This is a genomic window from Rathayibacter sp. AC182 (assembly GCF_979253875.1).
This window is the reverse complement of sequence record NZ_CEEDEK010000005.1, coordinates 715,825-825,704: the sequence shown is the minus strand read 5'-3', so window position 1 is coordinate 825,704 and position 109,880 is coordinate 715,825. Positions and strand designations below refer to the sequence as shown.

Below are 109,880 nucleotides of genomic sequence, written 5' to 3'. Positions count from 1 at the left end.
GTTCATCTCGCACGACCTCGGCGTCGTCCGGGCGCTGTGCGACCGCGTGCTCGTGATGAAGGACGGCCGGGTCGTCGAGCGCATCGACGACATCGCCCACCTGTCGGAGGACACCGTGACGCATCCGTACACCCGCCAGCTGCTCGCGGCGACCCCGGTGGTGCACGCCGTCGAGGCGCCGGGCGCCGCCGCCGCCGTCGCGGCACCGGGCACGGCACCCGCCGCTGCATCCGAGGAGGTCCGCCCGTGAGCGCCATGGTCGAGATCCACGGCCTGGACGTCTCGTTCGGCGCGACCCGCGTGCTGCACGGGATCGACCTGGTGCTCGAGCGCGGCCGCACGGTCGGCGTCGTCGGCGAGTCCGGCTCGGGCAAGTCGACGCTCGCGAAGGTCCTCGTCGGCTCGGTCAAGGCGGAGTCCGGCAGCGCGAGCATCGACGGCCTCGACGTCGTCGGGGCGAGCCGCTCGGCTCTGCACGCCTCGCGCCGGCGCACGCAGATGATCCCGCAGGACCCCTACTCGTCGCTCTCGCCGCGGCGCACCATCGCGCAGACGCTGGCCGAGGCGATCGACCCGGTCCGCCTCGCGGGTCGCGCGCCACGAGGAGCTCATCGTCTCGTGGCTCGAGCGCGTCGGCCTCACCGCCGACATGCGCCACCGCTACCCGCACGAGTTCTCCGGCGGCCAGCGCCAACGCGTCGCCGTGGCGCGCGGACTGATCATCGATCCCGCGTTCGTGATCGCCGACGAGATCACCTCGGCGCTCGACGTCTCGGTGCAGGGCCAGATCCTCGATCTGCTCGCCGGCATCAAGGAGTCGCTCGGCCTCACGATGATGTTCATCTCGCACAACCTCGCCGTCGTCCAGCGGGTGAGCGACGAGGTCGTCGTGCTCTACCGCGGAGAGGTGGTCGAGGCCGGCACGGTCGAGGCCGTCTACTCCGACCCGCAGCACTGGTACACCAGGCGGCTGCTCGACGCCGACCCCGGCTCGCCCGGATTCAGCCTGGCGGGCTGACCCGGGATCGACGTCCGCCCCTCCGTCACGCCCCGTCCGTCACGCCCCCGCCACGCCCCGTCCGTCGCCGCCCGCGCACCGACGTGCGCCGCCCGCCGCGCGCACGTCCCGCACTCCGCAGAAGGAACCACCGCCATGACCGCTCGCCTGCCGCTGACCCCCGCGCCGACGGCGTCCTCCGCCTCCTCGGCGCGACGCTCCTCGACGGGACGGGGGCGCCTGCGCTGCCCGACTCCGAGGTCGAGCTCCGCGACGGAGTGATCGCCTACGCCGGTCGGCGCCGGGCCCCGAGCGACGCTCCCGCGATCGATCTGACCGGCGCGTTCCTCCTGCCCGGCTTCGTCGACGCCCATGTGCACCTCGCGATGGTGCCGGTGCCGCCGGCCGTCCAGCGGGAGCGCTTCCCCGAGGAGGACGTGCTCGAGATCGCGGGCCTGCTCCGCCGCACCCTCGAGGCGGGAGTGACCACCGCGCGCGACCTCGACGGCCTCTCGCCGGGCTATCGGGAGGCCGTCGCGCGCGGCGCCGTCGAGGGCCCGCGCCTGCACCTCGCCCTGTCGATGCTGTCGCCGACCGGCGGCCACGCCGATCCCCAGCACCGCAACGGCAGCCTGCCGTCCTGGGCCGTGCGGCCCGGCGCTGCCTGATCGGCGTCGTCGACACCGACGAGGACGTGATCCGCATGATCCGCACGCTCGTGCGCACCGGCGCCGACGTGATCAAGGTCGCGACCTCCGGAGGACTCGGCTCGCCGAACGACGACGCCCGCGACGTCGGGATCACCGAGGAGCAGGTGCGCCTGATCGCGCGGCTCCTCGACGAGCGCGGCGGGCGGCCGATCACCGCGCACGCCCTGAGCGACGGGGCGGCGCGGGCCGCGGTCCTCGGCGGAGCGGCGAGCATCGAGCACGGCTACGACCTCAGCGACGAGACGATCGCGCTGATGCTCGAGCGCGGCACGGTGCTGGTGCCCACGCTCAGCATCCTGGTGCGGGAGTTCGACCCCGTGACCACCACGGCCGAGCGCCTCCGCCAGCGCGCGCTCCTGCGCGAGCAGGGCCTCGACTCGGTGCGCCGCGCGGTCGCGGCGGGCGTGCCGGTCGCACTCGGCACCGACGCGGGCGTGCATCCGCACGGCACCAACCTCGCCGAGCTGCAGCAGCTGGTCGCCGTCGGCCTCTCGCCGCTCGAGGCGATCACCGCCGGCACCCTCGGCGGCGCGCGCCTGCTCGGACTCGACGCGCACCTCGGCTCGGTCGAGGCGGGGAAGCTCGCCGACCTCGTCGTGACCACCGTGGATCCGCTGCGGGACGTCTCGGCGCTCGCCCATCCGGACGCGGTGCGCCTGGTGCTGCAGTCGGGTCGCGTCGTGAAGGACCTGGACCGCCGCGCCGCGTCGTGAGCGTCTCGCGGCCGCGCCTCCGGTGGGGGTGGGTCTCGATACGCCCCTGCGGGGCTGCTCGACCCGCGGAGGAGGGGCGCTCGTCGCGCTGATCCGTCGCGAACGGCTCCCCACAGTCCCGCGCGGCGACCGTTCGCGCCGGATCGTTCGCTGGCGGCGACCGTTGGTGACGGATGGACGCACGCCCGCCACCTGCTGATCGAGTAGGGCGCGCAGCGGCCGTATCGAGATCCGCCCGCAGCGGGCGTGCGCTTCGCATTGCCGCGCCTCCGTCTGTGGTGGGTCTCGATACGCCCCTGCGGGGCTACTCGACCAGCGGAGGAGGGGCCGCCTCTCGCGCAGTCGCGCTGATTCGTCGCGAACGGCTCCCCAGAGTCCCGCGCAGCGGCCGTTCGCGCCGGATGGACGCACGCCCGCCCCCTGCTGATCGAGTAGGTCGCGCAGCGGCCGTGTCGAGATCCGCCCGCGCCGCGCGTGCGCTTCGGGGCGGCGCCGGCTGCTCGAGCGGCGAGGCCGGACCCTCAGCGCGACGCGAGGTACGCGCGCCAGCCGCCGAAGCGCGTGATGTCCTCGGCGCCCTCGACGGCGATCGGCTCGACGAGGAACCCGCTCACCAGCGATCCGTCGGCCAGCGTCACCTTCCCGATCGCCATCGGCTGCGGTAGCGCGGCGACGAACGAGCCGAAGCCGGCGTCGTCCAGCCGCCACACCTCCACCTCCAGTGCCGCACCGCCGTCGGCGACGCGCACCACTCCGGGCTTCGGCGGAGTCGTCGCGAGCGCGACCAGGCGGTAGTCGGCGCTCGTCGCGGTGGTCGAGACGAGCTCGGCTCCGCGATCCGTGAGTTGCGCGTTCAGCGGCTGGCCGGTCAGGTGGGCGCCGGCGACGGCGAGGAGGACGGTCATGAGCGGTTCCAGACGAGGTCGGCGAGTCGGTGGTCGGTGAAGGCGGGGCCGATCAGCTGCACGCCGAACGGCAGAGCGTCGACGGCGCCGGCGGGGTAGGCCACGGCGGCCAGGTCGAGCAGGTTGGCGAAGTTGGTGAAGCGGCCCAGGCGCGAATTCACGCCGATGGGATCCTCGGCCACGGCCGCCAGCGTCGGGTGCTCGACGGTCGTGGGCAGCAGCAGGGCGTCGATCCGCTCGAAGACCGCGTCGGACACGACCCGGGCGCGGTCGAGGCGCTCCTGGTCCTGGAACAGCTTCCAGGCCGGCAGCTCCCGCGCCGCGCCGATGATGCGTCCCACGGTCGGGTCGACCTCGTCGGGGTGCGCGTCGACGAAGGCGCCGACGGCCGCGTAGCGCTCGGCCACGAACGCGCCGTCGTAGAGCACGCGTGCGGTCTCGAGGAACACCTCGATGTCGAGCTCGATCACCTCGGCTCCCGTCGCGGTCCAGTGGGCGACCTCCGCGTCAAAGGCCTCGGCCCAGCCGGGAGCCAGCTCGCCGAGCTGCCCGGGCAGCGGCACTCCGATCCGGGGCGCGCTCTCCAGGAGCGGAGCGGCTCCCGTCCGGCTCAGCGGATCCCGGGCATCCGGTCCCGCCATCACCTCCAGCGCCCGCCGCGCCACCTCGGCGTCCGCGGCCATCACCGTCACCACGTCGAGGCTGCGGCACGCGGGCACCACGCCCGCCGCGCTGACCCAGCCCTTCGTCGGCTTCAGTCCCACGAGGCCGTGGAACGCGGCCGGAACGCGCCCGGAGCCGGCCGTGTCGGTCCCGAGCGCGAAGTCCGCGGCACCGAGGGCGACGGCGACCGCGGATCCCGACGACGAGCCTCCGGAGATGCGCGACTCGTCGACCGCGTGCCGCACCGCCCCGTAGGGGGAGCGGCTGCCGACGAGCCCGGTCGCGAACTGGTCGAGGTTGGTCGAGCCGAGCACCACCGCGCCGGCCGCGCGCAGCCGCGCCACGGTCGTCGCGTCCTCGGCCGGGTCGTACGCGAACGCCGGGCAGGCGGCCGTCGTCGGCAGGCCCGCCACGTCGATGTTGCCCTTCACGGCGAAGAGCAGCCCCGCGAGCGGGAGCGCCGGATCGACCGCAGCGAGCTCGGCCGCCACCTCGGCCTCGGGGCGGAGCGAGATGAACGCCTCCGGTCGGGAGCGCAGCCGCGCGTAGCGCTCGGCGACGTGCGCCGCGGGATCCTGGACGGTCATGCCGCTGCCTCCTCGGCGATCGGTTCGAGGACGACGAGCACAGCGCCCGCCGCCACCTGGACGCCCACCTCGGCGACGACCTCGACCACGCGGCCGTTCGTCGGAGCGGTGACGGGCGCCTCCATCTTCATCGCCTCGAGGGCGACGAGGGTCTGACCGGCCTCGACGAGGTCGCCCACGGCCACGTCGAGCCGGAACACCGTCGCGACGAACGGCGCCTCGACCGCCTCGCAGCCCTCGGGCACGACGACCGCCGGGCCGTCGGCGGGAGCGGGCACCGCGTCCTCGCGGTCGAACTCGCCCGAGGCGCGCCACGCGTCGCGCTCGGCGCCGAACGCGGCGGCCTGCCCCTCGCGGAACTCGGCGATGCCCGACGCGTTCTGCGCGAGGAACTCCTCGTACTCGGCGAGCGAGAACTCGCCCTCCTCGATCCGCAGCGGCAGCCGCCCGGCGGCCATCTCAGCGCGCAGCTCGAGGAGCTCCTCCGGCTCGACCGGGTACCAGCGGATGCGGTCGAAGAACCGCAGCAGCCACGGCACGCCCTCCTCGAACGCCCCGGCCTGGTGGTGCGTCGACCAGATCGGCACGGTGCGGCCGACGAACTGGTAGCCGCCCGGTCCCTCCATCCCGTAGATGCAGAGGTACGCGCCGCCGATGCCGACGGCGTTCTGCGGGGTCCAGGTGCGCGCGGGGTTGTACTTGGTCGTGACCAGGCGGTGCCGGGGGTCGAGCGGAGTCGCGACGGGCGCGCCGAGGTAGACGTCGCCGAGCCCCAGCACCAGGTACTCGGCCTCGAACACCGTGCGGTACACGTCGTCGACGCTCTCGAGCCCGTTGATGCGGCGGATGAACTCGATGTTCCAGGGGCACCACGGAGCGTCGTCGCGCACGCCGGCCGTGTAGCGGCGGATCGCCTCGCGCGTGGAGGGGTCGTCCCACGCCAGCGGGAGGTGCACGGTGCGGCTCGGGACGCGGAGGTCCGCGGTGGCGGGCAGCACCGCCTCCGCCGCGAGGACCGCCTCGGCGATCGCCTCGGTGCTTGTGGTGCGGGGGTCGAAGTGCACCTGCAGCGAGCGGATGCCCGGGGTCAGCTCGATCACACCGGGCAGTCCCGCGGCCTCGAGCGTCTCCGCGATCGCGTGCACCCGCATGCGGGAGGCGATCTCGAGGCTCATCTCGCCGACCTCGACGAGCAGGTTCGCGTCCCCGCTGCGCCGCAGCACGACCGCGGGCGCGCCGTCCCGGGCGGGGAGGCGGTGCAGGACGCCCTCGTCCTCGACGGCGGCGCGACCCGCGGCGGGCACGTCCAGCGGCGCGTCGAGCAGCGTCGCGGCCTGGGCGGACGTGACCGGCACGAACCGCACGGTGTCGCCCGGGCGGAGCTGACCGAGGCGCCAGAGGTGCCCGGTCGCGACGGTCGCGGGGCAGGTGAATCCGCCCAGGCTCGGCCCGTCGGGTCCCAGCAGGATCGGCAGGTCGCCCGTGTAATCGACGGCGCCGACCGCGTAGGGGGTGTCGTGGATGTTCGAGGGGTGCAGCCCCGCCTCGCCGCCGTCCGAGCGGGCCCAGCGCGGCTTCGGGCCGACGAGGCGGACACCGGTGCGGGCGGAGTTGAAGTGCACGTCCCAGTCGGTGGCGTAGAAGACGGCCATGTCGTCTTCCGTGAAGAAGTCCGGAGCGGCGTGCGGACCCTCCAGGGCCGCGATCTCCCACGCGGTGGGGAACTCGGGCCGCGCTGCCGTTGGCACCGGAGCGACGGGGTGCGCGGTCGCGGGCGTCCGGATCCCGAGGACGTCGCCCGGTGCCAGGGCGCGCCCGGCGTGGCCGCCGATCGCGCCGAGGTCGAAGGTGCTCGCCGAGCCGAGGATCAGCGGGACGTCGAGGCCGCCCTCGACCAGCAGGTACATCCGCATGCCGCGCTCGGCCGTGCCGATCGCGAGCACGCCGCCGGCGGGAACCTCGATCGGCTCCCACGCGGTGATCGGCGCGCCGTCCAGCGTCGCCGGAGCGGGGGCGCCCGTCAGCACCACGCGGGCCGCGCTGTGGAAGCGGAGGGTCGGTCCGGTCATCGTGATCTCGAGGCCGGGGGCCGACGCCGGATTGCCGAGCGCCTCGTTCCCCAGTCGGAACGACAGCGCGTCCATCGGCCCCGACGGCGGGATGCCGACCGGCCAGTAGCCGAGCCGGCCGGGCAGGTCCTGCACCGTGGTGAGCATCCCGCCCTTGAGCACCTCGAGGCGCGGAGTCGCGTCGCGGATCCCGTCGAGGGTCGCGGTCGAGTGCTCGGCGGCGAGCACCGACGGCTCGGCCGCGATCGCGCGCAGGAGGCCGGTGTTCGTGGCGATGCCGTCCACGCGGGTGGCCGCGAGAGCCTCGCCCAGCGCGGCCCAGGCCGCCGCGCGGTCCTCGCCGTGCACGATCACCTTCGCCAGGAGCGGATCGTACGCCGTCGAGACCTCGCTGCCGGCGCTGATCCAGCCGTCGATCCGCGCGACGTCCGGGTACTCGACGGCGGTGATCGTGCCCGAGCTCGGAACATTGCCGAGGTCCGGGTTCTCGGCGTAGAGGCGGGCCTCGACGGCGGCGCCGGACGGCTCCGGCACCGCGTCCAGGAACGACGTCTCTCCTGCGCGAGCCGCAGCATCCACTCGACGAGGTCGATGCCGTAGCGCGACTCCGTCACCGGGTGCTCGACCTGCAGGCGCGTGTTGACCTCGAGGAACGCCGCCTCCTGCCGCACCGGATCGTAGATGTACTCGACGGTGCCGGCGCTGCGGTAGCCCGCGTCGGCGCAGAGTCGGGCCGACGCCTCCGCGATGCCGATGCGCACGGCCTCGGGCAGATCGGGGGCGGGGCTCTCCTCGATCACCTTCTGATTGCGGCGCTGGAGGGAGCAGTCGCGGTCGCCGAGGGTGACGACTCGGCCGAGGCCGTCGCCGAAGACCTGCACCTCGACGTGGCGCGCCCGCTCGACGAGCCGCTCGAGGAACACGCCGGCCGAGGAGAAGCCGGCTTCGGCGAGGCGGCGGACCTCGCGCCACGCGGTGCGCAGCTCGGCCTCGTCGCGGCAGGCGCGCATGCCGATGCCGCCGCCTCCCGCGGTCGCCTTGAGCATCACGGGGTAGCCGATGCGGGCGGCCTCGGCGGCGGCGTGGTCGGCGTCCTCGAGCAGGCCGGTTCCGGCCAGCATCGGCACCCCGGCGCGCTCGGCGGCGTCGCGCGCTGTGTGCTTGGCGCCGAAGACCTCGAGCTGCTCGGGGGTCGGGCCCACGAACACGATCCCGGCGGCCTCGCAGGCGCGGGCGAAGTCCGCGTTCTCGCTGAGGAACCCGTAGCCGGGATGGATCGCGCCGGCGCCGGTCGCGCGGGCGGCCTCGAGGATCCGGTCGATCCGCAGGTAGCTCTCGCTCGCGGCCGCCGGGCCGATCCGCACGGCCTCGTCGGCGAGCGCGACGTGGGCGGCGCCGAGGTCGGCGTCGGAGGTGGACGGCGACCGTGCGCAGCCCCATCCGCTTCGCCGTCCGCAGGATCCGGACCGCGATCTCGCCGCGGTTGGCGACCAGCAGGGTGTCGAAGGTCATCGCGCGGCCACTCCGTCGAAGACGATCATCTCGGCGCGGGAGGGGTCGAATCCGTTGCACGGGTTGTTGATCTGCGGGCAGTTCGAGACGACCACGAGGGTGTCGCGCTCGGCGCGCAGGGTGACGCTGAGGCCGGGGGAGGAGATGCCGTCGACGATGCCGAGGGCGCCGTCCGGATCGACGGGCACGTTCATGAACCAGTTCACGTTCGACACCTGGTCGCGCTTGCCCATCCCGTGGCGCGAGAGCTCGGCGACGAAGTTCTCGGCGCAGGCGTGCTGGGAGTAGGTGTGGAAGCCGTAGCGGAGCGTGTTGCTCTCCTTCGAGCAGGCGCCGCCGAGGGTGTCGTGGCGCTCGACGTCGGTCGCGATCACGCTCAGCAGCGGGCGGTGCTCGGCGTCCCGCAGCACCGAGCCGGTGGTGAGGTAGACGCTCGCCTGCGCCTGCAGGGTGGCCGCCGCCGAGTACGCGGTGCGGTCCTCGGCGTCGTACGCGAGGAAGTCGACGGCCTGGTTGCCGTCGACGTCGACGATCACGAGGATCTCGCCCGCCCGCAGCACGCGCGACCAGGGCGCCCGCGCGGCGACGGTCTCGCGGTGGATCTCGGTGCCGTGGTCGGTGCTCATGCGATGCCCCTCGCCTGCAGGATGTCGTCGGTGTTGAGGAACGCGCGGCGCCCCTCCGGAGTGGCCGAGCGGAGCGGATCGTCCGGTCCCGCCGGCTCGCCGCGCCAGGCGAGGACGTCGACCGGTCCGCACGAGTACTCCGGCCGGGGGTCGAGCGAATGCGCGGTGTTCGCCAGGAGGACGATCGCGGGCATCTCCGAGGCGCAGGACGACCGAGCGGCCCGGCCCGGCGCTGCCGAGGAACTCGGGGGAGCCGTCCGCGCGGATCCGCACGCCCTGGAAGTACGAGACGCTCGGCGCGAGATCCCGGCGGCCGAGCCCCTGCTTCTCGGCGCCCAGCAGCAGCAGCTCGCGGCCTGCGGGGGAGGGGCCCTGCGGGGAGCCGTCGCCGTAGCGCTCGACGTTGCGGGCGAGCGCGGTGGTTCCGTAGATCGTGTCGTGGCGGCCGGAGTCGTCGGCGACGGTGCTCGCGAGCACGCGGCCCTGATCGCTGAGGAGCAGCTGCCCGGCGCCGGCGTAGACCTGCCACTGCACCTTCACGGTGTCGGCGACGTTGAGGCGCTCATGGGTGCCGGTCGCGCTGTAGAGCAGGAGCGAGACGCAGGCCTCTCCGGTGACGTCGGTCAGACGGAGGTGCGTGCCGCGGGCGAGCGCCCGGTGGCCGTAGCCGCCCCCGGCGATCCGCTCGGACCAGCGGAGGTCCCCCGCGGCGACGTCCGCCGGCGGATCGGTGTGCAGGCTCGCGGGCACGAGCGGGCCCGTCTCGGCGGCCGTGCCCTCCTGGGCGCGGGCGTGCGCGCGGGCGCCCGCCGTGGTGGAGGTGGTCGATGCGGTCATCGCTCTGCGCCTTCTCTCGGTGGGGCTCCGAGTCGCCCGGGCTTTCTGTCGGTCGACAGGAAGTCGATCATGGGCCGGTGTCGCGGGCGTGACCCCGGTGTTGCGATCGTGTTTCGGGCGCGGCGGCCGCCGCCCTCGCCGCCGTCCTCCAGAAGTTGCGGGAAGTGCGCGCGGTCACCGCGACTTCTGGAGGAGCGCGGCTCCATCGGCGGCAGCTCCGGCGGGCAGTGGCGACCCGGGCCGTCGTCCTTCCTCAGAAGTTGCGGGAAGTGCGTGCGATCACCGCAACTTCTGGATGAGGGCTGGAGGAGCGCGGAAGCGGCACCGGCGGGGCCGGCGTCGCCCCGCTGCTACCGTCGAGCGCATGGCCAGCGCACCCACCGGACGGCCCCGCGCCTCCGGAGCCTCGCTCACCGGCCTCGGCACCCGCGCCGACATCCTCGCCGCCGGCGCGGCGCTCTTCTGCACCGAGGGCTTCGGCAGCACGAGCACTCACGCGATCGCGGCGGCGGCCGGCATCCGCCAGGCGTCGCTCTACCACCACTTCGCGGGCAAGCACGCGGTGCTGCTCGAGCTCCTGCTCGGCACCGTGCAGCCCTCGCTCGACGCGGCCGCGCAGCTCCTGGCGCGCGACGAGTCCCCCGCTGCCCGGCTGTGGGCGCTCTGCGTGTCGGACGTGCGCCTGCTCTCGGCGGGCGAGCACAACGTCGGCGCGCTGTACCTGCTGCCCGAGCTCGCCGACGAGCGCTTCGCCGCGTTCCGCGAGCGGCGCTCCGAGCTCGAGACCGCCTACCGGACGCTCGTCGCGGCGTGCGGGGCCGACGACGTCGAGGTCGGAGCGGGGCTCGTGCTCGCCCTCGTCGAGAACGTGATCCTGCAGCGCCGGCGACCCGGCGTCGACCTCGAGCGCCAGGGCGAGGCCGTCGCGCTCGCCGCCCTGCGCGTCCTCGACCTCGACCGCGCGGACATCGCGGAGGCGCTCGCCGCAGGACCCGGAGCCCTCGCGCACCTGCGCTGACCCGCCGGCCCGCCCACTCCTCAGAAGTTGTCGTACTCGGCCCTCGAGTACGACAACTTCTGCATACTCGCCCGCACGTCCGTCCCTCTGCGCCGGGGCGGCCCGCCCACTCCTCAAAAGTCGTCGTACTCGGCCCTCGGAGTACGACAACTTCTGGACACTCGCCCGCACGTCGCTCCCTCTGCGCCGGGCCGTCCTGCCCACTCCTCAAAAGTCGTCGTACTCGGCCCTCGAGTACGACAACTCCTGGAGACTCGTTCGCGCGTCCGCTCCTTCGCACCCGCCAGACCCGCCCACTCCGCGGAAGTCGTCGTACTCGGCCCTCGAGTACGACAACTCCTGGACACTCGACCGCGGCACCCGGCCGCCCGCCCACCGGCCAGCCCGCCGCTCCGCCCACCGCCCCGCGCGCCGGAGTTAACGCGATCGTTGCACGCCCGAAAAACTCGGCGCCTCCGGGCGCGGCAGGATCCGTGTCTATCAACCGATAGAAACACCCCGCCGCACCACCGAGCATCCTGGAGCACGCATGATCATCCTCGGAGTGGGGATCACCGTCCTGGTGGTCCTGGCCGTCGGCATCGCGGTCGCCCGCAAGATCGACGGCGACAGCGCCAACTACCTCGTCGCGGGCCGCCGCCTGGGCATCCCGCTCGTCGCGGTCTCGCTCACCGCCGCGGCGGTCGACTCCAACGCCACCGTCGGCAACACCGACCTCACCTCGCAGTTCGGCTTCTGGGCGGGCGCCTCGCTCGCCATCGGACTCGCGATCTGCCTGCTCATCACCGGACTGTTCCTGGCCAGGCCCATGAACGCGATGAAGCTCTTCACGCTCGCCGACTTCTTCCGGATGCGCTACGACCGCACGACCGAGATCGTCGCGTCGGTGATCATGGTGCTCTCGTTCACGATCCTGCTCGCGGGCAACCTCGTCGCCTGCGGCTTCCTGCTCGAGCGCTTCGCCGCGATCCCCTACGCCTGGGGCGTGATCCTCTCGGTCGCCCTCGTGCTGACCTACACGATCGCCGGCGGCCTGTTCTCGGACGCCTACACCGCCGCGATCCAGACCGTCATCACCGTCGTCGCCGCGGTCTCGCTGCTCGTGTGGGTCGCGCTGGCCTACGGCATCGTCATCCCCGAGGGCATGGGCCCGTTCGACTTCGAGCAGCTGACCGACCCGGCCATGGGCGCTCCCGTGAACTGGGCCACGCTGGTCGCTCTCGGCATCGGCGATCTCGTCGCCATCGACTTCATGCAGCGGATCTTCGGCGCCAAGTCGCCCGAGGTCGCCCGTCGCGCGTGCTTCGCCGCCGCCGCCGGCACCGCGGCCATCGGCACGATCTTCGCGATCGTGGCGCTCACCGCGAGCGCCGTCCTGGGCATCACGACGGCCGACGGGCCGATCCTGTTCACCCTGCTCGACGACTACGCGCCACCGCTCATCGCGATCCTGGTGCTCTCGGGAGTCGTGGCCGCCTCGTTCTCGACCGCGTCCGGAGCGATCCTGGCCACGTCGGCGATCGTTGTGCGCAACGTCCTCTCGGTCCGCCGCCACACCGGCGCCGGTGCGGACCCGCTGCTGAAGTGGACCCGCGTCGCGATGATCCCCATCGTGATCCTCGGGTCGTTCCTGGCGATCCGGGTGAGCCAGACCGGCATCCTGCTGACGCTCGCCTTCGACCTCATGCTGGCGTGCCTCGCGGCGCCGTTCCTCATCGGGCTCTTCTGGAAGCGCCCGGGGGTGACGGCCGCGCTCGTCGCGGCGGGCGTCGGCTTCGCCGTGCGGATCGTGTTCCTGGCGCTCACCCCGACGCTCTACGGAGTGCCGAACGACATCCTCTACGTGCCGAACGATCTGATCGGAGCCGGCTTCGACGGCTACGCCACGCTCGTCGCGGCGGCGATCGGGTTCGGGACGTTCGTGGTCGTCGGGCTGCTCGCTCCGCGCTCCTCCCGCGAGCTCGACGACGAGCGCACCGTGCGCCGCGAGCTCGACGAGGAGCAGGCCGGAGTCCTCGAGCCCGCGGGCGTCTGACGCGCACCGGACCGCACCGCCGGGGTGCCTCGCAGAGCGAGGGCGCACCCGGACACCACCGCCGGGGTGCCCCGCAGAGCGCGGGCGCACCCCGGCGTCGCCGGTCACGCCGGCAGTGGGAGCAGGACGGTCGGCGCGGGGAGCGGCTTCGCGGCCCTCGAACGCCACGGGCTGGCAGACCATCAGGTAGTCGCCCGGCTCCACGCGCGAGAGGTCCGCGTTCTCGAGGATCACGATGCCCGCACCGCAGAGCGCGACGTGCGTCGGCCACTCCTCGGTGTGGGCGGGCGCCTCCATGGTCATGTAGTCGATCCCGGCGAACAGCACTCCGCGCTCGACGAGCCACTGCGCTCCGCTCGGGCCGAGCCCCACCCAGGTCTCGGACTTCGTGGTCCGGGTCAGCGCGTCGACCGAGTTGCGGGTGCGGAAGAGCACGCGCTGCGCCCCGTCGGCCCCGGCCGCCGCGAGGTCGTCGGCGGTGATCTCCACCTCGACGTGGCGCAGATCGAGCACGCGGACCGGGCCGACGACGCTGTCCAGCGCGATCTCGTCGACGGTCGCGCCGCCCGGCACGAAGTGGGAGGGAGCGTCGACGTGAGTCCCGGTGTGCGCGCCGATCAGCCAGCGCGAGACGTCGGAGGGGTAGCCGTCCTCGATCCGCTCGACCATCTCGTAGGTCGGGCGGCGGCCCCAATGCAGCATCTCGGTGCTGATCGGGATGTTCAGGGGGATCGCGCCGGACATGTGCTCCTCCGTCGTGCAGAATGGATTCCGTTCCCTCCATATTGGATCCAATCTCTGCCGACCGCAAGGAGACCCGGTGCCCACCGTCCGCGACTGGACCGCTCCGCTCCCGCTCCTCGGGCCGCCCGAGCGACTCGTGCCGCTCGTCGTGGGCTGGGAGCCGATCCCCGAGTCGATCTCGCTGCGCGGCGGCGACTCCGCGCGGTTCCTGCTCGAACCGGTGACCGCCGCCGCGATCGTCCATCCGGGCGGCTGGATCCTGATCGACGGAGGGTTCGACCTCGCGAAGGTGCGCGATGCCGCACTGCGGGCGGCGCACTACGACTACGAGAGCTACACCGCTGTCGTGCCGCCCGGCGACGCCCTGGCCGAGGGGATCGCCGCGGCCGGCCTGCGCTGGGAGGACCTCGCGCTCTGCGCCCTCTCGCACCTGCATCTCGACCACACCGGCGGCCTGCGGCTGGTCCCCGCCGGCACGCCCGTCGCGCTGCAGCGCCGGGAGTGGGAGTGGCTCGCCGAGGGCATCGGCCGGCGCGAGACGGTGGTCCCCGCCGACCTGCTCGACGCCGACGTCGAGATCCTGCTGCTCGACGGCGACACCGCGCTCGCCCCCGGAGTGACGGCGCTCGACACCCGCGGGCACACGCCGGGGCACCAGTCGTTCCGGGTCGAGCTCGGCGAGACCGCCGTCGTGCTCGCCTGCGATGCGGCCGATCTCCGCCGCAACCTCGACGAGCGCACACCCTGCGGCTGGACCGCGCGCCCCGGCGAGGCGGACGCGGCTCAGGCGTCGATCGACCGCCTCGCCGACCTGGCCGCGCAGGCCGCGACCGAGGTCTGGCCGGGGCACGACCCCGAGCACGACTACTCGGCGCGCTCCCGTTGATCCCCGATCCCGTGCGACATCGCCCCGGGGCCGCCGCGGAGTCCCCGCCCGTCGATCCGTCGCGGACGGCTGTCCGAGCGGATCGATCCGTCACGGACGGCCCCGCGCTCCCGCGTCCGGGCGCCGTTCGTGACGGATCGACGGCTCGCGCGGGTCGCCGGGAGCCGTTCGTGACGGATCGGCGACCGCGTGGGTGCGCACCGCCGTCCGCGACGGATCGACGCAGCGAACCGGTCAAGCCCCTCCCGTCCGCGCGGCGGCTCCGCTTGTCTGGAGACCGTGGGGACGACGCAGCACGCGGGGACGACGGCGCGGAGACGGCTCGTGCGCGAACGCGCCTACCAGGGCGGGTTCCTGATCGGCGTCGCACTGATGGCGGCCGTCGACGAGATCGTGTTCCACCAGATCCTCGGTTGGCACCACTTCTACGACCGGTCCACGCCTGCCATCGGACTGCTGTCGGACGGGCTGCTGCACGCGGTCGAGATCGTCGCGCTGGTCGCCGGGTTCTTCCTGCTGCTGGATGCACGGCGTCGTTCGGCCCTGCGGGCGGGCGTCGCGGTGGCCGGCGGCCTGACCGGTGCGGGCCTCTTCCAGCTGTGGGACGGCGTCGTCGACCACAAGCTCCTCCGCGTGCACCAGGTCCGCTACGACGTCGACCTGCTGCCGTACGACGTGGCGTGGATCGTCTCGGGCGCGCTGCTGCTCGCCGCGGGGATCGTGCTGTCGGTGCGCGCGCGGCGGGCCGCGTGACCCCGCACGACCACCCCCTGATCGCTCCCGGGCTCCTGCTGAGCCTGCCCCTCGTCGTCGCGGCGGCGCTCGCCGTGGGAGCGAGCCGGGCCGAGTCCCGTCGCGGCCGCCCCTGGCCGGTGCGCCGGCTCCTCCTGCTGCTCTCGGGCCTCGGAGTCGCGATCGCCTCGCTGACCGGGCCGTTCGCGGAGTGGTCGCACGCGGATCCGCGCGGCGCGATGCTCTCGCACCTCGCCCTGGGCCTGCTCGCGCCCCTCCTGATCATCGCGTCGGCTCCGGTCACCCTCGCCCTGCGCGCCCTCGACGTCACCGCCGCGCGGCGCCTGTCGCGGGTGCTCCGGAGCCGCCCCGCCCGCGTGCTCGCGCATCCGATCCCCGCGGTGCTGCTCTCGACCGGGTCGCTGTGGATCGTGCACGCGACGGGCCTGCTCGAGGCCGCGCACGCGGATCCGCTGCTGCACGCTCTGCTGGGCGTGCACTTCCTCGCCTCGGGCTGCCTGCTCACCGCGGCGCTGGTCGGCGTCGACCCGGCGCCGCACCGCGCGCCGTTCGGACTGCGGCTCGGAGTGGTCCTCGGCAGCATCGCCGCGCACGCGCTGCTCGGCACGACCCTCTACGCCGAGGCGGCGAGCGACGTCGAGCGGCAGGCCGCGCAGCTCCTGTACTACGGAGGCGACCTGCTCGAACTCGCGCTCGTCACGGTCCTCTTCGCACAGCAGTACGCGGCGACGGCCCCGGGGAGGGCGCGCAACCCCCTCCGCCGCCGCCCCGCGCATCCGTAGAGTCGCCGGATGCTGCTGATCTTCGGAACCCGCTCCGTCGAGGACGTCCTGCGCGTGCTCGTCTTCGTCTGCCGCGTCTGCGGAGTGCGCGACGAGCAGCGCGTGATCAGGAGCCGGACGAGGCTGTCCCTCTTCTTCGTCCCGCTGTTCACGGTGTCGTCGCGGTACCTGCTGGAGTGCGACAACTGCGGGACGGTCTCGCGCATCACGAAGGAGGAGGCGGAGGGCACGGTCCGCTGGGCGGGCAACTCGGACGCGTGACGCGCGCGAGTCGGCGCGAACGGGCCCCTGACTCGCACTGAGCGCCCGTTCCGCGTCCCCTCGTGGTGCCGCGTCGGGCGGGCACGGGCCGGAGGGATGGCGGCCTCGCTACTCCATCAGGGTCAGCGTCAGCGTCGAGCTGTAGTCGCCCGCCTCGGTCGTGGGCAGGGCTTCGAGGGCGAGCTCGGCGGTCGACGTCCAGCTGCCCTCCGTCGCGACGCCCGCCGAGTCGTCGGTGAGGGCGAGGAACTCCTGGTCGACGAGCCCGACGTTGCCGGGAGCGTCGTCGAACACCGTGCCGACGTCGGAACCCGCCGACACGATGCCGCTGTCGCCGCCGTCGATCAGGCGGGGCGACCAGCCGAGCTGCGACGCGGGGATCGGCGCCTGGCCCGCGCTGCCGATGAACTCGGAGGCGGAGCCGAGGACGTACCAGCCTGCGCCGTCGGGGATCTCGTCGGCCGCGCGGGTGTCGGTGACCGTCACGGTGGGGAGGGAGCCGGTGAAGCGGCGGAGCTCGGGAGTCGATCCGGTCTCGGTAAGAGCGGCGGCGTCCCCGTCGACGGTCATCGACAGGGTACCGGGCGTGGTAAGCGGAGTGATGGTCACGTCGACCGAGACGGAGTCGTCGTCGAGCTCAGCGGCGACCGCCTGGCCGGCGACGGCGGTGAGAAGGAGGCAGCCGGCGGCGGCGGCCGCGGTGCGGGTCCAGAGGGTTCGAGGCGTCATCGCGTCTTCTTTCGGGTGGGACTCGCCGCGGCGAGCGCGGGAGGGTGTCGCGGGGTGAGGAGGGGTGGGAGCGGATGGCCGCTCCCACCCCTCCGGTGCTCAGCAGGTGCGAGCGGTGTAGGGCGCTTCGACGGTGCGGCTCAGCGCCGCGCCGTTCACGGTGGCCGTGGCGTCGACCGTGGCGGTGCCCGCCGGGATCGAGCCGAGGCGGGTCGTGAACGCCTGCGTGGCCGAGGAGCCGGGCTTCACTCCGGTGAACACCTTGGTGCCGTAGGCGGTGCGCAGCGTGATGCCCATCGGAGTCGCTTCCTCGTTCTTCGCCGTCACCGTGAGCACGACCTTGCCGCTGATGCAGCGCGAGCTCGCCGACGCCGTCACCTTCAGCGCGGGGGCCGCGGCGATGGTGAAGGACGCGGTGGGCGACGCGGCGGAGGTGCCGATCGAGTTGGTCGCGACGACGCTCGCCGTGTACGTCCCTGCAGGCAGGGCGGCGAACACCGCGCTCGTGGTCGTGCCGGTCCTCGTGATCGCCGCGCCTGCGGTCGGAGTGACGGTCGCGGTGTAGCCCGTGATCGCCGCTCCTCCGTCGGCCGGAGCCGTCCACGACACGGTGGCCGCGTCGCCGGCGACGGTGACGGTGGGTGCCGCCGGTGCCTTCGGAGCGGTGGCGGCGCCCGGCTCGACCATGACGGTCACGCTGGGCCGGACCGTGGTCCCCGCCATCGCGCCGAGCACGGTGAAGGTCCCCGCGGTCGCGTACGAGGCCGGAGCGACGGCGTCCCAGGTGACGGGGCGCGACTCCTTCGCCCCGGTGCCGCCGCTGAAGACGGCGACCGCGGTGCGCGGGAGGACGGGCGCCGTGCCGAGGGCGGTGGTGGCGGTCTGCTGCTCGATCGAGGCGATCTCGCTGCCGCTGTCGCCGACGCTGATGGTCGCGGTGACCACCTGCGTCGAGCCCGTCAGCACACCGGTCGCGGTGATCGTGCCGGGAGTGGCGAAGCGGGAGGCGGGGATCGCGTCCCAGGTCGCGCGCAGCTCGCCGCGCGATCCGTCGGAGTAGACGCCGATGACGGTCGCGGGAAGCGTCACCGGGGTGTTGACGGTGGTGCGCTTGGCCACGGCCTCGAAGGAGGCCGGGTAGTCGGCGTAGACGTCGAACTCCGAGGCGCCGATCGCCGAGTAGGCGCCGCTGGTCGAGCGGCTGGCCTGGAAGGTCGCGCGCAGCTGCGTGGTCGTCACCGGGGTGAAGGCCACCTCGCTGGGCGCGCCCATCGCGTTCACCGGGTACTGGGTGCCGGCGCGCAGGGCGACCGGCTTCCAGGTGGTGCCGTCGAGGTACTCGAGCGACCAGGAGGCGGGGAGGGCGACGCCGCCCCCGCTGCCCTGCTCGGCGTCGTTCCAGAACGAGGCTCCCGCGCCGGCGAGCCGTGTCGGGGTGGCCCAGGTGTAGGTCAGCGTCTGGCTGGCGGGACGGGCGCCGTCGGCGTACGTGCCCCAGAGCTTCGTCTGCTCGGTCTGCGCACTCGGCACGGTCTCACCGTCGTTGATCGAGGCGAGGCGGTTCCACGGGGCGACGTACGAGGCGGACGGAGTCGCGTACGACCCCACCTCCGGACCCAGCGGGCGGACGTCCGAGACCTCGACGACCTGCTCGGAGGTCGTCTGCTTCACGGTGTCCGAGGCGGTGAAGCGCAGCGTGTACGAGCCGGGCTTCGAGAAGCGGACCGTCGTCGCGGCGGAGGCCGCGTCGGTGAAGGTCGCCGTCGAGTCCGCGGGCTTCGCGACCACGGTCCACGCCTGGGTGAGCTCGCCGATCGGCAGTCCGTCGTCGGACGCGGTGCCGACGAACCGGGCGATGCTCGGGTCCGCGACGGCGAGGCGCTGGATCGACACGACGGGTGCCGCGTTCTCGGCCGGCGTGTAGGCCGCAGCCACGTTCTTCAGCTGCACCTCCTTGATGCCGGTCTTCTGACCCTGCTGGTGCGCGACGAGGACCCGGAACTTCTGGGCGGTCACGTCGGCGAACCGGACGGTGTTCTCGTTGCCGGTCGGGACCTTCGGCGTGCGGGCCTGGGCCGTCACCGACTTCCACGCCGCGCCGTCCCAGTACTGCACGGAGTACGACTTCGAGCGGAGTAGCCCTGCACGGTCGTGCCCGAGGAGGTGCGGTAGAAGTAGATCCCCGCCTGGTTCACCTTCTGCGCGCTGCCGAGGTCGATCTCGAGCCAGTCGCTCGCGTTCGGCGATCCCGCGGTGCCCCAGAAGGGCTCGTTGACGGTGGAGCCGTCGACGGCGTTGGCCGGCACGAGGCTCTTGCCGGAGGGAGTGCTGCCGCCGGCCGAGTAGGAGGCCGTGGCGGTCCTGCCCTCGGCGAGCTGGGGAGCGGCGCTGGTCACCGGGTCGACGTCGACGCCGGCCTTGCCGAGCAGGTCGACGACCCGGTCGGTGGAGGCGAAGCGCACGTCCTGCGCGGGCTTCACGGCGTTCGCGGCCGAGAAGAGCACGGTCGCGTCGGTCGTGACCTCACCGGTGACGGTGTCGAACTCGACGGGCACGAGGCTGTCGATCGTGAAGGCGCGCTTCCCGTCGAGGTAGACGGAGTAGCCCTCGGGGGTGTCGCCGTAGTGGCGGGTTCCGCCCGGCTCGTCCCACACGATCGTGAGGTCCTTGTCGTGGTACTTCAGGTTGTTCGCCGTGAAGTGGTCCCAGTCGATGTCGATGGGCGAGAGCTCGAGGACCGAGTCGGTGCGGGCCTGCAGGCCCATGGCGTCCTCGACGACCGTGAAGTTGGTCGTGCCGAGCTGCGTCTGGTGGATCCAGGAGCGGTACTTGATCGATCCGCCGTCGGCGGCCGAGCCGTGCGACCAGAACTCGTTCTCGTTCTGGCGGGTCACGTCGCCCTTCTCGTAGCTGGCCCAGGCGTTCCAGTAGAGCATCTTCTTGTAGTAGTCGCTGGTCAGGTACGAGTTCGGGTAGTCGCGCAGCGTCGAGGACAGCAGGCGGAACATGACCGTCGAGTTGATGGTCGAGAAGTTGTTCGAGTAGTGCTTGCCCGATCCGGCGTCGCGCAGCGCGCGGGCCTTCGCGTCCTTCTGGTTGGCGGTGTAGAAGGGGAACGGCGCGTACTGCTCGCTGTCGACGAAGAGGCGGAAGGCGTCGAGGTACTTCTGGTCGAAATCGGCGTCTCCGGGCTTGGGCATGAGGCCGACGGTGTACGGGTAGTACATGTTGACCTCCTTCCACGGGATCTTCGATCCGGCGGGCGAGGCCCGAGGAGCCGTCGGAGTAGGAGGCCTTGATCATGTTGCCGAAGAAGCCCGCCTCGTCGGCGGTGCCGCGCTTGTCCTCCCAGAGGACGTCGAGGACCGACTTCTTGATCGCCTCGGCCTTGGCCGTCATGCGGTCGGCGCCGGCGGTGTCGCCGGCGAGCCGGTACGCCTCGGCCGCGGCCACGGCACCGAGGTAGAGGTAGGCGCTCTCGGGGCGGTCCATCGGGTACGAGTTCCATGCGGCGGTGTTGCGCCACGAGAACGAGACCGCGTCGACGTCGTTGCCGGTGAGGGCGGGGTTCGAGTACTCGAGGAGGTTGTTGCCGTTCTTGTCGAACTCGGCCAGCTGCCCGGCGATGTCGTCCTCGGCGTAGGTCGCGAGCTTGTCGGCGATCGCGGCGTCACCGCCGTGGAGCGCGTAGGAGTTCCACGCGGCCTCGGAGATGTAGTTGGTGTAGCTGCTGTTCCAGTGGGCGGGGTTGCCCGGGTTGTCGATGTAGCGGCTCTCACGCGCGGTCTCACCGGCCGACAGCCAGGTGCCGTAGGCGCTGGAGGGGTCGCGGAAGTACTTCATGTCCTCGATGAACATGCCCGCCGTGAGGACGATCGCGTTGTTGTACGCGGCGCCGAAGACGCCCTCCATCGAGGTGGGGAACTGGTAGTCGTTGCCCGGCACCTGCGCGTCGAGGAAGTTCGTGCGCAGCAGCCACCAGCGGTAGAAGAGCGTCTTGTCGATCTCGCCCGAGGGGGTCTCGAGGTAGGGGATGTTCTCGACCCACCACGTGTTGTAGCTCGTCGTCTGCGTCGTGAACGCGGCCGCCGGCGTCGCCGCGGCGATCGACTGGAACTCGGTGGTGCTCTCGGGGATCTCGGTGGTGGTGAAGCCGAGCTGGAGCTTCACGTCGGCCGCAGTGGCCGAGGCCGAGACGGTGCGGGTGAGCGCGGTGCCGTCGACGCCGAAGCCGTCACCCGAGTAGCGGGTCGAGACCTGCGTGACGTTGTTCGCGGTCGTGACGGAGCCGGTCAGCTCGGTGCCCGCCGCGGTGCGGGCCAGGCCGGACTCGGCGCGCAGGGCGACGGTCTTCGTGGATCCGTCGGTGGTGCTGATCTGCAGCCGCTCGACCGCGACGTTCTGCCGCGAGACGAACTTGGTCTGCTTCACCAGCAGGCCGCCGCCGGTGTACTCGGAGTACCAGTAGCTGGGGGTGTTGTGGCGCTTCGCCTGGTTCTCGGTGAGGGTGACGGCGGCACCGTTCACGCTCGCGGTGAGCGTCGATCCGCTCTGGCCGAGGTCCTCGATGTAGGCGATGCGGCCGCGGAAGCCGAGGCCCGCGTCGGAGTTCTGCATGTAGACCGCGCGGCCGCGCGAGAAGAAGACGCCGTTGTTGTCGTAGTCGACGTTCGCCGGCTGATCGGTGGTGAAGTCGAGACCGCCCGGCTCGTCGGGCTGGACGCCGTCGCGGGAGAGCATCCGGTCGAGCCAGAAGTCCTCGCCCGGAGCGGAGCCGGCGCCGGCGGCGAGATCGGCGGCGTAGATCTTCCCGAGGTGGGAGACGGTGGGGTCGTAGGTCGCCGTCGTGGACGGGATCGCCGAGGCGCCGTTGGTGAAGGTGGGGTAGCCGAGGCTCTCGTTGCTGTTCTGCAGGCCCTCGGAATAGGGATCCCACGCGGTGGCGGCGGAGGCGGGAGCCGCGACCAGGACCGATCCGGCGAGGACCGCGGTGAGGGCGGTGGCGAGTGCGGCCGTGGCCGCTCGGGATCTTCTGGGTGTTCGCATCGTCGCGGACGCTCCCGTTCTGTTCGGCAGTGAGGAAGGGATGGGTCGCTCGCGCCGGTGGGCAGGAGGGGCCACGAGCACGGTAACAATTTCCTCAGGCGAACGAAAGCCTTTTAAGTGTTTCGCTCGGCGCGCCTCGCAACGAGGATGATCGCCGCCGTTAAGGACATTTGAATCCATGATCACGGCGAAAGTCTCGAAAACCCCCGATCGTGCACGGCCCAGAGAAGGACGAAGGGCCGCCGCGGAGCACTGCTCCACGACGGCCCTTCCTGCGCGGTCGGCGACCGCGCTGCGATGTCAGTCGGCGACCGGGATCCACACCCGCATCGTCGAGGGACCCCGCTCGGCCCAGTCGTAGTACGGGGTCAGCGAGACGGGCCAGTGCCCCTCCACCCGGCTGCTCCCCGACGGTCCGGACGCGTAGGGCCACGGCCCTTCCGTCGGAGCGATCGAGATCAGCCGCACCTGCACGTCCGAGCCCACGACGCGCGGCTCGACGCCCGCGTCCAGACGCAGGGTCGAGACGTCGGCGGCGTGCAGCTGCTCGGGCACGTCGGTCGACTCGAGCGCGTAGACGAGGGGCCCGCGCTCGACGGCGAGGCAGCCGCGCACCGCGTCGACCCGCGGATCGGCGCGCACGAAGCGGGCGGAGAGCGCGAGCTCCACCACGAGCTCGTCGCCCCGAGCGAAGGTCGCGCCGAGCTCCAGGTAGCCCTCGCGAAGCCGCTTCTCGAAGGTCTTGGTCGTGCCGTCGGCGCGGCGGAGCGTCACCGCGGGCTCCGCGGCCCAGCTCGGCACGCGCACACTGAGGGTCCAGGGCGCGGGCCCGCTCTCGAGCACGCGCACCGTGATCCTGCCGTCGTCCGGGTAGGCGGTCTCGACCGAGAGGTCGATCGGCTGGCCGCCGGGAAGCGTCGTGGTGATCCGCGAGGACGCGAACTGGTGCAGCTGGATCCCGTGCGCGTCCTTCGTCGCCAGGTAGGCGCCGAGGCTGGCGAACGTGCGCGCGACGTTGGTCGGGCAGCAGGAGACCTCGAACCAGGGTGCGCGCAGCGAGGAGGAGGCCCGCACGGACGCCTCGTAGGGGTCGGCGGGAGCACCGGGGCGGCGCTGGTGCAGCGTGTTCGCGTAGTAGAACGCCCGGCCGTCGCGCGAGGAGAGGTCGCGACGACATTGAACAGCGTCCGCTCGATCAGGTCGGCGTACTCGCTGCCGCCGCGGGCCAGCAGCAGGCGCCAGCTGAACTGCACCGACGCGATGCCGGCGCAGGTCTCGGAGTAGGCGCGGTCCGGCGGCAGCTCGTGGTCGTCGCCGAAGGCCTCGTCCTGGTGGTGCGAGCCCTGACCGCCGGTGATGTACGTGCGGCGGGACGCGGTGGCGTGCCACTGGCGGTCCAGGGCGTCCAGCAGTTCCTCGTCGCCGGTCTCGACGGCGAGGTCGGCCGCTCCGGACGCGAGGTAGTTCGCCCGCACCGCGTGGCCGCGCAGCACGGTCGAGGAGCGGATCGGCTCGTCGTCCTGGTAGTAGGAGCGGCCCCACTCGATGTCGGCGAGCGCGCCGTGGCCGCGGCGCTCGACGAACAGGCGCGCCAGCTCGAGGTAGCGGTCGTCGTCGGTCACCCGCGACAGCTCGACGAGCCCGGTCTCGACCTCGGCGTGGCCGCAGACCGACTCGATGCCGCCCTCGCCGAAGACGAGGCAGATCAGGTCGGCGGCGCGGCGCGCGATGACGAGCAGTCCGTCGTCGGCGCCGGGGCGGGTGCGCTCGCGCGCCACCGCCGCCTGGAAGAGGTGACCGAGGCAGTAGAGCTCGTGGCCCCACTCCAGGTCGGACCAGCGGGGCTGCTGCCCCTCGCGGCCGAAGCGGGTGTTGAGGTAGCCGTCGCGCTCCTGCGCCGCGCCGATCCGGGCGACGAGCGCACGGAAGCGGGTGTCCAGGGCGTCGGAGTCCGTGCGGCCGATCTCCCAGGCGAGCGCCTCGAGGTACTTGTAGACCTCCGAGTCCGCGAACTCGCGGCCCGTCCGGCGCCCGGAGAGGGTGCCGGCGGCGGCGAGGTCGAAGTTGGGCAGCCAGCCCTCGCGCTCGAGCCAGTACTCGATGTGGTCGAGGGTGGCGGAGCCGTTGGTGCGCTGGCGGTCGGCCCAGAAGCCCGAGGTCAGCACGACCTCGTCCAGGCCGAGCGGAGTGAGGGCGCCGGCGGCGGGGACGGCCGGGGCGATGGTGCGGGCGAGGGCGTCGCGGTCGCGGGAGGAGGGGGTGCGGGGGTGCGTGTCGATGGTCATGGTCATCCCTTGAAGGCGCCGGACATGAAGCCGCGGACGTAGTGGCGTTGCAGGAGCAGGAACAGGAGGATGCACGGCAGTGCGAGGACGACGACGCCGGCCTCGGTCGCTCCGTAGTCGACGACTCCCTGCACCTGCCCGCGGAGGTTCGAGATCGCGAGCGGCATGGTCATGCGGTCGGAGTCGGTGATGAGGATCAGCGGCGCCATGAAGTCGTTCCAGGCGGCGAGGAACGCGAAGAGTCCGACGGTGATCAGCCCCGGCTTCACGGCCGGCAGCAGCACCTTCCAGAGGACCGACCAGGTCGTGCAGCCGTCCATCTTCGCCGCCTCGTCGAGCTCGCGCGGCACCGCGTCGAAGCCGATCCGCATGAGGAACGTCGACAGCGGCAGCTGGAACATCGTCAGGACCAGGGCGACTCCGACGAGTGAGTTCGAGAGGCCGACGATGTTCAGCAGCACGTAGAGCGGGATCAGGAGCGTCGCGTACGGGACCATCAGGATCGCGAGGGTCGAGAGGAACAGCAGGTTCTTGCCCGGGAACTCGAAGCGCGAGAACGCGTAGCCGCCCAGCAGCGAGGTGCCCAGCGTCAGCACGACGGTGAGCCCCGAGACGAGCAGCGAGTTGCCGAGGTAGACCCAGATCCCCGCCTGGTAGTCGACGAGGGTCCCGTAGTTGCCGAGCCCCCAGCCGTCGGTCTGACCGGTGCCGGCGCGCGGGGCGACGGAGGAGACCGCGGTCCAGATCAGCGGGTAGAGGAAGATCACGGCGAGACCGCCCGTGAGGACGTAGAACGGGGTCTGCACGGCGATGCCGGCCAGGCGCGAGCCGCGCGGTCGGCGCGGCGACGGCGTGCTCGAGTCCGCGGTGGCGATCGCGCGGGTCGAGAGGCGGTCGATTTCGAGAGGCTGGTCATCAGTCGTCTTTCTTGCCGAAGGAGCGGATCTGGACGATGTTGAGGATCACGAGGGCCAGCAGCACGATCACCGAGAGGGCGCCGGCGACCCCGAGATCGTTCTGGCCCTGGAAGGCGACGCTGTAGATCAGCTGCACCACGGTGATCGTGGAGTTGTCCAGTCCGCCCTTGGTGAGGATGTAGAACTGCTCGAACGCGAGCAGCGACCCGGTGACGCAGAGCACGGTGGTGAGGGCGAGGGTGGGCTTGAGCAGCGGCAGCGTCACTCCGGTGAACGTCTGCAGTCGCGAGGCGCCGTCGATGCGCGCGGCCTCGTAGACCTCCTCGGGGATGCCCTGGAGGCCGACCATCATCAGCAGCATGTAGAAGCCGGCGAAGCGCCAGACGATCAGGAAGATCGTCGACCAGAGCGCGCCGGTCAGGGTGCCGAGGAACGTGATGCCCCAGCTCTCCATCAACCCCGCGAACGGCCCGGCGAGCGGGGAGTAGAGGACGTAGAAGAGGAGCGACGCCGAGGCGAGGCCGAGCGCGGTCGGGATGAGGAACGCGGTGCGGAGGAAGGTCTTCCAGCGCGTCGACTCCTGCACGATCAGCGCGAGGGTCAGGCTCAGGGCCAGCAGGATCACCGTCGTCAGGACGGTGTACAGCAGCGTGAACCGGATCGACGCCCAGAAGAAGCGGTCCGTCACGGCGTCGCCGAAGTTGGTGGGGAAGTTCACCCCGCGGTTCCCGGCGAGCAGCGGCCAGTCCGAGACCGACATCTGCAGGACGAGTCCGAGGGGGACGAGGAAGAGCAGCGCGACGAACAGCGCTGTCGGGGCGGCGTACGCCCAGCCGAGGAGGCCGGGGCGCGGCGGCGGACCCGGGTGCGGCCGACGTCGCTGGCGGTGGCTGTCATCGTGTGCTGACGCTTTCTGTGGGGCGCTCGGGCCGGAGCCGGGAGGCGTCCGGCCCGAGCGGGCGAGGTGGAGCGGCCTACTGACCGAGGATCGACGTGATGGCGTCGTTGTCGGCGTCGACGGACTCGCCGTCACCGAGGACCGCGTCGCGCACGAGGGTCAGCCAGGGGCTGCTGGGTGCGTTGAAGGCCTGCTGGAAGCTCGTCGAGAACGGGGTGTCGCCCTCGGACGCGACCTCGTTGATCGTGACCAGACGGGGGTCGAGCTCCGAGTACTGGTTGCTGGCGAGGTCCGAGCGCGAGACGACGTCGTTGTTCTTGGCGAGGACGCCGACCTGGGCGTCCTCCGACATCATCCAGTTGAGGAAGTTCCACGCCTGGGGCGACTTCTCGGAGTCCTTCGAGATGCCGATGCCGTCGCCGCCCACGAATGTGGAGCTGCCGCCGTCGGGTCCCGGGATGCCCGAGACGCCCGCCTCGAACGGGGTGGAGGAGAGCAGCGTGGCCGGGTAGAACTGCAGTCCGACCTTGCCCTCGGTGAAGCCGGCGGTCCAGGTCGGACCGGCTTCGTCCTGCGACGAGGGGAGGACCGCGCCGGAGTCCCAGAGGTCCTTCCAGGTGGAGTAGACCTCCTTGGCGGTGTCGCTCGCGAGGAGCGACTCGGTGCCGTCCTCGTTCATGACCTCGTCGCCGCCCGCCCAGATGGTGGGGAACCAGGTGAAGACGAGGCAGCCGCCGCAGTTGAGGCCGGTCGCGGTGCCGTAGGTGTCGGGCTTGTTCAGGGCCTGGATCGCCTTGGCGTGCTCGGCGAACTCGGCCATGTCCTTCGGGCCCTGCTCGGGGTCGAGACCGGCCTCGGCGTAGAGCTCCTTGTTCCAGAACAGCATCGACAGGTCCAGGACGAAGGGGAGCGCGTACTCCTTGTCGTCGTAGGTGCCGGCCGCGAGGTGGCCCTCGTTGATCGAGTCCTTGAAGTCGAGGCCGTCGATGCTCGGGGTGAGGTCCTGGAACAGGCCCTGCTCGGTCCAGTTGGGCATGTAGACGATGTCGGCCGCGAAGAGGTCGGGGAGTCCGTCGGAGCCGGCGGCGGCTCCGACCTTCGCGACGTAGTCGTCGTTGAGGACGACGGTCAGGTCGACCTGGTTCTCGTGGCTGGCGTTGTAGGCCTCGACGAGTGCCTTGGCCTGCTTCTCGAGCGGGGCGCGGGTCCACAGGGTGAGCGTGGTGCCGTCGTCCGTTCCCTCCGCGCCGCCGGCGGCCGGGTCGGCGGTGCCGCCTCCGGCCGAGGCCGAGCAGGCGGCCAGCGACAGGGCCATCGCTCCGGCGAGTGCTGCGGCGGCCAGGCGGCCGAACCGACGATGAGTGACGTTCATCTTTCTCCTCATTGCTCTTCATTGAGCCGACCTGGTGGGGGCTGGAGCCAGGTCTAGCGAAAACACCGAAATGCGTTTCGCTCAGTAAAGACGACGCGACGCACCACCGTCAAGAGAGCCGACTGCTACCGTTGCGTAACGGAGGCGAAAACATGGCGCAATCACGATCGTCAGGGTCCAGGACCTCGACCCTGAGCGACGTCGCGAAGCTCGCGGGCGTGTCGATGGCGACCGCGTCGAAGGCGATCAGCAGGCGGAGCGTGGCACCCGCCACCCGGGTCAAGGTCATGGAGGCGGCGCGCGAGCTCTCCTTCACGCCGAACGCGCTCGCCCGGAGTCTCGTCGAGGGCCGCACCGGCACCGTCGGCATCCTCACGAACGACCTCGAGGGCCGCTTCGTCATCCCGATCCTGATGGGCGCCGAGGACGCGTTCGGCGCCGGTGCCGTCAACGTGTTCCTCTGCGACGCCCGGGGCGATGCGATCCGCGAGCAGCACCACCTCGCGGCGCTGCTCAACCGCCGGGTCGACGGGATCCTCGTCGTCGGCAGCAGCACGAACCCCCGCCCGTCGCTCGGGCACGATCTGCCGGTCCCGGTGGTCTACGTCTACGCGCCGTCCGAGGACCCGACCGACGTCTCCCTCGCCGCCGACAACTACCAGGGCGGCCGGCTCGCGACCGAGCACCTCCTCGGGCTGGGCCGGCGCAGGATCGCCCACCTCACCGGCGACCCGAGCTACCAGGCCGCGCAGGACCGCGCGCGCGGCGTCCGCGATGCGATGCGCGACGCCGATCTCGAGCTCGTGAGCGACGTGATGTTCTCCGGAGTGGTCGGAGTCGTGGGGACGCGACGGCACGGCGGTGCTGCTCGAGCGCCACGCCGACCTCGACGGCATCGTCTGCGGCTCCGACCAGATCGCCCGCGGCGCCCTCGACAGCGCTCGCGACCTCGGCCGGAAGGTGCCGGAGGACGTCGCCGTCGTCGGCTTCGACAACTGGCTCGTCCTCGCCACCAACGCGCGTCCCCAGCTGACGAGCATCGACGCCGACCTGCAGGAGCTCGGGCGCGCCGCGGCTCACCGGGTCTTCGAGGCGATCGGCGGCTCGCCCGCCGCGGGCACGGAGTACCTGCCGACGCGACTGGTGATCCGCGGCTCGACGATCGCGCGGCGCTGACGGCCGGAGGAGCGACCGCTCCTCAGCCGGCGCGCGCATCCCGGTCGAGCGCCGCGACGACCTCCGCGACCCGAGCCCGGGCGGAGGCGCCCGGACCGCGGATCGGCCGCGGCGGGCGCGTCGCGGAGGGGCGTGAGCGGGACGGCGCCGAGTCCGGTGAGCACGGTTCTCCGTTCCGGGATCGAGGGGTCCGTCGAGTCTGACCCGTGCACGGCGCGACGGGCGGGCCAGACCGCCCGGAGCGGAGGGGACCAGCCGTGGGTGCTCCCGAGGAGGAGCCGGTGTGCGGCGACCCGTCGCGGACGGCCGGGCCGCTGTCGCCGGATCTGCTTCCTGTGCGTCCCGTGTCCCCGCCTTGACGACACCGCACTGCGCGGTCTTTACTGTCGAAAGGCATTTCGCCGGTTTCGACCGAAGGGCCGTCCGCCGCCGTTCTCGCGAAGAAAGCTTTCGTGGGTCCTCGGCGCCGCCCGCCTCCTCGGCCTCCTCTTTCCCATCGATGTGAAAGCAGACCCCATGACCCTCGTCCCCTCGTCCTCCTCGAACGCCGGCCCCGGCCCCCGCCGCCGCACCGTCCTCCTCGGCGCGGCCGGCGCCGCCGGCACAGCGGCCCTCGTCGCGAACGCCGCCCCGTCGTCCGCCTTCGCACTCGGCCCCACTGCCGACCTCTCCTCCCCGGCCTTCGACTTCCGCGTCGACCGGGCCACCGGAGGCGTGTTCGTCCTCTCGGATCCGCGCGACGGCTACGGGACGAACTACGTGGCCAACCCCGACGTCCGCCCGATCTTCTCGGTCGACGACTCCCGCTGGACCGGCGACGCCGTCTTCTCGGTGCGCAAGGGCGCCGCGACCGGCGGGACCGCGATGGTCACCGGCCGCTCCGACGACATCCGCACGGTCTCGACCTCGGCCGACGCCGTCACCGTCGCCTACTCCGGCCGCGCCGCCGACGCGAACGGCATCCGCGACTTCGCCCTCACGCAGCGCTACCAGCTGACCGGCACCCAGCGCGATCGCGTCAGCTGGACGATGACGCTCCGCAACACCTCCACCGAGTCGCTCGAGTTCCTCGACATCGGCATCCCGTTCCTCATGAACGCCTGGTGGGACGGCGGCAACCAGACCGGCATCTACGAGAAGAACGTGGCCCGGCACTCCTTCCTCGGCCGCGACGGCTCGTACATCACCTGGCAGCGGCCGAACGGCGACGGCTCCACTCTCGTCCTCGTCCCGCAGGACGGCACCTCGCTCGAGTTCAAGGACAAGGCCCGCCCGGGCGAGGGGCCCTTCGCCGAGCAGGACCCGTCGTGGGAGGGGCTCGTCGAGTTCTACCTCCACTCCACGGCCGTCGTGCCCCGGCGCCGCAATCAGGCGGGGTCCTACCTGCCCTCGACCTCGCTCACGCTCGCACCGGGTCAGGAGAAGACCTACGGCTTCACCTTCCGCTGGGCCGCCGACGCGACCGACCTGCGCGACGTGCTCTTCGACTCCGGAGTCGTCGACGTCGTCTCGCTCCCCGGCATGGTCGTGCCGCAGGACACGAAGGCGACGCTCGCGCTGCGGGCCAAGGCCGGCATCACCTCCGTCGTCGGCCAGGCCGGACGGGGCGTCACCGTCGTGGCGAAGGGTGTCCGCAACGGCTACTCCCTCTACGAGATCGGACTGCCCCGGCTGGGGGCGAGCTCCGTCACCGTCACCTACGGCGGCACGAAGACCTCGGTCCTGCAGTACTACTCGATCGAGCCGATCGAGAAGCTGATCGGGATGCACGCCGCCTTCATCGCTGCCAAGCAGCAGGCGAAGACCACCCGCGGCTACAACGGCGCGTTCCTGCAGTGGGACATGAGCAACCAGAAGCTCGTCACCTGGGACGACTACCCCGGCGGCGGCTGGAAGGAGTGGATGGCGGGCGGATCGGACGACCTCGGCCACGCTCCGGCCGTCTTCCTCGCCGAGAAGAACGTGGACACCCCCGTCGCCGGCGAGATCGCGGCGGTGGACACCTACATCGACACCTTCCTCCTGAGCTACCTGCAGGGAGCGGAGGGACTCGGCCGGTCAGCTCACATACCAGGTGTACCGCTGGTACGACGGCCGCGACGGCACCCCGAACGACGAGGGCGTCTGGCGCTCCTACAACTACATCCACATCGCGAACACGTACTACGCGATGTACCGGATCGCGCAGGGGCAGCCGACGCTGACCAGGCGGTCGGCGTCCGAGTACCTCCGGCTCGCGTTCAAGACGCTCGAGGCGATGTTCACGAAGATCCCGCTGCCCAGCCCGATCGGGGACGGCGCGATCAAGCACGGGATGATGGGCGAGCACACCTACCCCGACATCATCGCCGCGCTGCGCGCCGAGGGGATGGCGGCGGACGCCGACGCGATCGAGCGCTTCCTCCTCCCCAAGCGCGACTTCTTCTTCGCCGAGAAGTACCCGTTCGGCTCCGAGATGAGCATCGACACGACCGGGTTCGAGGTCTCGTACCTGCTGGCGAAGAAGTACGGCAACCGGGCGCTCGCCGACAAGGTGCAGAAGGCCTCGCTGACCTGCCGCGGGATGCAGCCGCTCTGGTACTTCTACGGCTCCGACAACCGGCACATGGGCGAGTCGTGGTGGAACCTCGGCTACGAGTGCCAGCTCGGAGCGTGGCAGCAGCACGACTACCTCCTCACCTACGGCGACACGGCGAGCCGCGACTTCGCCGACTCGGTGCGCTCGACCAACGGCGCCTACTTCTCGGGCTGGGCGAACATCAACTCCGGTCAGATCAGCCCGCTCGCCGGCAACATCGGCGCCGCGTCGTGGATCTACCAGAGCGAGAAGGGCACCAACGAGTACGGCTTCATGCCGATCCTCGACGGCTGGTGGGCCTGGTCGGGCGAGGCGGCGCTGGGCTTCTGGGGCGGACTGCGCACCGCGACGGTGTCGGTCGTCGACGACCCGATCGTCGGCCCCTACGCGTACGGCGCTGACATGACGACGACGGCGACGGGCATCGTGCTCGTCCCGAAGGACGGCGTCCGCCGCCGGATGACGCTCTTCACCCTCGGCAAGCTCGACATCCGGATCGAGCGCGGCACCTACACCCGCGCCGAGATCCAGCAGCGCGGAGCCGACATCCGGCTCACGCTGCGCAACACCCGCGGCGCGGGCTTCGCTCCGCGGATCGACCTCGTCAACCTGCCCGCCGGGAGCTGTTCGGTGACGGTCGACGGCGGAGCCGCGGTCGCCACCGTCCGCAGCGACGGCCGCTCGCCGGTGCGGGTCGCGGTGCCGGCCACGAGCGCGGCCGCCCCGGTCGTGCGGATCGTCCGCGACGCGAACGTCGCGGCCACCGCCACCGCGGCCGCGTCCTTCACCGCGAGCTGGAACCGGGTGACCGGTCTGAACGACGGCTCCGAGCCGCAGACCTCGCGCGACGTCGTCCCCGACGACAACGCCACGACCTGGGGCGCCTACCCGCAGGTCGGGCCGCAGTGGGTGCAGTACACCTGGGGCGCCGCGACCACGGTCCGCCGCCTCGCGACGTACTTCGTCGACAACCTCGATGCCTCCGGCACGGGCATCTCGGTGCCCGCGTCGTGGAGCGCCGAGTACTGGGACGGAGCGGCGTGGCGGCCGGTGGGCTCGCCGAGCGCCTACGGCACCGCGGCGAACGGCTGGAACACGGTGACGTTCGCGCCCGTCAGCACCACGCGACTGCGCCTGCTGCTGACCGCCCGCGGCACCGTCTCGGGCAAGGGGAGCCTGGGCATCAAGGAGTGGCAGGTCTTCTAGCGAGCACTCCCCGCCCCGCGTCCGCCCATCGAGGCCGGCGCGCGGGCGGGGCTCCAGGGACCGGTTCCCTCCGTTCGGGTCGGAGGGGATCGGCCGTCCGTCGTCCCGGGGCGGGCGCCCCTGACGCACGAGTGGTCGCGCCCCGGGCCCTGCGGGGAGTCCAGTGCCCGTTCCGCGTCCACTCACGGCTCGGGCCGGCTCCGACGGGACGCGTTCCGGGCCCTGCGCCGGCCTCAGCGCCCGCTCCGCGTCCACTCGCGCGGAAGCGGGCGGGCCGTGCAGGTCCGGGGCCCGCGCGCGAGCCCGCCGCTCACTCCGCCGCTGGGCGCACCTGCAGCATCGTGAACGGAGCCGACGGGAACACGAGCTGGGTCAGCGTGCTCAGCCCGCCGCCGAGGAACACCTCGAGCACCGTCGCATCGACGACGATCCGGATCGACACGCGGTCCGCGTCCCCGCGAGGAGGCAGCGGGGCCCAGTCGACCGACGGGAACGAGGCCGCGAAGTCCACGGCTCCGCTCCGGGTCCGGTCGCAGGTGAGGACCCCCTCGTCGGCGTCGACCGTGAGGATCACCACCTCGTCCGTCGCGTCGGTGAGCAGGCGCAGCTCCGTGCGGTCACCGGGCCGGCGCGGGACGTCGACGTCGAAGACGCGCAGAGCGGAGGAGGCGGGCAGGATCGGACGCTGCGCCAGGGCGAGGCGGCCGTCGGCTCCCGCGACCAGGTCGAGCTCGCGCACGAGCGACATCGACGAGCGCCAGGAGCCGGTCGGCGTCTCGTTCGCGTAGTCCCAGTTGCTCGCCCACGCGATGGTGAGGCGGCGGTCGTCCGGGGCGTCGTTGAACGAGACGGCGGCGTAGTAGTCGCGGCCGTAGTCGAGCCAGTCGTAGTCGGCCGGGTCGTCGGAGTCGCTGATCCGGTCGGCCGTGAACCGCTCGCCGTCGAAGCGGCCGACGAAGTACTGGCTGCCGGACCCGCCCGCGATGCCGCCCGGGTTGAGGCTCACGATCATCAGCCAGCGGACCTCGTCCGTGCCGCGCACGCGCAGGGGAACAGGTCGGGGCACTCCCAGACGCCGCCGACGGCGTGCGCGGGGCCGAAGTGCGAGCGCCGGGTCCACTCCTTCAGATCGTCCGAGGTGTAGACGACGACGCGGCGGTCGACGGCCTCGACGGCCACCATCACCCAGTGGCCGTCGTCCCCGCCGAACCGGAACACCTTCGGGTCGCGGAACTCGGCCGAGCCGATGTCGAGCACCGGGTTGCCGGCGTACCGCGTCCACGTGCGCCCGTCGTCGACGCTGAAGGCGAGCGCCTGCGCCTGGGAGGCGCCCGTGCCGTCGGCACCCGGCGCACGGGCGGCGGTGTAGACCGCGACGAGGGCGGTCTCGCCCGGCCCCGCGAAGCCCGCGGTGTTGCGGACGTCGGCGACCGCGCTACCCGAGAAGGCCATCTCGCCGTCGAGGGCGGGGATCGCGACGGGCTGCTCCTCCCACGACACGAGATCGGTCGAGGTCGCGTGGCCCCACGACATGTTGCCCCAGGTGCTGCCGGTCGGGTTGTTCTGGAAGAACAGGTGGTAGACGCCGTTGTGGAAGAGCAGTCCGTTGGGGTCGTTCAGCCAGGTGTCGCGGGCGGTGAAGTGCGCGGACGGACGCCAGGCGTCGGTGGTCGTGGTGAGGGTCACAGGGGCTCCTGGGTGCGAGGGGTCGGTGCGGCCGGTCGGCGAAGCGCGGGGAGGGAGGGGAGGCGCGGACGGACGTCCGCCCGCGCCTCCGGGACTACTCGCCGCCGCTCTGGAAGCGGTCGTACGCCTCCTGGTACGTGGCCGTGACGTCCTCGACGCCCATCGACTCGAGCTGCGAGACGTAGGAGTCCCACTCGTCCTCGACGGTGCCGTTGACGATCCAGGCCGCGAACTTCTCCTTCACCAGCGTGTTGATGTCGGTGAGGGCGTACGAGACGCGGTCGAGCTCGTCGTTCGAGAGCAGCACCGGCGGGTAGGCGTCGTTCGCCTTGAACGGGAGGTAGTACTCGTTCACGAGGTCCTGGCGCTCCTTCGCGCGCGGCTCCGGAGCCACGACGGTCGCGAAGTCCTCCTCGGTGGTGATCTTCGGGCCGCCGGGGGCGACCTTCTGCCGGCGCTCGCCCTCGGCCTCTCCGGCCGCGGCGGGGATCTGCACGAGCATCCCGGAGGCGTCCTTCTCGAGCGTCGTGCCGATCGGGCCCCAGCTGGTCTGAGCGCTCATCTCGGGGTCGAAGAGGCGGTCGGCCCAGCGCATGGTGGCGGCGGGGTACTCGTTGGAGCGGGTGATGGCCATCGCCCCGCGGTTGATCTCCTGGTTGCTGGTGACGCTGGCGCGCTTCTCGCCGTCCACGCCCTCGAGCACGCCGAGCACGGCGTAGTCGCCGAGGCGGTCCTCGCCGATCATCTCCTTCGCCTCCCACCAGAAGAACGAGCCGAGGATCTCGGTGTCGGCCTTGCCCTTCGAGAGGTAGGCGACGTCGTCCTGCGAGAACGACTCCGGATCGATCAGGCCGTCGGCGTACCAGTCGGCGAGGGCCTCGACGCCCTGCTTGTAGCCGTCGGTGTCGGCGGTGAACTGCACCTCCCCGTCGACGACGATGCGGTGGTCGTTGTTCTCGGGCTGGCCGCCGAGCGCCGCGATCAGGTCGTGGGGGTTCGCGCAGAAGGAGTCGGTGCGGAACGACAGCGGCAGCTCGTCGGCCTTCCCGTTCCCGTTCGGGTCCTGCGTCGTGAACGCCTCGAGGGCCGCGCGGTACTCCTCGATCGTGGTGGGCATCGGGATGCCGAGCTTCTCGAGCCAGGCCGTGTTGATGAAGAGGAAGTTCGGGTACTGCAGGATCCCGAGCTCCTCGACCGAGGGCAGCGTGTAGATGTGCCCGTCCGAGGCGGTCAGTGCCGCGCGGATGTCGGGCCGCTCGTCGAGGATCCCCGAGAGCGTCGGCGCGTGCTCCTCGATCAGGTCCTCGAGCGGCAGGGTGCCGTTCTCGCCGTACTGCACGATCTCGGCGTCGGTGAGACCGGAGGTTGAAGAGCACGTTCGGCACGTCGTCGCTGGCGAGGAGGAGGTTCTTCTTCTCGGCGTAGACCTGCTCGGGCAGGTTCTTCCACTCGATCGCGATGTTGGTGTCCGCCTCCCACTGCTGCACGAGCTGCATGGTCGAGTACTCGGGGGCGAGCGCCGACTTCGTGCCGCCGAAGGTCAGCGACAGCTTCTCGTCGACGATCGGCAGGCCGGTCTCGTGGAAGCCGGCCTCGGCGGAGCGGTCCTCGACCGGGTCGGAGCCGCCGCCGCCCGTGCAGCCGGCGAGCAGGAGGCTCCCGGACAGGCCGAGGGCGGTGAGGGTGAGGAAACTGCGGTGTCTCATCGGTGTGATCTCTCTCGTGTGAGGGTGCGACGGGGTCGCGGGAGGGTGCTGCGGGGCAGCGGGAGGGAACGGCGGAGCCGCGGGTGGTGCAGGAGGGGAGGGGTCAGCTCTTCACGGCGCCGAGGAGGGCGCCCTTGGTGAAGTGCTTCTGCATGAAGGGCAGCACGATCAGGAGGGGGATCGTCGAGACGACGATCATTCCGTACTTGATCAGCTCGCCCAGGCGCTGCGCCGCGGCGTAGGAGTCCATCGCTCCGGAGCCGCCGGCGGACGTGACCTCGGACTGGATGAGCACGTTGCGCAGCACCAGCTGGAGCAGGTACTTGCTCTCGTCGTCGAGGTAGATGAGGGCGTCGAAGAAGGCGTTCCAGTTGGCCACGAGGTGGATCATGATCATCAGGAAGATCAGCGGCTTCGACAGCGGCAGGACGATGCTGAAGAAGAAGCGGAAGTCGCTGGCGCCGTCCATCTGCGCCGCGTCCCGCAGCTCCCCGGGCACGTTGTTCTCGAAGAACGAGCGGGCGATGATCAGGTTCCAGACGCCGACCCGCTCCCGGCAGGACCACCGCCCAGATGCTGTCGAGCAGCCCGAGATCGCGCACCACGAGGTAGCGGGCGATGAGGCCTCCGTCGATGAACATCGTGACGATGAACAGCAGGAGGAAGAAGGTCCTCCCGTAGAGGTCCTTCCTCGACAGCGCGTACGCGGCGCAGAGGATCGTCGCGACGCTGATGGCGGTGCCGACGACCGTGTAGAGGACCGAGTTGCCGAAGCCCTGCCAGATCGCCCCGTCCGAGAAGATCCGGGCGTAGCCCTCGAGCGTGAAGCCCTCGGGCCAGAGCCAGACGTTGCCGTTGAGGATCTGGGACGGCTCGCTGAACGAGGCGATGACGATGAAGTACATCGGGTAGACGATCGCGACGATCGCCAGCAGCAGGACGCCGATCGCGACTGTGTTGAAGACGGGATCCGCGAAGCGTGCGCGGGTGGGCGGGGCCGGTTGCCTGCGGGCCGTCGGTGCGGTCCGGGGGCGAGAGGGCGGGCTCGGGGCGGAGGGTCTGGGTCATGTCGTCGTCACCACAGGCTCGATTGGCCCGCCCGGCGGGCGACCTGGTTGAAGGTCGCCAGGAGGACGAGGTTGATCAGGGAGTTGAACAGGCCGATCGCGGCCGAGTAGCTGAACTGCGCTTGCTGCAGGCCGGCTTTGTAGACGTAGGTCTGGATGACCTCGGAGGTCGGCAGGTTGAGGTCGGTCTGCATGAGCAGCACCTTCTCGAAGCCGAGGTTGAAGAGGTTGCCGATGGCGAGGATGAACAGGATGGTGATCACCGGCAGGATCCCGGGGATGTCGATGTGCCGGATCCGCTGCCACTTGCTGGCGCCGTCGACCCTGGCGGCCTCGTGCAGCGCCGGATCGATCGCGGTCAGTGCGGCGAGGTAGACGATCATCGAGAAGCCGGCGTTCTGCCAGATGTCGGAGCCGATGTAGAGCGGCCGGAACCACTCCGGCGACCCCATGAAGAACACCGGCTCGCCGCCGAGCGCCACGATCGCGCTGTTCACGATGCCGGAGCGCGGCGAGAACAGCAGGTGGATCATCCCGACCACGACCACGACCGAGATGAACGACGGCGAGTAGAGCACGGTCTGCGTGAACTTCTTGAACCGCTCGCTCTGCAGCTGGTTCACGATCAGCGCCAGCACGATCGGCACCGGGAACGCGATCAGCAGGCCGAGCGCATTGACGGTCAGCGTGTTCTCGATCAGCCGCCCGAACTGGAACGACGTCACGAAGCGCGTGAAGTTGTCCAGGCCCACCCACGGGCTCCCCGAGAAGCCCAGCGACGGGTTGTAGTCGCGGAAGGCGATCTGCGCGCCGTACATCGGCCAGTACTTGAAGAGCAGCACGAAGACGACGGCGGGAGCCAGTAGTACGTATAACTGCCAGGACCGCAGGGCTCGTCGGAGATGCGAGGCCGAGGCGCTGCCTCGGACTCAGGAGGCGCCGGGGTCGGGCGACCCGGGCGGGGACTGCGTTGCCGTCATGCGCGCACCTTTGCACTCGCCACCGATCCGCGGAGGACCGGTGAGCATTCGAGGGGATGGGGTCGGGGCTCTTCGCGGTTCTCCGCGAGGAGGAGGGAGACGGCCTCCCGGGCCATGCGCTCGTAGGGCAGCGCCATGGTCGTCAGGCCGGGGTCGAGGTAGGGGGCGACCGTGTCCTGGTCGTCGAAGCCGACGATCGAGACGTCGTGGGGCACCCGCAGTCCGCGGGCCTCGAGGGTGCGGTAGGCGCCCCAGGCCGTCCGGTCGTTGCCGCAGAAGATCGCGGTGGGGGCGTCGTGCTCGTCGAGCAGCTCGGCGGTGAGCGCGAGCCCGTCCTCGACGACGCCCGTTCCGTACCGGACGAGCCGGGGGTCGGCGGCGAGTCCGGCGTCCTCGAGCGCGCGACGGTAGCCCTCGCGTCGGCCGATTCCGGCGGGGAGCGTGCTCTCGGGCGGCTGGATGTCGATGTAGCCGATCCGCTCGTGACCCGCCTCGATCAGCTGCCGGGTGGCGACGTAGCCGCCGTCCACCTCGTCCGGGAACACGCTCGAGGAAGCGACCGCCCAGCGACTGCGCGTTGGCGACGACCGTCGGGACGCCGGCGAGGGCCTCGGGGACCTCCAGGACCTGGTGGTACATCGAGGCGTAGATGACGCCGAGGACCCGGTACGACAGCATCATGTCGATCGCGGACGCCTCGAGCGCCTGCTCCCCGAAGGTGTCGACGCTCGAGGATGATGTGCCCGCTCTCCCAGGCCTGCATCTGCGCGCCCTTGAGCAGGCGCCCGGCGAACGGCGAGCTGGCGACCTCGTCCGAGACGAAGCCGACGATGCCGGACTGCCCGCTGCGCAGGGACTTCGCGAAGGCGTTCGTACGGTAGTCGAGGGCGGCGACCGCCTCCATCACCCGGGTGCGGGTGGCCTCGGTCACACGGTTGCCGGGAGCGTTGTTGAGCACGAGGGACACGGTCGCCTGCGAGACGCCGGCCCGTTCCGCCACCTGCCGCATCGTCGCCGTGCGTCGAGCCATGTCCACCTCCTCGTGGTCCCCGTTATTCGTATAACTGGACGGTACACACGACTCCGGCAGTCGTCAAGAACGGAGTTGCGGCAAGATTCTCCGAGACCGCGGCTACCCTTCAGGCACGGTGCCGACCGCCGTGCGCGTCCCGCCGACATCGTCCGCACGAGCCGTCCGGTCCGGGAGCGAGCGACCCATGGGCGAGCGAGCGAGCGGAATCCTGCTGCGCGGCGGCGTCCTGCTCTCCGTCGCCGTCGTGGTGCTCGGGATCCTCGTCTTCGCCGCTCGCTTCGAACCCTGGTCGATCCTCACGACGAACGGGGCGCTCGGTGGGGTCACGCTCGTGCTGGGCAGCTGGGTGCCGACCTGGCTGCAGATCGAGCTGGCCCTCACGGGAGCCGCGGTCCTCGCCACCCTCGTCGGCTTCTTCCTGCTGCCCGAGGAGGCTCCGCCGCCCGAGCAGGAGCCGAGGTCAGTTCCTCGCCGGGGCGGTGGGGTTCGTCCTCCGCGTCCTCGGGTTCCTCGCGCTGGTGATCGCGGTGCCGCTGACGCTCCTCGTGACCCTGCTCCAGTCCGACTCGTACCGGGTGCTGCCCGGCTCCGACTCGGCGGGCTGCCGGTACGTCGAGCGCGACTTCGCGGGATACGGCACGGACGTGGGTGCGGTGCCGCCGGGGTCGCTGGTCGTGGAGTGGCCGCCGTACACCTCCGGGTGCACGGGCGTCCCGGACGACGGAGTCGCCGGGGTCCGGGGCTCTGCGCCCGGCTGAGGGGCCGGTCCGCGTCCACTCGTGGAATCTGTGCGAGGTGAGTGGACGCCATCCGGGGTCCAGGTGGTGCCGAGGGCCTGTTCCCCGTCGTCTCGTGAAGCCGGGTGCCGTGAGTCGACGCGGACCGGGGCCTGCGAGGAGCCGGGACCCCGTTCCGCGTCCACTCGCCCGTCCGCTCCCGACCCCGCCGGAGCAGCGCGCCCGCCCTTGTCGTCGCCTCAGCGGGCGCGCCGCAGCAGGCCGACGCCCGTCACGACCTGCCACGCCGTGATCGCGTAGACGGCGATCCGCTCCCAGACCCCGTCGGGCAGGAGGTCGATGCTCGCCGAGCCGGAGTCGACTCGCAGCAGGACGAGCCCTGCGAGCCCGAGGACGCCGAGCGCGATGCTCGTGACGGCGTACCGCGGCGCGCTCCGTCGGGCCGTGACGCCCGCGAGAATCGACGCGGCGTTGCCACCGATGATCGCGAGCGCGGCGCCGAGGACGTGCAGCCCGCCGATCCCGCTCGCGGCGCTCGCCGCGCTCCCGTGCACCACGCCGATCAGAGCGCTGCCCACGGCGAAGGCGACCGCCGCACCGAGGAATGCGGGGCGGGCGCGGCCGGGGAGCGCGGCGAGCATCGCGGCGGCGAGGTAGAGCAGGCCCTGCAGCACGAAGGCCGCGTTCATCACGACGCTCAGCGGCGAGTCGATCGGTGCGGCCCTGGTAGACCTCCACGTCCGGTACCCCGAGGTCGCTGATGTAGTTCGCCGCATAGCTGTAGCCGGGGAACGCGGCCGCGGCGATCGCCTCGCCGCCGACGTAGACGGTCGCGCCGAGGAGGAACAGGACGCCGGCCGCGCGCCGAGGAGTCACAGCAGGTCCCGCAGCGCCTCGAAGGTGCGGTCGGGGTCCTCGAGGTGCAGGTCGTGGTGCAGTCCGGGAGAGCGACGGACGCTCCAGCCGAGCCGCTCCAGCGCGGCGACGAGGGCGTCCGAGATCACCGAGGGCGACTCGTCCGACAGCACGAGGGTGGACAGCACCGCCGGCGCCGCGGCGGCCAGCGGATGGAAGGCGACGTCGCGGAACACCCCGACCGCCATCCTCCGATCGAACTGCGCCCCGGCCTCCTCGACGAGAGCCCGGGCGTCGGTGCTGAGGGGGAGTCGGCGCCCCGCTGCGGCGCGCTCGGAGCACCTGCGCCACTCCGAGGCTCAGCAGCGGCACGAGCCAGAACAGTCGCCCGGCGAGGCCGGTGGTCGGCAGCGCGAGCTGGAATCCGGGGTCGAGGTAGACGGCGCGGGCCGGAGCCAGGCGCTCGACGGCGCGGACGAGGACCGGCCCGCCGAGCGAGTGCCCGACGATGCAGTGGAGCCCGGCGGGGAGGCTCTCGACCAGATCGTCGGCCATCGACTCGAGCCCGTACGACGCGGCGCGGTCGCTAGCGCCGTGCCCGCGAAGGTCGACCGTGGTGACCGTGCACCGGCCGTCCGCGAGCATCCGGTCGATCAGCGGCTGCCACGTCGCTCCGCTCGCGCCGAGCCCGTGCACGAGCCCCACCGTGATCGGCCCGGAGCCGGACGTCCTCGTCGTCAACCGCATGGGCTCATCCTCCTCCGTCCCCGCGGGAGTGGAGCGCGAGGGGACCAGCCTCAGTGCGACCCGGCGGTGAGGTCGTGCACCTCCTCGCCCGGCACCTGCGGGGCCGAGAGGCGGCGGGAAGCGCGTCCGCATCCGCCGCCTCGTGCGACCGTCCCCGCGCGCTGGATCCCGACGGCGCCGCGCGAGAGCAGGGCGCCGCGGCTCAGGCGGCCCGTCGAGCCGCGAGAGTGCGGCCGTGGTGCCCCGCACGCTCCTCGGCGACGGCTCGGAGCTCCTCCGCGATGTCCGTGAACCGGTCCAGGCTCGGATTCACTCCGACGAGGGTGAACTCGCGGGTGACGACCTCGAGGTCGAGCTCCCAGACGTCCTCGAGGATCCGGCGCATCCATCCGGTCGCGTGATCCCATCCCTCGCGGGGAGTCCCGGCGGCGTAGTTGCCGCCCTGCACGGTGACGAGCACGGCCGGCCTGCCGGCGATCGAGGGGGTCTGCCCGGGAGCCATGCGCGGGTCGGTGAGCACGAGGTCGACGTACGTCTTGAAGTGCTGCGAGACGCCGAAGTTGTACAGCGGCACCGCGAAGAGGAGCGCCTCGGCTCCCTCGAGCTCATCGGTCAGTGCGGCAGCCAGCGCTGCAGCCTCGTTCTGCGCGGAGCTCCGGGACTCGGGAGGCGTCATCGATCCCGCCACCGCGTCGGCCCACGAGGTCGACGGGAGGGGGTCGGAGCCGAGGTGGCGACGGACGATCGCGGCATCGGGGTGCGCGGCTCGCCATTCGCTCTCGACGATGTCTCCGAGAGCGCGGCTCGTCGATCCCTCGATGCGGATGCTGGCGTCCAGGCGGAACAGGGACATTCTTCTCCTTCGCAGAACTCCGCTCGTGCGATCCGAGCGTGTCCGGGCTGTCTCCCTGCCGGTGGCAGGGCGGTGAACCGCTGTGGTTACCGTCAGTAACTGTGTACGCTCTGATCCCGTTACCGCAATCGAGCCCTGTTACCCGGGGTGACCGAAGGAGGAGCGATGTCCCACGGTGATCGAGACCGGGCCCTCCAGGAACGCCTCAGCGAGTCCATGCCCTCCATGCACCAGCTCTGCTCGGGGGAGTCGCCGGAGCTGTTCCGCTCGCTGATGTCGCGCATCGGCGACAAGTGGACCCTCCTGGTCATCGGCGTCCTCGGGAGCGATCGCCTGCGCTTCACCGAGATCGCCGACACGATCCCGGGGATCTCCCGCCGGATGCTCACGGTCACTCTGCGCGCCCTCGAGCGCGACGGACTCGTCTCGCGCACCGTGTACGCGCAGGTTCCGCCCCGTGTCGAGTACGAGGTCACCGATCTCGGACGCTCCTTGCAGACCGTCGCGTTCGCCGTCGGCGACTGGGTCGGGGAGCATCAGCAGACGATCGTCGAGAACAGGCGCGGCTTCGATGCCGCCGCCGACCCCGCGGGGCGGCAGGCGGACGAGCCGGTCTCGGCGGCGCAGGGGCACTGAGCGACGGAGGAGGCGCGTCCCGCTGGATCCGTCGACGTCACGCGGGCGGCGGTGTGCTCCCGTCCGCCCAGCCCTCCAGCTCGACGACCAGCGCCATGCAGCGCAGGCGGGCGGGGGAGAAGTCGTAGGGCATCCTCCCGACGGCCTCGACCGCGCTCATCGAGCCCGCGCTCATCGAGTCCGCGCCCTCGACTCCGTCGGGATGCGCCGCGTCCCACTCGTCGAAGAGCGCCTCGTCGTCCCGGTCCTGGCCGGAGGCCTCGATCACGGCCCGCAGCACCTGCTCGAAGGCGTGCCGCTCGGCGGCGACCTGCGCCACGCGGGGGTCGTCGACGGCGACCGTGTCATCGAGTGCCTCCTCGGCGGCGTCGACGCGGTCCGACTCCTCCCGGAGACCCGGATGGGTGGCGAGGGCGAGGAAGCGCCCGGCCTGGACGGCGGCCCCGAGCGGGCCGAAGATCCGCTCGGTGACCAGCAGGGTGTCGAGGTCCGCCTGCCGGATCGAGCCCTCGGGCACGCTCTCGAGGCGGCGGATCACGAGGTCCGAGAGCAGTCCCGCCCGGCTGCCGCTGCCCCGCATGCTCTGCACGGCGGCCCTCTGCCGCTGCAGCTCCGCCTCCTGCGCGGCGAGACTGCGCTCGAGCCGCTCCAGCACCGCTCGACCCCCTCGGCCGGCGCCGCGTCGGCGAAGGCGTCGCGGATGTCATCCAGGGCGATCCCCGCCTCGGCCATCCGCCGGATCCACAGCAGCCGGATCATCTGCTCGTAGCCGTACCGGCGACGGCCGTCCGCGCCCCGCTCGGGCTCCGGGAGCAGCCCCAGCTCGTGGTAGTGCCGGATGGCCCGTGGAGTGGTGCCGACGAACGCGGCGGCGTCGCCGATCATGACCTGACGCGGCGGGATGAGGGACGGATGCATGGGGGCCTTCCTCGGGCGGATGTGAGTCCAGCGCACCACATGACGCTGCGGAAGGAGCAAGCCCGCCTCGCCGCGGCCTGCGATCGGCCGGTCGCGTTCACAACGAAGGAAGGATGCCCGACGCCGCCCGTGGACACGCGTCCCCGACGCTCGCCCGCGGCATCCTTCCTTCGTTGTGAACAGCGTCAGACGGCCGTCATCCGCGACCCGTCCGCAGCGCTCTGCTCCACCGCGTCGAGCACCCGCTGCACCTGCAGGGCGTCGGCGAACGACGGAGTCGGCGCGCGCCCCTCCGCGATCGCCGTCACCAGGTCGACGACCTGGTGGGTGAAGACGTGCTCGTAGCCCAGGCCGTGGCCGGTCGGCCACCAGTGGCCGACGTAGGGGTGCGACGGGTCCGTCACCTGGATGCGGCGGAAGCCCTGCGCGTCGTCGGGGTCGGTGCCGTCGAAGAACTCGAGCTCGTTCATCCGCTCGAAGTCGAAGGCGATCGAGCCGCGCTCGCCGTTGATCTCGATGCGGTTGGCGTTGCGGCGGCCCAGCGCCAGGCGCGTCGCCTCGAAGACGCCGAGCGCACCGCCGCTGAGGTTCGCCGTGAACGCGACCGCGTCGTCGACCGTGACGGGGCCGCGCTCGGCGTCCGCCGAGGCCTTCCCGCCCAGACCGGCCTGCGTCGCCAGCACCGGCCGCTCCGTCACGAAGGTGCGCAGCACGGCCGAGACGGAGTCGATGCTCTGCCCGGTCAGCCACTGCGCCGTGTCGATGCTGTGCGCCGCGATGTCGCCGAGCGTGCCCGAGCCCGCCTTCGAGCGGTCGAGCCGCCAGGTCAGCGGGGCCTCGGAGTCGCTCAGCCAGTCCTGCAGGTACTGCGCCCGCACGTGCCGGATCTCGCCGAGGCGGCCGTCCTCGACGAAGCGCTTCGCCAGCGCGAGCGCGGGGGTGCGCCGGTAGCTGAAGCCGCAGGTCGCGGTGCCGCTCGCGAGGGACGCCGCCGCGGTCATCCGCTCGGCCTCCTCGACGGAGCGCGCGAGCGGCTTCTCGCAGAGCACGTGCTTGCCGGCCTCGAGCGCGGCGATCGCGATCTCGGCGTGCTGGTCGCCCGGGGTGACGATGTCGACGAGGTCGATGTCGTCGCGCGCGATGACCGCGCGCCAGTCGGTCGACCACTCGTCGGCGCCGAACTCGGCGGCGGCGGCCCGCGTCCGGCCCTCGTCGCGGCCCGCGACCACGACGAGGCGCGGCTCGAGGGCGAGCGGGAAGAAGCGGTGCGCCGTGCGCCAGGCATGAGCGTGCGCGCGCCCCATGAAGGCGTGGCCGATCAGGGCGACGCGCGGCTCCCCCGTCACGACCGCACCCTCGAGCAGGTCGCCCGCGGGCGTCTGCAGCGGCACCGGCTCCGGCCTCTCGACCGGGCTCGCGATCGGCACGACGACGCCCTCGGCGCTCGGAGCGCAGGATCGCGTCCATCACCTCGAGCACGTGCAGGGCGAGGCGTCCGGAGGCGCGCTCGGGGCGGTCGTGCCGCAGGGCGTCGGCGAGATCCGCCAGCCCCACGCCGCGGCCCGTGCCGATGACTCCGGCCGAGTCCTCCAGTGCCGTCCACTCGGGCTCGTCGCGCAGCGACACCTCGACGGGGTCCGAGAAGTGGTTCGGATCGGGCACCGCGAGCGTGCCCGTGGTGCCGTAGACCTCGAAGAGCGGACTGCGGGTGCGCCAGACCTCGAAGCTCACGGTGAGCGTCGTCGTCGCTCCGCTCGCGTGCTCGAGCAGCGCGCTGATGTGGGTGTCGACCGCGACCGGCAGCGGCGTGCCGGTGAGCGGACCCGACTCGATCGAGCGGGCGCGGTCCGAGCGCGTCGCGACTCCCGAGACCCGGGTGACCGCGCCGAAGAAGTGCACCAGCGAGCTCAGGTAGTACGGGCCCATGTCGAGCAGCGGTCCGCCGCCCGGCTGGTAGTAGAAGGCGGGGCCGGGTGCCAGCGCTCGTGCCCCGGCGCCGACCAGTGCACTTGCGCGGCGATCGGCGTGCCGATGAGTCCGGAGTCGAGAGCCCGGCGCGCGGTCTGGATCCCGGTGCCGAGCACGGTGTCGGGCGCGCTGGCGACCCGCAGGCCCAGTCGCTCCGCGAGGTCGAGCAGCGGAGCCGCCTCCACCGCGTCCAGGCCCAGCGGCTTCTCGGCGAACACGTGCTTGCCGGCCTCGAGCGCCCGGGTGCCGATCTCGACGTGCGCCGCCGGGATCGTGAGGTTGAGCACGCAGTCGACCTCGGGATCGGCGAGCAGCTCGTCGACGCTCAGGGCGCGGACGCCGTGCTCGGCCGCGACGGCGCGCGCCCGGTCGAGGTCGAGATCGGCCACCGCGACCAGGCGCAGCTGCGGGAAGGTCGGCAGGTTCGCGAGGTACTGCTCGCTGATCTTGCCGACGCCGATGATGCCGACCTTCAACGCGACGCCCACAGCAGGCCCCTCTCGATGATGGTGCGGACGTTCGGGTCCTCGAGCACCTCGACGCGGTGCCCCGGCGTCGAGACGAAGATCCGCCCGGCGCCCCACTGGCGGGTCCAGATCGCGGGCGAGGTGATCAGGCGGGTCCACGGGTCCCACTCCCGCACCTCCTGCGTCGTGGTGGCGAGCACGTCGAGGTAGTCGTCGTGCAGCACCCAGTACTGCTCGGTGACCAGGTCGAAGTCCGAGAGCCCCTGCGTGATCGGGTGCTCGGCCGCCGCCTCGGTCAGCGTGATGCGGTGCGGGCGGTAGTTGTCGGCCTGCTCGCCGGTCAGCTCGCTCGGGTGCTTGCCCGGGTGCGCCGCGAACTGCCCGCCGATCAGCTGCAGGTAGTCCGCGCTGCTCCGGAACGAGTCGGCGATGCCGCCGTGCCAGCCGGCGAGGCCCGTGCCCGCCTCGACCGCGGCGCGCAGCCCTGCGACCTCGGCGGCCTCGATCGTGCTCATGGTCATCGACTGCACGATCAGGTCGACGGTGGGCAGGTAGTCGGCGTCGGCGTAGACGGCGGTCGACTCCTCGATCCGCACGTCGAAGCCGTGGGCCTCGAGGTGCGGGACGAAGAGCTCGGTCGCCTCGACGGGCTGATGCCCGTCCCATCCGCCGCGCACGATCAGCGCGCTCCTGCGGGATCGATCGGAGGTCATGGGTGTCCTTTCGTGGAGGGTCATCGACCGGCCAGGCTTCCGCCGATGCCGCCGACGCTGAAGTGCTTGTTGAGGAAGACGAACAGGATGATCGGCGGGAGCATCATGACGACGGCCACCGCCATCACCGGACCCCAGTCGGTCGCATTCTGCTGGAAGAAGCTCTGCAGGCCCACCGGCAGCGTGTAGTTGCTGTCGGCGCGGAGGAACACGACCGCGATCAGGTAGTCGTTCCAGGCGAGCAGGAACGAGAAGATCGCCGTCGAGAGCAGCCCAGGGAGGGAGTTGCGCAGCACGATCCGGGTGAACGAGCCGAACAGGCTCGCTCCGTCGATCCAGGCGGCCTCCTCGAGTGCGATGGGGATGGAGTCGTAGTAGGCCGCCATCATCCAGATCGCCACCGACATCGATGCCGCCGACGTAGACGACGGTGACGCCCGCGAGCGTGTCGACGAGGCCGAGGTTCGCGAAGAGGATGAACAGCGGGATGATCGCGGTCACGACCGGCAGCGACTGCACGACGAAGAGCAGCAGCGAGTAGCCCGAGACGAGGCGGTTGCGCGCCCGGCTGAGCACGTAGCCGGCCGGAGCCGCCACGGCGACCGAGACGACGACCGTCACGAGCGTGATCACCAGGCTGTTCGCGAGCCAGGTCGCCACGCTGGAGCGGCTGAACACCAGCTCGAAGTTCTCGAGCGTGAACGAGGCGGTGGACGTCGAGCCGAGCGACGGCTGCGTCGACAGCACGAACACGGCGGCGATCGGAGCGAGGACCAGCAGCGTGAGCACGAGCATCACGGTGAAGCGGAGCCAGCGGCCCCGGTCCTCGCGGTCGCGGTGCGGGCGGCCCCGGTCCGGGCGGCTCTGCGGCGAGCGGCCCTGCGCGGGCGAGGGGCGGGCGGCCAGGGCGGTCATTCGACGTCCACCTTCCGGATCTGGCGGTACAGGACGACCGAGACGACGACGAGCACGGCCGTCATCAGGAACGCGATGGCGACGCCCGGTCCGGTCTGGAAGTTCTGGAAGACCATCTGGTAGGCGAGCACCACGAGCGAGGTCGTCGCGTTCACCGGTCCGCCCCCGGTCAGGAGGAAGATCGTCGGGAAGTCGTTGACGCAGAAGATCGTCATCAGGATCCACGAGATGTACGTGGTGCGGGCGATCAGCGGCATCGTGATCAGCCGGAACGACTGCCAGGGCGTCGCTCCGTCGACCTTCGCCGCCTCGTAGACGTTGGTGTCGACCGCGGCGAGGGCGGACGAGATCATCATCATCATGAAGGGGAAGCTCACCCACACCTTGAACACGCAGACCGTGATCTGGGCGAGGGTCGGGTCGGCGAGGAAGAGCACGTCGCCGAAGCCGAGGGCCTTCGCGAGCACGGGCAGCGGGCTCTGCGGAGTGGCGACGAGCCAGTTCCAGGACGTCGCCGACACCACGACCGGCACGATCCACGGCATCAGCAGCAGCACCTTGAACAGCCCGCCGGCCGGGATCCGCGTGCGCAGCAGCAGGGCGAGCCCGAGCCCGACCAGCCAACTGCCGAAGACGCCCACCAGCGTGAAGGTCACCGTGAAGCCGACGGCCTGGGCGAACGCGGGCGACGTGAGCACGTCGACGTAGTTCTTCCTCGCCGACGAACGGTCCCGCGTCGATCAGACTGCCGTCGCGCAGCGACTGCACGAACGCGTAGACCACCGGATAGACGTTGATCAGCACCAGGAGGAAGACCGAGGGCAGCGCGAACGCGAGCAGCGTCAGCGTGCGGGCGGTGAGCACCGGGCGGCGCCGGGAGCCGGCGGGCGCGGGGGTGCGGCGGGGTCCGCCTCCCGACACGCCCACTCCGCGCCGCGCGTTCGCCAGGCCGCCGGCCCGCGCCGCCTCGGCGGACGGGCCGCCGACGAGGACGGGGGTCGACTCGCTCACGACGTCAGCGTCTTCTGCAGCGCGGTCAGCGCCTCCGTGGGGGAGGAGGAGCCGGACAGCAGCGCCTGCGCGAAGTCGGTCATGGGCTTGGTGCTGCCGACGAGCGTGACGTCGGCGAAGAGCGCGTCGTTGCCGGGCGCGGCCCACGTCCGGCTGATCGGCTGCCAGACGTCGATGGCCTTGGAGGCGTTGGCGTCGGCGCGGAACTCGGGGGTCTCGGCGATCGACTTCAGCACGGGCAGTCCGATGCCCGTGCCCTCCGTCCAGAGCGGGGCCATGTTCTGGTAGTAGTACGTCAGGAACGCCTCCGAGCCCTCCTGGCTGGGGGTGTTCGTGTACATCATGATGTTGTTCGGGAAGTAGAGCGCCCCCTTCGTGCCGGCGGCGCTCACGAGCGGATCGCCGACCACGACGTCCTCGAGCAGGTCTCCGCCCAGCTGGTAGGCGAGGCCCGATCCCTCGAAGCCCATGGCGTTCTTGCGCGCCTTCCACTGCGAGTACATGTTGGTCGTCGAGTAGCCCGCGGCGCCCGGATCGATGTAGCCCTTGGCGAGCATCTCGGCCACGAACTCCATCGCCTCGACGTTGGCGGGGGTGGCCGCGTTGGGCTTGCGCTCCTCGTCGAAGAGGCCGCCGCCGTTGTTGATCATCAGGCCGACGAGCATCTGCGCGCCGTTGCTCTGCGGACCGGCCGAGATCGCGGAATCCGTAGACGTCGTTCTTCTTCAGCGCCTCGCACGCGTCGAGGTAGGACTGCCAGTCGGTCGGCGGCTCGACGCCGGCCTCCTCGAGCAGCGACTTCGAGTGCCAGAGCACGCGCATGTCGAGGTTGTAGGGGACGGCCGCGTAGCCGTCGGGCGTCTTCATCGTGTCGAGCACGCCCGGGAGGAAGTCGTCGTAGAGGCCGGTGCCCTTCCAGCTCTCGAGCAGGTCGTCGGCATAGGCGATGGCGCCCTGCTCGGCGAACTGGAACGCCTGGGTGCCGCTGCCGCTGCTGACGGCGGGTCCGGTCTTCGAGGCGATCGCCGAGGCGAAGGTGGCGGTGAAGTTCGACCACTGCACGGCCTGGTAGCGGACCGCGGGCAGGCCGTCGGCGGGCGTGTACGACGTGGCGATCTTCGTGTCGAGCGGCGTGTACTCCGAGCCTCCTCCACGGCATGTTCCAGAAGTCGAGGGTGGAGCCGCCGCCGCTTCCTCCGGGGGAGGCTGCAGGCGGCGAGGCCCGCGACCGCGGCGGCGGCGCCGAGGCCGCCGAGCAGGGTTCTGCGGGAGAGGAAGGAGGAGGGGGTGTTCGGGGTCACGGGCTGACCTCTCTGCGATGGCGTCGCGTTCGACAGTGAACAAGTTGCGCAATCCCTGGAGCGTCTCCGGTTGATCGCATGCCCATAGTGCGGGGCCAATATTGCTTCCGCAAGAACATATTAGCCGGAAGTTGCGCAAGCGCACGCTGCTACGGTGTGGGCATGACGAGCAGCGGAGCCGTGGCGCGGAAGCCGACGATGGCCCAGATCGCCGAGGCGGCCGGCACCAGCGTCCCCACGGTCTCGAAGGTGCTCAACGGCGGAACGGACGTCTCGGACGCGACGCGCAGCCGCGTGATGGAGGCCGCGCACTGCCTCGGCTACCGGCGCGTCTCGAAGCTGCGTGCCGGGGGCGAGACCCGGCACGCCCCGCGCATCATCGACGTCGTCGTCGGGCACCTCGACGGCACCTGGATCAGCCGAGTGCTGGCCGGCATCGAGGAGACGGCGGCCGCCTCCGGAGTCGATCTCGTGCTCACCGTGGCCCGCCGCGACAGCGACTGGATCAGCAGGCTCCTGCGCCGCCCGTCCCTCGGCGCGATCGTGGTGCTCGTCGACACCACCTCGGCGCAGCTGAACCTGCTGACCACCGCCGACATCCCGGTCGTCGTGGTCGACCCGATCAGCCGCCCGCCGCTGGACGTCGCGAGCATCGGAGCGACCAACTGGAACGGCGGCAGGATGGCCGCCGAGCACCTCCTCGCTCTCGGCCACCGCCGCTTCGCGATCATCGGCGGCACCCGCACCCACCTCTACAGCAGCGCCCGCATCGACGGCTTCACCAGCGCCCTGCGCGAGGCGGGCCTCGACGTGCCGCGCGACCGGATCCTGCACTGCGACTGGGACCGCCGCCGGGCCAGCGCCGCCGCGGCGACCCTCCTGGCCGCGTCCTCGCGCCCCTCCGCGGTGTTCGCCTGCTCCGGACATCATGGGCCTCGGCGTGTACGACGCGGCCCAGGAGCTCGGCCTGGGGATCCCCGGGGACCTCAGCGTGGTCGGCTTCGACGACGTGCGCGAGTCGGCCTGGGCCGCTCCACCGATGACCACCGTGCACCAGCCGATCGCCGACATGGGCGCCGCGGCGTTCCGGATGCTCCTGCAGGCGCACCAGTCGGCCGTGCCTCTGTCGCCGAGCACCCGCGCGACGCGCATCGAGGCTCGGGACGCGTCTGATCGAGCGGGCGTCGACCCGGCGGGTGTGACGGGGCGCGACCGGACGTGATCCGGGGACTGCGCGGGCTCGCGTGGCCCGTTCCGCGCCGACTCGCGGGCGCCGGGCGTCTGTCCAGTGGTCGCGATCCGGGCTCTGCGGAAGCTCCGTGGCCCGTTCCGCGTCCAGTCGCGGTCGGCGGGTTCGTCCAGTGGACGCGACCCGGGCTCTGCGCGGCCTCGGGGGCCCGTTTCGCGTCGGCTGGCGGTCGGCGGGCGTGACGAGTGGTCGCGTTACGGGGTGTGCGCGGCCTCCGAAGCCCGTCCTGCTCCGCTCCGGAGGAATCAGCTCGTGGCGCGGGCGGGCCTCGCGTGCTCCCCGTGGGCGTGGTCCGCCGAGGCGAGGCGGTGGTGGCGGGGCGAGGAGTCGACCGAGTGCTCGGCCTGGGAGATCGCGTCGGTCACCAGCTGCCGGGCGTGCTCGTCGACGAGCCGGTAGAAGACGCGGGTGCCGTCGTGGCGGGTGGTGACCATGCGGGCCAGGCGGAGCTTCGCGAGGTGCTGCGGACACGGCGGTCGGCGACTTGTCGACCAGCGCCGCGAGCTCGGTGACCGAGCGCTCGCCGTCGCGCAGCGCGAGGATGATGCGCACGCGGGTGGCGTCGGCGAGCATCGCGAACACCTCGACGGCGAGTTCGACGTACTGGCCGTCGTGGTCGGCCGGGGTGCGGTCTTCGTCCATGCGCCGATCCTTTCACGGGCGTCGCGTCGGAGCGGGTCGGGGCACTCAAAACCTGCACGCCTGCGCAGGTATAGGGTGAAGGCGTCCGATGTCAGGAGTCCTCCGTGCTGTCCGTCCTGCGCTCCCGCGCCTACCGGTCGCTGTTCGCCGCGCAGGCGATCGCGCTGATCGGCACCGGCCTGCTGACCGTCGCGCTGGGCCTCCTCGCCTACGACCTGGCCGGCGCGCAGGCGGGAGCGGTCCTCGGCACGGCTCTGACGATCAAGATGGTCGCCTACGTCGGGGTCGCTCCCGTGATCGCGGCGCTCGTGCACCGGCTGCCGAAGAAGGTCGTCCTCGTCGGCGCCGACCTGATCCGCGCCGCCGTCGCCCTGTCGCTGCCGTTCCTGACGGACGTGTGGCAGATCTACATCCTCGTGTTCGTCCTCCAGGCCGCGTCCGCGGCGTTCACGCCCGCAGTTCCAGTCGCTCATCCCGGTGGTGCTCCGGGATGAGCGGGAGTACACGAAGGCGCTCTCCCTCTCGCGTCTCGCCTACGACCTCGGAGGCGCTGGTCAGCCCGATCCTCGCGGCGGTCCTGCTGACGGTGATCAGCTCCAGCAGCCTCTTCCTGGGCACCGTCATCGGATTCCTCTGCTCTGCGATCCTCGTCCTGACCACACCACTCCCCAGCCGCCCCGAGGTCGCCGCCCCCGGGAACCTGTGGCAGCGCACCACCGCGGGGGTGCGCGTGTTCGCCCGCACCCCGTCGCTGCGCTTCCTGATGGGACTGAACCTGACCGTCGGCGCCGCGACCGCCCTCGTGCTGGTCGACACCGTCGTCTACGCCCGCGACGTGTTCGCGCTCGACGACTCCAGCCTCGCGCTCGCGCTCGCCTGCTACGGCGGCGGCTCCCTCCTCGTCGCTCTCAACGTCCCGCGGCTGATCGAGCGGTACGGCGATCGGAGGGTCATGCTCGGCGGCAGCGACTTCGCGCTCACCGGCCTCACCCTTGCCGTCGCGATGACCCTCCTGTCCGTGATGTGGGCGGGCGCCTGGTGGCTGCTGCTGGCGACATGGGCGGTCCTCGGCGCGGGGAACTCGCTGATCGGCACTCCGTCGTCGCGGCTGCTGATGCGTGCGGCGACGGAGCAGAACCGCAGCGCGGTCTACACCGCGCAGTTCTCCTCTCCCACGCCTGCTTCCTGATCACCTACCCGCTCGCCGGCTGGATCGGCGCCGTCAGCCTGACCGCCGCCGCGGTCGCGCTCCTGGCTCTCGCCCTGGTCGGCGCCGTCCTCGCCCGCCGCTCCTGGCCCGCCCGGCTGCCGACGGAGCAGGCCGCCGCGCTGCAGCCGACCTCTGCGCGGAGCAGGCCGTGACCGCCGTCGCGCAGACCAGCGCGGCGCGCAGGCTGCGGCGGCACTGGTTCTGGGTCGCGATCCTCGTCGGCATCCTGATCGGACTCCTGATCACGGGCGGACCGTGGTCGCCCCGCCCCGTCGGCGGATCCAGCGCCGAGGCCGGCTTCGCCCGCGACATGCAGACCCACCACCTGCAGGGCGCCGAGATGGCGTTGCTGATCCGCGACCGGACCGAGGATGAGGAGTGCGGTACCTGGCGACCGATCTGCTCCTCACCCAGCAGCAGCAGTCCGGGCAGCTGTTCGGCTGGCTCACCGGCTGGGGCCTCCCGCAGGCCTCCACCGGAGAGGCCGTGGAGTGGATGATCGCACCCCTGGAGGGCGGCGGTCACGACCAGATGCCCGACCACGGCACGAGCGCGGGCGGATCGATGCTCATGCCGGGGCTGGTGACGCCCGCGCAGATCGCCGAGCTCACCGCCGCGACCGGAGCCGACGCCGACGCGCTGTTCTTGGAGCTGATGATCACCCACCACGAGGGCGCCCTGACGATGTCGGACGCCGTACTCGAGCGCGGGGAGGACCTGATGGTCCTCACCTTCGCCGACGTGATCTCCACCTCGCAGCGGCGTGAGATCGCGCAGATGCTGCGCATGCTCGCCGCCCGCCGATCCTGACCTGTCCTGCTGTCGGTCCTGCGAGGGGCGGGTGCGGCGTCACCGCCAGGCGCTGCGGCGCAGCAGTCGGAGCCCGTTCAGCGCGACGATCACCGTGGAGCCCTCGTGGCCGGCGACCGCCAGCGGCAGGGGGAGTGTCGCGATCAGATCCCAGGTCACCAGGACGGTGATGAAGGTGCCCGCGATGATCAGATTCGCGACCACGTAGCGGTGCGCGCGGCGCGAGAGGGCGATCACCTTCGGGATCACGGTCAGATCGTCCCGGATGATCACCGCGTCGGCGGTGTCCAAGGCGAGGTCGGATCCGTGGCGGCCCATCGTCGTGCGCCCGTGCTCGCCGAGGCGAGGGCGGGCGCGTCGTTGACGCCGTCGCCGACGAGCAGGACCGGGATGCCGCGCTCCTCGAGCTCGCGCACCGTCGCGGCCTTGTCGGCGGGCAGCAGCCGTGCGCACCTCGGCGATGCCGGTGCGGCCGGCGATGTCCGCGGCCGTGCGCTCGTTGTCCCCGATCAGCAGATGCACGGGCTCGCTCGTCAGCGCGGCGGTCTGCGCGACGGCGCTCGCCGCGTCCGGGCGCAGGGCGTCCTCGAGCGTCACCGTGCCCACCGTCGCCCCGTCGACGACGACGTCCACGACCGTCCCCAGGATCTCCGGATGCTCCGCCGACTGCACGACGCGCACCGGCACTCCGTCGACGACACCCTCGACGCCCCGGCCGGCAGCGCCCGGAAGTCCGCGGCGGGAGGAGCCGGTCCGGCCGCGCGGACGAGCGCCGCCCCGAGAGGGTGCTCGCTGTGCTGCTCGACGGCCGCGGCCCAGCGCAGTACCTCCGCCTCCGGTGATGCCGGGGGCGGGCGAGATGCGGCGGACGACGGGCGCGCCCTCGGTCGAGGGTGCCCGTCTTGTCGAACGCGACGAGACGGGTTCACCGAGGCGCTCCCGACGAGTCGCCGACGGCGAGGCACGTCGGACGACCCGCGTTCGCGATCGCGGCGAGCAGCGGAGGCGATCGTCGACAGCGACCACCGCGCAGGGGGAGGCGACGATCCGTGAAGGTGATCGCCCGCAGCGGCGCGTCGCGGAATCGTCGCCCAGCGCCAGCGGCGAGGTGCGAAGACGAGCAGCGTCGCCGCGACCACGCCGAGGTAGCGCTGTCTCCACCTTCTCGATGAACATCGCCGCCGGGCGAGCTTCGTCTCGGACGCCTCCACCACCAGCGTCACCACGCGGGCGATCACGGAGTCGCCCGCCGCGCGCTCGATCCGGACCGAGAGGGCGCCCGTGCCGTTCACGGTTCCCGACAGCACCGGATCACCGGGACCCCGGCGCACCGGCACCGATTCTCCGGTCATGGCGGCCTGGTCGACCTCGCTGACCCCGTCGACCACGACACCGTCGCCGCCGATCCGCTCGCCCGGGCGCACGAGGATCAGGTCGCCGACGACGAGCTGCGCGGTGGGGACGGTCTCGACGTCGTCGCCGTCGTCCGTCCGGAGCAGCCGGGTCGCCCGCTCCGGCGCGAGCGTGAGCAGGCTCGACACCGAGTCGGCCGTGCGCTGGGTCACGAGGGCCTCGAGCGCGCCGCTGGTCGCGAAGATCACGATGAGCAGCGCTCCGTCGAACACCTGGCCGATGGAGGCGGCCGCGATCGCGGCGACGATCATCAGCAGATCGACGTCGAGCACCTTCTCGCGGAGTGCGGTGAGACCGGCCCACGCCGGCTCCCATCCGCCCGCGATGTAGCAGGCGAGGTACAGCGTCCACCACACCGGCGCCGGGAGCCCTGCCAGCTGCAGCGGCCAGGCGACGAGGAACAGCAGCAGCGCGAGGGCCGCCCAGCGCACCTCCGGGAGTCGCACGCCGGTGACGAGGATCGACGGCGGCTTCGCGAGCACGCGACCGCCCTCGCGCACGCGGGCCTCGGTGACCGCGCTCATGCGGGGACCTCCGCGCGGTGGTGGTGGTGCGTGCCGGCCGGAGCGTGCTCGACCTGGAGGACGGCGCCGCGCACGGGCCGCACCCGGGTCGGGTAGGGGAGCAGTGCGGACACCGCGCCGGCCGGCCCCGCGTGGACGCTCCGAGACGAGCAGGCCCCTGTCCGCGTATCTACATACATGCGCAGATTCTCGCACGGAGTCACGGCGACGGGCAGTGTCGCCGGGGGCACGGCAAGGGCCCCGCGAGTGGGGGACTCGAGCGGGGCCCAGGGCCCGCGAGGGGAACGCGATGCCGTCCATGAGTGTATGCGCAGGAAGCGGGGCTCGGCGAGGAGGACGGCCGTCACGCGCCCTCTGCGAGTCGTCGCGTTCCGGGCTTCAGGCGCGAGTCGGAGCCCGATCCGCGTCCTCTCGCGGGCGGCGGCTACGAGGGAGGGACGCGTTCCGGGGTCTGCGGGGGAGTCGGACCCGGTTCCGCATCGGATCGCAGAGGGCCACCCGTGCGCGGCGGTGTCACTCCGTCCGCGCTCCGCGCCCTCAGACGAGGATCGCCAGTGCCGTCGAGGCGATCCCGAGCACGACACCCGCCGCGACGAGGATCAGCCCGGTGAACCGCAGGGCCCGCACCGCGTCGCTCCAGCGGTGCACGCGGATCCGCTCCGGATCCTCCTCGCGGTAGTACACCTCGCGCTGATCGGACTCGAGCGGAGCGAGAGGATCGTCGGCGACGAGGGGTCGCGACCGCACCTCGCCGGCGCGCGACACCCAATGCAGGGCGCGGGGCGGTCCCTCCTCGAGGTACGCGGTGGTCGGCCACCAGCGGCCGTCGACCAGCAGCGCGACGAAGGCCGCGAGCAGGAACAGCACGCCGAGGGGGAGTGCGACGAGGGAGAGGCTCGAGGATCGTCTCCAGCATGCGCCGCCTCTCCGTCCCGGTCCGATCTCGAGGGTACCGAGGGCGCGGGGGTCCTGGCCGGGAAGTCGTCGGCCCGGCTGTCAGTGCTGGTGCTCGTCCTCCCAGCGAGGGAACGGGTCGTCGAGGGAGTCCCAGAGCGCGGGCCCGGCGAGGAGCTCGTCCGAGGTGAGCAGGCAGCCGTGCAGCACGCGGTCCAGCTCGCCGACGTCGAGGTCGCAGCCGAAGAACACGAGCTCCTGCCCGAGGGGCGCGTCGGCGTCCCAGCTGCGGATCGACGTCGGATCGAGGGCCAGGACGTCGCCGGCGATCGACCAGGACGCCACGCGGTCGGCGCGGCTCGCCAAGCGCGCGAGGCCGCGCGAGCGGAGGATCCGCCCGACCCGCGAGGCGACGAAGTCGGAGGAGACGGCGGCGTTCAGCCGCTCGGGGTGGAAGGGCAGGGGGTCGCGGAAGACGTGGGTGGTCACCGATCCCGTCTCCGTCGCAGCGACGCCGCGGAGCGCGCGCTGCCAGCCGAGGTCCGACGCCGGGCGGTGCGCACGCTGCGGCGTGAGGATCGCGCGCCGCCGGCGGTGCTGGTCGAGCTCGTCGACCCGGAGGACGCTCGGCCCCCGGCGACAGCGCCGCGAGAGGTCGCGGGCCTGCGCGGCTGCGTCTCCGTTCGTTCCGCGGTCGTCGGTGAGGACCACGAGGGTCGCGAACTCGAGCCTGCCCGCGAGCGTCTCGGCCGCGTCCCACTCGTGCGGGCTCTGCGGAGTGCGCTCGCCGGAGGGTGCCGAGCAGCACTCGGGACACCTCCGCGACCGAGGTGACCGCGACCACGTCGAGGACGCCGATCCGGGTGTCGCCCGGGTGCCTCCTCCGCAGGAGGTGCTCGAGGACGAGGGCGACCTCCATCGGGTCGGCCGCCGGGTCGAACGCGACGACCGTCACTCCGCTCTCGCCGTCATCGGCCTGTCGAGCGAGCTCGGCGGCGAGCCCGACGGCGAACTCGCCGCTGTCGGACTCCGGGACATCGAGCACGAAGCTCTCGACGGCCGCCGCACCGGACAGCCGTTTCGCGATCCTCGCGCTGTCGTGGGCGTCGGAGGCGCTGACCAGCGTCACGGCGAGGGCGGGCGAGGCGGTGCGTCGGGAACGAGGACTCCATGGTCCGCTACCTAACGAGAATTGTTATCAATAAGACAGGAGTACTCGTGAAGGTCCGCAACTCACTGAAGTCGATGAAGGGCATGCCGGGATCGCAGATCGTGCGCCGCCGCGGTCGGGTCTTCGTCATCAACAAGCTGGAACCCGCGATTCAAGGCCCGCCAGGGCTGAGGCCGGGAACGACGAAGGGCGCCGTCCCGTGACGGCGCCCTTCGTGCGGGACGGCTCAGTGCTCGTCGTAGTGCCCGGCGTGAGCGGCGTGCTTGTGACCGTCGTGCACGAAGTCGACGTGGTCGTCGTGCGGGACGCTCTCGTGACCGCAGGAGTCGCCGTGCTCGTGGTCCGCGGCGGAGTGCTCGGCCTCGGCCTCGTGCTCGTCGTAGTGGTCGCCGTGCAGGGCGTGGTGGTGGGTGCCGTGCGCGTAGTCGATGTGATCGCCGTGCTGAACGGCCTGGTGGCCGCAGGAGTCGCCGTGCCGGTGCTCGGTGACGGCGTGCTCGGCGTGGATCTCGGTGGTGCTCATGGTGCGGCCTCTCGTGCTGTCGATGACGTGGTCGACGCCGGATCGGGGCACGGCGTCTCCGATCACCTCACCAGATGCATAAACAAATTGCAATACATCTGCACAGTTGAGACCGATGATCATGATCGTCTCGGTGGGCGGGTCTCGATACCGCCGCTGCGGCTACTCGACCAGCAGGGTCCCGCTGTGCGGCTACTCGACCAGTAGGGGTCCCCTGTGCGTGCTACTCGACGAGCAGGGTCGCCCCTGCGGGGCTGCTCGACCCGCGAGGGGGCACACCTGCTGATCGAGTAGCCCGCGCAGCGAGGCGTATCGAGATCCCCGGATCGAGGACTCCTCAACCCTCCAGGGCGTGCCGGACGGCGTCGTCGACGATGTGCGTGACGTGCGTGTCGGCGACGGCGTAGGTGCGCCTCCCGACCGATCCGCTCGACCGCGACGAGCCCCGCCGACCGCAGGGTGCGCAGGTGCTGCGACACCAGTGGCTGCGAGAGCCCGGTCCGCTCGGCGAGGCCCCCACCGTCGACCGCTCCTCTCCAGCTCGCGCAGCAGCGCGACGGGAGGCCGAGGACAGCACCTTGAACAGCTCGGCGGCCGGCTCAGATCCTCTGCCATGTGCTCATACAAGCAGACGTGCAGGGGTCGCGCGGTCACTGCGGTCAGCCGCCCTCACTGCCGCGACGCGGCGGCTCGTCCGCCGGCGAGTGGCCGCTCCCGCCCCGCGACGCCGCGGCACGTGCGTGCCGGAGGTAGCGGTCCGCGACCGCGTTCCTGCGGCGGTCGAGGCGCCCGCTCGGGGTCTCGACGAGATCGTGGAGGCCCATCGTGAGGAGGTGGTCGGCGCGCGGTGCGCTGGTGTGGCGCCACGTCCACTCGTACATGTCGAAGAGGGGCCACCAGGTGTAGCCGACGACGTCCGTGCCTTCCTCCCGCAGCTCGTGCAGTGCGGCGACGGACTCGTCGAGCCAGGTGATCCGCTCGTCCACCGACCCGGTGACGCAGGTTTCGGTCAGCATCACCGGGGCGCCGTACCGCTCGGCCCAGGTGCGCAGGACCTCCTTCAGTCCCTCCGCGCCGGCGTCCTTGTAGGGGCGCGGATCGGCGAAGCCGCCGCTGTGGTGCACGCCCGGCTCGAACACCTCCGTCGAGTGCAGGGGGTAGTAGTTGACTCCCATGACGTCGGGGTGGACCGGGTTCGAGCGGAACCAGTCGAGCAGGGCGTCGTCCACACCGCCCTGCTCGAGGTGGCGGAGGAGCGGGTGCTGCGGCCCGACGCCGCCCGTCACGAGGTCCTCGACGAGGAAGACCTGATGGCGCAGACGCGCGACGGTGTCACGGTGCTCGAGGCGAGGACACCGCACCGGGTAGCGGACTCCCGCGTCGACGTGCACGAACGTCGCGCGGGATCCGAGGGTCGTCGCAATCGCGCGCTGCGTCTTGACGAAGCCCTGCGCGAGCGCGGAGGCGATCCTCGCCATGCCGGTCGCGCCGGAGAGGTACGGGGGCCAGTACGCGTACTCGCCCGAGAACAGGGCGTGGATCACGGGCTCGTTGACGGGGGTGTAGTCCGTCGCGAGGTCGCCGTAGCGCTCGGCGAAGCGCTGCGCGTATTCGGCGACGTGGTCCGGGTAGTCCGGGTGGGCGAACTGGTCCTCGAGCCACAGCGGGGTGCCGTAGTGGAGCAGGTCGATCACCGGACGCAGGCCGAGCTCGGCGAAGCGGTCGAGCGCTCCGTCGACCCAGTTCCAGTCCCACCGGCCGCGCTCGGCGGCGACCCTGTGCCAGGGCACTCCCCAGCGCACGAACTCCGCACCGACCTCGGCGGCGAGCCGCAGGTCGGTCGGGTACTGCTCGTAGTGCTGCGTCAGCTCGTACTCGTCGATCGGCCGCTCCCCGGGCCGTGCCTGCGGGACGAAGGTGTCCTCGATGCCGAGTCCGAAGTGCAGGGTGCCGTCGGCGTACCAGGTCATGGGGTCCTCGTCGTGGGTCGGAGGGCGGAGTCGGGGCGCGCGTCGGTCACTTCAGTCCCGAGCTCGCGACGCTCTCGATGAAGCGCCGTTGCACGAGCAGGAACATCACTGCGAGCGGCAGCACGGCGATGAGCGCGCCGGCCATCATCACGCCCTGCGGGATGATGCCGCCCGGTCGGTCAGCAGGGTCAGTCCGGAGGTGATGGTGCCCATCTCGCTGTCGGTGGTGAAGACGAGCGGCCACAGCAGGTCGTTCCAGTTGTTGACGAACGTGAAGATGCCGAGCGTCAGCAGCGCCGGGACGGCGTTCGGGAGCACCACGCTGCGGAAGATCCGCCACTCACCCGCTCCGTCGATCCGGGCGGCGTTGTCGAGGTCGCGGGGGAGCGACAGGAAGAACTGGCGCAGGAAGAAGATGCCGAACGCGTCGGCGGCGCGCGGCGCGATCAGTCCGGCGAACGTGTTCACCCAGCCGAGGTCCGAGACCAGCTGGTAGATGGGGATCAGGGTGGCCTGGAAGGGGATCATCAGGCTGGCGATGATCGCGATCAGCAGGATCCTCGATCCGCGGAAGTCGATCCGGGCGAGGGCGTACGCCGCGAGCGAGTCGAAGACGAGGGCGAACGCGGTGACGCCGCCCGCGAAGAGGACGCTGTTGCCGATGAGTCGGGCGAACGGCAGCTCGGAGAAGATCGTGCGGAAGTTGTCGAGGGTCCACGCCGAGGGGGCGAGCGTCGGCGGGAACGCGTTGACCTCGGCGACCGGTTTGAAGGCGGTCAGGACGATGACGATGATCGGCAGCAGGATCACGAGGGTCGCGACGAGCAGGCCGGCGAAGCAGAGCAGCCCGACCGGGCCGACGCGCCGGGTCCTCGTGACGGGGCGGCTCGGAGCGCTCGCCCGCACGGCGGTGGCGGTGGTCATGAGGCGGTGTCCTCTCCTCGGCGTCCGAAGAAGACGAACTGGATCAGGCTGAGCAGCAGGGTGACGACGAGCAGGACGTAGGAGAGCGCCGACGCGAAGCCGAGCTCGAGGTCCTTGAAGCCGGACTGGTAGATCTCCATCACGATCGTCTGGGTGCTGCGGTACGGGCCGCCTCCGGTGAGGACGTAGATCTGGTCGAAGGCCTGCAGGGCGGCGATGAGCGCGACGACGGCGACGAAGGCCAGCGTGTTCGACAGCATCGGGAAGGTCACCTGGGTGAAGCGCTTCCACGCTCCCGCGCCGTCGAGCTGCGCGGCCTCGTACAAGTTCTTCGGGATGTCCTGGAGGCCGGCGAGGAAGATCACCATGTAGAAGCCGAACGTCTTCCACACGGCGACGAGCACGACGGTGGGCATGGCGAGCACCGGATCCTGGAGGACGTCGCCCAGTCGCACTCCGACCACCTGCAGCCAGTAGTTGAGCAGTCCGATCTGCGGATCGAGCAGGTAGGACCAGGCGAACGCGGCGACCGCGAGCGAGACGATGAACGGGAAGAACAGCGCGGTGCGGAAGAACCCGCGGAACGGCAGCTGCTCGGCGTTCACCGCGAGGGCGAGGAGCAGCGCCACGCCGATCGCGATCGGGGTGAAGAGGACGGCGTACAGAGCGGTGTTGCCCATCGCCTGCACGATCGAGGGGTCGGTGAAGACCCGGGCGTAGTTGTCGAGGCCGACGAACTCCGCGCTGCCGAAGCCGCTCGCGTCGGTGAACGAGAGCTGGAGAGCCGACAGCATGGGCCACGCGACGAAGGCCGCCAGCACGATCAGGGCCGGGGCGAGGAACCCGGCGACGACCAGCCGCCGACGCAGGTTCCCGGCGAGCCGAGTGCGGCCGCCGAGCGGTGCCGGCGGACGGTAGCGGCGTCGGCGGTCGAGCTGGTGGGTGGTCATGGGGGTCTCCGTGTCCGGGGATCGGGCTCGTGCAGGGTCCGCCGGTCGGGATCGTCCGGCGTGGGGGAGGCGCGGCGGCGCTCGGGCGGGTCCGCCGCCGCACCTCGGTGGGCCTACTCGGCGAGCGCGCTCTCGGCGGCCTTCTGGGCGGCGGCCAGCAGCTCCTGCGGGTCGCCGCCGGCGAAGGCCTTCTGCGTGGCCTCGTCCATCGCGGACAGCACGTCGGTGCTGTTGACGACGCCCGGCAGCAGGGCGCGGCTGGTCGGCGCGATCTCGGTCAGGCTCGCGACCACCGGGTTCTCGGCGACGTCCTCGGCGCTGACGTCGGTGCGCAGGGCCGGCCAGCCGGATCCGAGCGACCAGGCGGTGGCCACCTCCCTGGTGTTGAAGTAGGCGAAGAACTGCTCGGCCGCCTCGATCTCGGCGTCGGAGCTCTGCGAAGTGACGGCCATCGACACCTCCGATGGCCGACGCTGCCTGCTCGACGGGGCCCGCGGGGATGGCGGCGATGCCGTAGTCGATGCCCGCGTCAGTGGCGAGGCTCGCCATCCAGGGGCCGCCGATGTGCATGACGGCCTTGCCCGACGTGAACAGCTCGTCGGCGGCGATGCCGTCCAGGCCGGTGGGCGAGATCCTGTCCTCGGTCACCGCGTTCGACCAGTACTCGAGGGTCGCGACGTTCTCGGGCGAGTCGAGCACGGCGTCCGTCCCGTCCTCGGAGGTGACGGAGCCGCCTCCGCCCTCGAAGAGGCTCGGCCAGACTCCGTTCCCCACCGTGGAGTGGTCGGGGAGCGCCAGGCCGTACTGCTCAGGCGTGCCGTCGCCGTTCTCGTCCACGGTCGTCCTCTTCGCGACGTCGACCCATTCGTCCCAGGTCGTGGGGAACGCGGTGACTCCGGCGGCGGCGAGCTTCGCCTTGTCGTAGAAGACCGAGAGCGGCACGAAGCCGGTGGGCACGCCGAACTTCTCGCCCTCGACCGTCTCCATCGCGACGGCCTCGGGGTTGAGGTCGGCGGTGTTGCTGTCCTCGGCGCTGTAGAAGTCCTCGAGCCCGACGAGCGCCTTCTTCGAGGCGTAGACGGGGAGCCGCTCGGCGGGCATCGCCACGATCTGCGGCCCGCTGTCGGCCGAGAGGGCGGGGAGGAGCGTGTCGTCGATGACCGCCCACGTCTTCGTCTCGGTCGAGATCGTGACGTCGTTCTGCGAGGCGTTGAAGTCCTCGACGATCGAGTCCAGGACCTCGCCGTCGGCTTCGGTGTAGCCGTGCCAGAACGTGAGCGACACGGGGCCGGAGCTGTCCGCGCCCGTCTCGCTCGAGGCATCCGGCGAGGGCGCCGAGGGCCAGGAGGGGGACCGCTGCGGCGGCCGTCAGCTTCTTCACTGAGCACCTGCAATCTGCACGCGACATCGCTGGCGTCGTGCGTCGGGAGAGGAGAGGCATCGAGTTTACATCGATGTAAATCTGAACCTAGATCAGGGGAGCCTCCCTGTCAACAGGGCCGACGCGCCGGGTCAGGAGGCGGGCGATCCCGTCGTGGACTCGCGCAGGATGGGAAGAGAAGCCGAGCTGCTCGACGACCGGCTCCGGTCGCGCTCTCGCCCGTGATCCGGCCGAGCAGGAGCTCGACCGCGCGGCGGGCGAGGAGCGTGCGGTGCGCAGACACGGTGGAGAGCCGCGGTGTGGAGTGCCGGCTGTCCTCGATGTCGTCGAAGCCGATCACGGCGACGTCCTCGGGCACGCGCAGCCCCGTCCGCTGCAGCGCGCCCATGGCGCCGAGTGCGAGGGCGTCGTTGCAGCAGACGATCGCGTCGATCGGACTCGTGAGGCCGAGCAGGTGCTCCACCGCCTGGGCCCCCTCCGTCCGGTGCCACAGCGGCGCGCCGACGATCGGATCGGGGTCGAGCGCGAGGCCCGCCGCGGCCAGCGCCTCGAGGTGGCCCTGGAGTCGCAGCGCCCCAGTACCCGTGGCGCCCTCGTGCGCCGCGCCGAGGAACGCGATCCGGCGACGACCGAGTCCGATCAGGTGCTCCGTCGCCGCGGCGACGGCCTCCACGTCGGGGAGCACCAGGTGGTCGGCCCGACTCTCGACGCGCTGATCGCCCAGGACCACGAGCGGGTACTCCGCGTCGAGCCGGGTGACGTCTCCGAGAGCGACGGCGGACGGGCTGTAGATCAGGCCCGCGATCACGTGGCGCTTCATCGAGGCGACGACGGCGATCTCGTCGCTGTCCGAGACGTCCGTCTGCTCGATGAGGACCGTGTAGCCCCGCTCGCGGGCCGCGGTGATGACGGCGTCGGCGAGCTCGGCGAAGTACGGCTGGCTCAGCTCGGGAACGGCCAGGCCGAGCACTGTCGTCCGCCCCGATCGCAGCGCCTGCGCGGAGACGTTGATCTCGTAGTCGAGCTCGTCGACCGCGGCCATCACGCGCACGCGCATGCGCTCGGAGACGTGCACGTACCCCGACAGGACGTTCGACACCGTCTTCGTCGACACGCCGGCCAGGCGCGCCACGTCCTGCATCGTCGTCGCTCGCGGCATGCCCCTAATCTCCCACGTCCCCCGCGCATCCCCGCACGCGGGCGCGGTGCGGGATGCGCGGCGTCAGCTCGGGGGCTCGAGCACCCCGTCCACCAGCCGCACCACGCGGTCGGCGAGGGCGATCACGGCCGGATCGTGCGAGACGCACGCCACCGCGACTCCGCGCTCGGCCTCCGCGCGCAGGATCGCGCGGATCCGCTCGGCGCTCGCCGCATCCAGCCCGGTCGTCGGCTCGTCGAGCAGGAGCAGGTCGGCGCCCCGGGCCAGGCCCTGCGCGAGGAGCGTCCGCTGCCGTTGTCCGCCGGAGAGCACGGCGAACGGCTCGGCGGCGAGCGGGGTCATCCCGAGCCGCTCCATCGCGGCGCGACGACCGCGGCGCGCGACTCCGCTCCGGATCGGCCGCCAACGGCCGGCACGGCCCCAGACACCGATGGTCACGACGTCGCGCACGGTGACGGAGCGGGCGGTCCGGACGGCGGTGCGCTGCGGGACGAAGGCGATCGCGGGAGGGGGCGCTGCGGGTGCCCCTGGAAGGTGCTCGGGTGCTCGGCGACGACCTCCAGCAGCGTCGTCTTCCCCGCTCCGTTCGGCCCGGCGATCACGGTGAGGGAGCCGACCGGCAGATCGAGATCGAGGCTCGCCAGCGCCGTGCGCTCGCCGAAGTCGACGCCGATCCCTCGGAGGCTCACGAGGGCGACGGGGTGCAGAACGCTGGGGGACACCTGCTCGACGGTAGCAGGTTGATAACCGTTCTCATTATCAGCTACGGTCGGGCACCATGCCTTCCTTCCTCCTCGGGATCCTCGAGCCGTTCGCGCTCGACTTCCTCCAACGCGCCCTCCTCGGAGGAGCGCTGGTCGCCGTCCTGTGCGGCGTCGTGGGGACCTGGGTGGTCCTCCGCGGCATGGCGTTCCTGGGCGAGGCGCTCGCCCACGGCATGCTCCCCGGCGTCGCACTGGCGACGGTGCTCGAGGCGCCCGTGCTGGTCGGCGGGGCGGCGAGCGCGGTGGCGATGAGCCTCGGCATCGCGGCCCTGCAGCGGCGGGGCCGGCTGTCGTACGACACGAGCATCGGCATGCTCTTCGTCTCGATGCTCGCGCTGGGCGTCATCATCATCAGCCACTCGGGCAGCTTCGCCACCGACGCCACGTCGATCCTGTTCGGCGACATCCTCGCCATCGCGCCCCTCGACATCACGCTCCTCGCCGTGGCGACCGGAGCGGGTCTCCTCGTCGCCGCGGTCTTCCACCGCTCGCTGGTGGCGCTCGCGCTGGATCACCGGATCGCGTCCGTCCTCGGACTCGGGCCGCGCTCCGCTCAGGCCGCGCTCGTCGGGCTCGTGACGCTGGCGGTGGTCGCGTCGTACCAGGCCGTCGGCTCGCTCCTGGTCGTGGGCCTGCTCCTGGCGCCCGCGGCTCGCCGCCGGGCACTGGACCACCCGCATCCCGACCCGGATGGTGCTCGCCGCCGTGCTCGGCGTGCTCTCCGTCCTCCTCGGCCTCCTCGTCTCGTGGCACGCGGCGACGGCCGCGGGAGCGTCGGTCGCCGCGACGGCGATCGCGGTCTCGGGGCTGTCCTGGGCGCTCCGCGCGGCCACCGCGCCGCGGCGCTCCCGTGCCGTCGCGGTCCCCGCCTGACCGCTCGCCCTTACTCCGCCCTCTCCAGAAGGACCCCGTGCGCCCTCGCTCCACCCTCCTCCTCGGCGCCCCTAGCCCTGGGCCTCACCGCCTGCTCGACCGACGCCGCCGCTCCGCCCGCCGACGCCTCCGGTGACGGGCACGGCGCGGTCTCCGAGGCCGCCGAGCTCTCGGAGCCGCGCCTCGGCCTCACCTGGATCGACCCGGCAGGAGCCGTCTCGCACCTCGATCTGCTCGACGAGACCGTCGCCGAGCTCGGCGCCATCGGCGAGCCCACGGCGATGACGACCGACGGGCGCTACCTCTTCGCGCAGACCGCGGACGGCGTCGAGATCGTCGACAGCGGCGTCTGGACCTGGGATCACGTCGACCACTTCCACTACTACCGCGCCGACCCGCGGATCCTCGGCACGGTCGAGGGGGAGGGGGAGGCGGTCGTCGCCACGACGAACCTCTCGACCTCCGGCGGCACCGGTCTCTACTTCCCGACTCGGGCGAGGCCGTGCTGCTCGACACCGAGGCGCTGTCCGACGGGGGAGATCAGGAGTCGTTCCGCCTCGACGCCGAGCAGGGCGCCGGGATGGTCGTGCCGGTCGGATCCTTCGCTCTGGTCACCGAGGGCGGCGGGACCGTCGCCGGGTACACCGCCGACGGCGAGCCCACCGGTCTCGTCGAGGACTGCCCGCAGCCGGCGGGGACGATCACCACCCGCGTCGGCGCCGTCGTCGGCTGCGCGGACGGCTCTCTGCTCGCCACCGTCGAGGGCGAGGAGCTGAACATCGAGCGGATCCCGTATCCCGCCGGAGCCACCGCGCCCGCCGCCACGAGCTTCGCGAACCGCGAGGGCCGGCCCACTCGTCGCCGGACTCGCCGGCACCGAGGGGATCTGGCTGCTCGACACCCGGGCCCGCTCGTGGACCCTGCTCCCGGCTCCGTCGCCCCTCGTGCAGGCCACCGCGGTCGACGACGAGGACGACCACGTGCTCGCGCTCGCCGAGGACGGCCGCGTGCTCGTGCTCGACGGAGCGGACGGAGCGGTGCTGTCGCAGACGGAGCCGCTCGTGGCGGAGTCGCTCGCCGCGGGTCTCGCACCGCCCTCGTCGCCGACCAGCAGCGCGCCTACCTCAGCGCGCCCGCCGAGAAGGCGCTGCACGAGATCGACTACGCGGACGGCGCCCGCCTCGCGCGCTCGTTCGGCACGGCGACCGAGCCGGCCTTCACCGCCGAGACGGACGATGACCGTGCGACGACTCCGCCTTCTCCGTCGCCGCCGCGGTCCTGCTCGCCCTGTCGGGCTGCTCCGCCGCGGCCGACGACCGCCCCCTGGTGATCGTCTCGACCAACATCCTCGGCGACGTCGTCGAGCGGCCCGTCGGCGACGAGGCCGAGGTCGTGACGCTGATGAAGCCCGGACGCCGACCCGCACTCCTTCGAGATCTCGGCGCAGGAGGCCGCGCGGCTGCGCTCGGCCGACCTCGTCGTCTCGAACGGCCTGGGCCTGGAGGAGGGGACTGCAGCAGCACCTCGACGCCGCGGCCGACGTAGTGGACGTCGCGGCCTTCGTCGCCGGCGACGCGATCGAGGTGCTCGACTACCGCTCCGGCGACGCCGAGGGTAGCCCCGACTCGCACTTCTGGACCGATCCCGCGCGCATGATCGACGTCGTCGACGCGCTCGAGCCCGATGCTGGCAGCTCTCGACGGAGCGGACCCCGCGGCGATCGAGCGGAGCACCGCCGGGTACCGCACCGAGCTCGGAGGCGCTCGACGCCGAGATGACGCGCGGCGTTCGCGGCGATCCCGTCCGAGCGCCGTGCCCCCGTCACCAACCACCACGTCTTCGGCTACCTCGCCGACCGCTTCGACTTCGCCGTCGTCGGCGCCGGTCATCCCCGGAGGAACGACCCTCGCCGCCCCGTCCGCCTCCGACCTCGCCGATCTGGTCGAGGCCGTCGAGGAGACCGGCGTCCCCACGATCTTCGCGGAGTCCTTCGTCTCCCACGACCGCCTCGTCCAGGCGCTCGCGAGCGAAGCCGACCTCCGCGTCGAGGTCGTCGAGCTGTTCACGGAGTCCCTCACCGGACCCGAGGGCGGCGCCCCCTGACTACCTCGCCATGATGCGCGTCAACACGCAGCGCATCGCCGCCGGACTCTCGCCCCGAGCGTCCACGACCACCACCGAGGAGAACGACATCACCAGCCGCGCACCTTCCGACGCGCCGGCCTCGGCCTGCTCGCCCTCGGCACCGATCGCGACCCTCGCGGCCTGCTCCTCGAGCGGAGCCCCCGCGGCCGATCCGACCGCCGACTCCACCCCGACCGCCTCGGCCACCCGCGTCGCCGTCGCCTACGAGGGCGGCGTCCTCGTCCTCGACGGAGAGACGCTCAGGGACCGTGGCCGACCTGGACTCCGAGGGAGTTCACCCGGTCTCAACCCTGCCGGCGACGGCCGGCACGTCATGGTCACCATGAGCGAGGGCTTCCAACTCCTCGACACCGCCGCGGGCGCCGACGGCGAGCCCGAGCTCACCGACGTCGTCTTCCCGGCCGACACCCCCGGCCACGTCGTCCGCCACGGCGGCAAGACGATCCTCTACGCCGACGGCACGAGCGACACCACGATCATCGAGACCGCCGACCTGGCCTCCTCCGAGGGCGTGCCCGAGGTCGAGACCAATCGCGGGCGTCGAGGCGCACCACGGTGTGTCGATCGTCCTCGAGGACGGCACCTTCCTCACCACGGCCGGCACCGCCGACGGACGCACCGGCATCGGGCACGACGCCTCCGGCGCCGTGGTGGCCACGAACGACCAGTGCCCCGGCGCGCACGGCGAGGGCCGCGGCCGAGGGCGAGGCCGTCGTCTTCGGCTGCGAGAACGGCGCCCTCGTCTACCGACGACGGCGCGATCACCAAGCTCGAGGCGCCCGACCAGCCCTACGGCCGCATGGGCAACGCGTGGGTCAGCGAGACCAGCCCGATCGTCGTCGGCGACTACAAGGACGACCAGGACGCCGAGGGCTACCTCCTGCACCGCCTCGCCCTGATCGACACCGCGGCGAAGTCCCTCGACGTCGTCGACCTCCCCGAGGGCGTCGAGTACACCTTCCGCGGCGTCGCCCGCGAGGCCGGAAGAGACCTCGCGTACCTGATCGGCTCCGACGGCGCGGTCCACGTCATCGATCCCGAGACCGGAGCGATCACCGACTCGTACCCCGGGTCGGTCGACGCGCGTGGGAGAGCCCGGTCGAGTGGCAGGACCCGCACCCCGCCATCACCGTCGCGGGCGACCTCGCCTACGTCACCGACCCGGCGGCGAACAGCATCCACCGCTCTCGACCTGACCACCGGAGAGGTCGTCTCCAGCGCCGAGCTGGGCGTCACCCCGAACGAGATCGCGGTCGCCGCGAGCTGACGCACGGTCGAGGCGGGGCGCGGGGCAGGGGGCTCCGCGCCCTCCATCGTCCCCGGGCGGAGTCGCGGCCTGCCGCGAGCGGACGCGTTCCGGGGTCTGCTCGGGCGGCGGGCCCCGGTAAGGGTCCCGTGACAGCGCTCTCCGGAACCCCCTGGCGCCGCCGCCCGCGATGTGAGGGGATGGACGCCGGTGCACGTCGACGTCCCCCGCCTCCCGCGGCCGGATCGCGCACCTCCCTCAACGGAAAGGTCGGGTCAGCCGTGCCGCTCGGCGTTCTGTTCATCGGAGGAACGGGCATCATCAGCTCGTGCGGCCGTGCGCCGCGCGCTCGGGACAGGGCTCCGAGGTGACCGTGCTCAACCGCGGGCGCACCTCGCTCCGTCCCGCTCCCGAGGGGGTCCGCACCCTCACCGCCGACACCATCCGCGATCCCGGCAGCGTGCGCGAGGCGCTCGGCGACGAGCACTTCGACGCCGTGATCGAGTTCGCCGGCCTTCACCGAGCACGTGCAGCAGGACATCGACCTGTTCACCGGCCGCACCGCCCGAGCACGTGTTCATCAGCTCGGCCTCGGCCTATCAGAAGCCCCCGGCGCGGCTGCCGGTGACGGAGTCGACTCCGCTGCGGAACCCCTACTGGTCGCACTCGCAGGACAAGATCGCCCGCGAGGACCTGCTCGTCGCCGAGTACCGGCGCACCGGCTTCCCGGTGACGATCGTGCGCCCCTCGCACACCTACGACCGCACGGCGCTGCCGGTCGACGGAGGCTGGACCGTGATCGACCGGATGCGTCGCGGCCTCGGAGGTGGTCGTCCCGGGCGACGGCACCTCTGCTCTGGACCCTGACCCACAGCCGCGACGTCGCGGTCGGACTCGTCGGCCTGCTCGGCGCGACGGCGGCGATCGGCGAGGCGTTCCACATCACGGGCGACGAGACCCCACGTGGGACCGCATCCACCGGGACCTCGCGGCGGCGGCCGGGATCCGAGGCGCGGATCGTGCACGTCCCGTCCGACGCGATCGCTGCGGCCGATCCCGAGCTCGGCGCCAGGGATCGTCCGGCGACGAGGCGCACTCCATGGTCTTCGACAACGCGAAGATCCGCGCTCTCCCGTGCTCCGCGTACTCGCCCTCCGTCCGCTTCAGCGACGGCGCCCGCGAGATCGTCGAGTGGTACGACGCCGACGCGTCCCGCCGGGTCGTCGACGAGCGGATGAACATCCTGTTCGACACGCTGATCGAGCGGCACCGGCCCCGCCCGCTCTAGGGCGGTTCCCTGACGGGGGCGCTGCAGCGCGTGCGGCGCCCCCTGTCAGGGGGCCTGAGCCTCCTCCCCGCCGAAGCGCGGACACGATGTCTGCCAGAGTCGGAGGGCATTCCCCGGCGGGCAGCGGCCGGGGTCCCAGCGGAGAGGCGCCGACACGTGACGCAGAGTGCCCCGATCGATCTGAGCCGCGGTGCGGGAGCGCGAGCCCGGCTCGCGGCCCTCGACGATCTCAGGATCGTCGGCACCGGCCCGAGGAGCGGTACGATCGCGTGACGCGGATGGCGAAGGAGCTGTTCGGAGCGCCGATCGCCGAGATCAACTTCATCGACCAGGACCACCAGTTCACGGAAGTCGCCGCAGCGGCCGGGCGGCTCGCGCCTCACTCCGCGGGCGGACTCGTTCTGCGACGTGGTCGCGGTGCAGCAGTCCGACATCGTCGTGGTCCAGGACGCGCTCGGGGACCCGGTCTTCGCCCACCGCGGGTCGGTCACCGGCCCGCCGCACGCGCGCTACTGCCGCCGGCCGCCCGTTGAGCGTCGCCGAGGGCGCCCGCGTGGGCACCATCTGCCTCGTCGACACGGAGCCGCGCGATCTCAGCGTCGAGGACCAGGACCTGCTCGACGAGCTCGGCCTGTGGGTCGAGCGCGAGCTGATCCGCTTCCGCGCCGTCGACCGCGCCGCCTGGACGCAGCAGCAGATGTTGCCCGCTCCGCTCGAGCACGGCCGCGGCTTCTCCTTCTCCGGGATTCGCACGGGGCCGCACTCCGACGCCGCCGGCGACTACTTCGCCGTCTCGGCGACCGAGGGGCGCGTCGACGCGACCCTCGCGGACGTCATGCGGCAAGGGCTACTCCGCCGCTCTTCGTCGCAGCGGCCGTCCGGTCCGCCTTCCAGGCGCGACCCGGCTGGGAGCCGGAGGCGGCCGTGGCGGCGGTCAACGAGCAAGCTGCTCGCCGATCTCTCGGCCACAGGCACCTTCGCGACCCTGTTCCACGCGAGCGTCGACACGGCGACCGGCGAGATCCGATACGCCGACGCCGGCCACGGCCTCGCCGCGGTTCTTCGCGCCGACGGCTCACGTCGAGCGGCTGACCTCCTCCGACTTCCCGATCGGCATCGGCGAGGGCATCTGCTGGGAGGCCCGCACGACGACGCTGCTGCCCGGCGAGGTCCTCGTCCCTGCGCTCCGACGGGGCACTCGACCTCTACGACGGCACGCTGTCGGCGCTGGACGACCTGGCGGACCTCGTCCGCCGCTGCGCCGACGACGGCGCCCTCTTCACCGAGCTCTCGGACCTCATCGCCGAGATCTCCCCCGACGACGACGTCACGGTGCTGGTCGTCCGCCGCGACCAGGAGAACGGAGCAGGACGCCGATGCTGTCCCTCACCTACGTGAGCACCGCGACCGCGGAGCTCGACGAGTCGGCCCTCGCCGCGCTGCTGCGGCAGAGCCGCGAGAACAGCGAGCGCTGCGGGCTCACCGGCATGTGCTCCTCTTCAAGTCCGGCCGCTTCATGCGTGGTCCTCGAGGGCGACGAGGAGCAGGTGCGCGAGCGGTACCGGGTCATCGAGGCCGACGAGCGGCACACCGACGTGCAGCGGCTGCTGAGCGGGGCGATCGAGGCCCGGCGGTTCCACGCAGTGGTCGATGGGTCTTCCCGACGCCCGAGGACGCCGAGCTGCGCGCCGCTCCTCCCGGGTACGACGACTTCTTCGCGGCGCCGCTACGGCGCCGCACCCGGTGGGAGGAGCCGTCGCGCCGCGCGCAGCTGCAACACTGGACTGGGTTCCGCCACCGGGGCGTGGACTCGCCGGCGCTTCCGGGTGCCCCTGTTCCTCCCGTCGATCCGTCGTGAACGCCTTGCCGCAGCGGAGTCGCACCGCGATACGCGACGGATGAGCGCGGCCTCCTCGACCGTTCGTGACCGATCGGCGCGGCCTCGCGACGGTTCGTGACGGATCGGCGCGGCCGCACCGCCGTTCGTGGCGGATCGGCACGGATCGGCGCGGATCAGGACTCGATCGGCTCCGCGTTGCGCTCGTCGGCGAGGTTCGGCCCCGCCCGCGCTGTTCGCCGCGAGGACCAGGTGCTCGATCCAGTCCCGGTTGATGCTCGAGGAGCGGCTGCTTCGCGTACTCGAAGTGGATCGGCACGCCGTTGTCCATCCACAGCGCGTGCCGGCCCTCGATCGACTCGAGCTCCGGCCGCCACGAGACGAAGAACGCCTCGCTGCGCCGCAGCTTGACGCCGATCACGACCTGCAGGTGGAAGAGGGCGCGGTCCTCGAGGGTGAACGACTCGGTGCCGTAGTGCAGGTGGCCCATGATCTCTCCTGTGCGGCCGTGATGCGGCGGCCTCGGCACACCCTAGGGGCGCGACGGCCTGCGCCGCACGCGCGCCGGAGCGCTACGGCGAGGAAGAGCGCGACCACGCACGCCGGAGCGGCTCAGTCCGTGTCGTCGTCGGATCGGGACCTCGGTGCTCCCCGCGCCCTTCGACCACCTCCGTCCCCAGGGCGACGAACGTGAGGGCGATGACCGCGAACGGCAGCGCGGTCAGCCAGTTGTCCAGCGTGATGCCGAGGGCGACCGCGAGTCCGAGGAAGGCGACCGCGACGCCGAGGTAGGTCTGCTTCTCCCCGGTCGATGAGCTCATCCTCCGACGGTAGCCCGGGGTCGGGGGCGGCACCTCCGTCGGGCGGCGGATCCCGCGCAGAGTCCTCGGCCGAACGGCGGAGGGGTGCCGATCGAGCGCGGATCGGACCGCCGACCCGGCCCCGGACCGCGCCTCGGGATCGGACCCCCGACCAGCCTCGATCAGCCGCGGATCAGGACCAGGACCAGGAGGCGAGCACCGACTCGGCGAGGTCCTCGCGGTCGTCGTCCTCGACGGTGGGGCTGAAGGAGAAGGTCACGACGTAGGTCTGCTCGTTCTGCGTCAGGTAGTACTGCTCGATGCTGTACGACGCGCCCTGCGCGGTCAGCGCGGCGCTGAGGTTGCGCAGACTCCGCCCCGGCGACCTGGACGCGGTCGCGGACCTCGACGTCGGTCGCTCCGGCGCCCTCGAGCTCGTCGGCTCCGGCCCCTCGACCTGCTCCGGAGTGACGGCGCCGGCCGGGCTGAGGACGACGTTGACGTTGTCCGAGAAGCCGTCGGTGTCGGTGAGGTCGGCGGCGAGTGTGTCGGCGCCGATCGTCGACGGATCGGTGTCGGGCACGTCCCAGCCCTCGGGCACCGAGTAGAGGTAGCCGTCGCCCGCGATCTCGACACCGGCGGCCGGGGCGGCGTCGAGCTCGTCGACGTCGGAGCCGGAGTCCGACCCTCCCATCGAGGTGCAGCCGGTCAGGAGGAGGGCGAGGGCGACGGTCGCGCCGAGGCGCTGGGAGCGGGACATTCCTCCACCGTAGGGCGACGGACGCGCGCCGCGAGGCCGGACCGGTCCTGCCTGCGAGACCCCGTGCGGGGTGAGGCCGCACTCGCGCGACCACCGGTCGGACCGCCGCCGGCTCGGGCTCAGTTCAGCCGCTCCGACAGGTGGACGACCACCTCGTCGCCCAGCTCCTTGCCGAGCTTCTTCCGCAGGCCCGCGCTGATCGACAGCATGTGGCCCCCGGATCCGGTGGGCAGCAGTCCCGCGGTGAGCGGCAGGGCGTCGACCGTGGCCACGACGCGCACGGCCTTGCCCGTGCCGAGCAGGGCGACCGAGTCGGGGATCTCGACGCCGACCACAGGTCGCCCTTCACCGTCACTCCGATCGGGGCCGTGAAGGTGAGGTCGAGGGGGCCGGGGCCGGTGCTCACGGGACTCCTGCTTCGTCGGGGCGGATTCTGATCGGGAGCCTACCGAGCGGCTCCCGATCGCGCTCAGCCTCGAGCCCGTGTCGCCGCCACCGGGAAGGTCACGCCGGTGAGCTCCTCCGAGACCGTCCACAGGCGCTGCTGCACAGCGAGGTCGTGGGAGTCGGGGCTGGAGGAGACGGGGACGGGGAAGCCGCGGACCTCGCCGCGGCCGCCGGTCCGAAGTACTGGCCGCCGAGGACGCCCGGGTCGGTGGCGGCGCAGCGTCGGCAGGGCGCCCCGCGCCGCGGGCTGGGTGCAAGCACCGGAGCGAGCGCGCTGATCGGGAGGCGCAGCGCGGCAGGCGTGTGCCGGGCGAGCTCGGTGTTCGACACTCCCGGGGTGCGCTGCCGCCGCGATCGTGCCGCCGAGCGGGGCGAGCCGACGCTGCAGCTCGTAGGTGAACATCAGGTTGGCGAGCTTGGCCTGGCCGTACGCGGCGACGCCGCTGTACGAGCGCTCCCACTGCAGGTCGTCGAAGCCGGATCGCGGCGCGGATCGCGGTGTCCCACGCTGCTGACGGTGACGACGCGGGAGCCGTGGACGGGCAGCAGGTTCTCGAGCAGGAGCCCGGTGAGCGCGAAGTGACCGAGGTGATTGGTGCCGAACTGCAGCTCGAAGCCGTCGCTCGTCGTCCGCTTCGGCGTGTACATGACTCCGGCGTTGTTGAGGAGGAGGTCGATGCGCGGGTGAGCCGCGCGCAGGTCGTCCGCCGCCGCCCGGATCGAGGCGAGGGACGTCAGGTCGAGCGCCTGCACCCGCACGTCTCCGGTGATGCGGGAGGCCGCCGCCGCGCCCTTCTCGACGTCGCGGACGGCCAGGACCACCGTCGCTCCGCGCTCGGCGAGCATCCGGGCGGTCTCGAAGCCCAGTCCGGTGTTGGCGCCGGTGACGACCGCCACCCGCCCGCTCTGGTCGGGGATCTGCTGCTCGGTCCAGTCGTGACTCATGTCGCTCCTCCAGTACTGCCGGTCTCTTGTTCTTCCGACCGTAAGAGACCGCCGGTCCGCTGTCAAGGGACCGGTGGTCTGCAATTAGACTCGCGGGTGACTTTCCAGCGTGCGCGGAGCGAGGGAGCAGCGGCGGATCCGCCGCGAGGCGATCCTCGAGACCGCGGCCGCGATGCTCGACGAGATGCCCGTGGCCGCGGTGAGCCTCAACGAGCTCAGCCGCCGGGTGGGCCTCGCGAAGTCGAACGTGCTCCGCTACTTCGAGTCGCGCGAGGCCGTGCTGCTCGAACTGCTCGACGGCTTCCTCGGGCAGTGGCTCGTCGCGCTCGAGCAGGAGCTGGCCACGGGCATCGCCGCCGACGACGCACCCGAGTCCCGCGCTCGCGCCCTGGCCGCGATCCTCAGCGGCTCGCTCGCCGACCGGGTGGTGCTCTGCGACCTCTTCGGCGCGCAGGGCGGTGTGCTCGAGCGCAACGTGTCGATCGAGGCGGTGAAGCGGCACAAGCGCTCCTCCCGGGGAGGCTCGCGACCCTGACCGGGCTCGTCCTCCGCCACGTGCCCGAGCTCGGCGACGGCGCGGCAAGCGTTCTGCCTGATGAGCCTCGTGACGGCCGGCGCCGTGTCGTCCTACGTCCCGCCTCCGGCCGTTCTCGTCGCGGCGTACGCCGACGAGCCCGAGCTCGGCGTGCTGCACCTCGATCTGCGCACCGCGCCTCGAGACGGCGTTCACCGCCTCCCTGGTCGGGGTGCTGCCGCGCGCGTGAGCGCCGGGTCCGATCTCCCGGAGGGCGGGGCGCCCGGGTCTTGCCCCTCCGGGCGGGTCGGACGAGGATCGAGCACGCCACGAGGAAGGGGTGCGCCATGTCGGAGCCGGTACCGCACGAGGCGCTGCACAAGGACGGCAGCATCCGGGGCCGCGGCTGGATGCTCGACGACGAGCTGCACGGGCACTGGGAGTGGTTCCGCCTCGACGGCACGCTGATGCGCAGCGGCGCCTTCGACCGGGGCCGGCAGGTCGGCGTCTGGACGACGTACGACCGCTCCGGGGCCCCGCACAAGGAGACGCGCTTCGGCGAGTGAAGGGCCCTCGTGGCCCGGTGCGCGAGGATCGGGGGATGGTTGCGCAGCGAGGACTCCCCGACGGACGTGCCGACGGAGTGTGGTGCCGGTTGGGGAGCCGCGCACGACGGCGCGGATCGCGCTCGCTGGAGCCGACTGGCTCTGCCTCGATGGGCAGCACGGCGCGTTCGACGACGCGGCCGTCGTCGCGACGATGCAGGCGCTCGCCGCGCTTCCCGACCGCCCGCCGGTCGCCGTCCGCGTCGCGGGGCTCTCGGACACCCTGATCGGCCGGGCGCTCGACTCCGGCGCCGACGTCGTGATCGTGCCGATGGTCGAGACGGCGGACGACGCCCGCGCAGCCGCCGCCGCCGCGCACTACCCGCCGGCCGGGCGCCGCAGCTGGGGGCCGATGGCCGAGCTCTGGGGCGGGGAGGTCCCCTCGACGGCCGACGCGCGAGCGGAGCTGTGGGTCATGATCGAGACCCGCGCGGGCCTGGGGGAGGTCGAGCGGATCCTCGCGGTGCCGGGGGTCGCGGGCGTCTTCGTGGGGCCGTTCGACCTCGCGATCGGGCTCGGAGTGGAGCTCGACGGCCTCCTCGCCGCCGACGCCCCCGGGGATCCGCTGCCGACGATCGTCGCCGCCGCCCGCCGCGCGGGGAGGAGCACCGGTGCGTTCGCGGGGGATCCGGTGCGTGCGGAGCGGCTCCGCTCGCTCGGATTCGACCGGGTCGCGGTCGCCACGGACCTCTCACTCATCGCCCGGGGCGCCGCCGCGGTGCTCGGAACCGGGGCCTCGGACCCCTCCGCCTACTGAGGCCACCGCTGGAGCGACCACCGCAGACCGGTGAAGGCCGCGCCCGCCACCACGACGTGGACCAGCACGAGGGCGATCGCGTCGGGCTCGACGAACTCGACCGTCCACCCCGACGGCGCCCACGGCATGCCGCCGAGCAGGGTGCGCGTGACGGTGAGCTGCGTCGCGTGGAACGCGATCGCGACGAGCAGCGGCCCCTCGACCGGCAGCCGCCGGGCCGCGACGAGCGCCAGCCCGAACAGCACCAGCTGCAGCACGTAGGCGATCGGATCGCTCCCCGATCGGGATCGGTGACGGCGCAGCGGCCGTCCCTCCCAGCAGTGTCGTCACGGCCCACTCCACCGGGCCGATCACGAGCACGAGCAGCGGGAAGAGGGCGGTCGTGGCCGCGGTCGCCACGACGAGCCCCCACCCGTCGCGGAGGTCCGTCCACATCGAGCCGCGCAGCGCGAGCTCTTCGGGCAGGGCCTCGTACAGCGTGATCACCAGGCCGTTCAGCAGCAGGAATCCGGCGAAGGCGAGCGGATCGACGGCCTCGACGCGGATCCAGCCGGCCACTGCCGCGGGCAGCCAGACCGCGAGACCCGATGCGACGCCCACTGCGGCACCGAGCGCGAGCGGGCGGAGCGCGTGCCGGGACAGCCTGAGTCCCATGAGGCTCCGACGGTCGCTCCGACGGCCGCTCCGGCGCCGCAGCAGCAGCACGATCGCGGGCACCACGAGGGCCGACGTCAGCACCGCCTGGATCGACACCACGGCGAGGCGCGCGGAGGCCGAGGGCCTGGTCGAGCGCGGTGGCGGTGCCGATCGCGGCGCCGAGTCCCGCTCCGAGGATCAGCCAGGCGAGGAGCGCCCGGAGGAAGCGATCGCGTCCGCCACGCGGGACGGCGGGCGGGGGCGGTGCGGGCGGTGCTCATTCGGGCGGTGCCCGTACGGGCGGCGTTCATGCCGCGGATCGCTCGGGACGGGTCCCGCTGGGCGCCCGTCTCGGCCAGACCGTGTAGCCGACCGCCGTGATCAGCTCGATCGCCACCACGAGCAGCAGGATCGGGAACACGCCGTCGAGCGCCTCCGTCCGAGCCGGGGTCGTCCGCGATCCAGCGCAGGAGCAGCACGGCGCCGGCGGCGATCGCGGCGGCGAGCGTGGTGCGGAGGAGGTCCTTCCAGCACGACACGGCGTACTCGGCGCCGACGAGCTCGGGGTGCGGGGCCTCCGGCGAAGCGATGGGCGAAGCGGACGTCGGCGGCGCGGACGAGCGCGTGGCCGTAGGCGATCGAGAAGCCGAGGTAGAGGGCCGCGAGCGAGTGCGCGGAAGGAGGCCGTCGCTCCGCTCCGCAGGTCGATCGCCGTGGCGGTCAGCAGCACCAGGTCGACGACCGGTGTCAGGGCGAGCAGCGCGGCGCCGGTGCGGCGCCACCGCAGGACGTAGCGCGCGAGGAGCCCGAGAGCGATGACCACCCAGAAGCCGATCTCGCAGGCGATGACGACGGCCAGGACCATGATTCCCCCTCTTCGAATAGCACAGGCGTGCTACTCCGGAGAAGCCAGCACCACCCGTGCTAATCTCGGGTCATGGCCATCGATCGCGACGCCCGGAAGGCTCGGCTGGCCGAGGCCGTCTGGCGCGTGGTGCGCGAGCGCGGCATCGGCGCGGTGTCGGTCCGCACCGTCGCGGAGGACGGCGTGGTCGTCGGCTCGCTGCGGCACGTGTTCCCGACCCGCACGGAGCTGGTCGCGTTCTCGGCCGAGCTGATGGTGAGCCGCGCCACCGAGCGGATCCTCGCCACGCCCCGCACGGGCGACGCGCTCGCCGACGCGGTCGCCCTGCTGCGCCACCTCCTGCCGCTCGAGCCGGACAGCCGCGCGGAGCTCGAAGTGAACATCGCGCTGATCGCCGAGACGCCGGCGCTGCCCGAGCTGCGCGGCATCCGCGATCGCGCCCACCGCGAGCTCGCCGAGATGTGCGTGCTGCTCTGCGAATCGGTCGCGTGGCGCCCGCGCGACGCCGACCTGCTCGACGCGGCCCGCCGCCTGCACGCGCTGGTCGACGGGCTCGCGGTGCACCTACTGCTGCGCGAGGGCGAGGGCGAGTGGGCGGTCGGGGTGCTGCGCGGGGAGCTGGAGCGGCTGCGCTGAGCGTCGCCGGTGCCCCGGCTGCAGTACCTCCTGCGCTTCCTCAATAGTCGCGGTGACCGCGCCCGCTCCCGCGACTTCTGGCGAGTCGCGGGGACGCATCTCCCGGTCGAACCGCCCACGAGCGGTTCGGGAGCGGCGCGACGACGGCCGCCTGCGGCCTACGCTGGCCGGATGGACGGACCTCTCGCCGGCGGGAACATGAACGACGTCGAGCGCAGCGGCGACACCGTCCTCCGGAACGCGGGGCCGTGGACGCCGACCGTGCACCGGTACCTCCGCTACCTCGCCGTCGCCGGGATCGACTGGGCGCCGCAGCCCCTCGGGATCGAGGGCGGGCGGGAGCGGCTCTCGTTCGTCGAGGGGGACGTGCCGCTCTACCCCGTTGCCGGCGTGGGTGTGGAGCGACTCCGTCCTCGAGGAGGGGGCGCGGCGACTGCGCGCGCTGCACGACGCGAGCATCGGCTTCGGCCTCGACGGCACCGTCTGGCAGGCGTCGGCCAAGGTGCCGGCCGAGGTGGTCTGCCACAACGACTTCGCGCCGCACAACCTCGCCTTCCGCGACGGTGTCCTGGTCGGCGCCATCGACTTCGACATGTGCTCGCCGGGTCCGCGGCTCTGGGACATCGCCTACTTCGCGACCCGTGTCGTGCCGTTGACGGCCGTCGCTCCGGAGGGGGCGCCAGGGATGGACGACGCCCGGCGCCGCGTCGAGCTCCTCCTGCTCCGCTACGGCTCGGACGCGACGTGGGCGGACGTCCTGCGCGTCGCGATCATCCGCCTCCACGACCTGGCCGAGCTCTCGATCGGCAAGGCCGAGGAGCTCGGGAGGCCCCACCTCCTCGAGGAGGCGGCGGAGTACTCCACCGACGCGCGGTTCCTCCGCGGGCTGCTGGACGCCGAGACGCGCCCCACGACGCTCTGAGCGGCCGCCTGCCCTCGCGCTCCCTCGCGAGTCGCGGTGACCGCTGGCGCTTCCCGCGACTTCTGGAGGAGCGCGGCGCGCGCCCGCGCCTCAGCCCACGTGCACCGCAGGCCGCCGCACCGGGTCCGGCTCGGCGCGCCGCAGCACCTCGCGCGTCACCGGCGCCACCTCGCCCGCCCCCGTGATCAGGAAGCGGAACATGTTCGACAGCGGGCTCCCCTCCGTCCACTCGAAGTAGATCTCGGGGATCACGCCCGTCTCGGAGCGGATCTCGAGCAGCACCGCGGCCAGCGTGTTCGGCACGTTGCCGCTGCTCACCTGCAGCACGCGGAAGCCGTGCCGCACGACTCCGCGCACCTCCAGGTCCTCCTCGAAGTTGGACGAGTCTGCGCGGTGCACCTCGAGGAACAGCACGGGCGAGCGGGCCGGGATGTTGCTGTCGCGCCGCTCCTCGCTGAGCTTCGTGCGGTACTCCTGCTCCGAGTCCTCGTCGGGTTCGTGCGAGACGATGCGGATCACTCCGTAGTCGTCGGCGTCGGAGCGGACGAAGGCCAGCGCCTGATCGTCGAGCACGACGGAGGTCGCGCGCAGCTGGAACGACCGCTGCACCCGCGAGATCAAGGAGACGACGACGATGCCGACGATGAAGACCGCCGCGATCCTCACTCCATCGGGCCGCTCGATCACGTTGACGACCGTCGTGTAGACGAAGACGAGCGCGATCAGCGCGAAGCCGACGGTGCGCTTGCGCTGCCGCTGGCGCCGGGCCGAGAGGAACACGGCGACGGACGCCGAGGTGATCAGCACGAGCACGCCCGTCGCGTAGGCCCCGCCCTGCGCGTTGACGTCGGCCTCGAAGAGGATCGTGATGAGGAACGCGATCGCGGTGAACACGAGCACCAGCGGCCGCACGGCGGCGGCCCACTGCGGAGCCATGCCGTAGCGCGGCAGGTACCGCGGCACGATGTTCAGCAGCCCGGCCATCGCGGAGGCGCCCGCGAACCAGAGGATGCAGATGGTGCTGACGTCGTAGACCGTGCCGAAGCCGTCGCCGAGGTACTCGTGCGCCAGGTAGGCGAGTGCGCGTCCGCTCGCCTCGCCGCCGGGCTGGAACTGCGCCTGCGGGATCAGCAGCGTCGTCACGATGCTCGACGTGATCAGGAAGCTCGACATGATGATCGCCGCGGTCATCAGGGAGTCGGCTTGGCTCCGCGGATCCGCCCGGCCGGATTCGCGGGGGTGTCGCCGGGCGCGCCCGTGATCTGCGGCATCACCGCGACTCCGGTCTCGAAGCCCGAGCCCGAGCGCGAGCTTCGGGAACACGATCAGCGCGATCCCCACCATGACCAGCGGATTCCCGTGCTGCGTCGTCAGCGCGCTCCACCAGTCGGTGATCACCACCAGGTTCTCGGCCACGTGCCCGAACGACACCGCGATCACCACCAGGTTCAGGAGGAGGAACACGGCCACGAGGACGACCGCGATGCCGATCGCCTCCTTGAACCCCTTGAGGAACACGAGCCCGAGCAGCGCCACGAGTCCGAGGGTCAGCGGCACCTCGGCCCCCTCGAACCAGGCGGGCGCGAACGGGTTCTCGACCGCGTGCGCTGTGTGGCGTCGGCCGCCGAGAGTGTGATCGTGATCATGAAGTCGGTGGCCGCGAATCCGAGCAGCACCAGCACGAAGAGCTTGCCGCCCCACCAGGGCAGCAGCCGCTCCAGCATCGCGATCGAGCCCTCGCCGCGGAAGCTCTCGCGCGCGACGCGGCGGTAGACCGGCAGCGCGCCGAACAGCGTCAGCAGCACGAGCACGATCGTGGCGAGCGGCGAGAGCAGCCCCGCGGCGACGGCCGCGATCGCCGGCTGGTAGCCGAGGGTCGAGAAGTAGTCGACGCCCGTGACGGCACATCACCCGCCACCACGAGTGCGTCTTCTCGACGGTGGTCGCGTGCGGGCCCTGGTGCGCTCCGGAGTCCTCGGACAGGCCGGTGAGCATCCAGGCGCGGAGGGCGCGGCGCTTCACGGGCAAAGGAGGAGTGGGAGTGGCGGCGGCGCGCGCCGGAGAGGAGGTCACCTCCCGTTTCTACGCCCCGCGAGGGGGCCGCCAGGACCGTTCCGGGAAATCACCCGTGAGGATTCCGTAGGGATTTCGGCTGTGAGGGCGCTTCCGGCTCCGCTGCGCCCGCAGAGCGGAGGCCGGAGGCGGGGATCGACGCAGATCCGCGACTCCGCTCGGCCTTCGTCCTGCCGGTGGTCACCAGTCCACGAGCGCGTCGAGGTCCTCCGCGACGAAGATGCAGAACGGATGCCCCGCCGGGTCCGCGAGGACGTACAGCGCCTCCTCCGGATCGCCGCTCTGGTCGTCGATCACCTCGGCGCCCAGCGCCAGGGCCCGCTCGCGCTGCCGCTCGAGCTCGGCGACGTCCGCGACCATCAGGTCGAAGTGCAGCTGCTGAGGGCGTGGCCCTCCGGCCAGGTGGCATGCGGCAACCGGTCGACGCGCTGGAACGCGATCCTCACGCCCTCGGGCGTGCGCAGCGCCACCCACTCCGCGCGGTCGTCGGACCCGTCGGCCGGCGGCTCGTCGCCCGGCCGGTAGCGGCCGCCGAGGAGGTCGGCGTAGAACGCCGCGAGACCTCGCGCATCCTCGGTGTCGAGCACGATCTGACGCAGTCGCAGGGTCATGGCGGCAGGCTACGCCGCGTCCGATCGCGCCGACAGGGGCCCGGACGTCCGCGCGGCCCGCGCAGTCCGCGACCGAGGTCGGGATCACCGCCGAGTGCCGGGAACGCGGGTTCACCGCATCTCGCCCTCGGTTGCGCACACCCCGTCGCGGCGTCCGTCGGATGCCGGAGCGCTGCCGCGTCGCTCAGCGGCTCGGCGGAGCGCCGGCCCCCGCGCCACCCGGCGCCGCCCCCGCGGTCGGAGTCGTCGTCGTGTCGACCCGCGCGGTCAGCGCCACGGAGTAGCCGGAGTCGACGTCGCCGGTCGTCGTGCCGAGCTGCAGCGCGCCTCCGTCGTCACCGAAGACGTTGTCGTCCTCGAGGGACACCTGCGCGAGGTTCGCCGTCGATCCGGCGTACGTGTCGAGCGGCGTAGACCGCGGCAGGCGTCCGCGGGGAGGGCGACCTGCGAGGTCGCGATCGCGTTCGCCGAGTCGGTGATCGAGGCGACGTCGGGGTAGACCTCGAAGTGGATGTGGGGCCAGCGACCGGTAGCAGGCCGGGACGACCGAGGTGAACGTGACGGAGCCGCTCGCGTCGGCGACCTGCACCCCGCGGAGGTACGTCTCGTCCTCGACCCCGGAGGAGTACATCGAGTAGTTCCCGTCGGCGTCGCAGTGCCAGACGTAGACCGCCGCACCCGCGAACGGCACGTCGCCGTTCGCCGTGTCGAGGATCGTGAGGGTCAGCGCCATCGGGACGCCCGCGGCCGTCGCTCCGCCGTCGATGCTCGAGCGGATGTCGCTGCGCACGACTCCGGCGTTCTCGAGGACATCGGCTCCGTTCGAGCCGTCGCCCGGGTACGGGCCCGCGGTCTCGTCGGGGATCTCGCCGGTCGCCGTCGTGGTGCCGCCTCCGGTCGCGGCCGAGGAGGTGCCGGTGCTTCCGCCCGCCGCGGAGCTGCCCGCGCCCGTGGTGCACGCCGCGAGCCCCCATCGTGGCCGCGCCGACGCCGATCAGCGCCAGCACCCCCGTCGGCCGACGAGCGTGCCGACGTCGAAGAGCAGCCCCTGATCGACGACCTCCTCGCCGGGTCGGTCGAGGCGCCGCCCCTGGTAGGCGGGGCCGTCGGGCGTGAGGTCGGGCTCGGGGATGCGGGTCATGGGGTCCTCCTCGGACGTCGTCTGCAGGACCGACACTGGCCGCCGCGGCTATGAGCGCCCGATGAGGCTCCGATGACCCGCTGAGGAGGGCGGCCCGCGCCGCCTCCCGCAGGCCGCACCCGCTAGCGGACATGTCCGCCGCCGGACACCGTCCCGGAGCTACCGTTCCGGCATGTCCGAACCGCGCCCCGTCTCCCGCCGCACCGTGACCGCAGCCGCCTGGTCGGCCCCCGTCGTCGTCGCCGCCGTCGGGAGTCCGCTCGCGGCGGCCAGCGGCGAGACGCCGACGCTCAGCGCGAGGGCCGGCGCACTGTCCGTCTACCCGCCGGGCGGGACCTTCCAGGAGGTCTACTTCCGGAACGAGAGCGGCTCCGCGATCGACCCGAACACCCTGACCCTGTTCATCCCGACGGCCGGTCAGGGCTGGACCTGGCAGGGGTTCGGCGGGGACCGTCGTGGGACTACGCGCCGGGAGGGTTCACGTCGACGTCCTTCACCTTCCGCTACTCGGCCGGCCTCGCCCCCGACCAGGAGACGGAGCTCTTCTACTTCCTCGCGAGCAACTGGACTCCGGGGTGGAACCCGCCCCGACGGCCGTGCTCACCGCGACAGCTCCGGGCTTCACGCCCTGCGTGGTCGTGACCCCGATCCCGTACTAGGAGCGGCCGGGGCCGGTGGTCCAGGGCTTCGTCCGGGCGCGACGGTTCAGGAAACCCGCGCGTCCCAGGATCGCGAGGATCACCGCGGTCTTCGCGTCGGCGTACGCGTTCATGTCGTCCCAGCGGCTCCGCATCAGCTCGCGCTTGACGCCCTCGTAGAGCGCCCGATCGACAGGGTCCGAGCGGAGGCGGTCCCGCAGCAGGAGGTACGCGTCGACCGCCGCGGCGCCCCGTTGGTACACGTGCACGTGCACGTCGCGGGCCGGGGTCCGCACGAGGCGGTGACCCGGCTCGCGCACCCGCAGCTCGTAGCCGGCGGCCAGGAGGGCGTCGAGGTGGTCCTCCTCGGCGGTGATGTCGTCGACGACCAGCACGAGGTCGATGATCGGCTTCGCCGCGAGCCCGGGGACCGCCGTCGATCCGGATGTGCTCGACCCGCGCATCCGGCAGCACGTCGAGGATGCGCCGGCGGTGCTCCTCGAAGACCTCGGGCCAGCGCTCGTCGTACTCCTGCAGAGGGACCTCGAGCGGCTCGACTCCGCCGATCAGCTCGACCGCGGTGGCATCGGGGCGGCGGGGAGTCGTCACGGTCCCATCCTGGTGCCGCTCGGCCCGCCGGGGAGGCGCAGCACCGGGGAGCCGCCGTAGGGTCGCGACATGACCACTCGCCGACCGCGACCGGCGCCGACCGCGCCGGCTCGCTGCTGTCGGTGCTCGGAGTCGTCGGCGCCGCCGTCTGCGGGATCCTCGGGGCGGCAGGAGCCCCGTTGTCGCTGCTCGCCTTCGCGGCCTGCACAGCGACGTACCGCGGCTTCCTCCTCGCCCTGAACGACCCGCCCCTCGACTGCCTCGCCCGCCCCGGAGTACGCACTCGTCTGGTGGTTCCTGCTCGTGGGAGCCGGAGCGGCTTGCTCCTTCCTCGCCCTCGTCCTCGGTGCACGGCCGCGGTGGGACGGGCGGTCCTCCCACGCCCTCGCGCAGGGAGCGGCCGCCTTCCTCGTGCTGGGGGCGGTCACCGTCGTCGGCGCGATCGCGGGCCTCCCGCTCCGCTGACCCGGCCGAGCGCGTCGCCGGGAGGACCGAGAAGGACGTGCGGAAGATCTCACGCCCTCCTCGGGGGTTCCAGCAGCTGAGAATCTCTCCCGAACAGCCGGATAGTAGGAGCTACCCGTTCCCCAGCGGATCCGCAGCGCCTCCGCGCTCGGTCCGCGCCTCGTCAGAGAGACCTCCGTGCCCGGATCCGCACCACTCGCCCGCTTCTCCTTCCGCTCCAGGATCGCCGTCGCTCTCGCGGCGGTGGTGGTCGCGGCCGGTCTCGTCGCCGTGCCGACGGCGGCCTCCGCCGCGCCCCCCGGCGTTCCCGACTCCGCCGCCTGCGGGGAGGCCGGAGTGGTGAACTTCGACGTCGCAGCGGCTCCCGACCAGGTGGAGTGCCGCTACACGAACCGCAGCACGGACGGGATCGGCGGCGCCCCGGACACGTTCACGGTCCCGTCCAACACCCACTCTCTGGACGTCACGGTGCACGGAGGCCGCAACGGTGGGCTCGCGACGGCGACCCTCGCCGTCCAGCCCGGGCAGGTCCTCCAGGTCAACGTCGGAGGCCGGGGCGAGGACGGCGGCAGCGGGCTGGTGCACCTCAAGAGGCGCCCGCTGGGCGGATGGAACGGCGGCGGCACCGGCGGCACCGACGGCTTCACCTGCTACATCAACCGCTGCGGCGACGGCGGCAACGGAGCGACCGACGTGCGGACCGGCTCCTTCGGCCTCGCCGATCGCGTCCTCGTCGCGGGCGGTGCGGGCGAGAACGGCGGCACCTACAGCACCGGCGGAGGCCTGAACGGCACCGACGGCTCGTCGGAGGGGACCAACAGCCTCTACGAGGGCAAGGGCGGCGGTGGAAGCCAGACGAACGGCGGATACGGCGGCGGCAACGCGGGCGCCGGCGGATTCGGCGGTGGCGGCGGCGGCGGCGACGGCAAGCCCACGATCGGCACCCAGGCGATCGGCGGCGGCGGCTGGCGGCGGCTGGTACGGCGGCGGCGGCGGCAGCGGCCGCTACTACGGCTTCGCCTTCCTCATCTACTACGCGGGCTCCGGTGGCGGCGGCAGCGGACATGCGGGCGCCGGAACTGAACGTCGTCTACGGCGAGGCGAGCTTCGAGCACGCCCACGTCGTCATCCGCTCGATCCCCGACGACTTCACCACGACCACCACGGTGACCTCGTCGCCGAACCCGTCGAACGTCGGCGACGACATCACCTTCTCCGTCACGACCACCACGGCCGATCCGTCCCGGATCCCGCTCGGAGGAGGCGAGGTCCTGGTCCAGTACAAGGTCGACTTCCGCACGCACGGCGGCTACCTGTTCCTCCGCGCTCCGCTGGTCATCGAGCCCGGCAGTCCCGGTCGCGGGACGGCGACGATCACGATGGACAGGTCGAACTCGCAGGGTCTGAACGACTACACCGACCCCGCCGTGCTCTGGGCGTCGTACTCCGGCTACTCGCAGAAGCGGAGCGACGGGACCTACACGGTCCTCCCCAGCCAGTCGGCCGATCGCACGCAGAAGATCGTCCGCCCGCCGGTGGTCGTCGTCCCGGTCGCTCAGACGATCGCCTTCCCCGAGCCGTCCGGCCTCCGCCTCGGCGGTCCCGACGTCGCCCTGGGGGCGACGGCGTCCTCCGCTCTGCCCGTCGAGTACCTCAGCAGCACCCCGGACGTCTGCGCGGTGACGGAGGCGAACGCCGTCCGTGCCCTGACCGGAGGGCTCTGCGAGATCGTCGCGGTCCAGGGCGGCGACCAGTCGTTCCTGCCGGCGCCGTCGATCGAGCGGTCCGTCACGATCGCCCGGCTTCCGCAGACGCTCTCCTTCCAGCCCTACACGGGCGACAACGCCGCGTCGGGCAACGCTCAGATCGGGGCCTCGTCGTCCCTGAACCGACAGGTGGTCTTCTCGTCGCTGACTCCCGAAGTCTGCGAGGTCACCACCCGCGGCATGCACAACACCCAGTCGTTCGGCAACGCCCGCACGCTCGAGGCGGGCACGTGCACGGTCGCGGCGGACCAGGCCGGAGACGCGGGTGCCGAACCGGCGGCGCAGATCCGGACCAGCTTCGAGCTGGTGAGGCTGGGGCAGGAGGTGTCCTTCCGGGTTCCGGAGGGCGTCCGGCCCGGCGATGACGACGTCCTGCTCTACGCGGGGTCGAACCACGGGCTCCCGGTGACGGTCACGACCTCGACGCCCACCGTCTGCACGATCGACGCCGATGCCTTCGTCCGGCCTCTCTCCGTCGGCACCTGCACGGTGAGCGTCGACCGCGGCACCGATCTCTACCTCCTCGCCGAGCGCTTCACTCGGTCGGTTCGAGATCGTCCGGGAGAAGCAGAGCATCACCTTCGACTACCCGCACGGACAGCAGTCCCCGCGAGGCGGCACCTACACGCCCGTGGCGTCGGCGTCGTCCGGACTGCCGGTGGTCTTCGGCGCGACCGGAGGATGCACGATCGCCGAGGGCGTCGTGACCTTCACCGAGGTCGGCGAGGTGTGCACGGTCACGGCCGATCAGCCGGGCACCGCCGGATTCGAGCCGGCGCAGCAGATGCTCGTCACGTTCACGGTCGCCAAGGAACCGCAGGCGATCACGCTCACCTCGACCACCCCGGCCACGGGCGAGGTCGGCGGGTCCTTCGTCGTCACGGCGACGGCCGGCTCTGGCCTTCCCGTGAACGTCGCCGCCTACGACGCGTGCTCCACGAAGCGCGACTCCGAGGGTCGCGACGTGGTGACCTTCACCGCGGTCGGCACCTGCACGTTCTACGCCTACCAGCTCGGGGACTTCTACTGGGCCGCGGCGCCGACGACCCTGCACACCATCGAGGTCGGGCTCCCGGGCCGGACGATCGCCTTCACCTCGAGCCCTCCCGCGACGGCTGCGCCCGGTGACACGTACGCCGTGACCGCGGCGGGCGGCGCCTCCGGGCAGCCCGTGCTGATCGGCGCGACCGGTGCCTGCACGATCGCCGATGCGGTCGTGACCTTCACCGGGACCGGCACCTGCACGATCACCGCGGACCAGGCGGGGGACGACCGCTTCCAAGCGGCGGCTCAGGTCTCGCAGACCGTGGCGGTCGGGCTGCTCGAGGGCTCCGTGTCCTTCGGCGGCGCTCCCGCGGACGCCCGCGTCGGCGGCTCCTCCACCCCGGTGATCGTCCGCGGTCCGTCGAGCGCGGATCCGGTGCTGACCGCGTCGGGTGCCTGCTCGGTCGCCTCCGAGTCGTGTCGTACGACTCCGCGGGCACCTGCGCGCTCACGCTGGACCAGGCGGGCGACGCGCGGTACGGCGCGGGCTCCCGTGCGGTCCGCTCGTTCGAGGTCGGCCTCCTCGCCCAGTCGCTGAGCTTCACCTCGACGGCTCCCGCGACGGCGGTGGCCGGCGGCACATACACGCCGACCGCCACGGGCGGCGCGTCGGGGAAGCCCGTGCTGATGGGCGCGAGCGGGTCGTGCGCGATCGAGGACGGAGTCGTGACCTTCACCGGGAGCGGCACCTGCACGATCACCGCGGACCAGGCGGGGGACGACCGCCACGCGGCGGCTGCGCAGGTCTCGCAGTCGATCGCGGTCGGCCTCGCCGCGGGCACCGTCTCCTTCGGCGGCGAGGCCCCTCGGGGCGACGGTCGGCCAGTCCTCCGCCCCGGTGATCGTCCGCGGCCCGTCGAGTGCGGAACCGGTGCTGACGGCCTCGGGCGCCTGCTCGGCCGTCGGGAGTCGTGTCGTACGACTCGGCCGGCACCTGCACGCTGACGCTCGACCAGGCGGGCGACGCCCGTCACGGAGCCGCTCCGCAGGCCGTGCGCACGTTCGAGATCGCGCGGGTCGGCCAGACCCTCGCGTTCACCTCGGCGGCGCCCGCCGCGGTCAGGGCGGCGCGGCGTGCACGCCGACGGTGCGCGCGGGCGCGTCCAGTGCTCCGGTCGTCCTGGGCACGACGACCCCCGCGGTCTGCTCGGTGGCGAACGGCTCGGTGACCTTCACCGCCGCCGGCACCTGCCAGCTCACGGCCGACCAGGCCGGGGACGCGACCCACGAGGCGGCGCCGCGAGCGACGCAGTCCGTCACCGTGACGGCGGCCGCCCCGGTCGTCAGGGAGGGCGCAGACCATCGCGTTCACGACGACGATGCCGAAGGCACCTGAGCGAGGGATCGCCTACCCGGTCGCGGCCACCGCGACGTCCGGCAACCCGGTGACGTTCTCGGCGAAGGGGAGCTGCACGATCGCGCCGACCGGCAGCGGCACCGCCGCGGTCAAGCTCACCGGAGCGGCGACCTGCACCGTCACGGCGGTGCAGCCCGGTGACGCCGTCTGGCTCGCGGCTCCTGCTGCGACCCAGACGCTGAAGGTGAGCGCGTCGACCCGGGCCGACCTGAAGATCGCCATGGCCCTCACCCCGGGTCGCCCCGCGACCGCCCCGGTCTCGGGCACGGTGACGATCACGAACGTCGGCACCGGGACGCGGGCGACCACCACCACCCGGGTGACGGTCTGGCTCCCGTCGCCGATGCCCCCGGCGCGGTGCGGACTCCGGGCAAGGCCAAGGGCACCACCGTGCTCACCTGGACCGCGCCCAGTGTCGGGGTGGGGCAGAGCATCAGCTACCCGGTGACGCTCGCCACCTCGCCCGAGGACGACGACGATCGACGCCAAGGTGTCGACCTCCGCCGCCGATCCGACGCCGGCGAACAACTCCGTGAGCCGCACGGTCCGCTAGGCGACGACGGAGGCCGCGCAGCCGCTCCCTCCCGGAGGGGCTCGCGCGGCCTCCGTGCCGTCGTCGGCGCGATCGCGGGCCTCCCGCTCCGCTGAGACGCGGACGGGCCGGAGGATCGCCCCCTCCGGCCCGCAGGAGCTACGCCGCCTCCTCCTGCACGTGCTTCTCGACCTTGTTCGCGCGCGCATTCGGCACGGTGTGGGTCATGACGAGGCCCTCGACGTCGCGCGGGCCGTTGTGACCGAGGTTCGCGAGGCGGGCGAGCTCGTCCTCGGACAGCGTCTGCGACTGCAGCGGAGGCAGGTCCTTCACCTCGTCCAGCGTGATGCCGAGGCCCTCGCCGACGCGGCGGCCGAGGTCGTCCTCCACGAGGTAGAAGTGCCAGAGCATCCGCTCCTGCACGGGGCGGGCCGCCTGCGAGATCAGGTCGACGAAGTTCGCCACCAGGTCGTCGCGCTCCCGCTCCTCCATCAGCAGGTAGCGCTGGCCGGCCTGGGTGTAGTCGTTCGTGCGCGGGATCCGCTTGCGGGTGAGGCGGCCGGTGATCTCGGGGCCCTGGTCGTCGTGGGTCGGGTACTGCGCCTCGCGCAGCCCGCCGGTGATCGAGGGCTCGTAGTTCACGTGCGGGTTCTCGCCGCCGTGGTCCTGGGTGGAACGCCATCTGCCCGTCGCGCTGATTGGTCGCGACGTGCACGTTCTTCGGCGCGTTCACCGGCAGCTGCAGGTAGTTCGGGCCCACGCGGTAGCGCTGGGTATCGGAGTAGGAGAACGTGCGCCCGACCAGCATCTTGTCGTCCGAGAAGTCGAGGCCGTCGACCAGGACGCCGGTGCCGAACGAGAGCTGCTCGTTCTCGGCGAAGTGGTTGGTGACGTTGCGGTTCAGCACCATCCTCCCGACCGTCTTCGGCGGGAACTCGTTCTCGGGCCACACCTTGGTGTCGTCGAGCGGATCGAAGTCGAGCTCGGGGTGGTCGTGGTCGTCCATCAGCTGCACGCGCAGCTCCCACTCCGGGTGCTCGCCGCGCTCGATGGCCTCGTAGAGGTCCTTCGACGCGTGGCCGAGGTCGCCGCCCTGCACGACCGCGGCGTCGGCCTCGGTCATGCTGCTGACGCCCACGGAGGGGATCCAGTGGTACTGGACCAGCTTCGTGTCGCCCGCGGCGTTCACCCACTTGTAGGTGTTCACTCCGAAGCCCTGCTGGTGGCGGTAGTCGGCCGGGATGCCGCGGGGGCTGAACAGGTTGACCAGCATGTGCATCGACTCCGGCGTCTGCGACATGACAGTCGAAGATGCGCGCGGGCTCCCGCCGGAACGTGACGGGGTCGGGCTTGAGCGAGTGGATGACGTCGGGGAACTTGATGGCGTCGCGGATGAAGAAGACGCCGAGGTTGTTGCCCACGAGGTCCCAGTTGCCGTCCTCGGTGTAGAACTTCACCGCGAAGCCGCGGGGGTCGCGCGCGGCCTCCGAGGAGTCGCGGCCGCCGATCACGGTCGAGAAGCGGATCGCGACATCGGTGCGCTTCCTCCTCCTGGAACAGCTTCGCGCGGGTGTACCGCGCGATCGGCTCGTCGCCCCAGGTGCCGGTCGCCCTCGAAGTAGCCGAAGGCGACGGCGCCGCGGGCGTGCACCACCCGCTCGGGGATCCGCTCGCGGTCGAAGTGGCTGATCTTCTCGAGGAACTGGTAGTTCTCGAGCGTCGCGGGGCCGCGGCCCCGACGGTGCGCTGGTTCTGGTTGTCGTAGACGGGGTGGCCCTGACGGTTGGTCAGAACCTGCGGTCATCGCCCTCGGCGGGCGGCTGGGAGGAGACGTCGGTCATGGATCAGATGTCTTCTCAGGTGGCGGTCCCCTCCATCCGATCAGAGACGTCCGACGGTCGCGCCGGGCTGACGGGGCACGGGAGGCGATCCACACGGCGCTCGCATCATCAGCCGAGGAGGGGGCCCGTCGGCGTCAGCGGTCAGCCCCTGCTCCTGGCTGAGGTTCTGCAGCACCGCCTCCTCGCCACCGGCTCCGATCCGACGCGCGGCTCACCGGTCCGAGCTGACGTGCACCGTCTCGCCCTCCAAGACGAAGCGGAGTCCGCTGCCGTCCTCGAACGCCTCGCGCAGCTCCCCGGGGAGCGAGGGCGAGACGGTCAGCTGCGCCGTGGCGGGGAAGGACCGCGCGCTGCAGCCGCTGAAGACGATGCCGGACGCGTCGGTCTCGGCCGGGACCACGTACAGGCACGAGCCGCCGTCCTCGCCGCTGGGCCGCTTCACCATCCGGAGGCCGTGGAAGACGTCGGACGCGAGGGTGTCCTCGGAGCCGCCCCAGCCGGCGAGGTCGTCGGCGGGCGACAGTCGCAGTGTCGCCACCTCGCGGTCGTCGGGAGCGGCGGCCCAGGTCGTCACCCGGCTCCGAGGAGCGCCGCGGCGACGAGGGACGCCGCCCAGAGGAACGGGATGCGGCGACCGGGGCGGGCGGGCGGATCGTCGAGGAGCGCGGCCTCGAGAGCCGTCGGAGGCCGACCGGCTCGGAGGAGCCGCATGTGTCCGCGGAGCCGCCGCTCCGCCCTCGCAGCGCCCGCAGCCGCTCCCACTCCGCGGGTCCCAGGTCGGGGCGGCGCGCGGAGGCCCGACGCTGCAGCGCGCGGAGCTCGTCGTGCGGCGCCTCGTCCATGCTCCGAAGTGTGCCACCGCGTCAGCGGCGGACGGCCTCCGACACCGCCTCGACCGCCTGGTCGACCGCGGCGCGCCGGGCGCCGTCGTCCTCCTGCTCGGACTCGTGGACGAAGGCGGTCACGCCCTGCACGGCCCCGCAGTAGTCGACGATCCCGTGCTCGATCTGCGTCCGCAGGGCCTGCTCGTAGCCGTGGCGGTCGTAGACGCCGGCGTCGTCCCCGGCGATCGGCATCGAGGTGCACGGTGAGAGCGCCGAGGCGGCGGCCGCATCCCTCCGGCCGGGTCGATCGAGAAGGCCCAGCCGTCGACGAAGACGCGGTCGATCCAGCCCTTCAGCAGGGCCGGCATCGACCACCAGTACACGGGGAAGACGAGCACGAGGTGCTCGGCGCCGTCGAGCCGCCGCTGCTCGCGGGCGACGTCCTCGGAGAAGTCTCCGGCCACCCGGTGGAGGTGCCGATCCGCGGCGGAGAACCGCGGATCGAAGCCCTCGGCGGCCAGGTCGGCGACCTCGACGGAGCCGACCGCCGCGGCGATCCTCCGCGCGATCGTCGAGGTGAGCGATTCCGGATCGGGGTGAGCGGTGACGATGAGCGTGTTCACCCGGCCCATCCAACCGGGTCCCTCCTGGGACCGTCCCGGGTCAGGCGGGCTCGGGGTAGTTCAGGAAGTCGAGGTCCGGCATGTCCGTCATCTCGTCGCTCCAGGAGGGGCGCGACGGCTGCATCCGCTGCGTCTCGGCCTCGATGTGGGAGAGGACGGCCTCGTCGACCGGCTCCTCGCCGTGGCTGTTCTCGACCGGGGTCGACCAGAGCTGGCTGGCGGGTCCGATGAGGAGGTGGGCGTAGGCGCTGCTCCCGCCCTCGGTGATGACCGGCACGGTGACGACGTCCGACTTGCCGACATCGGCGAGGGCGCGCGCGTAGCGGAGGACGGCCTTGCACGTGACGTCGGCGACCAGCATGTGCCCGCTGGCGTAGTACAGCTTTCTCATGACCTCCACCCTGCGACGCCCGCGCGGGGTGCGCGGGGATTGTCCGCCGGCGCGGGTCTGCTCTACGCGCCGGCTCGAGATCGCCCGAGGCGTCCCGTTCCCGTCGAGGCGTCCCGCTGCTCGTGGACGTCTCGACGGCGCCGGACGCCTCGTCGGGTGGCGGCTCCGCGCCCGCACGATCGAGGGGTGCCCGAGGAGCCCCGCCTGATCGAGACCGCGCCGATCGAGACCGCGCCGGAACAGACCGCGCCGGGAGAGAACGCGCCGCAAGGAGACCGCGCTGATCGAGACCACGGCCGCCGATCCCGTGGCGCTGACGCTGTTCGCCCTGCAGGAGGCCGAGATCATGCGGCGCTACGGCGGCGACGACCCCGGGCCGCGCCCTGACCCGCGACGCCGACGCTCTTGCTCCGGGTCGACGGCGAGGTCGTCGGCTGCGTGGCGCTCGCCGCCGAGGACGAGGTCGGCGAGATCAAGCGGATGTTCGTGACCGAGCCGGCGCGCGGACGCGGCTTCAGCCGACTCCTGCTCGCCGCGGTCGAGGACCTCGCCGTCCGGCACGGGGTCGTGCTGCTCCGCCTGGTCACGGGCACGCAGCAGCCGGAGGCCGTGGCCCTGTACGAGAGCTCGGGCTACGAGCCGATCCCCGGCTTCGGCTACTGGGGCGACGCGCCCGAGAGCCTCTGCTTCGCGAAGACTTGGCCGACGGCTCCGGCCCTACCGCGACGTGCTCGCAACCGAGGTCGAACGGGCCGACGGCGCCCTCCTAGGCCGTGAGGGCCCTCCTGACCTCGGTTGCGTGCACGCTCACCCGCAGAACGGAGCCGAGCGCCCCGATCCGACCGTGATCGGCTCGATCCGGGCAGTCGGCCTCGTCTCCGCGGGCAGTGGGGCGGCCGGCCGGGGCCGCCACCGGGCCTCGAGAACGCGCCTCGGGGACGCGCTCGCGGCGAACGAGGGCTCGTCCGACGCGCCCGGCGGAGGGCATGAGTAAGTCTGAGGGCGGACGCCGGTGCGCGCTACGCCCGCCCGCAGTCTCCCCCTCCGCCGTCGCGGAGGTCCCCGACCTCCTGTGCAGACGCACTCGCGGCCGGAGCGACGCCCTTCCGCAGAGCCGGAGCGGCGGTCGCAGCACCGGATCGACCCGGTGCGCCCCCATGCCACGCACGTCCCGGCTCGACGCCGGCCCTCCTACCGGAAAGCACCCATGCGAAACGCCCGCACCGCCAAGCCCGCCCGCCACCACCTCGAACTGGCGGCTCCCAAGCCGCTCGAGAAGGGCGGTCTGCGCATCACCCCTCTGGGAGGTCTGGGCGAGATCGGCCGCAACATGACCGTCTTCGAGCACAAGGGCAAGCTGCTCATCGTCGACTGCGGCGTCCTCTTCCCCGAGGAGAACCAGCCCGGCATCGACGTGATCCTCCCCGACTTCGCCGCGATCCGCTCGCGCCTGAAGGACATCGAGGCGATCGTGCTGACCCACGGCCACGAGGACCACATCGGCGGTGTGCCGTACCTGCTCAAGGAGCGGGGCGACATCGCCGATCATCGCCTCGACCTTCACGCTCGCGCTGATCTCGGCGAAGCTGCAGGAGCACCGCATCACCCCGCGCACCCGCCCCGTCAAGGAGGGCGACCGCGTCGACGCCGGCGTGTTCGACCTCGAGTTCCTCGCCGTGAACCACTCGATCCCGGACGGCCTCGCCGTCGCGATCCGCACCGAGGCCGGCCTCGTGCTGCACACGGGCGACTTCAAGATGGACCAGTTCCCGCTCGACGGCCGCACCACCGACCTCCCCGGCTTCGCACGCCTGGGCGACGAGGGCGTCGACCTCTTCCTCGTCGACTCCACCAACGCCGACGTCCTCGGCTTCGCGATCTCGGAGGGCGACCTCGCCCCCGCGATCGACCAGGTGTTCCGCACCGCCCTCGCGCCGCATCGTCGTGTCGAGCGTCGCGAGCCACGTGCACCGCATCCAGCAGGTCCTCGACGCCGCGCACCGCCACGGCCGCAAGGTCGCGTTCGTCGGCCGCTCGATGGTCCGCAACATGGGCATCGCCGCCGACCTCGGCTACCTCAAGATCCCGGCGGGCCTCGTCGTCGACATGAAGGTGCTCGAGAAGCTCCCCGCGACCGAGATCGTCATGATCTGCACCGGGTCGCAGGGCGAGCCGATGGCCGCGCTCTCGCGCATGGCCAACAAGGACCACATCATCGACATCGGACTGGGCGACACCGTGCTGCTGGCCAGCTCGCTGATCCCCGGCAACGAGAACGCGATCTACCGCATCATCAACGCCTTCACCCGCTGGGGCGCGACCGTCGTGCACAAGGGCAACGCCAAGGTGCACGTCTCGGGGCACGCGAGCGCCGGCGAGCTCGCCTACTGCTACAACATCCTCCGCCCGACGCACGTGCTGCCCGTGCACGGCGAGTGGCGCCACCTCACCGCGAACGCCGCGATCGCGACGCGCACCGGCATCGACGAGAAGAACGTCTTCGTCATCGAGGACGGCGTCTCGATCGACCTCGTCAAGGGCCGTGCCCGCATGAGCGGCCGGATCGACGCCGACCACATCCTGGTCGACGGCACCACGATGGGTGTCGCCACCGAGGACGCCATGATCGACCGCCGCGTGCTGGCGGAGGAGGGCGCCATCACGGTGCTCGCCATCGCCGATCTCGACCGCGGCCTGCTCGGCGAGCCCGTCGAGTTCTTCACCCGCGGCTTCGTGGAGGAGCCCGGCTGGCAGGACAACGCCAGCAAGGCCATCGACGACGCCGTGCTCCAGGCCGCCGGCAAGCCGACCGACCGCGAGGCGCTCGAGAAGCTGATCACCCGCACGCTCGGCCGCTGGCTGACCCGTCGTCACCGCCGCAACCCGGTCATCACCACCATCGTCGTCGAGGAGTAGCCCCGAACCGTCCGAGCGCCCGTCCCCTGCAGAAGAGGGCGGGCGCTCAGTCGTGCTCGGTAGAATCGGAGGGATGTCCTCCCCGTCGCGCGCCTGTGCTCGAGCGGCGGCCGCGTTCCCGAACCGGCCGGTGCTGACCAAGCGCGCCTCCGGGACGAACGGGTGGCTGAGCTCGTGGGGCACCAACGCGCACGGCGAGATCGCCGGCTGCCCGCCGCCGCGCGCATAGACCGCGCCCGCCCCTCCTCGGAGACAGCGGTCGCGTTCCCGCGCCCGCCACCTCTCCGATCGGACGATCCCATGGCTCACCACGACCTGCCCGCCGACCAGGCACCGCACTCCATCTGGCGGGGCTGCCGCCAGACCCTCCAGAAGGACACCGTCGGAGGGGCGTTCCTCCTCACTGCGACGCGTGCTCGCGCTGATCATCGCGAACAGCCCCGCGTCCTCGCTCTACGAGGCGGTGCGCGACTTCCGCTTCGGTCCGGAGGCGCTGCACCTGAACCTCAGCGTCGGCTCGTGGGCGGCCGACGGCCTGCTCGCGATCTTCTTCTTCGTCGTCGGCCTCGAGCTCAAGGAGGAGTTCGTCGCGGGCTCGCTGCGGAACCCGCGGACCGCGCTCGTGCCGATCGTGGCGGCGGTCGGCGGAGTCGTCACTCCGGCCCTGATCTTCGTCGCCGTGAACCTGCAGCGCGGGGGAGCGGCGCTGGACGGCTGGGCCATCCCCGCCGCCACCGACATCGCCTTCGCCGTGGCCGTGATCGCGGTCGTCGGCCGGTTCCTCCCGCCGGCTCTGCGCACGTTCCTCCTGACGCTGGCGGTCGTGGACGACGCTCATCGCGATCACGATCATCGCCGTCTTCTACACGGCCGGCATCGACGCGCTGATGCTGGGACTCGCGCTGATCCCGCTCGCGGTCTTCGCCGTCTCGCGTGCAGCGCGGCGTGCGCGTGGTGGGTGCTGATCCCGTTGGGCGTCGCGGACGTGGGCGCTGGTGCACGCCTCCGGGGTGCACGCGACCGTCGCCGGCGTGCTGCTGGGCTTCATGGTGCCGGTCGCCGCGACCGCTCGGGCTCGGGTGCAGGTGGGGACCGATGCGGCCGGGAAGCCTCTGTACGACGGGCTCGCCGCGCACTTCGCCGACCGCTGGAGCGTGCTGTCGACCGCGTTCGCCGTGCCCGTCTTCGCCTTCTTCTCGGCCGGAGTGACGGTCGGCGGTCTCGCGGGGCTGGCGGAGTCGTTCCAGGACACGATCGCGCTGGGCATCATCGCGGGCCTCGTGCTCGGCAAGCCGATCGGCATCGTCGGCAGCACCTTCCTGCTCACCCGGTTCCGCGGGATCTCGCTCGACCCGTCGCTCCTGATGGATCGACATGCTCGGCATGGCGTTCGTCGCGGGCATCGGATTCACGGTGTCGCTGCTCGTGGGCGAGCTCTCGTTCGGCGCCGGCAGCGAGTCCGACGACCACGTGAAGGTGGGCGTGCTGGCCGGCTCGCTCCTCGCGGCGGTCATCGGCGGCGCGATCCTTGCGGTGCGGAACCGCCGCTACCGCGCAGTGCCGGGACCGTCGGTCGCGTCCGACGCCTGAGTCGCCTCTCCCTGCGCTCCTGAGGAGTCGCTGTTCGATCTGCAGGGGATCCTGTGCGGAAGGCGTGTTCCTCCGTCGACGGGGCTCGCGCGGGGGTGGATCCCCGCAGAGGGTGCGGACCGTGCGGATCCCCGCAGATGGTGCGGACCCCTGCAGATGGTGCGGACCCTGCAGACAGGAGCTCCGATCGTCGGCGTCCCCCTCGGGGTGGCCCTCCGTGAACCGTCTCATTTAGAGTGTTCACGTTCACATTCCGTGCGAAGACGCGCGAATCCGCGGAGCCCTGCGGTTCGGTCGTCGACGCCGCACCGATCACGAGGGCTTCTGCATGACACGATCACGATCGGCGGTGAGGATCGCGCTGGCGATCGGCACCGTCGCCGCCACGGCGCTGCTCGGCGCCACGGTTCCGAGCTCCGCCTTCGGAGCGACGGAGACTCCACTGCTCCACTACACGTTCGACTCGGCCCCCGCCGGGACCACCATCGCCGACGCGAGCGGCAACGGCTACGACGCGACGCTGCGTCGCACCGGAGCGGAGGTCCGCAACGGCGCGATCAGCTTCCTCGGTGGATCCGCCGCCGCCGCGCCGTACCTCGAGATCCCCACCGCGCCGCTCGTCGGCAAGAAGGACCTCACCTTCTCCACCTGGCTCTCGCCCCGCTCCGGAGCGGCGAACACGGCCGCCGCGTTCGTCGGCGCCTCTGTCGCGAGCGGCGCGTCGTTCTCCTCCGGCTACTGGCTGCTGAACCCCACGAACACCGCGGGCTACGTGAAGTCCGTCGTCACGAACTCGGTCAACGCCGGCGCCCCCTGGGGCACCGAGGGCCCCGGAGCGACGAACGCCGCGACCTCGGGAGCGCGGACTCCCGCGGGCCTGTCGCTGTACACGACCGTCATCGACGGGACGAACGGCAACACTGAAGGTCTATGTCAACGGCACTCAGATCGGCACGACCACGACGATCGCCCGCAACGTCTCCTCGTTCGGCTCCTCCCTCGTCGCCTACCTGGCCCGTTCGACCTACGCGGACGCGGGCTGGAACGGCGACATCGACGACTTCGCCGTCTACGGCAGCGCCCTCAGCGGTGAGTCCGTGAGCGCGCTCTACTCCTCCGAGGCGCTCGACCGCGCCGTCGCCTCGGTGTCGATCCCGACCGAGGCCACCGCGAGCTTCCCGCTGCCCGCCACCGCGAGCGGAGTCGCCATCGCCTGGCGCTCGAGCAGCCCCGCGATCGCGGTGAACGGAGCGACGGCCACGGTCGTCCGCCCCGCAGCGGGCTCGCCCGACGCGGCCGTGGTCCTCACCGCGACCTACTCCGTCGGCGGCGGCACCCACTCCGTCGACTACCCGGTGACGGTGAAGGCCGAGCTCGCCGACTCCGCGAAGGTGCAGGGCGACCTCGACGCGCTCGCGATCCCGAACGTCGGCGACATCCGCACGAACGTGTCGGTGCCCTCGACCGGCGCGCTCGGCTCGAGCATCGCGTGGTCCGTCGTCAGCCCGACCGGCGCCTCGATCCGCGAGGGCAGCGCCGCGGGCACGAAGACCATCGACGTCGACCGCCCCGCCGCGGGCGGCACCCCGCGATCGACGTCGTGGTCCGCGCCACGGCGACCAGCGGATCGGTGAGCCGCACGCGCGACTTCACCCTCCGCGTCCAGCCGCTCCCCGTCGGGACCGAGGACACCGAGGCCTACGTCTGGGCGTTCTTCACCGGAGAGGGCGACGGCGCCGAGCAGGTCAGCCTCGCCGCCTCGAAGGGCGACGACGCGCTCTCGTGGAACACGCTGAACGGCGGCACGCCCGTCTTCTCGTCGGACCAGGGCACGAAGGGCCTGCGCGACCCGTTCATCATCCGGTCGAACGAGGGCGACAAGTTCTTCATGCTCGCGACCGACCTCAAGATCGCCGGCCTCGCGGGCGGCTTCGACACGTCGCAGAAGTCGGGCTCGAAGCACATCGAGGTGTGGGAGTCGACCGACCTCGTGAACTGGTCCGAGCAGCGGCACGTGAAGGTGTCCTCCGACTTCGTCGGCAACACCTGGGCGCCGGAGGCGTACTGGGACGACGCGCTCGACACCTACGTGGTGTTCTGGGCCTCGAACATCTACCCGACCACGAACACCGCCGACCGCACCTCCGTCACCTACAACCGGATGATGTACGCGACCACCGACGACTTCGTCACCTTCTCGGAGGCGAAGCCGTGGATCGACGTGCAGCGCGGTGCGGGTCGCGGCACGATCGACTCGACCATCGCCGAGGAGGACGGCGTCTACTACCGCTTCACCAAGGACGAGGCGTCGATGACGCTGCGCCAGGAGAAGAGCACCGACCTGCTGGCCACCGTCTGCGCGCTGCCTGGGCCGACCGGCCCCGCGGACGAGTGGACGCCGATCAAGGAGCGTCGCGTCGGGCCTGCCCAACGGCTCGGGCGGCACCTTCACCAGCGGTGAGGGCCTCGAACGTCTTCCCCGCCAACGAGGGCGACGTGAACGGCCTGGACTGGTTCCTCTTCATCGACCAGCCCGACTACCACCAGGGACCGAACCACTACGTGCCGTTCGGCACCGACGAGCTCGCGGACGGCGACTCGTGGCAGCCGCTCGGCTCGAAGCTGGCGGCGAACCTGCCGCAGAACGCCGACGGAGGCAAGCCGCCACGGCACGGTGATCCCGGTCACTCGCGCCGAGTACCAGAAGGCGCTCGAGGGCTTCGCACCCGGCATCGCCGTCGCCTCGGTCGCTCCGCTGACCGCGACGACCGCGCCCGGCACCGCGCCCGTCGCTGCCGCGCGCCGTGATCACCACGGGCCGCCGGCACCACGAGCACGGTCGACGTCGCGTGGGACGCGGTCGCGCCCGCCTCCTACGCCTCGGCCCGGACCTTCACGGTCTCGGGAGTGGCGCAGGACGCGTCGCGCCTGCCGGTGCAGGCCACCGTCACCGTGCAGTCGTCGCTGAAGGTGTCGGCCACGGCCTCGACCCGCCGCCCGCGGGCAAGGTCGTGCTGACGGTCGTCGCCCGCAACGGCGACACCGTGCCGATGGACGTCTCGATCCGCACCTCGGAGGGCGTGAAGACGTTCGCCGGAGTGAAGCCCGGAGCGAGCGCGTCGGCCGCCTACACGGTGCGCTCGACGCAGCTCGCCGCGGGCGAGGCGACGGTCACCGCGACGGCGACGGTCGGCGGCCGGCCGTCACCGCGACGACGACGGCGCCGTACGCGGCGCGCATGCGGCTGATCGGGCGGCGCTGACCACCGACGGAAGCCCGCTCCGGTGCGGCGGGCTTCCGCCGTTGTCGGGGGCGGGTCGCCGTGTCCATCCGTCCCGAGCGGTTGCCTCTCGCGATCGACTCGGAGGGGGAACGGCTGTCCTGCTGAGTCGATCCGGCGATCGGTCCCCCCGACCACTCCCGGGCGACCGTCTGCGACGGATCGACGCCCGCCGTTCCCCCTCCCGTCGAAGGGTGCTACTGCTCGCGCTCGGCGACCGCCGCCCCGGACGTGCAGCACCACCTCGCTCCGCTGGGCGCTGATCGCGGCGGCCGCGCTCCTCGCGTCGAGCGCGCTGCAGCTGCAAGCGGCGACGCAGCGCTGGGTGACGGCGAGCGGAACGCGGGCGCCGACGGACCGGTCGATCGAGGACCATCTTTTCGACTACTCGATGCCCGCCGAGCCGTGGAGGCGGTCGGGACGGCCGCGCCGGTCTTCGGAGTCGGCACGCTGCTCCTCGCTGCCGGCGTCCTCGCGCTGATGCGGGCGCTGTCGCCCCGGGTCCTGCTCCGGCGGCGGTCGCGGTGGCCGCGGTCTTCGCGTCAACGGGGTGCACGCCGTCGTGTCGGGGCTGCCGGGACGCCGACCTCCGCTCGGGGCGACATGGCTCCAGCTCGTGCTCAGCATCGTCCCGGTCGTCGGGCTCGTGGCCCTGGCCGTCGCGGTGCTCCGTCGCGCCCTGTCGCTGGCGGCCGCGTACGTCCTCCCTGCTGGGGAGCAGCTTGCCGGGCAGCTCATCGCGATCTTCTCGATCGCCCCGATGCTCATGGGCTACGCGTCGCACGACACCACGCCGTGGAGCGAGGCCGTCATCGCGGCCACGACGGGAGCGGCGGGGCTGGCGGCACTGGCTCATCGGCGGCGGTGTCGGCACTCCGAGCGGCAGGGCCTGAGCCGGTCGCTCAGTCGACGGCTGCGGGCGCCGGGACCGGCCACTGGACATGGTGTCCCTCGAGCGCGGAGGCGAAACACGCCATTGCTAGCCTCCGCTCACTTCGCCGATACCACGAGAGGAGCTCGATGAGCGCGACGGAAGCAGTGGGGGCGCGATTCTGGCGCCGGGCGAGTGCCGTGTGGTCGAGACCCGGTCGCACCGTCTCCGGCCGGGGCCTCGCAGTGCGGCATCGCACGGTGCGCGTCGGAGATCCCAGCGACGAGACGCCTTCGAGATGCGACCGGCTCCGCGCGCTCGGTGATCGACTCGACCGTGCCCTCGGGGCGGATCCGGACCTGCGGGCGCCGGTCTTCTCCTCGGGGAATTCTCCACGAACGAAGCCGCGGTCTGGCTCTACCTCGACTCGGGGAGCTCGTTCCGGGGCTGCCACCGGACGGCGGTGACGATGCGCGAATGGGGCCGCACCATCTTCCGGGCGCCTCCGCGCTCAGGCTCTACCCCCCGCAGCGGATCGACGATGCCGGTCGGATCCTCGCAGGCGCGTCCGACGAGCGGTCCCGCGTCCTCTTCACCAACATGATCGATGGAATCGCACTACGCGCTCGAGCCGCTGTCTTCGCCGAGCAGGTCGCGCTGCTGCCGCGCAGGTCGCCGGTCCGATGCACCTCGAGTCTGGGGTGGCGCTGCGGTTCCCGTCCTCGATGCTCTCGCGACTCCTCGAGAACGGGTCCGAGGCGATCGGATCTGTCCTCGTCGACCTCGACCCGCAAGCGCTCTCCTTCGCCGCTGAGCTGGCCGTAGACGCGGGTCTCACCGATCGAGTGACAATCGTGAACGACAACATCGTCAGAGCGTGCCGACGGCTGCCTCGAGCATTTCCATCTGATCGACATGCTCGGCGTGTGGGAGCATGGCAGCGATCGTGCCTGCGAGGCCCTGATCCGATCCGCGCCTCGCCTGCCTCGCACCAGGCGGAAGCATCGTGGTCTCGAACATGCTGTCCGGTCGGCCGCAGCTGCTACTTCAACCAGCGCGGCGTCGGCTGGCCTGGTGGTCGTTCCGCGGTCGATCGACCGCATGGTCGACATCGCCCTCAGTAGCGGGTGGCTCCGGAGGACCTCGATGCCATCGTCCCTGAGGACGGTGTGTACGCGGTCATGGTCCTCACCGTCCGTCAGCGGCGGACGGATCGACCCTCTGTGGGGACGATGCCTACGCGGATGGCATCGACCGTCGGATGCTGCGGCAGCCGCTGACCCAGCGTCGGCCATGCCGACGACCCCGACGATCCGTCACATCCACGGCGTCGATCTGTCAGCGACCGACGTCCGCGGTGTCGCTTCGTCAGCGGTGGCTCCGGCGTCGGCCCGTCAGGAACGGTCGAGCCGGACCCGTCGATCCGGCGTGAACTGGCTGTCGGGACCGCGCCGGGGCGACCGTCCGCGACGATCGGGAGGCGCCGGCCTGCGGCGCCGTCGCCGAGAGAGTCGGGACGCGACTCTCAGCCGCCCGCGATCGATTCGGACGGCCCGGCCGTCACCTCGTCGACGATGCGGTGGAACGGCGTCGATCGCCTGCTCGGTGCCGATCCGCCCCGCGTCGACGCTGTCGGCGATGCGCAGGACCTCGAGCTGGAGGCTCGCGCGCGTCGCCTGTCGAGTGCCGCTGCGCCGATCGCTGCGGACGCCCGCACGCGCGCGACGATCGCGCCGACCTGCCATCTTCTGCTGCTGTTCACCATTCGATCCCCCTTCGCTGATCCTGAAGCTCTTCGAGCGAGAGGTAACCCCCGATTGGGGGGCTATTCGCGATGCGTCGGATCAGAGGTAGGATGCCCAGTCGATGATCACGGCCGCCGCAGGTAAAGCGCCGCGACGGCTCCGACGGCCTTCCCGGCGCGGTCGAGATCGCTGCGCGGAGTCGGCCGCGATGTCGGCGACGACGCGCAGCATCGCCTGGAGGAGCGCGATCACCGACGCCAGCAGCCACACCTTGAGCGCGACGTGCGCGCCGACGTCCATCAGCGTCAGCGTCAGCACCGGGACCAGCACCAGCACGATCGACAGCAGCACGAGCAGCAGGCCCCGGTGCGAGAGCTCGGTCGGGCCGAACGAGCCGGCGCGGAGCCAGGCGCGCAGGCGGGTGCGCCGTCGCGCATCCGCGGGTGCTCGATCGAGCAGCGCGTCGGCGTCCGGGCGCCGCCACGGCCTCCTCGTGCACCGCCACGGCCGCTTCGGTCGCCGTCACAGGAGGCAGGAGGAGCGCTCGGCGCGGGTGCGCGGATCGGGCGAGGGGCGAGGTGGTGCCGCACGGCGTCCTCCAGAGATCGTCTCGGCCGTCCACGGCCGTTCTCCCGCGCTGCGCGGCCCTCAGTCTCGTGAGACGGGGCCGGACCCGACAAGCTCCGCTTCCGGACACGTCCGCAAGAGGACACCCGGGCAGGGGCCGCCGCCGCATCAGAGACGGATGATGCTCCAGTCGACGGCCACGGACAGCACGGTGAAGACGGCCGCGACGGCCTCGACGGCCTTGCCGGCCTCGGTCGAGATCGCTGCGGGCAGCGGGCGGGGCGTCGGCCACGCGCAGCAGCGCTCCGACGAGTGCGGTGACCGTGATCGTGACCACGGTCACCTTCAGGGCCAGGTGCGCATCGGCGTGCACGAGCGTCAGGATCGCGATCGGCACCAGGATCAGGAGGATCGACAGCAGCACCAGGAGGCCGCCCCGCCGAGAGAGCTCGGTTGATCGATCCGCAGCCACGTGCGCAGAGGCGCACGCCGGTCGACGGTCGGAGCAGGGTGGATGGCACGGTACTCTCCGGTGGCGGGTGCCGCGCGGGAGGCGGGCCCCTCAGTCTCGGGAGCGGCGAGGGGCGCACGGTGCCCGCTAGCGGACACGTCCGCAACAGGACGTCGGAGCCGCCGGGAGCACGCCCGGGCGCCGTTCGCGACGACTCCGCACGCGAGAGCCCGCGGCGGCCGCGCCCGCGGACTGCCTGGGAGGCCCCGCGTGCCCTCCCGTCTGAGGGACCCCTCAGATACGGTCGGAGGACCGGGCTGCGGAGCCCTTCCCCGAGTGCTCCGCCGTCTCGGCCGGACGCCGCCGGACCGGCGCGGAGATCGACTCCGCCCGCCTCGCCCCGTCTGCCCCGTCCGGGCACCGCGGAGCGACGTCCGCCCGACGCCCCCGCACGAGTGAGAGGTCACCCCGATGACTGGCTTCCCCGCCCCTGCCGTCCCCCCACGGCCCGTCCCGCGCCGCCGCCCACCAGGGCCGGTCGTGACGGCGGTGTCCACCCGCGCCCGTCTCGGCGAGCGAGGCCCGCTCCGTCGTCGATGAGGCCTGCCTTCGCGCCGACCGTGCTGCTCGACGCCCGCATCGCGGAGCTGTGGTCGGCGATGTCCGACCCGGAGTCCGCCCGGCGGCTGCTGGTGCGCTCCCGCGCCGAGGTCGACCAGGCGCGCGCTCTGCTCGCCGCTGCCGCCGAGGAGCAGTGGTGGTCGGATCTGACCGCGAGCCGCCTCGCCGACGCCCTGCGCCGCCGCCCGGATCTGGGCCGAGGGCGACCCGGCCACGGCCGAGCTCGAGCGGGTCTTCGGCTCGCGGCTGCGGAGCGTGCTCGGCATCGACCTCGCGGCGATCCCGCGCCGCGGCCGCCCGCACCGCTCCGACTCGGGATCCGCGGACGCGTCTCCGCCTCTGCCTCGCGGGTGCCGGGATCGCGGCCCTGCTCACGTCGTGCACGGCGGCCGAGCCGGCGCCGCCCTCGCTCGTCCTCGGCGCAGGGGCGCCGTAGGCACCGCTGTGCCGACCGATCCCGTGACCGTCGCCGCAGGACTCGACGCGCCCTCGGTCGATCGTGTTCCTGCGCGGCACTCCGCTCGTCAGCGAGCGCGACAGCGGCCGGATCCTCGAGCTCGCCTCCGGCGGAGGGACGCGGTCGATCGGCACCGTCGACGGAGTGGTCGCCCGCGGCGAGAGCGGACTGCTCGGTCCCGGCGGTCGACGACCGCGACCGCCTCTACGCGTACTCCACCGGCTCCGACGGCAACCGCATCCAGCGCTTCGACGTCTTCGGCGAGGCGGGCCTGCTCGCCCTGGGCGAGCCGGAGGCGATCCTCGACGGGCTTCCTGCAGCGAGCAACCACGACGGCGGCGGATCGCCTCGGCCCCGACGGGCTGCTCTACGCGACGGTCGGCGACGCGGGACGCACCGAGCGGGCGCAGGACCTGGACTCGCTCGGCGGCAGATCTCCGCATGACCGCCGACGGGCAGTGCCCGACGACAACCCCTACCCCGACTCGCTCGTCTACAGCTCCGGGCACCGCAATCCGCAGGGGCTCGCCTGGGCCGAGCGACGGCACGCTCTTCGCGACCGAGTTCGGTCAGGACACCTGGGACGAGCTCAACGTCATCCGCGCCGGCGAGGACTACGGCTGGCCGACGGTCGAGGGCGTCGCGGGCGACGACCGCTTCGTCGACCCGGTGCAGCAGTGGAACCCGACGAGGCCAGCCCGAGCGGCCTGGCGGAGGTCGACGGCACGCTGTACCTCGCGAACCTGCGCGGGCAGGTGCTGCGCGCGGTCCCGGTCGCGGATCCGACGACGTGGAGCGACCACGCGGTGGGGGAGCACGACGCCTGCGCGACGTGGCCGAGGCGCCCGACGGCCGCCGTGGGTCGCGACGAGCAACACCGACGGCCGCGGCGATCCGGGGCCGGACGACGACCGCATCCTGGGCTTCACGCTCGCGGCTGAGCGCGGCGGCGTCGGGCCGGGTGTGGAGCGGGGATTCGGATACCGCCGCTGCGCGGCCTACTCGATCAGCGGAAGGGGGCGGGCGTGCTGCTTGCTTGTCCGGTCGGCGGACGAGTCTCGGCTGGTCGAGCAGCCGCGCATCGGCGTATCGAGACCGACCCGGTCCCGAGCGTCACGCCGACGGGCCTCACCCCAGCCCCGCGAGCAGTCGGCCTCCTCGCCGTGCGTGAGACCGGACCGGCGCGGCCGATCGACTCCCCGCGCCAGCTCGTCCTGCAGCACTCGCTCGATCGTCTCGGCGAGCGGCCGAGGAGCGAGGTCGGCGACACCGGCTGCGCGAACGCCGCATCCGACGACGGAGCCACAGCGGCAGCGATCGCGGCCCCGCCCAGTAGCGGACGCCCTGCTCCAGCAGTTGATCGTCGGACGCCTCCACGAGTTCGCCGTCGAACCCGGTCGCGCGCCGCACCGCGGCGAGGAACTCGGAGAAGGCGCTGCTCGGCGACCGCGTTCGCGACTCCTGCGTCCCTGGATCGCCGACGCGACGATCCACTCCGCCAGATCGGTCACGTCGACGACCTGCACCCGGCGTCCGGCGCCCTGGGCACGAGCACCCGCCCGCCCTGCGCCAGTCGCGCCGGCCAGTAGCCGAAACGGTCGCTGGGGTCCCGGTCCTGCGAGGAGACCCGGGCGGACGGTCAGGAGCCGCTCGGCGAGGCGGGCGCTCGAGCCCGCTCGGCGAGCACCTTCGCGTGGCCGTAGTCGTTGGGGTCGGCGGGAGGACGAGCCGCGCGGTCTCGTCGGCACCCGGCTCGTCGTTCCGCTCGTAGACCGACACGGAGGAGACGAGCGTCCAGTGCGCGGCGCGCTCCGCGAGCGTCGAGCGCGCCGGCGACGAGCGGCGGAGCAGTGGCCAGCTCGACGACCGCGTCCCAGTACACCGTCGAGCGCGTCGTACGCGCCCGGCTCGGTGCGATCGGCCTCGACGAGCCGCGCGCCGTCGGGCACCGTTCCGGAGGCGCCGCGCGCCAGGCAGACGACCTCCAGACCGCGCCGCACCGCGGCCTCCGCGATCCCGCGCCCCAGCCACCCCGTCCCGCCCAGCACCAGAATCCGTGTCACGGACCCAGCGAAGCGGCCGCGGCGGCCGCCCGGAACCCGTGTTCGCTCCGAGGCCGGCGATCCGTCACGAACGGCTGCGGATGCGGGATCCGGCGGCCGTCCGCGACGGATCGGCGGCGCTACTTCCCGGTCGGGCCGTAGAACGAGCTGATCTCGTCGAGCTCCATCTCGGCGGTCGACTGGATGAGCTTCAGCAGCTCGGGGTCCAGGCCCGGCGAGAACTCCTCGAAGCGCTCCGGAGCGATGACCGAGGGCACTCCCTCCGGAGCCTGCTCCTTCGACTCGAGGGTCGTGCCGTCGTTCGAAGGCGAGGCGCCGCGGAAGATCTTCCCCGCCTCCGACGCGCCCTCCAGGTCGAACGTGTACTGCTCGCTCTGCAGCCCCAGGTCGATGAGCTTCTTGACCTCGGGGAACCTCTCGGCGTTCGTCTTCGGGATCGGCAGGGTCTTCTTCCAGTCGATGCCGAGCGTCTCGAGCGCCTTGGCGTAGCCGTTCTCGTGCGCCCTGGTCGCGCACGATCAGGTAGGCGATCGTCGACCGCGCCGTCTTGTTGTCGGTCATCTCGTAGATGCGGCACTTCTGCAGGCGCCCGGTCGATTCGAGCATGAGGTTGTAGAGCAGGTCGAGCACGAGGTTGCCCGAGTTG

At 72.1% G+C, this 109,880-nt stretch carries 117 protein-coding genes and 24 pseudogenes (2 of these 141 only partly in view); 65 read left to right on the top strand and 76 right to left on the bottom strand.

The annotated features are described in order from the left end of the window. The 5 genes and pseudogenes from AC0CII_RS15090 to AC0CII_RS15070 all read left to right on the top strand — a co-directional run. Positions 1-250: the 3' portion of a hypothetical protein gene (locus AC0CII_RS15090; RefSeq protein ID WP_465229927.1), read on the top strand. The gene continues 152 nt to the left of window position 1, outside the view; the window shows 250 of its 402 coding nt (coding positions 153-402); the start codon falls outside the window, past its left edge; the stop codon is at positions 248-250. A 5-nt stretch (positions 251-255) separates the two neighbouring features. Then, positions 256-564: pseudogene (locus tag AC0CII_RS15085) on the top strand (ATP-binding cassette domain-containing protein); the annotation flags it as partial. Positions 565-649: 85 nt separating this feature from the next. After that, on the top strand, positions 650-1,018 hold the full coding sequence (locus tag AC0CII_RS15080) for an ATP-binding cassette domain-containing protein (protein ID WP_465229926.1): 369 nt from the start codon (positions 650-652) through the stop codon (positions 1,016-1,018). Between the two features lie 135 nt (positions 1,019-1,153). Continuing rightward, complete coding sequence (locus AC0CII_RS15075) at positions 1,154-1,279, top strand: hypothetical protein (protein ID WP_465229925.1); 126 nt, start codon at positions 1,154-1,156, stop codon at positions 1,277-1,279. Between the two features lie 421 nt (positions 1,280-1,700). Further along, the gene (locus tag AC0CII_RS15070; protein ID WP_465230937.1) at positions 1,701-2,420 is read left to right on the top strand and encodes an amidohydrolase family protein; all 720 of its coding nucleotides are present in this window, start codon (positions 1,701-1,703) and stop codon (positions 2,418-2,420) included. 521 nt (positions 2,421-2,941) lie between these two features. Here the strand turns inward: AC0CII_RS15070 and AC0CII_RS15065 are convergent. The 6 genes and pseudogenes from AC0CII_RS15065 to AC0CII_RS15040 form a co-directional block, all read right to left on the bottom strand. After that, entirely contained in the window at positions 2,942-3,325 is a 384-nt protein-coding gene (locus AC0CII_RS15065) for an allophanate hydrolase-related protein (protein WP_465227217.1), read from the bottom strand. Continuing rightward, on the bottom strand, positions 3,322-4,575 hold the full coding sequence (gene atzF, locus AC0CII_RS15060; RefSeq protein ID WP_465227218.1) for an allophanate hydrolase: 1,254 nt from the start codon (positions 4,573-4,575) through the stop codon (positions 3,322-3,324). The genes AC0CII_RS15065 and atzF overlap by 4 nt, the downstream gene beginning before the upstream one ends. Beyond that, positions 4,572-7,178: a 5-oxoprolinase/urea amidolyase family protein gene (locus AC0CII_RS15055; RefSeq protein ID WP_465230936.1), complete on the bottom strand. Its 2,607-nt coding sequence runs from the start codon at positions 7,176-7,178 to the stop codon at positions 4,572-4,574. The genes atzF and AC0CII_RS15055 overlap by 4 nt, the downstream gene beginning before the upstream one ends. Positions 7,179-7,258: 80 nt before the next feature. Next, positions 7,259-8,008, bottom strand: a pseudogene (locus AC0CII_RS15050) (ATP-binding protein); the annotation flags it as partial. Positions 8,009-8,069: 61 nt separating this feature from the next. After that, positions 8,070-8,156, bottom strand: a pseudogene (locus tag AC0CII_RS15045) (biotin carboxylase N-terminal domain-containing protein); the annotation flags it as partial. Continuing rightward, positions 8,153-9,619, bottom strand: coding sequence for an urea amidolyase associated protein UAAP2 (locus AC0CII_RS15040; RefSeq protein ID WP_465229924.1), 1,467 nt, complete (start codon positions 9,617-9,619; stop codon positions 8,153-8,155). The pseudogene AC0CII_RS15045 and the gene AC0CII_RS15040, both read right to left, overlap by 4 nt. 364 nt (positions 9,620-9,983) lie before the next feature. Here AC0CII_RS15040 and AC0CII_RS15035 point away from each other — a divergent pair, with 364 nt between their 5' ends. Both AC0CII_RS15035 and AC0CII_RS15030 read left to right on the top strand, forming a co-directional pair. Further along, complete coding sequence (locus AC0CII_RS15035) at positions 9,984-10,637, top strand: TetR/AcrR family transcriptional regulator (RefSeq protein WP_465227221.1); 654 nt, start codon at positions 9,984-9,986, stop codon at positions 10,635-10,637. Between the two features lie 529 nt (positions 10,638-11,166). After that, positions 11,167-12,672 carry a high affinity choline transporter 1 gene (locus tag AC0CII_RS15030; RefSeq protein ID WP_465229923.1) on the top strand — a complete coding sequence of 502 codons (1,506 nt, stop codon included), beginning with the start codon at positions 11,167-11,169 and terminating at the stop codon, positions 12,670-12,672. Positions 12,673-13,023: 351 nt separating this feature from the next. On the opposite strand, the pseudogene AC0CII_RS15025 reads toward AC0CII_RS15030, so the two are convergent. Next, positions 13,024-13,341: pseudogene (locus AC0CII_RS15025) on the bottom strand (cyclase family protein); the annotation flags it as partial. 151 nt (positions 13,342-13,492) lie between these two features. Here AC0CII_RS15025 and AC0CII_RS15020 point away from each other — a divergent pair. The 4 genes from AC0CII_RS15020 (at position 13,493) to AC0CII_RS15005 (ending at position 16,098) form a co-directional block, all read left to right on the top strand. Next, positions 13,493-14,302, top strand: a complete 810-nt coding sequence (locus AC0CII_RS15020; protein WP_465229922.1) for an N-acyl homoserine lactonase family protein — start codon at positions 13,493-13,495, stop codon at positions 14,300-14,302. Positions 14,303-14,581: 279 nt separating this feature from the next. Beyond that, the gene (locus AC0CII_RS15015; protein ID WP_465229921.1) at positions 14,582-15,055 is read left to right on the top strand and encodes a DUF2243 domain-containing protein; all 474 of its coding nucleotides are present in this window, start codon (positions 14,582-14,584) and stop codon (positions 15,053-15,055) included. Then, positions 14,983-15,837, top strand: a complete 855-nt coding sequence (locus AC0CII_RS15010) for a cytochrome c oxidase assembly protein (protein WP_465229920.1) — start codon at positions 14,983-14,985, stop codon at positions 15,835-15,837. The genes AC0CII_RS15015 and AC0CII_RS15010 overlap by 73 nt, the downstream gene beginning before the upstream one ends. Before the next feature lie 9 nt (positions 15,838-15,846). Beyond that, positions 15,847-16,098 carry a zinc-ribbon domain-containing protein gene (locus AC0CII_RS15005; RefSeq protein WP_465227226.1) on the top strand — a complete coding sequence of 84 codons (252 nt, stop codon included), beginning with the start codon at positions 15,847-15,849 and terminating at the stop codon, positions 16,096-16,098. A gap of 108 nt (positions 16,099-16,206) precedes the next feature. Here the strand turns inward: AC0CII_RS15005 and AC0CII_RS15000 are convergent, their stop codons facing one another. From AC0CII_RS15000 to AC0CII_RS14960, 9 genes and pseudogenes are all read right to left on the bottom strand, one after another. After that, positions 16,207-16,827, bottom strand: coding sequence for a hypothetical protein (locus AC0CII_RS15000; protein WP_465227227.1), 621 nt, complete (start codon positions 16,825-16,827; stop codon positions 16,207-16,209). A 99-nt stretch (positions 16,828-16,926) separates the two neighbouring features. Beyond that, positions 16,927-18,942 carry an Ig-like domain-containing protein gene (locus AC0CII_RS14995; protein WP_465229919.1) on the bottom strand — a complete coding sequence of 672 codons (2,016 nt, stop codon included), beginning with the start codon at positions 18,940-18,942 and terminating at the stop codon, positions 16,927-16,929. Continuing rightward, positions 18,906-19,382: a discoidin domain-containing protein gene (locus AC0CII_RS14990; protein ID WP_465229918.1), complete on the bottom strand. Its 477-nt coding sequence runs from the start codon at positions 19,380-19,382 to the stop codon at positions 18,906-18,908. Before AC0CII_RS14990 ends, AC0CII_RS14995 begins: the two co-directional genes overlap by 37 nt. Beyond that, complete coding sequence (locus tag AC0CII_RS14985; protein ID WP_465229917.1) at positions 19,351-21,873, bottom strand: hypothetical protein; 2,523 nt, start codon at positions 21,871-21,873, stop codon at positions 19,351-19,353. Before AC0CII_RS14985 ends, AC0CII_RS14990 begins: the two co-directional genes overlap by 32 nt. 300 nt (positions 21,874-22,173) lie before the next feature. Continuing rightward, positions 22,174-22,947, bottom strand: coding sequence for a glycoside hydrolase family 127 protein (locus AC0CII_RS14980; RefSeq protein ID WP_465229916.1), 774 nt, complete (start codon positions 22,945-22,947; stop codon positions 22,174-22,176). 146 nt (positions 22,948-23,093) lie between these two features. Further along, positions 23,094-24,158: pseudogene (locus AC0CII_RS14975) on the bottom strand (glycoside hydrolase family 127 protein); the annotation flags it as partial. Positions 24,159-24,160: 2 nt separating this feature from the next. Further along, positions 24,161-24,964, bottom strand: a complete 804-nt coding sequence (locus tag AC0CII_RS14970; protein WP_465229915.1) for a carbohydrate ABC transporter permease — start codon at positions 24,962-24,964, stop codon at positions 24,161-24,163. Positions 24,965-25,073: 109 nt separating this feature from the next. After that, positions 25,074-25,835, bottom strand: coding sequence for a carbohydrate ABC transporter permease (locus tag AC0CII_RS14965; protein WP_465229914.1), 762 nt, complete (start codon positions 25,833-25,835; stop codon positions 25,074-25,076). A gap of 214 nt (positions 25,836-26,049) precedes the next feature. Further along, positions 26,050-27,345 carry an ABC transporter substrate-binding protein gene (locus AC0CII_RS14960; protein ID WP_465229913.1) on the bottom strand — a complete coding sequence of 432 codons (1,296 nt, stop codon included), beginning with the start codon at positions 27,343-27,345 and terminating at the stop codon, positions 26,050-26,052. A gap of 224 nt (positions 27,346-27,569) precedes the next feature. On the opposite strand from AC0CII_RS14960, the gene AC0CII_RS14955 reads away from it, so the two are divergent. The 3 genes and pseudogenes from AC0CII_RS14955 (at position 27,570) to AC0CII_RS14945 (ending at position 32,305) form a co-directional block, all read left to right on the top strand. Further along, a complete protein-coding gene (locus AC0CII_RS14955; RefSeq protein WP_465230935.1) occupies positions 27,570-28,724 on the top strand; it encodes a LacI family DNA-binding transcriptional regulator in 1,155 nt (384 codons plus the stop codon). 313 nt (positions 28,725-29,037) lie between these two features. Continuing rightward, positions 29,038-30,558: pseudogene (locus AC0CII_RS14950) on the top strand (DUF5695 domain-containing protein); the annotation flags it as partial. 133 nt (positions 30,559-30,691) lie between these two features. After that, complete coding sequence (locus AC0CII_RS14945) at positions 30,692-32,305, top strand: DUF5695 domain-containing protein (protein ID WP_465229912.1); 1,614 nt, start codon at positions 30,692-30,694, stop codon at positions 32,303-32,305. A gap of 310 nt (positions 32,306-32,615) precedes the next feature. Here AC0CII_RS14945 and AC0CII_RS14940 read toward each other — a convergent pair whose 3' ends face one another. From AC0CII_RS14940 to AC0CII_RS14905, 8 genes are all read right to left on the bottom strand, one after another. After that, a complete protein-coding gene (locus AC0CII_RS14940) occupies positions 32,616-33,317 on the bottom strand; it encodes a GH32 C-terminal domain-containing protein (RefSeq protein ID WP_465229911.1) in 702 nt (233 codons plus the stop codon). Next, positions 33,317-33,991: a glycoside hydrolase family 32 protein gene (locus AC0CII_RS14935; protein WP_465229910.1), complete on the bottom strand. Its 675-nt coding sequence runs from the start codon at positions 33,989-33,991 to the stop codon at positions 33,317-33,319. The genes AC0CII_RS14940 and AC0CII_RS14935 overlap by 1 nt, the downstream gene beginning before the upstream one ends. Before the next feature lie 94 nt (positions 33,992-34,085). Then, positions 34,086-35,330, bottom strand: coding sequence for a type 2 periplasmic-binding domain-containing protein (locus tag AC0CII_RS14930; protein WP_465229909.1), 1,245 nt, complete (start codon positions 35,328-35,330; stop codon positions 34,086-34,088). A gap of 470 nt (positions 35,331-35,800) precedes the next feature. Next, a complete protein-coding gene (locus tag AC0CII_RS14925; RefSeq protein ID WP_465229908.1) occupies positions 35,801-36,196 on the bottom strand; it encodes an ABC transporter permease subunit in 396 nt (131 codons plus the stop codon). Positions 36,197-36,225: 29 nt separating this feature from the next. Further along, positions 36,226-36,765, bottom strand: a complete 540-nt coding sequence (locus tag AC0CII_RS14920; RefSeq protein ID WP_465229907.1) for a hypothetical protein — start codon at positions 36,763-36,765, stop codon at positions 36,226-36,228. 7 nt (positions 36,766-36,772) lie between these two features. Then, positions 36,773-37,606 carry an ABC transporter permease gene (locus AC0CII_RS14915; RefSeq protein ID WP_465229906.1) on the bottom strand — a complete coding sequence of 278 codons (834 nt, stop codon included), beginning with the start codon at positions 37,604-37,606 and terminating at the stop codon, positions 36,773-36,775. Positions 37,607-37,740: 134 nt separating this feature from the next. Beyond that, positions 37,741-38,289 (bottom strand): substrate-binding domain-containing protein, encoded by a 549-nt coding sequence (locus AC0CII_RS14910; RefSeq protein WP_465229905.1) that lies wholly within the window; start codon positions 38,287-38,289, stop codon positions 37,741-37,743. Then, the gene (locus AC0CII_RS14905; protein WP_465229904.1) at positions 38,241-38,774 is read right to left on the bottom strand and encodes a LacI family DNA-binding transcriptional regulator; all 534 of its coding nucleotides are present in this window, start codon (positions 38,772-38,774) and stop codon (positions 38,241-38,243) included. The genes AC0CII_RS14910 and AC0CII_RS14905 overlap by 49 nt, the downstream gene beginning before the upstream one ends. A gap of 320 nt (positions 38,775-39,094) precedes the next feature. Here AC0CII_RS14905 and AC0CII_RS14900 point away from each other — a divergent pair, with 320 nt between their 5' ends. Continuing rightward, a complete protein-coding gene (locus AC0CII_RS14900; RefSeq protein ID WP_465229903.1) occupies positions 39,095-39,535 on the top strand; it encodes a hypothetical protein in 441 nt (146 codons plus the stop codon). Between the two features lie 218 nt (positions 39,536-39,753). On the opposite strand, the gene AC0CII_RS14895 is transcribed toward AC0CII_RS14900, so the two are convergent. From AC0CII_RS14895 to AC0CII_RS14885, 3 genes and pseudogenes are all read right to left on the bottom strand, one after another. Beyond that, the gene (locus AC0CII_RS14895; RefSeq protein WP_465230934.1) at positions 39,754-40,203 is read right to left on the bottom strand and encodes a DUF998 domain-containing protein; all 450 of its coding nucleotides are present in this window, start codon (positions 40,201-40,203) and stop codon (positions 39,754-39,756) included. 183 nt (positions 40,204-40,386) lie between these two features. Continuing rightward, positions 40,387-40,617, bottom strand: a complete 231-nt coding sequence (locus AC0CII_RS14890; RefSeq protein ID WP_465229902.1) for a type II toxin-antitoxin system HicA family toxin — start codon at positions 40,615-40,617, stop codon at positions 40,387-40,389. A gap of 271 nt (positions 40,618-40,888) precedes the next feature. After that, a pseudogene (locus AC0CII_RS14885) lies at positions 40,889-41,014 on the bottom strand (alpha/beta fold hydrolase); the annotation flags it as partial. Here AC0CII_RS14885 and AC0CII_RS14880 point away from each other — a divergent pair. Continuing rightward, positions 40,983-41,186, top strand: coding sequence for a hypothetical protein (locus AC0CII_RS14880; protein WP_465228153.1), 204 nt, complete (start codon positions 40,983-40,985; stop codon positions 41,184-41,186). The pseudogene AC0CII_RS14885 and the gene AC0CII_RS14880 sit on opposite strands and share 32 nt — an antisense overlap. 132 nt (positions 41,187-41,318) lie before the next feature. On the opposite strand, the gene AC0CII_RS14875 is transcribed toward AC0CII_RS14880, so the two are convergent. Beyond that, complete coding sequence (locus AC0CII_RS14875; RefSeq protein ID WP_207404090.1) at positions 41,319-41,969, bottom strand: FMN-dependent NADH-azoreductase; 651 nt, start codon at positions 41,967-41,969, stop codon at positions 41,319-41,321. Between the two features lie 216 nt (positions 41,970-42,185). On the opposite strand from AC0CII_RS14875, the gene AC0CII_RS14870 reads away from it, so the two are divergent. Then, on the top strand, positions 42,186-42,605 hold the full coding sequence (locus tag AC0CII_RS14870; RefSeq protein WP_207404092.1) for a winged helix-turn-helix transcriptional regulator: 420 nt from the start codon (positions 42,186-42,188) through the stop codon (positions 42,603-42,605). Positions 42,606-42,642: 37 nt separating this feature from the next. Here AC0CII_RS14870 and AC0CII_RS14865 read toward each other — a convergent pair whose 3' ends face one another. The 9 genes and pseudogenes from AC0CII_RS14865 to AC0CII_RS14825 form a co-directional block, all read right to left on the bottom strand. Beyond that, complete coding sequence (locus tag AC0CII_RS14865; RefSeq protein ID WP_465229901.1) at positions 42,643-43,185, bottom strand: hypothetical protein; 543 nt, start codon at positions 43,183-43,185, stop codon at positions 42,643-42,645. Further along, positions 43,140-43,523, bottom strand: a complete 384-nt coding sequence (locus AC0CII_RS14860; protein WP_465227240.1) for a MerR family transcriptional regulator — start codon at positions 43,521-43,523, stop codon at positions 43,140-43,142. The genes AC0CII_RS14865 and AC0CII_RS14860 overlap by 46 nt, the downstream gene beginning before the upstream one ends. A 185-nt stretch (positions 43,524-43,708) precedes the next feature. Beyond that, positions 43,709-44,869 (bottom strand): Gfo/Idh/MocA family protein, encoded by a 1,161-nt coding sequence (locus AC0CII_RS14855; RefSeq protein ID WP_465230933.1) that lies wholly within the window; start codon positions 44,867-44,869, stop codon positions 43,709-43,711. Positions 44,870-44,896: 27 nt separating this feature from the next. Beyond that, a pseudogene (locus tag AC0CII_RS14850) lies at positions 44,897-45,979 on the bottom strand (Gfo/Idh/MocA family protein); the annotation flags it as partial. Next, entirely contained in the window at positions 45,964-46,671 is a 708-nt protein-coding gene (locus tag AC0CII_RS14845; protein WP_465227243.1) for a ThuA domain-containing protein, read from the bottom strand. The pseudogene AC0CII_RS14850 and the gene AC0CII_RS14845, both read right to left, overlap by 16 nt. Before the next feature lie 20 nt (positions 46,672-46,691). Next, positions 46,692-47,057, bottom strand: coding sequence for a carbohydrate ABC transporter permease (locus AC0CII_RS14840; RefSeq protein ID WP_465230932.1), 366 nt, complete (start codon positions 47,055-47,057; stop codon positions 46,692-46,694). A gap of 525 nt (positions 47,058-47,582) precedes the next feature. Then, complete coding sequence (locus AC0CII_RS14835; protein ID WP_465229900.1) at positions 47,583-48,284, bottom strand: carbohydrate ABC transporter permease; 702 nt, start codon at positions 48,282-48,284, stop codon at positions 47,583-47,585. A gap of 309 nt (positions 48,285-48,593) precedes the next feature. Further along, on the bottom strand, positions 48,594-49,262 hold the full coding sequence (locus tag AC0CII_RS14830) for a type 2 periplasmic-binding domain-containing protein (protein WP_465229899.1): 669 nt from the start codon (positions 49,260-49,262) through the stop codon (positions 48,594-48,596). Positions 49,263-49,362: 100 nt separating this feature from the next. Continuing rightward, positions 49,363-49,659: pseudogene (locus tag AC0CII_RS14825) on the bottom strand (extracellular solute-binding protein); the annotation flags it as partial. A gap of 317 nt (positions 49,660-49,976) precedes the next feature. Here AC0CII_RS14825 and AC0CII_RS14820 point away from each other — a divergent pair. Next, positions 49,977-50,816: pseudogene (locus tag AC0CII_RS14820) on the top strand (LacI family DNA-binding transcriptional regulator); the annotation flags it as partial. A gap of 10 nt (positions 50,817-50,826) precedes the next feature. Beyond that, the gene (locus AC0CII_RS14815; RefSeq protein ID WP_465229898.1) at positions 50,827-51,120 is read left to right on the top strand and encodes a substrate-binding domain-containing protein; all 294 of its coding nucleotides are present in this window, start codon (positions 50,827-50,829) and stop codon (positions 51,118-51,120) included. A gap of 272 nt (positions 51,121-51,392) precedes the next feature. Here AC0CII_RS14815 and AC0CII_RS14810 read toward each other — a convergent pair. After that, positions 51,393-51,789 (bottom strand): annotated as a pseudogene (locus AC0CII_RS14810) (ArsR/SmtB family transcription factor). A 104-nt stretch (positions 51,790-51,893) separates the two neighbouring features. On the opposite strand from AC0CII_RS14810, the gene AC0CII_RS14805 reads away from it, so the two are divergent. The 4 genes from AC0CII_RS14805 to AC0CII_RS14790 all read left to right on the top strand — a co-directional run bounded on the left by AC0CII_RS14805 (position 51,894) and on the right by AC0CII_RS14790 (position 53,809). Continuing rightward, positions 51,894-52,283, top strand: a complete 390-nt coding sequence (locus AC0CII_RS14805; RefSeq protein ID WP_465229897.1) for a hypothetical protein — start codon at positions 51,894-51,896, stop codon at positions 52,281-52,283. Next, positions 52,280-52,978, top strand: a complete 699-nt coding sequence (locus AC0CII_RS14800) for an MFS transporter (protein ID WP_465229896.1) — start codon at positions 52,280-52,282, stop codon at positions 52,976-52,978. The genes AC0CII_RS14805 and AC0CII_RS14800 overlap by 4 nt, the downstream gene beginning before the upstream one ends. Positions 52,979-53,147: 169 nt before the next feature. Further along, entirely contained in the window at positions 53,148-53,498 is a 351-nt protein-coding gene (locus AC0CII_RS14795; RefSeq protein ID WP_465229895.1) for a hypothetical protein, read from the top strand. Next, positions 53,387-53,809, top strand: a complete 423-nt coding sequence (locus AC0CII_RS14790; protein WP_465230931.1) for a DUF305 domain-containing protein — start codon at positions 53,387-53,389, stop codon at positions 53,807-53,809. The genes AC0CII_RS14795 and AC0CII_RS14790 overlap by 112 nt, the downstream gene beginning before the upstream one ends. Before the next feature lie 39 nt (positions 53,810-53,848). Here the strand turns inward: AC0CII_RS14790 and AC0CII_RS14785 are convergent, their stop codons facing one another. The 4 genes from AC0CII_RS14785 to AC0CII_RS14770 all read right to left on the bottom strand — a co-directional run bounded on the left by AC0CII_RS14785 (position 53,849) and on the right by AC0CII_RS14770 (position 57,351). Beyond that, positions 53,849-54,442: a hypothetical protein gene (locus AC0CII_RS14785; protein WP_465229894.1), complete on the bottom strand. Its 594-nt coding sequence runs from the start codon at positions 54,440-54,442 to the stop codon at positions 53,849-53,851. Further along, entirely contained in the window at positions 54,403-55,746 is a 1,344-nt protein-coding gene (locus AC0CII_RS14780; protein ID WP_465229893.1) for a P-type ATPase actuator domain-containing protein, read from the bottom strand. Before AC0CII_RS14780 ends, AC0CII_RS14785 begins: the two co-directional genes overlap by 40 nt. A 537-nt stretch (positions 55,747-56,283) precedes the next feature. After that, complete coding sequence (locus AC0CII_RS14775; protein WP_465229892.1) at positions 56,284-56,613, bottom strand: hypothetical protein; 330 nt, start codon at positions 56,611-56,613, stop codon at positions 56,284-56,286. Positions 56,614-56,742: 129 nt separating this feature from the next. Continuing rightward, the gene (locus AC0CII_RS14770) at positions 56,743-57,351 is read right to left on the bottom strand and encodes a GTP-binding protein (protein WP_465229891.1); all 609 of its coding nucleotides are present in this window, start codon (positions 57,349-57,351) and stop codon (positions 56,743-56,745) included. On the opposite strand from AC0CII_RS14770, the gene AC0CII_RS14765 reads away from it, so the two are divergent. Both AC0CII_RS14765 and ykgO read left to right on the top strand, forming a co-directional pair. Then, a complete protein-coding gene (locus AC0CII_RS14765) occupies positions 57,341-57,826 on the top strand; it encodes a hypothetical protein (RefSeq protein ID WP_465229890.1) in 486 nt (161 codons plus the stop codon). The two genes, AC0CII_RS14770 and AC0CII_RS14765, sit on opposite strands and share 11 nt — an antisense overlap. Positions 57,827-57,858: 32 nt before the next feature. Beyond that, positions 57,859-57,982: pseudogene (gene ykgO, locus AC0CII_RS14760) on the top strand (type B 50S ribosomal protein L36). Positions 57,983-58,037: 55 nt separating this feature from the next. On the opposite strand, the gene AC0CII_RS14755 reads toward ykgO, so the two are convergent. The 8 genes from AC0CII_RS14755 to AC0CII_RS14720 form a co-directional block, all read right to left on the bottom strand. After that, on the bottom strand, positions 58,038-58,385 hold the full coding sequence (locus AC0CII_RS14755; RefSeq protein ID WP_465229889.1) for a hypothetical protein: 348 nt from the start codon (positions 58,383-58,385) through the stop codon (positions 58,038-58,040). A gap of 68 nt (positions 58,386-58,453) precedes the next feature. Next, positions 58,454-58,813: a hypothetical protein gene (locus tag AC0CII_RS14750; protein WP_465229888.1), complete on the bottom strand. Its 360-nt coding sequence runs from the start codon at positions 58,811-58,813 to the stop codon at positions 58,454-58,456. Positions 58,814-58,993: 180 nt separating this feature from the next. Next, entirely contained in the window at positions 58,994-60,304 is a 1,311-nt protein-coding gene (locus AC0CII_RS14745; RefSeq protein WP_465229887.1) for a family 1 glycosylhydrolase, read from the bottom strand. Positions 60,305-60,451: 147 nt separating this feature from the next. Beyond that, complete coding sequence (locus AC0CII_RS14740; protein WP_465229886.1) at positions 60,452-61,228, bottom strand: carbohydrate ABC transporter permease; 777 nt, start codon at positions 61,226-61,228, stop codon at positions 60,452-60,454. Then, positions 61,225-63,462 carry an extracellular solute-binding protein gene (locus AC0CII_RS14735; RefSeq protein WP_465229885.1) on the bottom strand — a complete coding sequence of 746 codons (2,238 nt, stop codon included), beginning with the start codon at positions 63,460-63,462 and terminating at the stop codon, positions 61,225-61,227. The genes AC0CII_RS14740 and AC0CII_RS14735 overlap by 4 nt, the downstream gene beginning before the upstream one ends. Positions 63,463-63,668: 206 nt before the next feature. After that, a complete protein-coding gene (locus tag AC0CII_RS14730) occupies positions 63,669-64,718 on the bottom strand; it encodes a LacI family DNA-binding transcriptional regulator (protein WP_465229884.1) in 1,050 nt (349 codons plus the stop codon). A gap of 63 nt (positions 64,719-64,781) precedes the next feature. Continuing rightward, complete coding sequence (locus AC0CII_RS14725; protein WP_465229883.1) at positions 64,782-65,168, bottom strand: ATP-binding cassette domain-containing protein; 387 nt, start codon at positions 65,166-65,168, stop codon at positions 64,782-64,784. After that, a complete protein-coding gene (locus tag AC0CII_RS14720; protein WP_465229882.1) occupies positions 65,153-65,440 on the bottom strand; it encodes an ATP-binding cassette domain-containing protein in 288 nt (95 codons plus the stop codon). The genes AC0CII_RS14725 and AC0CII_RS14720 overlap by 16 nt, the downstream gene beginning before the upstream one ends. A gap of 56 nt (positions 65,441-65,496) precedes the next feature. Here AC0CII_RS14720 and aztB point away from each other — a divergent pair, with 56 nt between their 5' ends. The 11 genes and pseudogenes from aztB to AC0CII_RS14665 form a co-directional block, all read left to right on the top strand. Then, on the top strand, positions 65,497-67,131 hold the full coding sequence (gene aztB, locus AC0CII_RS14715) for a zinc ABC transporter permease AztB (protein WP_465229881.1): 1,635 nt from the start codon (positions 65,497-65,499) through the stop codon (positions 67,129-67,131). Positions 67,132-67,790: 659 nt separating this feature from the next. Then, positions 67,791-67,973: a hypothetical protein gene (locus AC0CII_RS14710; RefSeq protein WP_465230930.1), complete on the top strand. Its 183-nt coding sequence runs from the start codon at positions 67,791-67,793 to the stop codon at positions 67,971-67,973. Beyond that, positions 67,900-68,133 carry a hypothetical protein gene (locus AC0CII_RS14705; protein ID WP_465229880.1) on the top strand — a complete coding sequence of 78 codons (234 nt, stop codon included), beginning with the start codon at positions 67,900-67,902 and terminating at the stop codon, positions 68,131-68,133. Before AC0CII_RS14710 ends, AC0CII_RS14705 begins: the two co-directional genes overlap by 74 nt. 34 nt (positions 68,134-68,167) lie before the next feature. Further along, positions 68,168-68,458 carry a metal ABC transporter solute-binding protein, Zn/Mn family gene (locus tag AC0CII_RS14700; RefSeq protein WP_465229879.1) on the top strand — a complete coding sequence of 97 codons (291 nt, stop codon included), beginning with the start codon at positions 68,168-68,170 and terminating at the stop codon, positions 68,456-68,458. A gap of 10 nt (positions 68,459-68,468) precedes the next feature. Beyond that, a complete protein-coding gene (locus AC0CII_RS14695) occupies positions 68,469-69,767 on the top strand; it encodes a hypothetical protein (protein WP_465229878.1) in 1,299 nt (432 codons plus the stop codon). Between the two features lie 346 nt (positions 69,768-70,113). After that, on the top strand, positions 70,114-70,374 hold the full coding sequence (locus tag AC0CII_RS14690; RefSeq protein WP_465229877.1) for a hypothetical protein: 261 nt from the start codon (positions 70,114-70,116) through the stop codon (positions 70,372-70,374). Next, the gene (locus AC0CII_RS14685) at positions 70,320-70,613 is read left to right on the top strand and encodes an NAD-dependent epimerase/dehydratase family protein (protein ID WP_465229876.1); all 294 of its coding nucleotides are present in this window, start codon (positions 70,320-70,322) and stop codon (positions 70,611-70,613) included. The genes AC0CII_RS14690 and AC0CII_RS14685 overlap by 55 nt, the downstream gene beginning before the upstream one ends. Positions 70,614-70,845: 232 nt before the next feature. Next, positions 70,846-71,034 carry a hypothetical protein gene (locus AC0CII_RS14680; protein WP_465229875.1) on the top strand — a complete coding sequence of 63 codons (189 nt, stop codon included), beginning with the start codon at positions 70,846-70,848 and terminating at the stop codon, positions 71,032-71,034. A gap of 269 nt (positions 71,035-71,303) precedes the next feature. Continuing rightward, entirely contained in the window at positions 71,304-71,567 is a 264-nt protein-coding gene (locus AC0CII_RS14675) for a hypothetical protein (RefSeq protein WP_465231114.1), read from the top strand. Next, positions 71,452-72,126: a hypothetical protein gene (locus AC0CII_RS14670; RefSeq protein ID WP_465229874.1), complete on the top strand. Its 675-nt coding sequence runs from the start codon at positions 71,452-71,454 to the stop codon at positions 72,124-72,126. Before AC0CII_RS14675 ends, AC0CII_RS14670 begins: the two co-directional genes overlap by 116 nt. 284 nt (positions 72,127-72,410) lie before the next feature. After that, positions 72,411-72,617, top strand: a pseudogene (locus AC0CII_RS14665) (BLUF domain-containing protein); the annotation flags it as partial. Here AC0CII_RS14665 and AC0CII_RS14660 read toward each other — a convergent pair. The 6 genes from AC0CII_RS14660 to AC0CII_RS14635 all read right to left on the bottom strand — a co-directional run bounded on the left by AC0CII_RS14660 (position 72,549) and on the right by AC0CII_RS14635 (position 75,823). Next, the gene (locus AC0CII_RS14660; RefSeq protein WP_465230929.1) at positions 72,549-73,361 is read right to left on the bottom strand and encodes a DUF7882 family protein; all 813 of its coding nucleotides are present in this window, start codon (positions 73,359-73,361) and stop codon (positions 72,549-72,551) included. The pseudogene AC0CII_RS14665 and the gene AC0CII_RS14660 sit on opposite strands and share 69 nt — an antisense overlap. Positions 73,362-73,443: 82 nt before the next feature. Further along, positions 73,444-73,692 (bottom strand): hypothetical protein, encoded by a 249-nt coding sequence (locus tag AC0CII_RS14655; protein WP_465229873.1) that lies wholly within the window; start codon positions 73,690-73,692, stop codon positions 73,444-73,446. Positions 73,693-73,864: 172 nt separating this feature from the next. Next, on the bottom strand, positions 73,865-74,431 hold the full coding sequence (locus tag AC0CII_RS14650; RefSeq protein WP_465229872.1) for a hypothetical protein: 567 nt from the start codon (positions 74,429-74,431) through the stop codon (positions 73,865-73,867). A gap of 119 nt (positions 74,432-74,550) precedes the next feature. Next, positions 74,551-74,766, bottom strand: a complete 216-nt coding sequence (locus tag AC0CII_RS14645; RefSeq protein WP_465229871.1) for a DUF1905 domain-containing protein — start codon at positions 74,764-74,766, stop codon at positions 74,551-74,553. A 134-nt stretch (positions 74,767-74,900) separates the two neighbouring features. Further along, a complete protein-coding gene (locus AC0CII_RS14640) occupies positions 74,901-75,281 on the bottom strand; it encodes an SDR family NAD(P)-dependent oxidoreductase (protein WP_465229870.1) in 381 nt (126 codons plus the stop codon). Continuing rightward, a complete protein-coding gene (locus AC0CII_RS14635) occupies positions 75,281-75,823 on the bottom strand; it encodes an SDR family NAD(P)-dependent oxidoreductase (RefSeq protein WP_465229869.1) in 543 nt (180 codons plus the stop codon). Before AC0CII_RS14635 ends, AC0CII_RS14640 begins: the two co-directional genes overlap by 1 nt. 109 nt (positions 75,824-75,932) lie before the next feature. Between AC0CII_RS14635 and AC0CII_RS14630 the strand changes: the two genes are divergently transcribed. The 3 genes from AC0CII_RS14630 (at position 75,933) to AC0CII_RS14620 (ending at position 77,699) form a co-directional block, all read left to right on the top strand. Then, on the top strand, positions 75,933-76,358 hold the full coding sequence (locus AC0CII_RS14630) for a TetR/AcrR family transcriptional regulator (RefSeq protein ID WP_465229868.1): 426 nt from the start codon (positions 75,933-75,935) through the stop codon (positions 76,356-76,358). A 326-nt stretch (positions 76,359-76,684) separates the two neighbouring features. After that, positions 76,685-76,903, top strand: coding sequence for a toxin-antitoxin system YwqK family antitoxin (locus tag AC0CII_RS14625; protein WP_465227270.1), 219 nt, complete (start codon positions 76,685-76,687; stop codon positions 76,901-76,903). Positions 76,904-76,985: 82 nt separating this feature from the next. Next, positions 76,986-77,699 (top strand): HpcH/HpaI aldolase family protein, encoded by a 714-nt coding sequence (locus AC0CII_RS14620; protein WP_465229866.1) that lies wholly within the window; start codon positions 76,986-76,988, stop codon positions 77,697-77,699. Here the strand turns inward: AC0CII_RS14620 and AC0CII_RS14615 are convergent. Next, a complete protein-coding gene (locus AC0CII_RS14615) occupies positions 77,634-78,455 on the bottom strand; it encodes a hypothetical protein (protein WP_465229865.1) in 822 nt (273 codons plus the stop codon). The two genes, AC0CII_RS14620 and AC0CII_RS14615, sit on opposite strands and share 66 nt — an antisense overlap. 187 nt (positions 78,456-78,642) lie before the next feature. Beyond that, entirely contained in the window at positions 78,643-79,200 is a 558-nt protein-coding gene (locus tag AC0CII_RS14610; RefSeq protein ID WP_465229864.1) for a hypothetical protein, read from the bottom strand. A 72-nt stretch (positions 79,201-79,272) separates the two neighbouring features. On the opposite strand from AC0CII_RS14610, the gene AC0CII_RS14605 reads away from it, so the two are divergent. Further along, a complete protein-coding gene (locus tag AC0CII_RS14605; RefSeq protein ID WP_465229863.1) occupies positions 79,273-79,836 on the top strand; it encodes a TetR/AcrR family transcriptional regulator in 564 nt (187 codons plus the stop codon). 382 nt (positions 79,837-80,218) lie between these two features. Further along, a complete protein-coding gene (locus AC0CII_RS14600; protein ID WP_465229862.1) occupies positions 80,219-80,758 on the top strand; it encodes a phosphotransferase in 540 nt (179 codons plus the stop codon). Between the two features lie 90 nt (positions 80,759-80,848). On the opposite strand, the pseudogene AC0CII_RS14595 reads toward AC0CII_RS14600, so the two are convergent. From AC0CII_RS14595 to AC0CII_RS14575, 5 genes and pseudogenes are all read right to left on the bottom strand, one after another. Further along, positions 80,849-82,753, bottom strand: a pseudogene (locus AC0CII_RS14595) (APC family permease). Between the two features lie 258 nt (positions 82,754-83,011). After that, positions 83,012-83,305, bottom strand: a complete 294-nt coding sequence (locus AC0CII_RS14590) for a VOC family protein (RefSeq protein ID WP_465229861.1) — start codon at positions 83,303-83,305, stop codon at positions 83,012-83,014. After that, complete coding sequence (locus AC0CII_RS14585; protein WP_465229860.1) at positions 83,191-83,442, bottom strand: VOC family protein; 252 nt, start codon at positions 83,440-83,442, stop codon at positions 83,191-83,193. The genes AC0CII_RS14590 and AC0CII_RS14585 overlap by 115 nt, the downstream gene beginning before the upstream one ends. Positions 83,443-83,626: 184 nt before the next feature. Then, a pseudogene (locus AC0CII_RS14580) lies at positions 83,627-84,583 on the bottom strand (dioxygenase family protein). A gap of 655 nt (positions 84,584-85,238) precedes the next feature. Continuing rightward, entirely contained in the window at positions 85,239-85,616 is a 378-nt protein-coding gene (locus AC0CII_RS14575) for a GrpB family protein (RefSeq protein ID WP_465229859.1), read from the bottom strand. Positions 85,617-85,623: 7 nt separating this feature from the next. Here AC0CII_RS14575 and AC0CII_RS14570 point away from each other — a divergent pair, with 7 nt between their 5' ends. From AC0CII_RS14570 to AC0CII_RS14550, 5 genes are all read left to right on the top strand, one after another. After that, positions 85,624-85,890, top strand: coding sequence for a hypothetical protein (locus AC0CII_RS14570; protein WP_465229858.1), 267 nt, complete (start codon positions 85,624-85,626; stop codon positions 85,888-85,890). A gap of 243 nt (positions 85,891-86,133) precedes the next feature. Next, positions 86,134-86,295 (top strand): hypothetical protein, encoded by a 162-nt coding sequence (locus tag AC0CII_RS14565; protein WP_465229857.1) that lies wholly within the window; start codon positions 86,134-86,136, stop codon positions 86,293-86,295. A 177-nt stretch (positions 86,296-86,472) separates the two neighbouring features. After that, on the top strand, positions 86,473-87,378 hold the full coding sequence (locus tag AC0CII_RS14560; protein ID WP_465229856.1) for a glycine-rich protein: 906 nt from the start codon (positions 86,473-86,475) through the stop codon (positions 87,376-87,378). Next, entirely contained in the window at positions 87,360-89,189 is a 1,830-nt protein-coding gene (locus AC0CII_RS14555) for a hypothetical protein (protein ID WP_465229855.1), read from the top strand. The genes AC0CII_RS14560 and AC0CII_RS14555 overlap by 19 nt, the downstream gene beginning before the upstream one ends. A gap of 333 nt (positions 89,190-89,522) precedes the next feature. Beyond that, a complete protein-coding gene (locus AC0CII_RS14550) occupies positions 89,523-90,050 on the top strand; it encodes a hypothetical protein (RefSeq protein WP_465229854.1) in 528 nt (175 codons plus the stop codon). A gap of 114 nt (positions 90,051-90,164) precedes the next feature. On the opposite strand, the gene AC0CII_RS14545 is transcribed toward AC0CII_RS14550, so the two are convergent. After that, complete coding sequence (locus AC0CII_RS14545; RefSeq protein ID WP_465229853.1) at positions 90,165-90,365, bottom strand: hypothetical protein; 201 nt, start codon at positions 90,363-90,365, stop codon at positions 90,165-90,167. 88 nt (positions 90,366-90,453) lie between these two features. Beyond that, positions 90,454-90,777, bottom strand: a complete 324-nt coding sequence (locus AC0CII_RS14540) for a hypothetical protein (RefSeq protein ID WP_465229852.1) — start codon at positions 90,775-90,777, stop codon at positions 90,454-90,456. Positions 90,778-90,819: 42 nt separating this feature from the next. Here AC0CII_RS14540 and AC0CII_RS14535 point away from each other — a divergent pair, with 42 nt between their 5' ends. Next, positions 90,820-91,110: a hypothetical protein gene (locus tag AC0CII_RS14535; protein ID WP_465229851.1), complete on the top strand. Its 291-nt coding sequence runs from the start codon at positions 90,820-90,822 to the stop codon at positions 91,108-91,110. A gap of 43 nt (positions 91,111-91,153) precedes the next feature. On the opposite strand, the gene AC0CII_RS14530 is transcribed toward AC0CII_RS14535, so the two are convergent. The 8 genes and pseudogenes from AC0CII_RS14530 to AC0CII_RS14495 all read right to left on the bottom strand — a co-directional run bounded on the left by AC0CII_RS14530 (position 91,154) and on the right by AC0CII_RS14495 (position 94,673). Beyond that, positions 91,154-91,636, bottom strand: coding sequence for a catalase-related domain-containing protein (locus tag AC0CII_RS14530; protein WP_465229850.1), 483 nt, complete (start codon positions 91,634-91,636; stop codon positions 91,154-91,156). Positions 91,637-91,724: 88 nt separating this feature from the next. Further along, positions 91,725-92,267 (bottom strand): annotated as a pseudogene (locus AC0CII_RS14525) (catalase); the annotation flags it as partial. A gap of 91 nt (positions 92,268-92,358) precedes the next feature. Beyond that, positions 92,359-92,520, bottom strand: a pseudogene (locus AC0CII_RS14520) (catalase); the annotation flags it as partial. Beyond that, on the bottom strand, positions 92,502-92,798 hold the full coding sequence (locus tag AC0CII_RS14515; RefSeq protein WP_465229849.1) for a catalase: 297 nt from the start codon (positions 92,796-92,798) through the stop codon (positions 92,502-92,504). The pseudogene AC0CII_RS14520 and the gene AC0CII_RS14515, both read right to left, overlap by 19 nt. Positions 92,799-93,046: 248 nt before the next feature. Beyond that, a complete protein-coding gene (locus AC0CII_RS14510) occupies positions 93,047-93,373 on the bottom strand; it encodes a hypothetical protein (protein WP_465229848.1) in 327 nt (108 codons plus the stop codon). A gap of 32 nt (positions 93,374-93,405) precedes the next feature. Next, on the bottom strand, positions 93,406-93,546 hold the full coding sequence (locus AC0CII_RS14505) for a hypothetical protein (protein WP_465229846.1): 141 nt from the start codon (positions 93,544-93,546) through the stop codon (positions 93,406-93,408). Between the two features lie 250 nt (positions 93,547-93,796). Then, a complete protein-coding gene (locus tag AC0CII_RS14500; RefSeq protein WP_465229845.1) occupies positions 93,797-94,282 on the bottom strand; it encodes an NAD(P)H-dependent oxidoreductase in 486 nt (161 codons plus the stop codon). 40 nt (positions 94,283-94,322) lie between these two features. After that, entirely contained in the window at positions 94,323-94,673 is a 351-nt protein-coding gene (locus AC0CII_RS14495) for a hypothetical protein (protein ID WP_207404322.1), read from the bottom strand. Between the two features lie 186 nt (positions 94,674-94,859). On the opposite strand from AC0CII_RS14495, the gene AC0CII_RS14490 reads away from it, so the two are divergent. From AC0CII_RS14490 to AC0CII_RS14425, 14 genes and pseudogenes are all read left to right on the top strand, one after another. Beyond that, a complete protein-coding gene (locus AC0CII_RS14490; protein WP_465229844.1) occupies positions 94,860-95,060 on the top strand; it encodes a hypothetical protein in 201 nt (66 codons plus the stop codon). 18 nt (positions 95,061-95,078) lie between these two features. Further along, positions 95,079-95,450, top strand: a complete 372-nt coding sequence (locus AC0CII_RS14485) for a GNAT family N-acetyltransferase (RefSeq protein ID WP_465229843.1) — start codon at positions 95,079-95,081, stop codon at positions 95,448-95,450. A 430-nt stretch (positions 95,451-95,880) separates the two neighbouring features. Continuing rightward, on the top strand, positions 95,881-96,783 hold the full coding sequence (locus AC0CII_RS14480; protein WP_465229842.1) for an MBL fold metallo-hydrolase: 903 nt from the start codon (positions 95,881-95,883) through the stop codon (positions 96,781-96,783). After that, positions 96,666-97,097, top strand: a pseudogene (locus tag AC0CII_RS14475) (RNase J family beta-CASP ribonuclease); the annotation flags it as partial. The gene AC0CII_RS14480 and the pseudogene AC0CII_RS14475, both read left to right, overlap by 118 nt. A gap of 126 nt (positions 97,098-97,223) precedes the next feature. Beyond that, a complete protein-coding gene (locus tag AC0CII_RS14470) occupies positions 97,224-97,589 on the top strand; it encodes a hypothetical protein (RefSeq protein ID WP_465230928.1) in 366 nt (121 codons plus the stop codon). Positions 97,590-97,662: 73 nt separating this feature from the next. Then, positions 97,663-97,818: a hypothetical protein gene (locus tag AC0CII_RS14465; RefSeq protein WP_465229841.1), complete on the top strand. Its 156-nt coding sequence runs from the start codon at positions 97,663-97,665 to the stop codon at positions 97,816-97,818. A 183-nt stretch (positions 97,819-98,001) separates the two neighbouring features. Then, positions 98,002-98,361 (top strand): annotated as a pseudogene (locus AC0CII_RS14460) (Na+/H+ antiporter NhaA); the annotation flags it as partial. 223 nt (positions 98,362-98,584) lie between these two features. Further along, positions 98,585-98,896 (top strand): annotated as a pseudogene (locus AC0CII_RS14455) (Na+/H+ antiporter NhaA); the annotation flags it as partial. A gap of 67 nt (positions 98,897-98,963) precedes the next feature. Beyond that, a pseudogene (locus AC0CII_RS14450) lies at positions 98,964-99,059 on the top strand (Na+/H+ antiporter NhaA); the annotation flags it as partial. A 1,040-nt stretch (positions 99,060-100,099) separates the two neighbouring features. After that, positions 100,100-100,222: pseudogene (locus tag AC0CII_RS14445) on the top strand (hypothetical protein); the annotation flags it as partial. Between the two features lie 54 nt (positions 100,223-100,276). Beyond that, positions 100,277-100,813, top strand: a complete 537-nt coding sequence (locus AC0CII_RS14440) for an immunoglobulin-like domain-containing protein (RefSeq protein WP_465229840.1) — start codon at positions 100,277-100,279, stop codon at positions 100,811-100,813. Continuing rightward, on the top strand, positions 100,780-101,640 hold the full coding sequence (locus tag AC0CII_RS14435) for a glycoside hydrolase family 43 protein (RefSeq protein WP_465229839.1): 861 nt from the start codon (positions 100,780-100,782) through the stop codon (positions 101,638-101,640). Before AC0CII_RS14440 ends, AC0CII_RS14435 begins: the two co-directional genes overlap by 34 nt. A gap of 35 nt (positions 101,641-101,675) precedes the next feature. Then, the gene (locus AC0CII_RS14430; protein ID WP_465229838.1) at positions 101,676-101,987 is read left to right on the top strand and encodes a hypothetical protein; all 312 of its coding nucleotides are present in this window, start codon (positions 101,676-101,678) and stop codon (positions 101,985-101,987) included. Next, on the top strand, positions 101,984-102,427 hold the full coding sequence (locus tag AC0CII_RS14425; protein ID WP_465229837.1) for a hypothetical protein: 444 nt from the start codon (positions 101,984-101,986) through the stop codon (positions 102,425-102,427). The genes AC0CII_RS14430 and AC0CII_RS14425 overlap by 4 nt, the downstream gene beginning before the upstream one ends. 229 nt (positions 102,428-102,656) lie before the next feature. Here AC0CII_RS14425 and AC0CII_RS14420 read toward each other — a convergent pair whose 3' ends face one another. Beyond that, entirely contained in the window at positions 102,657-102,908 is a 252-nt protein-coding gene (locus tag AC0CII_RS14420; RefSeq protein WP_465229836.1) for a hypothetical protein, read from the bottom strand. Positions 102,909-103,009: 101 nt separating this feature from the next. On the opposite strand from AC0CII_RS14420, the gene AC0CII_RS14415 reads away from it, so the two are divergent. Then, on the top strand, positions 103,010-103,483 hold the full coding sequence (locus tag AC0CII_RS14415; protein WP_465229835.1) for a hypothetical protein: 474 nt from the start codon (positions 103,010-103,012) through the stop codon (positions 103,481-103,483). A 1,691-nt stretch (positions 103,484-105,174) separates the two neighbouring features. Here AC0CII_RS14415 and AC0CII_RS14410 read toward each other — a convergent pair. Then, positions 105,175-105,426 (bottom strand): hypothetical protein, encoded by a 252-nt coding sequence (locus AC0CII_RS14410; RefSeq protein WP_465229834.1) that lies wholly within the window; start codon positions 105,424-105,426, stop codon positions 105,175-105,177. Between the two features lie 394 nt (positions 105,427-105,820). Here AC0CII_RS14410 and AC0CII_RS14405 point away from each other — a divergent pair, with 394 nt between their 5' ends. The 3 genes and pseudogenes from AC0CII_RS14405 to AC0CII_RS14395 all read left to right on the top strand — a co-directional run bounded on the left by AC0CII_RS14405 (position 105,821) and on the right by AC0CII_RS14395 (position 109,385). Next, entirely contained in the window at positions 105,821-106,099 is a 279-nt protein-coding gene (locus tag AC0CII_RS14405; RefSeq protein WP_465229833.1) for a hypothetical protein, read from the top strand. Between the two features lie 590 nt (positions 106,100-106,689). Then, complete coding sequence (locus AC0CII_RS14400) at positions 106,690-107,616, top strand: hypothetical protein (protein WP_465231113.1); 927 nt, start codon at positions 106,690-106,692, stop codon at positions 107,614-107,616. Beyond that, positions 107,534-109,385 (top strand): annotated as a pseudogene (locus AC0CII_RS14395) (PQQ-dependent sugar dehydrogenase). Before AC0CII_RS14400 ends, AC0CII_RS14395 begins: the two are co-directional and overlap by 83 nt. Here AC0CII_RS14395 and AC0CII_RS14390 read toward each other — a convergent pair. Further along, a pseudogene (locus AC0CII_RS14390) lies at positions 109,354-109,880 on the bottom strand (manganese catalase family protein); it runs 428 nt beyond the window's last position. The pseudogenes AC0CII_RS14395 and AC0CII_RS14390 overlap by 32 nt on opposite strands.

Bases quoted from the DNA above. Each gene is read 5' to 3' on its own strand.
- atzF (WP_465227218.1), bottom strand. From the start codon at position 4,575: ATGACCGTCCAGGATCCCGCGGCGCACGTCGCCGAGCGCTACGCGCGG.
- AC0CII_RS15080 (WP_465229926.1), top strand. From the start codon at position 650: ATGCGCCACCGCTACCCGCACGAGTTCTCCGGCGGCCAGCGCCAACGC.
- AC0CII_RS14640 (WP_465229870.1), bottom strand. From the start codon at position 75,281: ATGTTCACCTACGAGCTGCAGCGTCGGCTCGCCCCGCTCGGCGGCACG.
- AC0CII_RS14650 (WP_465229872.1), bottom strand. From the start codon at position 74,431: ATGTCCCGCTCCCAGCGCCTCGGCGCGACCGTCGCCCTCGCCCTCCTC.
- AC0CII_RS15005 (WP_465227226.1), top strand. From the start codon at position 15,847: ATGCTGCTGATCTTCGGAACCCGCTCCGTCGAGGACGTCCTGCGCGTG.
- AC0CII_RS14745 (WP_465229887.1), bottom strand. From the start codon at position 60,304: ATGACCTGGTACGCCGACGGCACCCTGCACTTCGGACTCGGCATCGAG.
- AC0CII_RS14505 (WP_465229846.1), bottom strand. From the start codon at position 93,546: ATGCGGCTCCTCCGAGCCGGTCGGCCTCCGACGGCTCTCGAGGCCGCG.
- AC0CII_RS14955 (WP_465230935.1), top strand. From the start codon at position 27,570: ATGGCGACCGCGTCGAAGGCGATCAGCAGGCGGAGCGTGGCACCCGCC.
- AC0CII_RS14610 (WP_465229864.1), bottom strand. From the start codon at position 79,200: ATGGTCCTGGCCGTCGTCATCGCCTGCGAGATCGGCTTCTGGGTGGTC.
- AC0CII_RS15035 (WP_465227221.1), top strand. From the start codon at position 9,984: ATGGCCAGCGCACCCACCGGACGGCCCCGCGCCTCCGGAGCCTCGCTC.
- AC0CII_RS14465 (WP_465229841.1), top strand. From the start codon at position 97,663: ATGTCCTCCCCGTCGCGCGCCTGTGCTCGAGCGGCGGCCGCGTTCCCG.
- AC0CII_RS14895 (WP_465230934.1), bottom strand. From the start codon at position 40,203: ATGAACGCGGCCTTCGTGCTGCAGGGCCTGCTCTACCTCGCCGCCGCG.
- AC0CII_RS15070 (WP_465230937.1), top strand. From the start codon at position 1,701: ATGATCCGCACGCTCGTGCGCACCGGCGCCGACGTGATCAAGGTCGCG.
- AC0CII_RS14680 (WP_465229875.1), top strand. From the start codon at position 70,846: ATGGTCTTCGACAACGCGAAGATCCGCGCTCTCCCGTGCTCCGCGTAC.
- AC0CII_RS14800 (WP_465229896.1), top strand. From the start codon at position 52,280: ATGAGCGGGAGTACACGAAGGCGCTCTCCCTCTCGCGTCTCGCCTACG.
- AC0CII_RS14555 (WP_465229855.1), top strand. From the start codon at position 87,360: ATGCGGGCGCCGGAACTGAACGTCGTCTACGGCGAGGCGAGCTTCGAG.
- AC0CII_RS15065 (WP_465227217.1), bottom strand. From the start codon at position 3,325: ATGACCGTCCTCCTCGCCGTCGCCGGCGCCCACCTGACCGGCCAGCCG.
- AC0CII_RS14865 (WP_465229901.1), bottom strand. From the start codon at position 43,185: ATGCGGGGCAGCGGCAGCCGGGCGGGACTGCTCTCGGACCTCGTGATC.
- AC0CII_RS14860 (WP_465227240.1), bottom strand. From the start codon at position 43,523: ATGCATCCGTCCCTCATCCCGCCGCGTCAGGTCATGATCGGCGACGCC.
- AC0CII_RS14890 (WP_465229902.1), bottom strand. From the start codon at position 40,617: ATGGCGGTCGGGGTGTTCCGCGACGTCGCCTTCCATCCGCTGGCCGCC.
- AC0CII_RS14605 (WP_465229863.1), top strand. From the start codon at position 79,273: ATGGCCATCGATCGCGACGCCCGGAAGGCTCGGCTGGCCGAGGCCGTC.
- AC0CII_RS14875 (WP_207404090.1), bottom strand. From the start codon at position 41,969: ATGTCCCTGTTCCGCCTGGACGCCAGCATCCGCATCGAGGGATCGACG.
- AC0CII_RS14495 (WP_207404322.1), bottom strand. From the start codon at position 94,673: ATGAGAAAGCTGTACTACGCCAGCGGGCACATGCTGGTCGCCGACGTC.
- AC0CII_RS15075 (WP_465229925.1), top strand. From the start codon at position 1,154: ATGACCGCTCGCCTGCCGCTGACCCCCGCGCCGACGGCGTCCTCCGCC.
- AC0CII_RS14845 (WP_465227243.1), bottom strand. From the start codon at position 46,671: ATGACCTCCGATCGATCCCGCAGGAGCGCGCTGATCGTGCGCGGCGGA.
- AC0CII_RS14920 (WP_465229907.1), bottom strand. From the start codon at position 36,765: ATGACCCAGACCCTCCGCCCCGAGCCCGCCCTCTCGCCCCCGGACCGC.
- AC0CII_RS14965 (WP_465229914.1), bottom strand. From the start codon at position 25,835: ATGTCGGTCTCGGACTGGCCGCTGCTCGCCGGGAACCGCGGGGTGAAC.
- AC0CII_RS15000 (WP_465227227.1), bottom strand. From the start codon at position 16,827: ATGACGCCTCGAACCCTCTGGACCCGCACCGCGGCCGCCGCCGCCGGC.
- AC0CII_RS14945 (WP_465229912.1), top strand. From the start codon at position 30,692: ATGTACCGGATCGCGCAGGGGCAGCCGACGCTGACCAGGCGGTCGGCG.
- AC0CII_RS14570 (WP_465229858.1), top strand. From the start codon at position 85,624: ATGATCGGCTTCGCCGCGAGCCCGGGGACCGCCGTCGATCCGGATGTG.
- AC0CII_RS14585 (WP_465229860.1), bottom strand. From the start codon at position 83,442: ATGACCCTGCGACTGCGTCAGATCGTGCTCGACACCGAGGATGCGCGA.
- AC0CII_RS14655 (WP_465229873.1), bottom strand. From the start codon at position 73,692: ATGAGCTCATCGACCGGGGAGAAGCAGACCTACCTCGGCGTCGCGGTC.
- AC0CII_RS15040 (WP_465229924.1), bottom strand. From the start codon at position 9,619: ATGACCGCATCGACCACCTCCACCACGGCGGGCGCCCGCGCGCACGCC.
- AC0CII_RS14940 (WP_465229911.1), bottom strand. From the start codon at position 33,317: ATGATCGTGAGCCTCAACCCGGGCGGCATCGCGGGCGGGTCCGGCAGC.
- AC0CII_RS14830 (WP_465229899.1), bottom strand. From the start codon at position 49,262: ATGCTCGTCGGCCTGATGATCAACAACGGCGGCGGCCTCTTCGACGAG.
- AC0CII_RS14660 (WP_465230929.1), bottom strand. From the start codon at position 73,361: ATGGGCCACCTGCACTACGGCACCGAGTCGTTCACCCTCGAGGACCGC.
- aztB (WP_465229881.1), top strand. From the start codon at position 65,497: ATGCCTTCCTTCCTCCTCGGGATCCTCGAGCCGTTCGCGCTCGACTTC.
- AC0CII_RS14470 (WP_465230928.1), top strand. From the start codon at position 97,224: ATGAGCGGCCGGATCGACGCCGACCACATCCTGGTCGACGGCACCACG.
- AC0CII_RS14905 (WP_465229904.1), bottom strand. From the start codon at position 38,774: ATGGCTCGACGCACGGCGACGATGCGGCAGGTGGCGGAACGGGCCGGC.
- AC0CII_RS14740 (WP_465229886.1), bottom strand. From the start codon at position 61,228: ATGACCACCGCCACCGCCGTGCGGGCGAGCGCTCCGAGCCGCCCCGTC.
- AC0CII_RS14730 (WP_465229884.1), bottom strand. From the start codon at position 64,718: ATGCCGCGAGCGACGACGATGCAGGACGTGGCGCGCCTGGCCGGCGTG.
- AC0CII_RS14695 (WP_465229878.1), top strand. From the start codon at position 68,469: ATGATGCGCGTCAACACGCAGCGCATCGCCGCCGGACTCTCGCCCCGA.
- AC0CII_RS14480 (WP_465229842.1), top strand. From the start codon at position 95,881: ATGCGAAACGCCCGCACCGCCAAGCCCGCCCGCCACCACCTCGAACTG.
- AC0CII_RS14405 (WP_465229833.1), top strand. From the start codon at position 105,821: ATGATGCTCCAGTCGACGGCCACGGACAGCACGGTGAAGACGGCCGCG.
- AC0CII_RS15030 (WP_465229923.1), top strand. From the start codon at position 11,167: ATGATCATCCTCGGAGTGGGGATCACCGTCCTGGTGGTCCTGGCCGTC.
- AC0CII_RS14960 (WP_465229913.1), bottom strand. From the start codon at position 27,345: ATGAACGTCACTCATCGTCGGTTCGGCCGCCTGGCCGCCGCAGCACTC.
- AC0CII_RS14400 (WP_465231113.1), top strand. From the start codon at position 106,690: ATGAGGCCTGCCTTCGCGCCGACCGTGCTGCTCGACGCCCGCATCGCG.
- AC0CII_RS14840 (WP_465230932.1), bottom strand. From the start codon at position 47,057: ATGGCGGCCTACTACGACTCCATCCCCATCGCACTCGAGGAGGCCGCC.
- AC0CII_RS14780 (WP_465229893.1), bottom strand. From the start codon at position 55,746: ATGAGCGCGGTCACCGAGGCCCGCGTGCGCGAGGGCGGTCGCGTGCTC.
- AC0CII_RS14815 (WP_465229898.1), top strand. From the start codon at position 50,827: ATGGGCCTCGGCGTGTACGACGCGGCCCAGGAGCTCGGCCTGGGGATC.
- AC0CII_RS14985 (WP_465229917.1), bottom strand. From the start codon at position 21,873: ATGCGAACACCCAGAAGATCCCGAGCGGCCACGGCCGCACTCGCCACC.
- AC0CII_RS14625 (WP_465227270.1), top strand. From the start codon at position 76,685: ATGTCGGAGCCGGTACCGCACGAGGCGCTGCACAAGGACGGCAGCATC.
- AC0CII_RS14635 (WP_465229869.1), bottom strand. From the start codon at position 75,823: ATGAGTCACGACTGGACCGAGCAGCAGATCCCCGACCAGAGCGGGCGG.
- AC0CII_RS14515 (WP_465229849.1), bottom strand. From the start codon at position 92,798: ATGACCGCAGGTTCTGACCAACCGTCAGGGCCACCCCGTCTACGACAA.
- AC0CII_RS14870 (WP_207404092.1), top strand. From the start codon at position 42,186: ATGCCCTCCATGCACCAGCTCTGCTCGGGGGAGTCGCCGGAGCTGTTC.